This is a genomic window from Mesorhizobium sp. 01N446 (assembly GCF_056399285.1).
This window is the reverse complement of record NZ_JBFTRA010000001.1, coordinates 1,131,694-1,240,342: the sequence shown is the minus strand read 5'-3', so window position 1 is coordinate 1,240,342 and position 108,649 is coordinate 1,131,694. Positions and strand designations below refer to the sequence as shown.

Sequence of the window (108,649 nt, the reverse complement as noted above, 5' to 3'; positions counted from 1 at the left end):
TCACCAGGACGCGAAGCATGTTCAGAGCCAGCCGTCGAAGAACTTTTCACCGGCCTTGGCCCGCACCGAACGTGCGGCCTCCTCGCCGATGCGGGCGGCATCCTGCGCCAGCCCCCGCAGTTCGACCGTGTGCGACTGCGTGCCGTCGGGCGAGATGATCAGCCCGGCGAAAGAAAGCTTTCCGGTCTCGATCGCCGCATAGCCGGCGATCGGCGTGCGGCAGGAACCGTCGAGCGCCGCCAGGAAGGCGCGTTCGCACGCCAGCGCCTGTCCGGTCGGCACATCGTGGATGGCGACCAGCATCCTTTCGACGTCAGGGTCGCCGATGCGCGTCTCGATGCCGATCGCCCCCTGGCCAGGTGCCGGCGGAAAAATGTCGAGCGGCATCAAATCGGTAGCGACATGCTCCAGGCCAAGCCGCTTCAGCCCGGCAAAGGCGAGGATGGTGCCGGCCGCGACCCCTTCGTCGAGCTTGCGCAGCCGCGTCTGCACATTGCCGCGGAACATCACCACGTCGAGATCCGGCCGCATGCGGCGGATCAGTGCTTGCCGCCTGAGCGACGACGAACCGACCTTGGCTCCGCGCGGCAGCTCGGCGATGGTCTTCGCCGCCTTGCCGACAAAGGCGTCGCGCGCGTCCTCGCGCGGCAGGAAGGCGGAGAGTTCCAGGCCATCGGGCAATCGCGTCGGCATGTCCTTCGACGAATGCACGGCAATGTCGATCTTGCCCGCCAGCAAAGCCTCTTCGATCTCCTTTGTGAACAGGCCCTTGCCGCCGGCTTCCGACAGCGGCCGGTCCTGGATGCGGTCGCCGCTGGTCGAGATGACGACGACTTCGAACGCTTCCGCCGGCAGGCCGTGCGCGGCCATCAGCCGCGCCTGAGTTTCATGCGCCTGGGCCAGTGCCAGCGGGCTGCCGCGTGTTCCGATTTTCAAGGTTGTTTGCATGACGCGCGGTCCGTGATAACCCCCGGCCGGAGCATTTTGCAGCCAAGTGGAGCCACTTGGCGTCGCAGAAATGCGGCTAAAATAACCGAGGCCTTCTCCGGGCACTCTCCTAAAGGGGAACGCCTGGCTACACAATCTCTGGAGACAGCGACGAATTGATCCGCGTTCTGGGCATTGAGACGAGTTGCGACGAAACCGCCGCCAGCGTCGTGGCGCTGGAGGGCGATGCCGCGCCGAAAATCCTGTCCAACATCGTGCTGTCCCAGATCGAAGAGCATGCCGCCTTCGGCGGTGTCGTGCCCGAGATCGCCGCGCGCGCCCATGTCGAGGCGCTGGACAGTATCGTCGAGGCCGCCCTTGCCGATTCGGGTACGGCCCTTGCCGATATCGATGCGATCGCCGCCACCGCCGGCCCCGGCCTGGTCGGCGGCCTGATCGTCGGGCTGATGACGGCCAAGGCGATCGCCGCCGCAGCAGGCAAGCCGCTGATCGCGGTTAACCACCTCGAAGGCCACGCCTTGACGGCGCGGCTGACCGACGGGCTTGAATTCCCCTATCTGCTGCTGCTGGTCTCCGGCGGCCACACGCAAATCCTGGCCGTGCGCGGCGTCGGCGACTATCAGCGCTGGGCCACCACCATCGACGACGCGCTCGGCGAAGCCTTCGACAAGACCGCCAAGATGCTCGGCCTGCCCTATCCCGGCGGGCCGAATGTCGAGAAGGCGGCGCAGACGGGCGACGCCAAGCGCTTCGCCTTCCCGCGTCCGATGAAGGGTTCGGCGCAACCCGATTTCTCCTTCTCCGGCCTGAAGACCGCCGTGCGCCAGGCGGCGACGGCGATCGAACCCTTGAGCGACCAGGACGTCGCCGACATCTGCGCCTCCTTCCAGGCGGCGGTCGCCGATGCGCTAGCCGACCGCGTTTCGCGCGCTTTGGCGCGGTTCAGCCAGACATTTCCGGGCACGAAGAACCCGGCTCTGGTGGTTGCCGGCGGCGTCGCCGCCAACCGCACCATCAAGGCAACGCTGGAACGGCTCTGCACCGACGCCGGCTTCACCTTCGTCGCACCGCCGCTGAAACTTTGCACCGACAATGCCGCGATGATCGCCTGGGCCGGCATCGAACGGCTGCGCGAAGGCATGGCGCAGGAGAACGGCTTCGACTTCGTGCCGCGCTCGCGCTGGCCGCTCGACAGCATCTCGGCGCCGATGGTCGGTTCGGGCCGGCGCGGAGCCAAGGCATGACTGGTGAAGCGATGCGCGGCCAAGACGTCGGCGATCCCGGCAACGGCAGCTGGCGAGTTGCCGTGCTCGGCGGTGGCGCCTGGGGCACGGCGCTGGCGCTGGCCATGCTGCGCGCCGGCCATAAGGTGCGCCTGTTCGCGCGCGACCCGGAAACCGTGGCGGCGATCGGCCGTGGCCAGAACCCGCGCTACCTGCCCGGCATCGCCATCGCGCCCGGCATCGAGGCGACATCGGACATCGCGACGGCGCTCTCCGGGGCCGATTGCGTGCTGGCGGTGACGCCGGCGCAATCGCTACGTGCGACACTGGCGGCAGCGAAGGATCATATGCCCGACGGCATCCCGCTCGTTCTCTGCGCCAAGGGCATCGAGCGCGACACAGGCGCCCTGCTGTCGGCAATTGTCGAGGAAATCCTGCCGCGAAATCCGGTCGCCGCGCTGTCCGGCCCGAGCTTCGCCACCGACGTCGCCCGCGGCCTGCCGACAGCGGTGGTGGTCGCCGCCCATGATGAGGCGCTAGCAGCTGACCTTGCCGCCCGTTTTTCCGCTGAAAACCTGCGCTGCTATTCCAGCGACGACCTGATCGGCGTCGAGATCGGCGGCGCCTTGAAGAATGTCTTTGCCATTGCCGCAGGTGCGGTTACCGGCGCCGGGCTCGGCGCCAGCGCCCAGGCCGCAATGGTAACGCGCGGCTTCGTCGAACTGCGCCGCATCGGCGCGGCCTTCGGCGCCAGGCCGGAGACCCTGATGGGGCTTTCCGGCCTTGGCGACCTGCTGCTGACCTGCTCATCCACGCAATCGCGCAATTTCGCCTACGGGCTGGCGCTTGGACAAGGCAAGGCGCTTGCCGGGCTGCCGCTGGCCGAGGGCGTGCCGACGGCGGCGATCGCCGCCCGTATTGCCGCCGAGCGCGGCATCGACGCGCCGATCATTACCGCTGTCGCAGCCATACTGGACGGCGCCATCACCATTCGCCAGGCGGTGACGGCCCTGATGACCCGGCCGCTGAAGACCGAAATCAACGATTGATCCCCAACTTCAATCCCAACAACCAGGAGAGAGACCCATGCTGTTTGCTTTTGTTTGCAAGGATAAACCCGGAAGCCTGCAGGTGCGCCTCGACACGCGGCCCGAGCATCTCGCCTTCCTCGAAGGGCTGAATGCGCAGAAGAAGCTGGCCTTCGCCGGTCCATTCCTCGATGCCGATGGCAAGCCCAATGGCAGCCTCGTGGTCGTCGAGGCGCCCGATCTGGCCGCTGCGCAGGCCTTGTCCGCCGCTGACCCCTATGCCGAGGCCGGCCTGTTCGAAAGCGTCGAAATCCGCCAGTGGAACTGGACGTTCAACAAGCCGGCGGCTAGTTAATTCCGGTTGCCGCACCTGGATCGCACGGAGGAGAAAACATGAACTACTGGCTGTTCAAATCCGAACCCTCGGTTTTCTCCTTCGAGGCGTTGAAGGCCAAGGGCAAGGCCGGCACGCAGTGGGACGGCGTGCGCAACTACGCCGCCCGCAACAACATGAAGGCCATGCAGATCGGCGATCTCGGCTTCTTCTACCATTCCAATGAGGGGCTCAACATCGTCGGCATCGCCGAAGTCTGCGCGCTGGCCCACCCCGACACCACGTCGGACGATCCGCGCTGGGAGTGCGTGGACATCCGCGCGGTTCGCGATGTGCCGAACCCGCCGACGCTGGAACAGGTGAAAGCCAATCCGAAGCTTGCCGAAATGGCATTGGTGCGGCTTGGCCGGCTTTCCGTGCAGCCGGTCACTCCGGCCGAATGGAAGGAAGTCTGCCGCATGGGCGGCCTGACGCCCGCGCCGTGACGGCACTGACCCCGCACAGCGCGAAGCAATTCATCCTCGACAATACGGCGCTGATGGCGCCGCCGCACGTGCCCGAGATTCTGCTCCATCTCGCCGATGAAGCGCACGATCTGTGGCAGCGGACCGAGGACGAGCTGGTCGAGATCGGCCTGCCGCCGCCCTTCTGGGCCTTTGCCTGGGCCGGCGGCCAGGGCCTCGCCCGCTATGTCCTGGACAATCCCGGCACGGTGCGGGGCAAGCGCGTGCTCGATTTCGCCTCGGGTTCCGGCCTCGTCGCCATCGCCGCCGTCCGGGCGGGCGCCGCCGAAGTGATCGCCGCCGACATCGACCCGTTCTGCGCCACGGCGATCCGCCTCAACGGCGAGGCCAATGGCGTCGGGATCGACTTCCTCGGCACCGACTGCATCGGCACCGATGCGGGCTGGGACGTGATTCTGGCCGGCGATGTTTTCTACGACAAATCCTTCGCCGACCGCCTGATGCCGTGGTTCGCGACGCTCAAGGCGCGTGGCGCCGAGATCTTCGTCGGCGATCCCGGCCGATCGTATATGCCGAAAACAGGGCTGGAGCCCCTTGCGGTCTATGAAGTCGAAGTCACGCGGGCGCTGGAGGATTCCCTGGTCAAGCGCACCACCGTCTGGCGCTTTGCTTGACGCCATCGCCGAAGCGCCTGATACAAAGTTCATGGAGCAATTCCAGGAAAAGTGCTTAGCGGTTTTCCCACGGGAATTGCGGCAAAACAAAAAGATGTCACGCGACCTGCATCTGGAGGGGGAAGCTCATGGATTTTTCAGCAGTGAACTGGCTGGCAGTCATCGCGGCCGCCGTCTTGGCCTGGCTGTTCGGCGCCGCCTGGTACATGGCGTTGAGCAAGCCGTGGCTGAAAGCCGCCAAGCTTGATGCGGCGACGATGAAGAAATCGCCGCTGCCTTTCGTCATCAGCTTCATCGCCGAACTGGTCATGGCGCTCGTCATGGCGCTGATCGTCACCGCGATGACCGGCGGTGAACCGACATTGGTTGCCGGGCTTGTCTTCGGTTTCGTCCTTTGGCTGGGTTTTGTCGCCACGACGCTGTCGGTCAACCATCGCTACGAGAATTTCGGCTGGGACCTGACCCTCATCGACGGCGGCCACTGGCTGGGTGTCTTGCTGATCATCGGCGCGGTGATCGGTTGGTTCGGCGCCGCAGCTAGCTGAGGCGCCGCGCTGACGATGGCCGACGAGTCCGGATTTCCACGCGACCAGGTGTTCACCCGGATCTGCCACGTCAAACAGGGCTATGACGACCGGCGCCGCCACATCGTGCGGGAATTCGAGCGGCGCGGCGTGCCGGTCTATTTTTACACGGACTGGGACCGGCCGGACATCACCCCGCAGATCCGCGACGAGCTGGTCGCGCCCGCCTTTACCCACCCGGCGGCCGTTTCGCTGGCGTTGAAACATGTCGGCATCTGGCGCGATTTCCTCGAAACCGACCTGCCCTATTGCCTGGTCTTCGAGGACGACGTCTTCCTCGCCCGCGACTTCGTCGCCAAGTTCCGGCAGGGGCTTTCCGAACTCGGCAGCCCTGCGCGCAAGGCTGTCATCTATCTCGGCAACGGCAGCAACTACTACACGCCGAGTTGGAAACTGCGGAAGGGCCAATGGCTCTACCCGGCGCTGCATGCCAGATGCACGGATTCCTACCTCATCACCCGCCCCGTCGCTGAAGCCCGTTGCGCCTGGATCGAGCAGAACAAGATCTACACCTCGATCGATCACCAGGTCGAACAGATGGACGAGAAGCTCGGCATTGAAATGCTGTGGTTCGAACGGCCGATTGTCGAACAGGGCAGCGAAAACGGGGCGTTCGAGACGTCCATTTCGGCGAAAAGATACCCGCGTCTCTACAAGAGCGTGAAATGGACGTGGAAGAAATACACGCGCATGATCTTCGGCCATAACGCCCGGTCGTGACCGAAAGACAGGCCCGGCGGCCGCCTATGCCTTCTCCGTGCCGTGCGTCTTTGCCGCCTCCTCGAGAAGCCATTCACGAAACGCGGCGATGCGGGCATCGTCCTTCACGGTTTGAGGATAGACCAGGAAATAGGCGAATTCCGGCGCGACCTTGATGCCGAGCTCGAAGGGGCGCACGAGGCGCCCCTGCGACAAATCGTTGGCGACCATGGCGAAGTCGGCCAGCGCCACGGCATTTCCGTCGAGGGCCGCCTGGGTGGCATCGGTCGAGGAGCCGAAGACGAGGGTGCGGCTGTCGTCGAAATCGTCGACGCCGGCCGCCTGCATCCACATGCTCCAGTTCGGCCAGGTGACGCCTTGCCGCGACCATTCGATATGCGCGAGCGTGTGCCGGAAGAGGTCGCGCGGTTCATTGAGCGGCGGGCCTGAAGCGAGCAGGGCCGGGCTGCACACCGGGATGATGATGTTGTCGAACAACCGGTGCGCGGCAAGCCCCGGATATTTGCCGGTGCCGAACCGGATGCCGATATCGACGTCGTCACGCTCGAAGTCCCTTACATCGTAGGTGATGTCGAAGCGCAGTTCGATGCCTGGCCGCTGATGGCGGAAATCGTCGATGCGGCGCATCAGCCATTTCGTCGCGAACTGGGCGTCGAGCGTCACTTTCAAGAGCGCCGTGCCGCGCGTCATCTTGCGGGCGCGGGATACCGCCCGGTTGAGCAGGTCGAGCGCGTCGATCGACGCTTCATGAAGCACGTTTCCCGCTTCCGTCAGCCGCATGGTGCGGCTGGTGCGCGTGAACAGCACCAGGTCGAGCTGATCCTCGATTTCCTTGACCTGGTGGCTGACCGCGGCCGGCGTCAGCCCAAGCTCGTCGGCGGCGCGGGTGAAATTGAGGTGACGCGCCGCCGCCTCGAAGGTCCTCAGCGCGCGCGTTCCGGGCAGGAGGCGGGCCATCTGATCTCCAAACAAAACTTGATGATCTGAAAAGAACTACTCGTTTCCCGTTTGTTTTTCAATCCGGCATGATCCCGGCATCGAGATACCTTCAAACCGGATTTGACATCCGGAGAAACCGGATAAAGCCATGACCGAGATCGCTCTGAAGTCCCACACCGCCCTGAAATCATCTCTCCCGCAGTGGCTGCGCGCCACGATCGACTGGCTGCGCCAGGCCAACGTCGCCGCCAGGCTTCCCTTGGAATCGGTCGACGACCTCTCCGACCATGGACTGCGCGATATCGGCGGCGAACGCCGCGACATCGCCAAGGCGATGGACCGGGAGCTTCGCGAAATCGGGCTCCTGGGCACGGGTTGGCAGAAGCCGGGGCGGAAATAGGGGAGCAAGGCAGTAGGGCAGTACGGCAATAGGGTAAGTCCGGGCGCCGGGAGACAGTCCCTACTGCCCCTACTGCCCTACTGCCCTACTGCCCTATCTCACCACCCTCATCACCGTCCTATCCGACAGCAGCGGCAAGAGCCGCGCCATCGTGCGCGCGGTGACCGCCACACAGCCTTGCGTCGGCGTGTAACCATCACGCGCCAGATGGAAGAAGATGGCGCTGCCGCGCCCCCGGCGGCGCGGCGAAATATTCCAGTCGAGCACCAGGCAAGCATCGTAGAGCCGGTCGTCGCGCCGCATGCGCTCATGGCTGGCGCCATACGGGATCTTGACCGGCCTGTTGTAATTGCGGTCGTCCGGCACCTCGCACCAGCCGAGATCGGGCCCGATCGGCGTCATCGCCAGCCGCGTCCGGCGGCCGCCGGCAAACTGATCGCCCCGGAAATAACCCGACAAGATCCGCATCGAGCCGAGCGGCGTGGCGCCATCGCCCTCGCGCTTGTCGGCCGAGATGCCGCCGCGCCCCAGAGCGCAGGCAAACACTGCTTTTCCGGCCTGCAGCAGGCCCTGGCTGGGGTGGCCGGGCCTTGCCCGCACGGTCAGCACACGCAGCCGTTTCGGCAAAATTGCGCCGGCTGCATTGCGATCCCATTTTTTCTTGTATGATCGTGCCACGGAACAAATCACTGTGATCGGCTATTGTGTCGGCCAGCTTCCGCATAAATACGCAGCGGTCAACTGAATTTCATTTTCAAAACAACGGATTGATCCATGACTTCACGCACCATCCTAATCGTCGACGACGACGACGACCTGCGCGGCACACTGGTCGAGCAACTCGCCCTCTACGAGGAATTCGACGTGCTGCAGGAAGCGACTGCGGCAAAAGGCGTCACCGCGGCGCGCGGCGGCCTCATCGACCTGCTCATCATGGATGTCGGCCTGCCCGACATGGACGGTCGCGAGGCCGTCAAGATCCTGCGCAAGGGCGGCTACAAGGCGCCCATCATAATGCTGACCGGCCACGACACCGATTCCGACACGATTCTGGGCCTCGAGGCCGGCGCCAACGACTATGTGACCAAGCCGTTCCGGTTCGCGGTGCTGCTGGCGCGCATCCGTGCCCAGCTGCGCCAGCACGAGCAGAGCGAGGACGCCACTTTCTCGGTCGGCCCCTACACCTTCAAGCCCAGCCAGAAGCTGCTCATCGACCCGCGTGGCGGCAAGGTGCGGCTGACGGAGAAGGAAGCCTCGATCATCAAATATCTCTACCGCGCCGACCAGAAGGTGGTGACGCGCGACGTGCTGCTCGAGGAGGTCTGGGGCTACAATTCCGGCGTCACCACGCACACGTTGGAAACCCATGTCTACCGGCTGCGCCAGAAGATCGAGCGCGATCCTTCCAATGCGGAAATTCTTGTGACAGAAAGCGGTGGCTACAAGCTGGTTCCTTAAACATTTCATTATCCAATAAGCGGTCTGGGCGGGACCGCTTTCGGGTGCGATCCTGTGGAGGGGATTAAGGATCGACTCGTGAAGGAGGGATTGGACTGACCGTTCGGGGACGCAGCTAGAGATGGCGTTGGATGACGACATCCGCATCCTGTCCGCCGTGGGGCTCTTCGAGGGTTTCACGCAGGAACAGCTGCGTCTGCTCGCCTTCGGCGCCGAGAACACCTTGCTGCTGGCCAACCACAAGCTCTACCGCGAGGATGACGAGGCCGATTCGGCCTATGTCGTGGTCAGCGGGCGCATCGTGCTCTATCGCGAGCAGGGCGGCGAGCGCATCCCGATCGGCACCGCCGGCCCCGGCACCATCCTCAGCGAACTGGCATTGATCGCCGACACCAACCGGCTGACCAGTGCGTCGGCCGAAATCGACTCGGAAGTGATCCGGCTCAGCCGCAAGATGTTCCGCCGCATCCTGGAGGAATATCCGGAGGTGGCGGTGAAGCTGCACCAGCGCATCTCCGAGGAATTCCAGGCCATGATCCGACGCATCGAGAAGCTGGCGCCACGGTTTAGTGGGTAAATCTAATTGCCGTCTCGAACAGGTTTTGGCCTGAACAGACACCAGAATGGCTTCCCTGGCGCAAGTTCACCTTGGCCGAGGAGTTGAAACCCGCAGTGCTTATAGAAAGCCAAATTCTTGCTTTGTGCGGTTTCGAGAAACGTCCCTGCCGAGACAGGATCTCTTTCGGCAAGATCGCAATAAGCCTTGATCAGCGCGCCGCCAGCCCCTTTTCCCTGCATCGAGGGGTGAACGCCCAAGACCCCAAGGTAGAAATGCGGTTCCTGCGGCTTGTATTCTTCACTTATGGCGTCTGCCCGCTCGAAGCGCGAAGCCATCGATGCCTGCCTTTGCTGAAGCAAAGCCCATCTCTGCTGGTGCGCCGGAGGCCATTCAGGCCGCTGCGTATCATAGCCCATCGCCGCACCAAGGATGCGACCATCGCTCTTTAACAGCAGCACAGGCATTCCAAGCGCCAGGCGCGCCGCCATCAGGATCGAGAAGAACTCCGTCACCAGGTCCCGACGCAGCGGAGGATCGCCCGGGAAGAAAAAAGCCATCTGCGGATCATCGGCAAAGGCAGCCGCCAGACAGTCGGCCGCCGATGTCACGTCCGGCTCTCGTGCTGCCACTATCTCCATTCAACGACCCCTTTGGCCTGCGGCCTAATCCAGATCGAACCGCGCGATCACAGGCACATGGTCCGACGGCCGCTCCCAGCCGCGCGCCGCCCGCAGGATTTCGTAGCCGGCGAAATCAGGCACCAGATTGGGCGAGGACCAGACATGGTCGAGCCGCCGGCCCCGGTTCGACGCTTCCCAGTCCTGCGCGCGATAGCTCCACCAGGTGTAGAGCTTCTCGTCCAATGGCACGTTGTGCCGCATCAGGTCGACCCAGTTGCCGGCGAGCCGCATCGCTTCGAAATTTTCGGTCTCGACCGGCGTGTGGCTGACCACGTTGAGCAATTGCTTGTGCGACCAGACGTCGTGCTCGAGCGGCGCGATGTTGAGATCGCCGACCAGCACCGAGGCGGACACTTCGCTGTGCTCGGCGCGGATGGCGTTCATCTCGGCGACGAAATCGAGCTTGTGCTTGAATTTCTTGTTGATTTCGGGATCGGGCTCGTCGCCGCCCGCCGGCACGTAGAAATTGTGCAGCAGGATCGTCTTGCCGCCGGCGCGCACCGTCACCGACAGATGACGGCTGTCCTCGATCTCGCAGAAGCGGCGCTTTTCCACCACCTCGATCGGCCGCCGCGCCACCGTGGCCACGCCGTGGTAGCCCTTCTGGCCATGGAACGCGATGTGCTGGTAGCCGAGCCTGCGGAACGCCTTTTCGGGAAACAGTTCGTCGGGAACCTTGGTTTCCTGCAGGCAGAGCACGTCTGGCGCGTATTCATCGAGCAATCGCTCCACGATCGGCATGCGCAGGCGAACCGAGTTGATGTTCCAGGTGGCGATGGAAAAGGGCATTGGCAATCCGGGACAGCGTGCTTCCCAGCCAGGACCGATGGACCCTGACGCGGAAGACGCCTTTTGAGGGAGTCAGTCCGGAAACTGCCAGCCAAGCGCCGCAAAGACAAGCCGGGCCATGCTGGGAAACCTGCTCAGGCGCGGCCGCCTAAGGCGCCCGCCATCAGCAGGTCGGCCTCACCTGAATATCTGCGTACTTAGCGCGTCTTCGTGTTCAGCTCGCGGTTCGCCGTATAGTCGATCGCAAATGTGTCGGGCGCGAAGCTGACGCCTTCCTTGGTGTTGAAGATCATTACCGTGGTGTCCTTGCCTTGCGCGTCGGTGATCGTCCACTGGCGCAGATCATAGGTTTTCGGATCGAACATCATGGTGATCGTCGCATTGCCGAACACCGACTTGTCGGCAAGCTTGATGGTGGTGAGGTCGTCCTCTTCCTTGACGCTCTTGACGCGGTCGCCGGAGAGGTCGATCCGGTCATCGAGCAGCAGCTTCAGCGGCGTCTTCGACAACGGATAGAGGTCCGATGTGTTCATTTTCTTGTTGAGGATGACCACCGACTTGCCGTCGGAAATCACCTTGAAATTCGACGCCCCGTCATAGTTGAAGCGGATTTTGCCCGGCCGCTCGAGGAAGAATTTGCCGCCGGTCTGCTCGCCCTTGGGGCCGAATTGCACGAACTCGCCACTCATCGATTTGACCGAGGAAAAATGGTCGGCGATCTTCTGCGCGGCGGCGGGCACGGCCGCCTGCGCCGAGGCCAGAAGCTCGAACCCGGGCACCACGTTGAAGGCGGCTGCACCCGCTGCGACAAGGCCGAGGCCGAGGAGCTGGCGGCGCGTCGGGGCGAAATCGCTGAGCTTGGAAAGATCGTTTTTCATGTTGGTCACTCTCGTGGTGATTCCTGTATCCGTCGCTGTCCTGAACCCCCAGTTGGGCTGAAATTTGGCGGTAGAGCGGCGCTGCTTCGCCTCAACGCGCCAGAGAGTTCAAGGTTGCCGTGAGCGCCCCGCCATCAGAACTTGTCGTCCTCGGTGGGCACCAGGATTTCGCGTTTTCCGGCATGGTTGGCCGGGCCGACAATGCCTTCCTTTTCCATTTTCTCGATGATCGAGGCGGCGCGGTTGTAGCCGATGCCGAGCCGGCGCTGGATGTAGCTGGTCGATGCCTTGCCGTCGCGCAGCACCACCGCCACCGCCTGGTCGTAGGGGTCGTCGGAATCCTCGAAATTGCCGCCGCCACCGCCACTGGTGCCACCACCCTTGCCGGACGGTTCGTCCTCGTCCTCACCGTCATCCTCGGTGATGGCGTCGAGATATTCGGGCACGCCCTGCAACTTCAGGTGCCCGACGATCTTCTCGACCTCGTCGTCGGAGACAAAGGGACCATGCACGCGCTGGATGCGGCCGCCGCCGGCCATGTAGAGCATGTCGCCCATGCCGAGCAGCTGCTCGGCGCCCTGCTCGCCCAGAATGGTGCGGCTGTCGATCTTGGAGGTGACCTGGAAGGAGATACGGGTCGGGAAGTTGGCCTTGATGGTGCCGGTAATGACGTCGACCGACGGGCGCTGCGTCGCCATGATGACATGGATGCCGGCGGCGCGCGCCATCTGCGCCAGGCGCTGCACCGCGCCCTCGATGTCCTTGCCGGCGACCATCATCAGGTCGGCCATTTCGTCGATGATGACGACGATGTAGGGCATCGGCTCGAGATCGAGGTCCTCCGTCTCGTAGATCGCCTCGCCGGTCTGGCGGTCGAAGCCGGTCTGCACGGTGCGCGAGATCTTTTCGCCCTTCTTCTCGGCCAGTTGAACGCGGGCGTTGAAACCGTCGATGTTGCGCACGCCGACCTTGGACATCTTGCGGTAGCGGTCTTCCATTTCCCGCACGGTCCATTTCAGCGCCACCACCGCCTTCTTCGGATCGGTGACGACGGGCGTAAGCAGATGCGGGATGCCGTCATAGACGGAGAGTTCCAGCATCTTCGGATCGATCATGATCAGCCGGCATTCCTGCGGCGTCAGCCGGTAGAGCAACGACAGGATCATGGTGTTGATGGCGACCGACTTGCCCGAACCGGTGGTGCCGGCGACCAGCACGTGCGGCATCTTGGCGATGTCGACGATGACGGCCTCGCCATTGATCGTCTTGCCCAGCGCCAGAGCCAGCTTTGCCTTGGTGGTTTCAAAGTCGCGACTGGCCATGATCTCCCTGAGGTAGACCGTCTCGCGCTTGGCGTTCGGCAATTCGATGCCGATGGCGTTGCGGCCGGGCACCACGGCGACGCGGCACGCGATCGCGCTCATCGAGCGGGCGATGTCGTCGGAGAGGCCGATGACGCGCGACGATTTGATGCCGGGCGCCGGTTCCAGCTCATAGAGGGTGACCACCGGGCCGGGCCGTACGGCGATGATCTCGCCCTTGACGCCGAAATCCTCCAGCACGCCTTCGAGCAGACGCGCGTTCTGCTCCAGCGCATCCTTGGAGAGACTTGGGTCGCGCGCGACGTTCTTCGGTTCGGACAGGAAATGCAGCGACGGCATTTCGAACTTGTCCGAGCCGATCAGCGAGGTCTGCGCCTCGCGCTGGACGCGCGCGCCCGGCGCCGGGCGCGGCGCCGGCGCCTCGACGCGGGTCGCGGCGTCGGAGCGGAACTGCTGCACCTTGGCCGTTGGCGCAGCACGGCGCTGGGCGACCGGCTCGTCGTCGAAATCCATGTCCTCGTCGTCGCGGTCGAAGATATCGTCATCGTCCGGATCGACCGATACGCTGCGATCATTGACCAGGGCGGCGAAGAATTCCGGCTCGACGCGGGCGCGGCCGTCATGGCTCATCCGCTGCTCGGCGAACTCTGCCGATTCGACGCGCTCGGCGGCGCGTCGCCAGGCGCTGGGGCGCGGCTCCATCTCCGGCTCGTATTCGTCGCGCTCCTGCCTGCGGCGCACCGCGCGGCGATGCATCCACGCGCGCAGCGACAGCCACCAATGGGTGATGGCGCCGAGCGCCAATATGCCCTCGTCGCCCTCATCCTCCTCATTGTCGAACAGAAGATCGTCCTCGCGCGGGTCGGCGGCCGCCGGCTCTTCCATCACGGCGAAGCCGTTCTTGCGGCCGATCAGCGCCGAGCCATAGGCGAACAGCCAGAGCGTTGGCGCGGCCAGCAGCACGGCCAGCACGCTGGCGATCAGCCCGGTCGGATAGCCGCCGATGAGGACGCCGGGAATCTTGAGCACCATGTCGCCGAACACGCCGCCGAGGCCGGTGGGCAGCGGCCAGGTCTTGGGCGGAACGATGCAGCCGGCGATCGCGGCGGCGAGCAGCGCGAAACCGAACCAGAACAGCCCGCGCTTGGGCAGCCTGTCGACGCCGCGCGCCGAAAACAGGAGATAGCCCCAGATCACAGCCGGAACCAGCGCGGCAACCGCGGCAAGGCCGAAGAACTGCATGGCGAGGTCGGAGAAGACCGCGCCGGCATAGCCCATGGCGTTGGTGACGGTGTTGTTGGTGGCATGCGAGAAGCTTGGATCGGCAACGTTCCAGGTGGCGAGGCTGGCGACCCCGAAGGACACGGCCAGAAACAGGCCGGCGCCGACCAGCCGGCCGACCTGGCGCCGCGCGAAAGCCTGGATGCCGTGTCCCGTATCGGTCATCGCGAGCGGTGCTGAAGCCCCTGAACGCATGCTCTTCCCCGTCAGTGATTGCCTGGCCCGAGCGCATGACGCACTCCGGCAGATTCGGATGCCAGACTATCGGGGGGAAGGTTAAGGGCGCATTAACTATAAGAAGTTGAGATCGTCAAACCGATCACTTCAGGTTGCAGCGGAAGCGGGCGGGATGTGCAACGTTGCCGTGCGGCCACCGGGATGGATAGAGGCATGCGGTCTATCGTCCTTCGCGTGGCGGCTCTGGCCTGGGCAGGGCTTAGTCTCCTGCTCGCCGTGCACTGGTTCGTCGAGCTCGGCATGGTCGGCTTTCCGGACGGTCACGTGACGCCCTTTGCCGGGGCGACCGGCCCACTCCTGCACCTGCTCGCCTGCGCCTGCCTAATTCAGGGCCTGTACTTTTTGTGCAGGGCTCTCGTCGGCAAGGGATTTGGGGCGCAGGCTCTTGCCCTGCAGATTCTGATTGCGGCCATCCTGACGGTGGCGCCGACATTGATTGTCCGCAATTGCCCCCGTTCCCAGATGTGCAGCAGTGCCTATGAGACGCTGACAAACACCACGATGGACGACGGCGCGGGCGGATAGACCTGCCACCCGGACGGCATCGGGAACGCCTGCGGTCTCCGCCAAAGCGCACTGGCTAACGATGCAATGGCGGGCACGTAGACCCGCCATTGCTTCGCTCGACAAACAAATGGATCGGGCCTCTGCCCGATCTCGCGCGATCACTTGTGACCAGCGTACATCATCAGGTTGGCGCAGAATTCGGCGTGAGGCTTGCTCATCGCTGCGTCCTGACACTCCTTCATCATCTTGTCCTGCTTGTCCTTGGCCGTCGAGGCCCAGGCTGCCTTGAAATCCGCCTCCGATTTCATGGTCTTCATGCCGGCATCGGTGAAGAACGGCGCCATATTGTCGGGCTCGTCGAGCGCGCCAGCAAGTGCAATACCGCTGACCATCGACAGAGCCAGTGCTCCCAGGAGTATGTTCTTGACGTTCATCAGTTGGTTCCTTCCCTGTTGGTAGCGAGCGCCAGAACGGCGCCTGCTAACGCCAGTACGGAGCCGGGAGGCTCTATGTTTCTTCCCGTTGGCGGATCACGCGAACGTGATCGCGTCGAAAAACGATTCCTTCTTCATCTTTTCGGAGCGTACGATTTTCCAAAAAAAGAGACCCGAATTGCTTCGGGCCTCAATGCGTGAGCCTCTTTCGAGAGCGTCACGACGGGATCTTGGGAGCAGCTCCAGGGAAAGCCGAATTGCGGGTTACCCGGGATTGCGTGAAAATATGGGACCGGCGGGAGGAGGATCCGCCGGCCCCTTGGCGAGGCTGGCCTTACGGCACCACTTCGCCATGCTGGGAGATGTCGAGGCCTTCGACCTCTTCCTGGGTCGTCGGACGCAGGCCGACCAGCGCCTTGACGATGTAGAGGATCACGAAGGTGGCGATCGCCGTCCATATGATGGTGACAGCAACGCCGTAGAACTGCTTCACGAGCGAAGCTCCCGACGACAGGCTGTTGATTGCCGGATCGGCGAGCACGCCGGTCAGCAACGCACCGATGATGCCGCCGACGCCATGGACGCCGAAGGCATCGAGCGAGTCGTCATAGCCGAACATGTGCTTCACCTTGACCGCCGAGATGTAGCAGAGCACGCCGGCGACGATGCCGACGATGAAGGCGCCGGTCGGGTTGACGAAGCCGGAAGCCGGGGTGACCGCGACGAGACCGGCGACGGCACCCGAGATGATGCCGAGCACCGAGGGCTTCTTGGCGACGATCCATTCCGCGAACATCCAGGCGAGCGCCGCGGCAGCGGTGGCGACCTGGGTGTTGAGCATGGCGGCACCGGCAAGGCCGTCGGCCGCCAGTTCCGAACCCGCGTTGAAGCCGAACCAGCCGACCCACAGCAGCGAGGCGCCGATCACCGAATAGACCAGGTTATGCGGCGCCATGTTGGTGGTGCCGTAGCCTTCGCGTTTGCCCAGGACCAGCGCGCAGACCAGGCCCGCGACACCGGCGTTGATGTGGACGACCGTGCCACCGGCGAAGTCGAGCACGCCCCAACCGGCGAGGAAACCGCCGCCCCAGACCCAATGCGCGACCGGCACGTAGACGACCAGCAGCCAGAGCGCCATGAAGATCAGCAGCGCCGAGAACTTCATGCGCTCGGCGAAGGCGCCGGCGATGAGGGCGGGCGTGATGATGGCGAAGGTCATCTGGAACATCGAGAAGACGAATTCAGGAATGTTCGCTACCCCCGGCGCCCACAGCGTCGAGGTGGTGATGCCGTGATGGAAGAATTTCGAGAAGCCGCCGAGATAGGCATTCATGCCGCCGCCGTCGGAGAAGGCCAGCGAATAGCCGAACATGAACCACAGCACCGTCACCAGGCAGGTGATGGCAAAGCTCTGCATGACGGTGGCGAGCACGTTCTTCTTGCGCACCATGCCGCCGTAGAACAGCGCCAGGCCCGGAATGGTCATCATCAGCACCAGGGCCGTCGAGGTCAGCATCCAGGCGGTGTTGCCGGTGTCGAGCACCGGGGTGGGAGCGGCAGCCGGCGCGGCGGCGGCAGCGGCCGGGGCGGCTTCCTGCGCAAAGGCGGCGACGCTGCCCAATGCTGCCAGAGCAAGCGAGCCCAGCAGGGCCGCCCGTCCCGTCGTCTTCAAGGTGGAAGAAATATTCATTGAACTCTCCATTGGAATACGTGTTCGCCGCTCAGAGCGCGTCGGTGTCTGTTTCGCCGGTGCGGATGCGCACCGCCTGATCGATGCCGAAAACGAAGATCTTGCCGTCGCCGATCTGGCCGGTCTTGGCCGCGGCGGTGATGGCTTCGACGGCCTTGTCGACCGTGTCGGCACTGACCGCGACCTCGATCTTGATCTTCGGCAGGAAACTGACCGCGTATTCCGCACCGCGATAGATTTCCGTATGTCCCTTCTGACGCCCGTAGCCTTTGACTTCGGTGACGGTCAGGCCCTGGATGCCGACGGCGGTGAGCGCTTCGCGCACCTCGTCCAGCTTGAACGGCTTGATGATTGCCATCACGATTTTCATAAGGTTTCACCCTTTGCTGTTGCGGTCCCCCGCGTTTGCACACCTTCACCGATCCCAAAGAGCCGGAGAGTGCCCCCAAGGATTCAAGCTCCGTGCCAAGTGCCGAAGCAGCGTGGTAACCTGTTGTAAACAAAGGGAATGAGGCGATTGGAGGCAGCAGGTGCCAATGCCTGCGGCACGGCATGTGCTCAAAAATTATGCAATTTTTCGATTTTGCCTAATTTGCCGGCTTTGAGCACGATCCCCAAAAGCCGTGCCCGGTTTTCCCGGACAAACGGTTTTCGTTTGTCCGGTGATCCTGCTCAAACAAGACTCAGCAATGCTCAACGCTTGAGCCGGATCAACCCTTCCTGCGCCATCGAGGCGATCAGCGTGCCGTCGCGCGCATAGAGCGTGCCGCGGCTGAAGCCGCGTGATCCCGAACTCGACGGGCTGTCCTGCGCATAGAGCAGCCAGCCGTCGAGCGAATGCGGCCGGTGGAACCACATCGAATGGTCGAGGCTCGCCGCCTGGATGTCGGGATCGAACAGGCCGCGCCCATGCGCGAAGGTCGAGGTGTCCAGCAGCGTCATGTCGGAGAGATAGGCGAGCAGCACCGACTGCAGCGCACGGTCGTCGGGAACCGGGCCGGCAAGGCGGATCCAGACATTCTGCCGGGGCGGCAGCTTGTCGCGGCTCTCATAGTGCTGGAGATTGACCGGCCTGAGCTCCAGCGGCCGCTCGCGCGCCCAGAAGCGGCGCACCGCTTCTGGCACACGTTCGGCCCTTTCGAGCAGCTGGCGCTGCGTCTGCAGCCCTTCCGGCGGCGGCACGTCGTCCGGCAGCGCGAACTGGTGCTCCAGCCCCTTCTCGTCGACCTGGAACGAGGCTTCCAGCGAAAAGATCGCCTGTCCGTGCTGGATCGCCAGCACGCGGCGGGTGGTGAAGGAGCCGCCGTCGCGGATGCGGTCGACCTCGTAGACGATCGGCACCCTGATGTCGCCCGGCCGCATGAAATAGCCGTGCAGCGAGTGCACGAAGCGGTCCGGCTCCACCGTCCGCTGCGCCGCCACAAGCGCTTGGGCGATCGTCTGGCCGCCGAACACGCGCTGCCACTCCACCTGGGGGCTGCGACCACGATACAGATTGTGTTCCAGCCTCTCGAGGTCGAGAATGCTGAGAAGCTCGTCCATCGCCGCCGTCATGTTTTGTGACCTCGCCGCAAAATTGCTATGGCGGTTTCCGACAGGAAGAACGAGCCGTCAAGGGCGCAAGGCCGGGCCGGCGCGCAAGGAGCCAAGACTATGGAACGCAAGGCGGACGCCAAGACCAGATCCGGGCTCGATGTTCTCGTCGCCGGCGCCGGCTATGTCGGCCTGGCCACCGCCGTCTCGCTGAAGCAGGCGCGGCCCCATTTGGCCGTGGCGCTGGTCGATGCCGCGCCCGCCGGCGCCTGGCAACGCGACGGCCGCGCCTCGGCCATAGCGGCTGCCGCCTGCCGCATGCTCGAGCAGCTCGGCGTCTGGGCCGAGATCGCGCCGCAGGCGCAGGCGATCACCGAGATGATCATCACCGATTCGCGCAGCGCCGATCCGGTGCGCCCGGTCTTCCTGACCTTCGGCGGCGAAGTGGCGCCGGGCGAGCCCTTCGCCCATATGGTCGCCAACAAGTCGCTGAATGGCGCCTTGCGCGCCAAAGCCGAAAAGCTCGGCATCGACATCATCGAAGGCGTCGCGGTGCAGGGTTTCGAAACCAATGGCGCCGGCATCACGGTGCATCTGGCCGACGGCGCCGCGCTGACCGCCCGGCTGCTGGTCGCCGCCGACGGCGTCAATTCGAAGCTGCGCGACATGGCCGGCATCAAGACGGTGAAATGGGACTATGGCCAGTCCGGCATCGTCTGCACCGTGGCGCATGAACGCCCGCACAATGGCCGCGCCGAAGAGCACTTTTTGCCCGCCGGCCCCTTTGCCACATTGCCGCTGAAGCCCGATGAAGACGGCACCAACCGCTCGTCGATCGTCTGGGTCGAACGCACGGAAGATGCCAAAGCGCTGGTGGAAGGCGACGATCTCGTCTTCGAGCATGAGCTGGAACAGCGTTTCGGGCTGAAGCTCGGTGAGATCCGCGTTGCCGACAAGCCGCGCGCCTGGCCGCTTGGTCTGACCATCGCGCGCGCCTTCGTCGCCCCGCGCGTCGCCCTTGCCGGCGACGCCGCCCACGGCATCCACCCGATCGCCGGCCAGGGCCTCAATCTCGGCTTCAAGGATGTGGCAGCCCTTGCCGAGGTGATTGTCGAAGCCGACCGGCTCGGCCAGGACATCGGCGCGCTCGACGTGCTCGAACGCTACCAGCAATGGCGCCGCTTCGACACGGTGCAGATGGGGGTCACGACGGATGTGCTGAACCGGCTGTTTTCCAACGACATCACCCCGCTGCGCACCGTCCGCGATATCGGCCTCGGCCTCGTCGAGCGCATGCCGCGCCTGAAGGCGTTCTTCATCCGCCAGGCATCGGGACTGTCGGCCGGCACGCCAAGGCTATTGAAGGGCGAGGCGATCTGACTGTCTCACGCACACGCCAGGGTGTGTTGAGATTCAGGTCAGGCCGAGTCGAAAACGATGGCTTACGAGAACCGGAGCGGAGCGTACTTAAGTACGTGAGCACCGGAAGCGCAGGAAGCCGTCGTTTGCAGGCCGGCCTCACCTGAATATCAGCACACCCTCAATTTACCTCGAAACCCAGCTTCTGCCGCAACCGCAGAATGCGCTGATCGGCGATCTCCAGACGCTTCTCGCCGCCCTGGGCCGCACGGTTGACCATCTGCAGCAGATCGTTGCGCTCGGTGACGTCGAGACGTTCACGCAGGAACGGCGCCAGCTTGTCGATGACGATGGTGGTGTCGTCGATCTGTGCCGCCGCCCATTTGGCGTAGATCACCGCCTCGTCGGTCTTCTTCTTGTCGGCGATCTCGGAAATGACGGCGCGGATGACTGCCTCGCGCTGCGGCAGGATAGGCCCGTTCTCCGAGACGATCGCCGTGATCAGCGTCGCGGCGGCCACCACCGGATCGTCGATCGCCGTCAGTGGGGACAGGGCCGCCTGCTTGCGCAGCTTCTTGCGCCTGATATTGCCTTGCACGCGCCCGACGACATCGGCGACCTCGCGCGCGGCGTCGTTCATCGCCTTCATCCGGTACCACCAGAACGCCGCCGCCCCGAGCACGCCAAGGACAGCAATCAGGAAAGGCATGTCGAAATCCCCCAGGAATGCGTGCGACGATAAGAGAACTGCCGCGTTGCTTCAACACGCACGGGTTGCCACCGGCGAAGAAAATTCAATTGCGGCTGGTGAAGCTTGGGCGATCAAACAAGCCGGGCTGCAGGCCCGGCCGCCAAGCCAGGTGCTGCCTATGAGCCCGGTATGTCGTAGATCGCCCGGACCTCGATCGTACCGAGTTCGGCCAGCGGAATGCCGGCGGCGATGTCCAGCGCTTCGTCGAGGCTGTCGGCCTCGACCATGACGAAGCCGAGCAGCTGCTCCTTGGTTTCGGCGAACGGGCCGTCCGTGACGAGGCGCTTGCCCTCGCGCCGTCGCACCGACTTCGACGTCCTCACCGATTGCAGCGCCTGCGCGATGATCAGCTTGCCCTCCTGGTCCAGGGACCTGTCATAGGCCAGTGAATCCGCGTCGAGCTTGGCCCCGCGCTCCGCTGTCAACGCGTAGAGGTCTTTTTCCTCGCCATAGACCAGGCAGACATATTTCATCGCGAGCTCTCCTGCTGAGACGAACCATAGGATGCGACGACGAGCGTGTCAGCCTTGCCTTCGACCGCCGCCGCATGGTCGAGAAGGCACGCCGCGACCCCGATGATGGCGACCGCCGCCAGCAGCCTGCCGAAGACAGGGGCCGGCGGGTCCAGCCAGAAATCTTCCTGTCGCCCGGACTTGCGGCCCGGGCTCTTCCACAGTGCGAAAAACAGATTGTCCATGTGAACCTCCATCAGGCCACAAATCCCATGGCCGCCCGCAGGACGGTCGGGCCGGATGGAAGTCGACATTTTTGCGCGAATATTTTTTGCAGGCGGCCCAAAATTGCTTCCGGCGGCAATGAGCCGTCGTCGTGCCGTGGTCCAAACAGCGCAGTGGTCTTCGCGACCGCCCGCGCTATAGTTGACCCGACGCCGGGGCTCGCCCGGCCAAGTTCACGACAACCCCAAGTTAGCGACAACCAAGGAGGACTTCATGGACCGCACCGCAACCGCCGTCTGGAAAGGCAATCTGAAAGAAGGCAAGGGCACGCTCGACAGCCAGAGCGGGACGCTCAAGGGCACGCCCTATTCCTTCAAGGCGCGCTTCGAGGACGAAAGCGGCAAATCCGGCACCAATCCCGAAGAGCTGATCGCGGCCGCGCATGCCGGCTGCTACGCCATGCAGCTCTCGCACTTCCTGGCCGAGAACGGCACGCCCGCCACCGAACTCGACGCCAAGGCGGTGGTGACACTGGTTCCAGGCACCGGCATCACCGGCAGCGCGATCACGCTGGTCGGCAAGGTGCCCGGCATCGATGCGGCGAAATTCAAGGAATTGGCCGAGAAGGCCAAGGCCGAATGCCCGGTCTCCAAGGCGCTCGGCGCCATCAACGTATCGCTCGACGCGAAATTGGGGTGAGAAGATACTACCGTCTGCGAGCGTTATTCATTTCAAAAGCCGGCGCTGCCCCTCACCTGCCTGCCGGCATCCTCTCCCCGTATAGTGACGGGGAGAGGGACGCGGTCGTCGCCAGCTTTGCCAATCACCAGCGTTGCAAAGAAAGCGCCGGCGGCGCGGCCAGTTCCTTTCTCCCCGTATAGTGACGGGGAGAAATGCCCGGCAGGGCAATGAGGGGCGGCGCGAACTTCGGCAATAATTGAAACCCGGATTGCCTAGACCGCATTTACGCCCCCAGCGCGTCAAGCCGGGCGCGCAATGCCGCGATTTCCTGCTCCAGCGCCTCCACTCTCGCTTCCAGGTCGGAATGAGGCATGGCCGGCGCGCTGCGCTGCGCCGACAGCGCCGCAACGTCCACCGGCCCGGCGAGGAGATGCACGTAGCGGTCCTCGCGTTGGCCCGGCCCACGCGGGATTTCCTGGACCAGCGGCGGCCGGCGGCCGATCAGCATGTCGAGTTCAGCGCGCAGGTCTTCTATCGACGAAAACCGCGCCATGCGCTCGGCTCGCGCCAGGAGCTCATGCGCCGTCTGCGGTCCGCGCAGCAGGAGCAGGCCGATCAAGGCGGTCTGCGGCGTGGTCAGCGAGAAGCGCTGCGCCATCTGATGCTCGTAGCGCTCGACGCGCGAGCCGAACATCTGCCGCACCAGCCCCTTCTGCTCGAGCAGCTTCAGCGCCCGGTGCACCTCCGTCTGTTCCAGCGCCATGACCGGGTCGCGCGCCGTTTTCTGGTTGGCGGCGGCAAGGGCACTGTTGAGCGTCAGCGGATAGACGTCGGGCGTCAGCTCCTTCTTCTCGATCAGGCAGCCGAGAACGCGGACTTCGACGGGATTGAGGACGGGAAGGTCTTCGCTCACTGGGTGGCTATCCTTTCGCCTAAACCCTTCTCTCCACCATCATCTTCTTGATCTCCGCGATCGCCTTGGCCGGGTTGAGGCCTTTCGGGCAAGTCTGCGCGCAGTTCATGATGGTGTGGCAGCGATAGAGCCGGAACGGGTCTTCGAGATTGTCGAGCCGCTCGCCCTTGGCCTCGTCGCGGCTGTCGATCAGCCAGCGATAGGCCTGCAAGAGCGTCGCCGGGCCGAGATAGCGGTCGCCATTCCACCAGTAGCTCGGGCACGAGGTCGAGCAGCAGGCGCACAATATGCACTCATAGAGCCCGTCGAGCTTTTCGCGGTCCTCATGGCTCTGCAGCCATTCCTTGGCCGGCGTCGGCGACACCGTCTGCAGCCAGGGCTGGATCGAGGCATGCTGGGCGTAGAAATTGGTGAGGTCGGGCACCAGGTCCTTGACCACCTGCATATGCGGCAGCGGATAGACTTTCACGGCGCCGGAAATGTCGTCGCAGCCCTTGGTGCAGGCCAGCGTGTTGGAGCCGTCGATGTTCATGGCGCAGGAGCCGCAAATGCCTTCGCGGCAGGAGCGGCGCAAGGCCAGCGTCGGGTCGATCTTGTTCTTGATGTAGAGCAGCGCGTCGAGCACCATCGGCCCGCAATCGTCCATGTCGACGAAATAGGTGTCGATGCGCGGGTTCTCATCATCATCCGGCGACCAGCGGTAGATGCGGTATTCCCGCAGATTGGTAGCGCCTTCCGGCTTCGGCCAGGTCTTGCCCTGCTGGATCTTGGAATTCTTGGGGAGCGTCAGTTCGACCATTACCTCAGGTCCTTTCGGATGACGAGCTTCAGCCCGGACCAGATTTCATTGACAGCGACGACCTTGACGTCGACAAGGTCGCGCTTCAGCGCCTCGGTACGCACGACACCTTCGGTGACATCGGTCGGCACTTTCGATGCCTTTTTCGGCCAGGACACCCAGACCATGCCGTTACGCTTGATCGCCGCCTCGATATCGCCGAGGCGATCCTCGATCTCGGCACGCTGCCGGGTGAAGGCGTGGACGGCGTCGTATCTCTGATGGCTGCCCGAAATGTCGGACCATTCGGCCAGCCGATCGACTTCGGCAAATGCCACGGCGTCCGTCAGGTCGGCGAGCTCCGGCGGCAGCGCGATGAAGGCCGCAGTCATGCCGTCCTTCAGGCCGAGCTTGGCCGGAAGGGGCGTGCCGGAATATCCCGTGGCCGCCGGCGCCATCGTCAGTACACCCTGGCCTTGGGCGCGATCTTGGCGAGGCTGATGCCGCCGTCCTTTTCGGCCAGCAGCGGCTCGGTATGCACAGGCCGGTAGCTCAGCGTCACCTTGCCGTCTTCGGCGACGCGCGCCAGCGTGTGCTTGCGCCAGGTGGCATCGTCGCGCGACGCAAAATCTTCACGCGCGTGCGCGCCGCGGCTCTCCTTGCGGGCCTCGGCGCTGTAGACGGTGGTGATGGCGTTGGCCATCAGGTTTTCCAGCTCCAGCGTCTCGACCAGGTCGGAATTCCAGATCATCGAGCGGTCGAAGACCTTGATGTCCTTGAGCTCGCCCCAGATCTGCGAAATGCGCTTGCAGCCGTTTTCCAGCGATTCCTGCGTGCGGAACACGGCGGCGTCATCCTGCATCGCCTTCTGCATCTTCTCGCGCAGCACCGCCGTCGGCGTCGAGCCATTGGCGTGGCGCAGCCCGTCGAAGCGATCCATGATCTTTTCGACGGAGGCTTCGTTGGGCGACGGGATCGCCGATTTGCGGTCGATGACCTGCCCGGCGCGGATCGCGGCGGCGCGGCCGAACACCACCAGGTCGATCAGCGAGTTCGAGCCCAGCCGGTTGGCGCCGTGCACCGAGGCGCAGCCGGCCTCGCCCACCGCCATCAGCCCGGGCGAAACCCGGTCTGGATTCTCGGCCGTCGGGCTCAGCACCTCGCCCCAATAATTGGTCGGCACGCCGCCCATATTGTAGTGCACCGTCGGCAGCACCGGGATCGGCTCCTTGGTGAGATCGACGCCGGCGAAGATTTTGGCCGATTCCGAGATGCCCGGGAGCCTTTCGTGCAAGACCGCCGGATCGAGGTGATCGAGGTGGAGAAAAATATGGTCCTTGTTCTTGCCGACGCCACGGCCCTCGCGGATCTCCAGCGTCATGCAGCGCGAGACGACGTCGCGCGAGGCAAGGTCCTTGGCCGACGGCGCGTAGCGCTCCATGAAGCGCTCGCCCTCGGAATTGACGAGATAGCCGCCCTCGCCGCGCGCGCCTTCGGTGATCAGGCAGCCGGCGCCGTAGATGCCGGTCGGGTGGAACTGCACGAATTCCATGTCCTGCAGCGGGAAGCCGGCTCTGGCCGCCATGCCGCCGCCGTCGCCGGTGCAGGTGTGCGCCGAGGTCGCCGAGAAATAGGCGCGGCCATAGCCGCCGGTCGCCAGCACCACCATCTTGGCCGAGAAGCGGTGGATGGTGCCGTCATCGAGATTCCAGGCGACGACGCCGGTGCAGGTGCCGTCCGGTTCCATGATCAGGTCGAGCGCGAAATACTCGATGAAGAACTGCGCGTTGTTCTTCAGCGACTGGCCGTAGAGCGTGTGCAGGATGGCGTGGCCGGTGCGGTCGGCGGCCGCACAGGTGCGCTGCACCGGCGGGCCTTCGCCGTAATTCATCATGTGGCCGCCGAACGGCCGCTGGTAGATCTTGCCTTCTTCGGTGCGCGAGAACGGCACGCCGTAATGCTCGAGCTCGTAGACCGCGGCCGGGGCTTCGCGCACCAGATATTCCATGGCGTCGACATCGCCCAGCCAATCCGACCCCTTGACGGTGTCGTACATGTGCCACTGCCAGGAATCGGGACCCATATTGGACAGCGAAGCGGCGATGCCGCCTTGCGCGGCCACCGTGTGCGAGCGCGTCGGGAACACTTTGGTGATGCAGGCGGTGCGCAGCCCCTGCTCGGCCATGCCGAGCGTGGCGCGCAGGCCAGCCCCCCCGGCGCCGACGACCACCACGTCGAACTTGTGGTCGACAAAATTATAACCTGCCGTGTTGGCTGATTTCGCGTCCTTGGCCAACTTCAGCCTCCGAATGCCAGCTTGAGCAGGGCGAAGATCGAGGCGACGCCGACCGCTACGGTGAAAAATGTGTTGAGTGCGATCGTCGCCAATTTCAGGCCTTCGCCCGTGATGTAGTCCTCGATGATCACCTGCATGCCGAGCCGCATATGGATGAGCCCGGAGATGAGCACCAGGGCCAGCACCAGCGCCACGAACGGATTGGCAAGGGCTGCGCGCACTTCCGTATAACCGGCGCCGTTGAGCGCGATCAGGAACCCGACGAAGAACAGCGTCAGCGGGATGTTGGCGATGGCTGTCAGGCGCTGACGCCAGAAATGCTGTGTACCCTCACGGGCGGAGCCAAGACCGCGGACTTTCGCCAGCGGCGTACGCATGTCGGTGTTGTTCTTGCCGCTCATTATCAGGCTCCCCGTGCCATATAGCCGGCGATCCAGATCAGCAAGGTGAGCAGGACCGAACCGACAAGCGTCGCCCAGGCGATCTTCGAGGCGGTGTGCTTCTCTAGCCCGGCGCCCGTATCCCAGACCAGGTGGCGCACGCCGCCCAGCATGTGATGCATCAGCGCCCAGGTGTAGCCGAACAGGATCAGCCGCCCGAGCCAGGTGCCGAAAGCCCAGTTGACCCAGTCAAATGTCGCCTGCGAGCTTGCCGCCGCCATCAGCCAGATGGCGACCAGCAGCGTGCCGAAGTAAAGCGCCCCGCCGGTGATGCGATGGATGATCGACATCGTCATCGTGATCGGCGGCCGGTAGATCGTCAGGTGCGGCGACAGCGGCCGTTCACGTCTGGCGAATTCGCGGGTGGCTGGTGATTTGCTCATGGCTCCCCCAGGTTCGGCGTCTCTGGAGCCTCAGGTGGAAATGCGGCATTGCCGCTTCCGGTTGCGACTTCGGACAGCCGGTTTCTAATGCTCTTTTTGCACCGCGTCAAAGCCAGAAAATCGTTTTGGAAACGTCATTTAGTCTGACAAAAAGGCAGGTCGAGGCTTCAATCGATTAGGGGTCGAGGACCCGAAGCCGGCTCGATATCGCTGCAGTGCAGCATATCTGGTTCAGGCTCGGCTGGTGCCAAGAGTCGAACTAGCGTTTGCAGGTCTGCGGCGTAGATCCCCTCTTCATCACCAGCGCCTCGCGCCCGTCGATCACGATTGCGTTATGCGTGGCGGCTTCCTGGTAGCGGCTGGACTGGTTGGCGGGCGACGCCGCAAACTCTTCGGTCGCGCCGTTCGGCTCGATCACACGCAACGACGAGCCGAGATTCTGAATGGTGATCGCACTGCCATTGCCGCATCCATAGGTCGCCGTACCCACCGAGGATCGCGGCGCGGTGAGATCGGTGGTGATCTTGGTTGGCGCTGCTGGAGGCGCGGATGCCGGGCGCGCGGCGGCTGCGATGGGCTGCTGAGCCGGCGCGGGCGAGACGAAATTGGCCGCCTTCGGCGCGCCATCCTGCGGCACGCAGGCCGCAACGATGGCAAGCAACGGCAAAACGGACACCCCAACCGTCCGGCGTAGCGCCATATGCTGTCCTCCCGCGCGGCAGACTAGCCACGATGCCGCGCCAAGATCAAGGTCGCCCAACGCCACCTTTGGATCCCATTCGATGCCGGCCGCGATGGTGCCGCCAAGCATGGCCGAATGATGGCCGTCGGGTTTTCCCTCCAGTCGGAAATTAACCATGTTTGACGAGACATCGCCGCGCAACGCGCCGGCCTCTTAACAAAGGTTAAGAAAGAGTTAATTTCTGATTCGAGGAGGCTTTCCTCTAGCCATCAGGAAGACACCATGCGTTCGAACTCAAGCAGATCACGCCTCTCGGCGCTTATGGTGGCGGTCTCGCTCGCCGGCCTGGCGACGCCCACGCTGGCCAATGGGCGCCACCAGGATCGCGTCTATGCCGATTCTTTCGGCAATCTCGTTATCGACAGCGCCGCCGGCTACAAGCGCATCATCGTCGGCGAGGGCAAGCTGGCCAAACAACTGTCCGACTACACCAGCGCCGGCCAGCCCAAGGTGATCTACCAGAACGAATCCAACGAGATTTCAGGCTACGGCGATTGCTACCGGCCGCCGGTCTTCGTCAAGGGCCGCAGCTACATGTACGGGCTTTCCGACGGCGAGATGCCGGAACTCAGCCCCTGCCGCTAGAACACTTCATCGTTTCGCTGAGACGGCGAAGAGACGGATCAGGGTGACGATCGAACCGGACGTCATCCCGATCTGGAATTGATGACGATGGCGCTGGACGACCACTCGCCTCCAGGCCCGGACGAGACCCGGACGCAGTCGCGCCCGGCATTCTTGGCCAGATAGAGCGCCTCGTCGGCGCGGCGCATGAGATCGGCGATGGTTTCACCCGGATGCAGTTCGGCAACCCCGAAACTCGCCGTGCAGCGATTGTCCGCCGGCAGCCCGTCGATGGGCAGCGCGCCGAACGCGCTGCGCGTGCCTTCGGCGAACAGCCGGGCGGCGGCCAGATTGGTTCCCGGCAGGATGATGGCGAATTCCTCACCGCCGATGCGGCCCGCGACATGGTGCCCGGCGGCGGCTTCGCGCAGGAAACCGGCAAAGGTCTCAATCACCCGGTCGCCGGAAGCATGGCCGAAATTGTCGTTGATGCTCTTGAAATGATCGAGATCGGCGATGACCAGCGCCACCGGCACGCCTTGCCGCATGGCGCCAAGCACGGCTTGCTCGGCCTGGCGCGTGAAGGCGCCGCGATTGAGCAGTCTCGAAAGTGTGTCTGTCTCCGATCGCGACGTCACTTCAGCCAACACATCGCGGACCAGGATAGCCAGAGCCAGCAGCGCCACGGCCAGGGCAAAGACCGTGCCGAGCGATTGCGACACCAGCGCGTAGTTGCTTTGCAGATAGGCCTGCGGATTGGCGCCCCAGCCGCCGAGCGCATGCGCGATGAACGGCTTTGACGCGAACTGCGCAGCGCTGGCGGCGAGCACCGCCATCAGGATGCGATCGAGCCGGCCACGCCTTTGCCTGGACGACCTGACGATGGCCAATCCGACCAATTGCATGACGGCATAGGGGAGCTGGTAGGCCATCATGCGCACCAGTGACTGGCGCGGCAGATCTTGGACGAAATAGACGAGGATGGTGGCGGCGACCAGGAAGAGCAGCATCGGCGACCATGGCGGCGACACGCCGTATTTGCGGGCCAGTCCGGCGTTGAAGGCCATTGTCGCGCCAAGGAAAACCGCGAAGGCGGTGACCACCGGCAGCCGGGCATCGGTGAAGGCGGGGATGCTGAATTCGATCGCCGAATAGATCATGCCCAGGACATAGCCGGAAGCAAACCAGCGCGCCGGAGTGCGGCCGACATCATGGAACGCGACCGCCATGAAGGATGCCGCCAGCAGGCCGGCAACCGACAAATTGATCAACAGGATGAAGTTCGCGCCGCTCATCTCTTTCCCACCCCGTGCCTCACCTAAACACCGACGGGCGAAAAAGACGTTAACGTGGGCCGGGATGTGCGGCTTCAGCCGGCCCTGGACGGCTCCGGCACGAACAGCGTTTCGGGCCGTTCGTAAGATAGGCGCACGCTGTCGCGGCCGTTCTTCTTGGCCTTGTAGAGCGCCTCGTCGGCACGGCGCATCAACGGCTCCAGCGCTTCCTCGCCGCTGCGGGCCGCCACGCCGAAGCTGGCGGTGACCTTGGTGCCGGCGGGAAGCCCATCGACGCCGCCGGCCGAGTAGAGCGTGCGCACCGCCTCGGCGAACAGCCGCGCGGCGGCGAGATCGGTCAAGGGCAGGAGCACGGCGAACTCCTCGCCGCCGATGCGTCCGGCAGCGCCGCGCGCGCCGGTGGCCAAGCGGAGCTTGGCGGCGAAATCGGCGATCACCCGATCGCCGGCGGCATGCCCGTGCACGTCGTTGAGCGCCTTGAAATGATCGAGGTCGGCCAGCACCAGCGCCACGGGAAACCTGGCCATCGCGCAGTGCTGCAGGAGTTGGGCCGCGCGCTCCTCGAAGCCGCGACGGTTGAGCAGGCCCGAAAGCGGATCGGTATGCGTCTCGGCCTTCAGCGCCTTCATGACGTCGAGGGCCGCGGCGGTGAACAGGCAAAGCGCGATCAGCAGCGACAAGAGCGCATGCGACAGCAGCGCCGTCGTCCAATAGGAGGAGCCGTAGAACCCGTCATAGCTGGTGAACGGCCCGTGCGCGATGACCACGACGAGCGTACGCACGAAGAAGTTGAGGCCCGACAGCAGCGACAGCACGAACAGGATTTTCTCGGTCGGGCCGTTGTTGCGCACCGGCCTGAGTTCGGCGGCGACCAGAAGGCTGAGTCCGCCGAAGGCGAAATTCATCGCCAGGATGCGCCAGGTGAGATCCGGCGCGACGAAGAGGAACCAGCAGAACGAGGCCAGCCCACCACCGGCCAGCACGCCGATCGCCACATAGGGCACCTTGCGGCCATAGCGGGCGACGATGGCGGCCGACAGGCAGCAGCCGGCGATGGTGAAGCAGATATTGGACACCAGCTTGGTCAGCACCATGCCGATGGGCAAGGTGAAATACTGGAACAGGAAGCCGGACGCCGAAGCGCAGTAGCTGAGCGCCAGCACGGCCAGATAGGGCCGGTGGCGCTGATAGATCCATAGCACGAAGAAGGCCGCGCCGAGGGCCAGCGCGATCGTCGGGTTGAGCAGCGCTATCAACAGGCCGGTGTCCAAAGGACGGTGACTTCCCCTCGTTTGACGTCAGGGAAGAGCTTAGAGCGCAAGCCCAAACAAGCGGTTAAGCCCGAGCGAATATGCGCACCGCGCGAACGAAAAGACCCCGGAACCGCAATGCGGTCCGGGGTCTGGCAGTCATCGGAACGTGTGGACTGGCGGTTACTTCCAGTCGCGAATGTCGACGAAGTGGCCGGCGATCGCCGCCGCCGCCGCCATGGCCGGCGAGACCAGGTGGGTGCGGCCCTTGAAGCCTTGCCGTCCCTCGAAATTGCGGTTCGAGGTCGAGGCGCAGCGTTCATGCGGCTTCAGCCGGTCGTCGTTCATGGCGAGGCACATCGAGCAGCCCGGCTCGCGCCAGTCGAAACCGGCGGCGCGGAAGATCTTGTCGAGACCCTCGGCTTCCGCCTGTTCCTTGACCAGGCCGGAGCCCGGCACGATCATGGCGTTGACGCGCGGATTGACGGTCTTGCCCTCGATCACCTTGGCGGCGGCGCGCAGATCCTCGATGCGTCCATTGGTGCAGGAGCCGATGAAGACGCGGTCGAGCGCGATGTCGGTGATCTTGGTGCCCGGCGTCAGGCCCATATAGTCGAGCGCGCGCTGCTTGGAGGTGCGCTTGTTCTCATCAGTGATATCGTCCGGGTTCGGCACGATGCCTTGCACGGAGACGACATCCTCGGGCGAGGAGCCCCAGGAGACGATGGGCGGCAGCTTGGCGGCGTCGAGCACGATCACCTTGTCGAAATGCGCGCCTTCGTCGGACTGCAGCGTCTTCCAGTAGGCGAGCGCGGCATCCCAGGCCGCGCCCTTCGGCGCGCGCGGCTTGTCCTTGACATAGGCGAAGGTCGTCTCGTCGGCGGCGATCAGGCCGGCGCGCGCGCCGCCCTCGATCGACATGTTGCAGATCGTCATGCGGCCTTCCATCGACAGCGCGCGGATCGCCTCGCCGGCATATTCGATGACATAGCCGGTGCCGCCGGCGGTGCCGATCTCGCCGATGATGGCCAGGATGATGTCCTTGGCGGTGACGCCTTCCGGCAACTGGCCGTCGACGCGCACCAGCATGTTCTTGGCCTTGCGCTGGATCAGCGTCTGCGTCGCCAGCACATGCTCGACTTCCGACGTGCCGATGCCGTGCGCCAGCGCGCCGAACGCGCCATGCGTCGACGTGTGGCTGTCACCGCAGACGATGGTCATGCCGGGCAAGGTAAAGCCCTGCTCCGGGCCGATGATGTGGACGATGCCCTGGCGGATATCGTTCTCGGAATAATATTCGACGCCGAAATCCTTGGCGTTCTTGGCCAGCGCCTCGACCTGGATGCGGCTTTCCTCGTTCTTGATGCCGAACTTGCGCTCGGGCGAGGTCGAGACATTGTGATCGACCACGGCCAGCGTCTTTTCCGGATGCCGGACTTTTCGGCCGCTCATGCGCAGGCCTTCGAAAGCCTGCGGGCTGGTCACTTCATGGACGAGATGGCGGTCGATATAGAGCAGGCAGGTGCCGTCGTCCTGGCGGTCGACGACGTGGTCGTCGAAAATCTTGTCGTAGAGGGTGCGCGGTGCGCTCATGTGCGTAAATCCGTCGATATGAGAATGGGAAGAGTGTAACGCCGCAGGGCCTTGGCCCGGCGAAAGCGGCCTAGCTAAGTCGGCTGGTCAGCGCGCCGCAGACGCGCGCGGAGAAGCGCGACGGCAGGCGTTTTCTGTCCTGCAGCACGAACCCCTTGTAGGCCGGATCGCCAAAAAGCTCTTCCATGGCGTGGCTCATACCAATGTTTTGGCTTTTCGGCAATTGCGGCGTGGCGAGGTGTCTTCCTTCTCCCCTTGCGGGAGAAGGAAGAACGCACCGCTCACATCACCTCGAACACAAACGTCTTCACCAGCGCATCCGGCTCAGCGATGGCGTAACACCTGAACCACGGGCTTTGCTCGACCAGGCGCCATTTCTTCGCCTGCTCCAGCTCGTCGAACACGGCCTGAAAGCCACCGCTCTCAAACACCTGGTCGCGCACCGTGAAGATGGCGTGGCCGCCCTTTTTGGTGATGCGCACCAGTTCGTGGAGGCCCGAGGCCGGCGCGTGGCTGATGGTGAACACCCCTGTCGAGAAGAAGGCGCGGAAATGACCGTCCGGCCAGGGCAGAGGCCCGCCCAGCATCGCCTGTTTCAACTCGCCATAGGCGTTGCGGCTGCCGGCAATGCTGAGCATGTCGTCCGACAGGTCGAGTCCGGCAATATCGCTGTAACCCAACGCCTTCAGCGACGGACCCGACAGGCCGGTGCCGCAGCCGGCGTCGAGCAGCGGCCCTTCGCCGGCCGGAACATAGCGCGTAACCCAGGCGGTGATCAGGAACGGCAGCAAATAGCCGAGCGAGGCGGTCTCGCTGTCATAGGTCGCGGCCCAGGCGGCATAGGCCTGCGCCAGCGTTTCCGGCGTGTCGGCGCCATAGACGGAATCCAGCGCCGCATTGGCCTTGTCGACGATCATGAGACCTCCTTCGATGTCGACAGGATCGTAACCCTGTCTTCGCCCAAAAACTATTCCTCGTGCTGGCGGCGCAGGCGCCGCTCCAGCGCCCTGAGCGCCAGCGACAGGCCGACGGTGAGGATGAGATAGATATAGGCGACGATCGAATAGGTCTCGAAGAAGCGGAACGAGCCGGCGGCATAGACCTTGCCCATCTGGGTGATGTCCGCGACGCCGAGCACCGAGACAAGCGAGGAATCCTTGACCAGAGCGACGAAATCATTGCCGAGCGGCGGCAATATGGTGCGGATCGCCTGCGGAAAGACGACCAGCCGGAAGCGCTGCGAGCGGCTCAAGCCCAGCGCCTTGGCCGCCTCGATCTGGCCTTTCTCGACCGCCTGGATACCGGCCCGAAAGACCTCCGAGATGAAGGCGGAATAGCCGATGGTCAGCGCCATGATGGCCCGCCACAACAGCGACACGTCGCGCACCAGGAGTTCGCCGAAATAGCCCGCACTTTGCAGCGGCGCGGTCAGCACGTTCCAGGCCGCGACGAAGGCCGGCGCCCCGGCAAAGGCGATCCAGAACAACAGCACCAGGATCGGCACGCCGCGGATGATCTCGACATAGAACCGCGCGATCTGCCGCAGCCAGGGTGAAGCGGACAAGCCCATCAGCGCAATGCCGAGACCGATGATCGACGCCAGCGCGAAGGCGATCACGGTGACGAAGACGGTGATGCCGATGCCCTTGGCGACCGTGGCGAAGACCTGGGCATAGAGATCGCTGGCCGCGATGAACAAGGCCGCCGCCAGCGCAAGCACGGCGGCAGCGGCAAGCCACCAGGGGAATTCGGATTTGGTGGAAGATGCGGGTGCAGCCATCAGGCGATGCCGGTGGAGCTGACGTCCCGAGAGGATAGCGCCAAGGCCCCCCTCTCTGGCCTGCCGGCCATCTCCCCCTCGAGGGGGGTGAGGAGAGGTCCGCGCAGCGGACGAACAGCCAACGGCTTGGCTTTTCGAACGACGAACGCCCGGAGCGACAGCGAAGGGCCGGCTCCGGCAGGACAGAGGGGGGTGCCCTGGCGCAGGGTCAGCGCGATTTGCGGCGCACCATCATCAGCAAGCACGCGCGCCAACGAAGCTACTGCCCCATCTTGTAATCAAGAAACCACTTCTTGTTCAGCGCATCGAACGTGCCGTCCGCCTTGAGCGCGGCGATCGCGGCGTTGACCGGCTTCACCAGGTCCGATCCCTTCGGGAAGATGAAGCCAAAATCCTCGGTGCCGAGCGGGCCGCCGATCAGCTTGAGCTTGCCCTCGGAAGCATCGACATAGCCCTTGCCGGCGGTGCCGTCGGTCAGCACGACATCGACGTCGCCCGACTTCAGGGCCTGCACCGTGGCGCCGAAGGTCTCGAACAGTTTGATGCGCGGGTTCTGCTCATTGCCGTCGAGCACGCTGTAGACGGCGGTGTAGAAGGGCGTGGTGCCGGGCTGCGCGCCGATCAGCCCGTCCTTGAAGGCGCCGAAGGTCTTGGCGTCGGTGAAGCGGCTTTCGTCGCCGCGCACCAGCATGAACTGCTCCGAACGCATATAGGGGTCGGAGAAATCGACCTTCTCCTTGCGGTCGTCCTTGATGGTGATGCCGGTCATGCCGATGTTGTACTGGTTATCGGAAACCGCCTGGATCATCGCGTCCCAGGAGGTGTTCCGGTACTCGACCTTGAAGTTGAGCCGCTTGGCGATTTCGTTCATCGCGTCATATTCCCAGCCGATCTGCTTGCCCGTCTTGGGATCGATGAATTGCAGCGGCGGATAGGCGTTTTCGGTGACCACCACCACTTGTTTGCCGGCGAGATCGGGCAGCGCCTGCGCGAAGGCGGCAACGGGCGCCAGCACGAGGGCAAGCAGGCCGGCCAGCAGCAGTTTCGACTTGGTCATGACACACTCCCGAAAATTGAAAGCGCCCGGATATCGGCCGGGCTTCCAAGGAAAATCCGGCGCCGACTTTAGCTTTCCGCATGCGCCATGCAAGACGGTCCRCTGCGTCAGCGCGCGTGAAAAGGGATTCGGATGCCCTGTATCCAGGGATTTCGGGATGATCTGGCTATCTCGAACCAGAAACCAGCGCCTCCGCATCCGCCGAGGCGTCTTCCGCTACGGCGTTGCGCAGACCGGCAACGAGATGAGTGAGCGTCGCGTGCAGCGCTTTCGCCTCGCCAGGCTGCATCGGCACGCTGCAGGCAAGTGCCACCGACACATCCTTCGCTTGCGCGCGCAACGCCTGGCCCTTGGCCGTCGGTTCGACCAGCACGCGGCGCTCATCGGCGGCATCACGGCGGCGGGTAAGCAGCCCGCCTGCCTCCATCCGCTTGAGCAGCGGCGTCAGCGTCGCGGAATCGAGCCCCAGCGCCTCGCCAAGCGCGCCCACCGTGCTCGGCGCGTGCTGCCACAGCGCCAGCATGACCAGATATTGCGGATAGGTCAGGCCGAGCGGATCGAGCAGCGGGCGGTAGAGCTTGGTCATCAGTCCGCTTGCCGAATAAAGCGCGAAACAGAGCTGCTGGTCGAGCCGCGGCACGTGAAGCGTCCCGGCGGCCTCCGCCGGGACGTCGCTGGCGCTCTCTGTGGTCCTTCCCGTCATGCCGCCTTTACCGAAAGCGCCACGTCGACATTGCCCCGGATGGCGTTGGAATAGGGGCAGATCTTGTGTGCTTCCGATACAAGCGCTTCGGCGGCCGCCTGATCAAGGCCTTTCGTCTCCGCCGCGAGCGCGACGCCGAGCTTGAAGCCCTCGCCATTGGGGAGCAGGCTGACAGTGGAGGTTACCCCGGCATCCGTCAGCGGCAGCTTCTGTTTACGCGCGACGAAGCGGATGGCGCTTTCGAAGCAGGCGGCGTAGCCGATGGCGAAAAGCTGCTCGGGATTGGTCGCGCCACCCGGCCCGCCGAGTTCCTTGGGCATCGCCAGGTCGACCTTGAGCAGGCCGTCGCTGGTCTCGCCATGGCCGGCGCGACCGCCGGTGACGTGAGCCTGGGTTGTGTAAAGTGCCATTTCAAATCTCCAATTATCTTGTGTACGATTGTTTAGTACACAAGATAATGCATCGTCAACGACCGGATGCTGTCTCCGGGGCTGAATGCGTTCACAGTCTGGTGAAACGAAAAAAGGCGGCCAAAGCCGCCTTTTCAGAAACTCGTTCGTCGAAAGCCTTATTCGGCCGGAGTCGCCTCAGCGGCGGCGGCTGCCTCGGCGGCGGCCTTCTTCTCGGCGGCTTCCTTGGCGGCCGTCTCGGCGGCCAGCGCCTGGGCGGCGGCGACCTTCTCGGCCTCGATGCGGGCCTTCTCGGCGTTCAGCGCGTCGCGCTCCTCATCGTTGAGCTTGCGGGCGCGCACGCCGGTGTTTTCCGAAATACGGGCCGACTTGCCGCGACGATCGCGCAGGTAGTAGAGCTTGGCGCGGCGCACCTTGCCGCGGCGCACGATCTCGACGCCCTCGACCATCGGCGAGTAGACCGGGAACACGCGCTCGACGCCTTCGCCGTAGGAGATCTTGCGGACGGTGAAATTTTCCTGGAAGCCGGAACCGGCGCGGGCGATGACGACGCCCTCATAGGCCTGGACGCGGGTGCGGGTGCCTTCGGTCACGCGGACCTGGACGCGCACGGTGTCGCCGGGCTGAAATTCGGGAAGCTTGCGCTTGGCTTCGATCTTGGCGGCCTGCTCGGCCTCGAGCTGACGGATGAGATCCATCTCTAGTAATCCACTTCTTGTTCTTCCGACAGTCAGAGCGTCCGACACTCGCCTTGCAGCTCCATTGACCGCTCGGCTATGTCCTTTGTCGAGATGACATCGGACAGGGGCGACTACACCGTCATTGTTGACGGGTCCGGCAGATTCTTCTTCCGGTTCGGCGGGCACATACAGCTATTTCAGCGCTTTGTCACGCCCGGGCGCGAGTCTTTTTTGCCGGCATGGCATCATCGTAATCGCTTCGTGCCGGGTTGCGCCGCTCTCCGCGGCTTTCTAAGCCTGACATAGCACAGTTTTTGAGCGGCGGCATTCCATGTCTGTCTTCGACGCCATCCTGCTGTTCCTGGCGGGCTTCCTGTCCGGCGCCGCCAACGCGGTCGCCGGCGGCGGCACCTTCATCACCTTCGGCGCCATGACACTGGTCGGCGTGCCGCCAATCGTCGCCAACGCCACCTCCTCGGTCACGCAATTCCCGGGCTACATCACCTCGACGCTCGCCTATTGGACCGATATCCGCCACTTCTGGCGCGGCGCCCTGCTGCTGTGCGCCATATCGGCGGTCGGCGCACTGGTCGGCGCGCTGATCCTGCTGGCGCTGTCCAACCCGTCCTTCCGCGTCATGGTGCCGTGGCTGCTTTTGGCTGCAACCGCCCTGTTTGCCGCCGGGCCGTGGCTGAAGCCGGCGCCAAAACCCGGTCATGAGGCGGCGGTCGGCTCCCTCGCCGGCTCGCTGGCGCAGTTTGTCACCGCCATCTATGGCGGCTTCTTCGGCGCCGGCATGGGCGTGATGATGCTGGCGACGCTCGGCCTGACTCAGGCCGGCGACTACCACCGGCTGAACGCGCTGAAGAACATGCTGGCCGTGGTCATCGCCGCTGTCGCCATCGCCGTCTTCGTCTCGGGCGGCGTCGTCGCCTGGCCGCAGGCGATCGTCATGATCCCCGGCGGCGCGCTGGGCGGTTATGCCGGCGTCTGGATCGCCAAGCGCGTGCCGCAAAACGTCGTGCGTGGCTTCGTCGTCGCCGTCGGCCTGTTTCTCGCTTTCTATTATTTTGCCAAGGGGTGAGCGCTGAGAAGATCCGGTCGCCGCTCCCGGGTCAGCCGCTCGGACTGCTCCCGCCGCCATGCCGCGATCTTCTTGTGATTGCCGGAGATCAGCACTTGCGGAATCTCCCTGCCCTCGAACTCCTGCGGTCGCGTGTAGTGCGGATGTTCGAGCAGGCCGTTCTCGAAACTCTCTTCCTCGCCGGACACGGCGTTGCCCATGACGCCGGGCAGCAGCCGCACCACGGCATCGAGCAGTACGAGCGCCGCCGGCTCGCCGCCCGACAGGATGAAGTCGCCGATCGAGACTTCCTCCAACCCTCGTGCCTCGATCAGTCGCTGGTCGACGCCCTCGAAGCGGCCGCACAGGATGACGGCGCCCGGCCCGGCGGCCAGCTCGCGCACGCGCGCCTGGGTCAGCGGTTTGCCGCGCGGGCTCATCAAAAGGCGCGGACGGGTATCGCCTGGCGGCGAGGCATGGTCGATCGCCCTGGCCAGCACGTCGGCGCGCATCACCATGCCGGCGCCGCCGCCGGCCGGCGTGTCGTCGACGGTGCGGTGCTTGTCGGTGGCGAAGTCGCGGATCTGGATCGTTGCAAGCGACCACGTGCCCGCCTCCAGCGCGCGGCCCGCCAGCGACAGGCCGAGCGCGCCCGGAAACATCTCGGGATAGAGCGTCAGCACCGAGGCGGCAAAACTCACCGGTTGCCCCCGGCGTCGCGCGGTCCGCGCGGCCTGCCCTTCGGATCGAAATCTTCCTCCCGCGGCGCATCGCCGTCCTCGTCCTCGACCAGCCCGGCCGCCACCGGATCGACGCGGACAAAGCCCTCGGCGATCGACACGTCAGGCACGGCGGCCTGGGTGAACGGGATCAGCACGCCCTTGCGGCCGGCAAGCGTCACGTCGAGAATGTCGCCGCCACCGAAATTATGCACCGCGACCACCTTGCCGAGCGCGGTGCCGGTGTCGTCGCGAACCTCCAGCCCGACCAGGTCGGCATGGTAGAATTCATCCTCCTCGCCATCATCCGGCAGCATCGAGCGGTCGACGAACAGTTCGGTGCCGGCGAGCGCCTCTGCCGCATTGCGGTCGCTGATGCCTTTGAAGCGCACCACCACGACAGTGTTGGCCGGCCTGATGTCCGTGATCTGGAAGGCGCGGCCATCCCTGGCATAGAGCGGCCCATAATCGGCCAGCGCCATCGGTTCGCCGGTGAAGGTCTTCACCCGGAGCTCGCCCTTGATGCCGTGGGCGGCGCCGATCACGGCCATCTGGACGGGGTTTTGCGGCTTGCTCATCGCGAAATATCCTTTGGCCTGCTCTAACCCCGCGCGGCTGTCATTTCAATGACGGGCTCTTCACCGCTTCCTAACCCGGATACAGGAAAATGCCGCCATGCAGGAATTCCTCATCCCGGCGAAACCCGATCTGCAGGCGGCGCGCGAAAACTGGCTGAAGATGCTGGCGCGTGAACGCCGACTGTCACCGGAAACGGTCGAGGCCTATGAGCGCGACACGCGCCAGTTCCTGCATTTCCTCACCGGCCATTGCGGTGGCTCGCCCGGCATTTCCGACATCGCCAATCTGCGCCCGGCCGATCTGCGGGGCTTCCTCGCCGCCCGCCGCAACGCCGGCGCCGGCGCCCGCACGCTGGGCCGAGGTCTGGCCGGCATCCGCTCGCTGTTGCGTTTTCTCGAACGGCGTGGCTTGGCCAATGCCGCTGGCGCCGCCGCGTTGCGCGCGCCGCGCCAGCCCAAATCGCTGCCAAAACCGCTGACGGCGAGCGACGCCAAGCAGGTCGTCTCGGTGGAAGGCCAGCTGGCCGAAGAGCCCTGGATCGCCGCCCGCAACGCCGCCGTGCTGACGCTGCTTTACGGCTCGGGCCTGCGCATTTCCGAAGCGCTCGGCCTCGCCGGCGCCGATCTGGTATCGGAGGCTGACACCGTGCTGCGCGTCACCGGCAAGGGCGGCAAGACGCGGCTGGTGCCGGTGCTGCCGGTGGCGCTCAGGGCAATCGCCGAATACCGCCGGCTCTGCCCCTACCATCTCGACCCCAAGGGCCTGCTGTTTCGCGGCGCACGCGGCGGCCCGCTCAATCCGGCCATCATCCAGCGCGACATGGCCAAACTGCGCTCGGCGCTCAACCTGCCCGACACCGCGACGCCGCACGCGCTGCGCCATTCCTTCGCCACGCACCTGCTCGGCCGTGGCGGCGATCTGCGCACCATCCAGGAACTGCTCGGCCACGCCAGCCTGTCGACGACGCAGATCTACACCGGCGTCGACACCGCAAGGCTGCTGGAAATCTACGAATCCGCCCATCCGAGAGCGTGAAGCCTTCAATTTCGCGGTGCCAATTAACCGTTTTGCCGCTTTTCGGTTCTAGGAATAGGATCATGAAACGTGTCATCGCCATCGCCGATCGTGCAGCGTCCCTGTCGCTGAAGCTGCTTGTCGCGCTCAACGTGCTGTTTTTCCTGTCCTTCCTCGCCGTGCTGCTGTTCGCGGCCGGCAGGGCGCATGCGGAAGTCCCGACCTGCAGCGGCGCCGACATGCTGTCGGCCCTGCAGAAGAGCAGCCCTGCCATCTACAGCAAGATCGAGGCGGAAGCCGCCGCCACGCTGAATGGCAGGGGCCTGCTGTGGAAGCTGGAGAAGCCAGGCGAACAGCCCTCCTATTTGTTCGGCACCATGCACATGACCGACTCGCGCGTCACCACGCTGCCTCCGGAAGCACAGAAGGCTTTTGACGCCGCCGGCACCCTCATCATCGAAACCACCGACGTGCTCGACAAGCAGAAGATGATGACGGCGATGCTGAAGGAGCCGGACCTGATGATGTTCACCGACTCCACCACGCTGTCGTCCTTGCTGAAACCGGACGAAGCGGCGGCGATGAATGCAGCGCTCGACGCGCGCGGCATTCCGCCGGCAAGCGTCGCCAAGATGAAGCCGTGGATGCTGTCGGCGATGATGGCGCTTCCGGCGTGCGAACTTGCCCGCCAGTCCGGCGGCGCGCCGGTGCTCGACGTCAAGCTGGCCGAGAGCGCCAAGGCGGCCGGCAAGCCGGTGGAAGGATTGGAAACGGCCGAGAGCCAGCTGCGCGCCATGGCCTCGCTGCCGCTCGCCTTCCACATGAAGGGCCTGGTCGACACGCTGAAGCTCGGCGACAAGGTCAACGACATCAACGAGACCATGATCGTGCTCTACCAGCGCGGCGACACCGGCATGTTCTGGCCGCTGTTTCGCGCCGCCATGCCCGAAGAGCAGAACGACGCCTCGGGCTATGCCGCCTTCGAGGAAACCATGATCACCAGCCGCAACAAGGTGATGGTCGATCACGCCGGGCCGATCCTGGCCAGGGGCAATGTCTTCATGGCGGTGGGCGCGCTGCATCTTCCAGGCCCCGAGGGACTGGTCGAGGATTTCCGCAAAGCTGGCTATACTGTCACGGCAGTGGGGCTTTGACCCCTATTTGATCAAGACCTGAGCCAGCATCGCCGGAACGATGATGCGGTGAAACGGCATGATGATGGCGAGATAGGTCCGCCCAAACAGATTGTGCGTCTTCACGATCGTCGATGCGGCCACCTCCTGCCGGCCCGCGCCGAGGTCGTTCACCTCCACCAGGAGGCGGAAATCGAGATGCCGGTCGTTCAGCCCAAGGACGACCCTGCCGGGCGCCTGGCTGATGAGCGGAAACATGCCGACCTTGCTTTCCGGCGGCGCGTCGGGGTCAGCCCCGCCTTTCAGCCCAAATGGCCTGACGGCAAGGTTGCGCAGCGCCGTAAGCCGGCCGACCCATCGCGGTGTTCGCGCCAGGGCGCGTTCGGCCGCGCCCATGGCGGTCAATGCAAGGCCATCGGTTGTCAGTACGTATCGGTCGGCAAACTGAGCGCCGGCAAGAACGCCTTCGGGATCGGGAAAGGTTTGTGCGGTGGGCGTCATATCGGCAAATCCCTCGCAACCAACGATAGCATCGGTTGGTTTGGCTCGCTGCGTGGCGAAACGCCGCCGGCCCGGAGAGGACTGGTCGAGGATTTCCGCAAAGCCGGCTATACTGTCACCGCCGTCAATTGAGTCGGATGGCGGTGGGGGGCCCAAACGCCGCGTTTTCGGCGCTTTCCTTCCCTAGCGTGAAACCCATTCAACGGTTGCGCGTTGATGGCTGTTGATTGATCATTTTCATCCACGGAGGACACTTTTATGGCGAATCCATCGAACGACACTCCCAGGCCAAGCGGCGGGGGCGGCAGCCCCTGGCTGATTGCGCTGGTCGTCGTTATCCTGGCGATTGTCGCGTATTATGTTTTCGGCAGAAGCGGCGAGCATCCGGCACCCGCCGAACCGCCAGCGGCCAGCACACCGGCCCCGGCGCCTGCTCCGGCAGAACCGATGAAGCCCGCTGAACCGGCCAAGCCAGCCGAACCAGCGCCCGCACCGGCTCCTGCGCCTGCTCCGGCACCCGCGCCTGCACCGGCGCCAGCTCCCGCTCCGGCGCCCGCACCGGCCAACTGATCGGCCCGGCACCAGATACGAACGGCCCGCTGAAAGGCGGGCCGTTCTGTTTGGAGCGATGACCGCTGTTCCAAGCGGTCGAAGCGTTGGCCGTCCTCAGATATGGATCGGCTTGAAGAAAGTGGCCAGCGCCGCTTCCTTCACCGCTTCCGACATCGTCGGATGCGCGTGGCAGGTGCGGGCGAGGTCTTCCGACGAGCCGCCGAACTCCATCAGCACGGCCGCCTCGTGGATCATCTCGCCGGCGCCGAAGCCGACAATGTGCACGCCGAGCACGCGGTCGCTGGCCTTGTCGGCGAGGATCTTCACGAAACCGTCCGTGTGCAGCATGGCGCGGGCGCGGCCATTGGCGCTGAACGGGAATTTTCCGATCTTGTAGTCTATGCCGGCCTTCTTCAGCTCTTCCTCGGTCTTGCCGACCGAGGCGATTTCCGGGCTGGTGTAGACGACGCTCGGGATAACCTCGTAATTCACATGGCCGGCCTGACCGGCGATGGTTTCGGCCACCGCCACGCCCTCGTCCTCGGCCTTGTGCGCCAGCATCGGCCCGGCGATGACATCGCCGATGGCATAGATGCCGGGGACGTTGGTGCGCAGGTGTCCGTCGGTCTTGACCCGGCCGCGCTCGTCGACCTCGACGCCCGCTTCCTTCAGCCCGAGACTGTCGAAAAAGGCGCGGCGGCCGGTGGCGATCAGCACGACATCGGCGGCGATGGTCTCGGCGGCGCCACCCTTCACCGGCTCGAAGGTGACGGTGGCACCCTTCTTGGCCTTGGCGACACCGGTGACCTTGGCGCCGAGCTTGAACTCGAAGCCTTGCTTGGAGAGCAGCCGCTGGAATTGCTTGGAGACCTCGCCGTCCATGCCGCCGAGGATGGTGTCGAGGAACTCGACCACGGTGACCTTGGCGCCGAGCCGCGCCCACACCGAGCCGAGTTCGAGCCCGATGACACCGCCGCCGACCACCACCAGATGGCCCGGAACCTTGTCCAGCGACAGCGCGCCGGTCGACGACACGATGATCTTCTCATCGATATCGACCTTGACCCCGGGAATGCCGGCGACATCCGAACCGGTGGCGATGACGATGTTCTTCGTCTCGATCTCCTCGACCTTGCCGTCCTCGGAGGTGACCGAGACCTTGCCCGCCGCGACCACCTTGCCGGTGCCGCGGAAGGAGTCGATCTTGTTCTTCTTGAACAGGAAGGCGACGCCGTTGACGTTGGACGCCACCGTCGCATCCTTGTGCGCCATCATCTTCTTCAGATTGTGCTTGGGCGCCGGTATCTCGATACCCAGCGTGTCGAAGGAATGGCCGGCCTCGGCGAACATTTCCGAGGCATGGAGCAGCGCCTTCGACGGGATGCAGCCGATGTTGAGGCAGGTGCCGCCGAAGGTAGCGTTCTTCTCGACCACCGCCACCTTCAGCCCAAGCTGTGCCGCCTTGATGGCGCAGACATAGCCGCCGGGTCCAGATCCGATGATAACGACGTCATAAGCCATGTTTGTTTCCCTTTGCTTGGCGCTCAGCGGCCGCCGCTGACATTCAGGATCGCGCCTGTCGTATAGGATGCGGCGTCGGATAGAAGATAGAGAATCGCTGCCGCGACTTCATCCGCGGTGCCCGCCCTTTTCATCGGCAGCGAGTCCTGGATCAGCGCCACCCGATCCGGCTGTCCGCCGGAGGCGTGGATATCGGTGTCGATAATGCCCGGCCGCACCGCGTTGACGCGGATGCCTTCCAGCGCCACCTCGCGGGCAAGCCCGATGGTGAACGTGTCGATGGCGCCCTTGGAGGCGGCATAGTCGACGTAATTGTCGGGCGCGCCCAGCACCGCCGCCGCCGACGAGATGTTGACGATCGCTCCGCCCTTGCCACCATGGCGCGTCGACATGCGCTTGACCGCTTCGCGGGCGCAGAGGATGGAACCGACGACATTGATGCGCATCATGCGCTCCAGCCGTGCCGCGCTCATCTCGTCGACACGCGCCTTGGCGTCGACGATACCGGCATTGTTGACGAAGGCGTCTAGCCGGCCCCAGGTGCGGTCCACCGCTTCGAAGATGGCCAGGATGTCGGCCTCGCTGCCGACATCACCCTTGACGGCAAAAGCGTCGCCGCCGGCAGCCTTGATCTCGGCAACCAGCGCGTCGGCCGCCGCCTGGTTCGAGGCATAGTTGATTGCAACGCGATAGCCCGCCTTGGACCCCTGCCGGCAGACCGCGGCGCCAATGCCGCGACTGCCGCCGGTGACCAACAGCACCTTTTGCGTCTCGCTCATTCCTGGCATCCCTTCAGCGTAAACACATCCGACGGCACTTTTGAGAATCCGCTGCCACCATAGGCCAGCGAATGCCGCAATGACGGCCCAAGATCGGGAAAGATCAGTGTCTTCGGCGCATCGACACCTTCGGCCGGCAACAGCCCGATCGCGCCCTTTTCATCCGACGTATAGATCACACCGTTCCACAGCGTGCAGGCGGCAAGTTCGCCGCCGGTGACGTCGCCCTCGGGGCATTTGTACATCAAGGAACCGTTCGGCCGCGCTTCACCCGAGCTCCACATCACAATGCCGTTCAGCACCACATTGTTGTCGAGGATCATGCGGTAACTGTTGGTGACAACAGCTGAGGTCCCGGTCGGCGTAAAGTCGATCTCGCTGCCACTCTGCGCGTCACCATAGACGGCGAGTTCGATCGGGCAGGCGGCATAAGCGGCAGAGTTGGTAAACAAGATCGCCAGCAATCCAGCGAGACATCGGATGGTGGGCGACATTGCGCTTTGCATCGCGGTGCCCTACTGGCTCTCGCGGCCATCGGCGTTTTCCAGAACGCCAAAATCGGTCATCAGCAGCAGCGGCTCGCCGGCCGCGTCCAGCCCCCAGAACGATGGATAGAATCCGTCGCCCCAGCCGCTCCAGAACATGGCGATGTTGAGCGGGTTGCCGGCAACCGGATGATGCATGACGAACCTGTCCTGGTTGGGCGCGAATTCGGCCGCCAGCACGTCGTCATAGTAATTCTGCTCGGCCTTGAGCTTGTCCTGCTCACCCGACATCAGCGCCATCGCCGTTTTGTCCATGAACGAGCCAAGGCCGGCATCGACGGGATAGCCGAAGATCTCGTCGCCCTTCAAGGTCGACGCATCCTGGCCGGGCACTGTCGCCAGTTCCCAGCGAACCGGCGTGCCGGGCTTGAAGCGCAGCACCGAAATCGCGACGCGGCCCTGGGCTTCCAGCAGCGAAACCGGGTAGCGCCCCGGTTTGACCCTACGGCTCAAGGCCGGCATCTCGGTATCGCTGATCAGAGGATCGCACGCGATGATTTCACCGGTCGGCAATTCGAGTTCGCCGATCGGAGTGACGGTGATCTTCCGCTCTTCCAGTTGAGCATCGCTCAAAGCGAAAATGCCAAGATTGCTGCTCGCCTGCGAAGGGTCCCATTGGGCTGCCGTCGCCAGCGACGGAACGACGGCGGCGGCCAGGCCAATAGACCGCAGGACGCCACCGGCTCGCCGGCCCAGGCTGTAACCGAACCGCTCCAGCCAGCCGCTCATCGGGGGTCAGCCTTGCTCACAGATCAAGCACCAGCCGTTCCGGATCCTCCAGGCTTTCCTTGACGCGGACCAGGAAGGTCACGGCTTCCTTGCCGTCGACGATCCGGTGATCGTAGCTGAGCGCCAGATACATCATCGGCCGGATCACGATCTGGCCGCCGACCACGACGGGCCGGTCCTGGATCTTGTGCATGCCCAGAATGCCGGACTGCGGCGCATTGAGGATCGGCGTCGACATCAGCGAGCCGTAGACGCCGCCATTGGATATCGTGAACGTGCCGCCCTGCATGTCGGCGACCGACAGCTTGCCGTCGCGCGCGGCGATGCCCAGCCGGCCGATTTCCTTCTCGATCTCGGCGATCGACATCTGGTCGGCATCGCGCACCACAGGCACGACCAGGCCCTTCTCGGTGCCGACGGCGACGCCGACATGGGCAAAGTTCTTGTAGATGATGTCGGTGCCGTCGATCTCGGCATTGACCGCCGGGATTTCCTTCAGCGCGTGGGTGACGGCCTTGGTGAAGAAGCCCATGAAGCCGAGCTTCACGCCGTGCTTCTTCTCGAACACGTCCTTGTACTTGGTCCTGAGCGCCATCACCGCCGACATGTCGACCTCGTTGAAGGTCGTCAGCATGGCGGCGGTCGACTGTGCTTCCTTGAGCCGCCGCGCGATGGTCTGGCGCAATTTGGTCATGCGCACGCGCTCTTCACGCGAGGCATCGTCGCCGGAGGACGGTGCACGCACCGCGATCGGTGCCGGCGCTGCCTTCGGTGTCTCCGCAGGCTGCGACGGCGCGCCCTTGGAGATGGCGTCGAGCACGTCGCCCTTCAGCACCTGGCCGCGCTTGCCCGAGCCGGAAAGCTGGTCGACCGACAAATTGTTCTCGGCGATGAGTTTCGCGGCGGCCGGCGCCGGCGGCATGGTGCGCGGCTCGACCGTGCCGGCATCGCCGGCGATCTTGGCGGTCTCGGCCGCGGCCTGCTTGCTGGTCGACGCCGCATCCGGCGAGGAGGCCTGCGACACCGCCTGCGGCTTGGTCACTGGGGCAGCAGCGCCACCAGCCGAAATCGAGCCCAGCAGCGCGCCGACACCGACCGTCTCGCCTTCCTTGGCGACGATTTCGCCCAGCGTGCCGGCGGCGGCGGCCGGAACCTCTATCGTCACCTTGTCGGTTTCGAGCTCGACCAGCGGCTCGTCGACGGCAATGGCATCGCCGACCTTCTTGAACCATTTTCCGATGGTCGCCTCGGTGACGGATTCGCCGAGAGTGGGAACGCGGATTTCGGTAGCCATTGTGCCTGTCCGTTCTTGTCGGTTCTGTTCTATTCGCCTGCTTTATTCGCCGAGCGCGTCTTCGAGCAAGGCGGCGAGCTGGGCAAGGTGCTTGGACATCAATCCGGTCGCCGGCGACGCGGCCGCCGGCCGGCCGGTGTAGCGCACCCGCTGATGCTTGGCGTCGATATGCGCCAGCACCCATTCCAGATACGGGTCGATGAATGACCAGGCGCCCATGTTCTTGGGCTCCTCCTGGCACCACACCATCTCGGCGTTGCGGAAACGCGACAATTCGGTGATCAGCGCCTTGGCCGGGAACGGATAGAGCTGTTCGACGCGCAAGAGATAGATGTCGTTGATGCCGCGCTTCTCGCGCTCCTCGTAGAGGTCGTAGTAGACCTTGCCCGAGCACAGCACGACGCGGCGGATCTTCGAATCCTTGGTGAGCTTGATCGGCTGGTTGGGCAACAGCTGGGCATCGTCCCACAACAGCCGGTGGAACGAGCTTTCGCCCGAGATTTCCGGCAGCGTCGACACCGCCCGCTTGTGGCGCAGCAGCGACTTCGGCGTCATCAGGATCAGCGGCTTGCGGAAGTCGCGCTTCAGCTGCCGGCGCAGGATGTGGAAGTAGTTGGCCGGCGTGGTGCAATTGGCCACCTGCATATTGTCTTCGGCGCAAAGCTGCAGGAAGCGCTCGAGCCTTGCCGAGGAATGTTCCGGACCCTGGCCTTCATAGCCATGCGGCAAGAGACAAACGAGACCCGACATTCTGAGCCACTTGCGTTCGCCCGACGAGATGAACTGGTCGAACACCACCTGGGCGCCGTTGGCGAAGTCGCCGAACTGCGCTTCCCATAGTGTCAGCGCCTTCGGCTCGGCCAGGCTGTAGCCATATTCGAAGCCCAGCACCGCCTCTTCCGACAGCATCGAGTTGATGACTTCGTAGCCGGCCTGTGCCGCCGACAGATTGTTGAGCGGGATGTAGCGGGTTTCGTCGCGCTGGTCGTAGAGCACGGAATGGCGCTGCGAGAAGGTGCCGCGTTCGGAATCCTGACCAGACAGGCGGATCGGGTTGCCATCGAGCAGGATGGCGCCGAAAGCCAGCGCCTCGGCCGTCGACCAGTCGATGCCTTCGCCGGATTCGATGGCTTCGCGGCGGTTTTCGAGGAAGCGGATGATCGTCTTGTGCGCCTCGAAACCCTTCGGCACCTCGGTCAGCTTCTTGCCGATTTCCTTCAGCGTCTTGACCGGCACGGCGGTCTTGCCACGGCGCTGTTCGTCCTGGTTGTCGGCCGTGCGCAGGCCCGACCACGCGCCATCCAGCCAGTCGGCCTTGTTGGGCTTGTAGTGCTGGCCGACTTCCCACTCCGATTCCAGATGCGCGCGCCAGTCGGCCTTCATCTGGTCGAGCTCGGCCTGGGTGATATGGCCCTCGGCGATGAGCCGGTCGCCATAGATCTGCACCGTCGTCTTGTGGGTACGGATGTTGCGGTACATGATCGGCTGGGTGAAGGCCGGCTCGTCGCCTTCATTGTGGCCGAAGCGGCGGTAGCAGAACATGTCCACGACCACCGGCTTGTGGAACTTCATGCGGAATTCGATCGCCACCTTGGTGGCGTGCACCACGGCTTCCGGGTCGTCGCCATTGACGTGGAAGATCGGCGCCTCGATCATCTTGGCGACGTCGGACGGATAGGGCGACGAGCGCGAGAAGCGCGGATTGGTGGTGAAGCCGATCTGGTTGTTGATGATAAAATGCAGCGTGCCGGCGACGCGGTGGCCGCGCAGGCCCGACAGGCCGAGGATTTCGGCGATCACGCCCTGGCCGGCGAAGGCGGCGTCGCCATGCAGCAGCAGCGGCAGCACCTTGGCGCGCTCCTCCAGCGGCACGATTTCCTCGCGGCCGCGGCCGAACAGATAATCCTGCTTGGCGCGCGCCTTGCCCATGACAACGGGATCGACGATTTCCAGGTGCGAGGGGTTGGCAGTCAGCGACAGATGCACCTTGTTGCCGTCGAACTCGCGGTCCGACGAGGCGCCGAGATGGTACTTCACGTCGCCCGAGCCCTCGACCTCGTCGGGGGCGGCCGAGCCGCCCTTGAACTCGTGGAAGATGGCGCGGTGCGGCTTGGCCATCACCTGGGAAAGCACGTTGAGGCGGCCGCGATGGGCCATGCCAAGCACGATCTCCTTCATGCCGAGCTGGCCGCCGCGCTTGACGATCTGCTCCAGCGCCGGGATCAGCGCCTCGCCGCCGTCGAGGCCGAAGCGCTTGGTGCCCTTGTACTTGACGTCGATGAACTGCTCGAAGCCTTCGGCCTCGACCAGCTTCTGCAGGATCGCCTTCTTGCCGGTGGTGGTGAAGGAGATTTCCTTGTCGGCGCCTTCGATGCGCGCCTGGATCCAGGCCTTCTCCTCGGGATCGGAGATGTGCATGAATTCGACGCCGAGCGTCGAGCAATAGGTGCGGGTGAGGATTTCCAGCATCTGCCGGATGGTGCCGAATTCCAGCCCCAGCACATTGTCGAGGAAGATCGGCCGGTCGTAATCGGCTGCGGTGAAGCCGTAATTCTCCGGCGACAGTTCGTTATAGTCTTCGAGCGGCTTGGCGATGCCGAGCGGATCGAGATTGGCGTGCAGATGGCCACGCATGCGATAGGCGCGGATCATCATGATGGCGCGCACGGAATCGCGCGTCGCCTGGTGCACATCGGCATCGGAGAGCACGACGCCGTTGGTGACCGCCTTGTCCTTGACCTTCTTTTCCAGGTGCTTCTCGACGATGCCCCAATTGCCGTCGAGCGCCGACACCAGTTCGCCATTGGCCTGCAGCGGCCAGGAAGGCCTGGCCCAGGAAGCGCCCTTGGCATTCCTGCGCACATCGCCGGCATCGTCCTTCAGCCCGGCGAAGAACTCCTGCCATTCAGGATTGACCGAGGCCGGATCGTCCTCATAGGCGGCATAGAGCGCGTCGATGTAATCGGCGTTGCCGCCATAGAGGAAAGAGGTGAGCGAAAATTGGTCGTTGGCCTGATCTTGTCTTGCCATTTTTTGCCTGCGGAGCCTGGCTCCGTCTCCTTGCGTTTGGAGGGGAGTAGGGCAGTAAGGCAATAGGGCAGTAGGAAAGTGGCGTTGCCGCCGCTCGTCCCGTTCTTCCTATTCCCCTACTGCCATACTGCCCTACTCCCTTACTGCCTTAACCCTTGATCGCCTCGACCAAGGTCGTGCCCAGCCGTGCCGGCGAGGGCGATACTTTTATTCCGGCCGATTCCATCGCCGCGATCTTGTCCTCGGCGCCGCCTTTGCCGCCGGAGATGACCGCGCCGGCATGGCCCATGGTGCGGCCGGCCGGCGCCGTGCGCCCGGCGATGAAGCCGGCCATCGGCTTCTTGCGGCCACGCTTGGCTTCGTCCTTGAGGAACTGCGCGGCGTCTTCCTCGGCCGAACCGCCGATCTCGCCGATCATGATGATCGACTTGGTCTCGTCGTCGGCGAGGAACATCTCGAGCACGTCGATGAACTCGGTGCCCTTGACCGGATCGCCACCGATGCCGACGGCTGTGGTCTGCCCGAGGCCGACATTGGTGGTCTGGAACACAGCCTCATAGGTAAGTGTTCCCGAGCGCGAAACAACGCCGACCGAGCCCTTGCGGAAGATGTTTCCGGGCATGATGCCGATCTTGCATTCGTCGGGCGTGAGCACGCCTGGGCAGTTCGGGCCGATCAGCCGCGAAGTCGAGCGGTCGAGCCGCGCCTTGACCTTGACCATGTCCATCACCGGAATGCCTTCGGTGATGCAGATGATCAGCGGGATTTCCGCCTCGATCGCTTCCAGGATCGCTTCGGCGGCACCCGCCGGCGGCACATAGACGACGGACGCGTTGGCGCCGGTCTTCTCCTTGCCTTCGGCGACGGTGGCGAAGATCGGCAAGCTCTCGCCCTTCGACCCGGTCCACGTCTCGCCGCCCTTCTTGGGATGGATGCCGCCCACCATCTTGGTGCCGTGATAGGCCAGCGCCTGTTCGGTGTGGAACGTGCCGGTCTTGCCGGTCAGGCCCTGCACCAGCACCTTGGTGTTCTTGTCGACGAGAATGGACATGGGTGATTACGCCTCTGGATTCAGCGATTACAAGAAAGGATTGACGGCTCGGACCGAGCCATAAACCTGGTTGTGGTTGAGATCTTCGGTGTAGAAAATCGGAGCGCCGAGATATTCAGCCGCGGCAAGAAGCGCGGCGTCGTAATAGTGAATTCCGTAACGGCGCGCGAGGTCGAGTCCCGAGCGAACATAGCTTTCATCGACAGGCACCAACGGACAGGTCCCGAGGAGGACCAGCCATTGGTCGAGCAGATCGTCCCCCAGAAGGGATTTCCCGCGCGCCACAGCGGCGAATTCGGCCAAAGTCTGCCCCGACACGCCGAAGACAGTGCTCGACACCAGATCCCCGGCGATTGGCGCGCGGCGTGGGTCACGATTCTTCTCCGAAGCGGCGTAGATCAGGACGTTCGTGTCGAGAAAGCAGTCGATCTTGCCGGTCGGCATAGGCGTCCCTTCGATCCCACTTGTAAGGGGTGTCGGCGCTATCGCTCCGTTTCGCGGCCTCGTCCATGAGCCGCCTCATTCCTGCTTTGGCCCAGGCAATCCGGTCTTCCTGCTCCACTTCATGGGCAAGCAGTGAACGAATGAGGGCGTTAAGGGTCGTCTTGCGGCGCCCGGCAAGGCCTCGCGCCTGTTCGAGCAGAGCTTCGTCCATGGCCAGGGTGACATTCTTCATCGCGCGTCTCCACATAAACACACAGCCATAATATGTGTGATTATGTGTAATCCTTCAACCGTCTTGCCCACGATCTCCATCGCTCAGCCTTCCCCGAACTCAGAGGGCGGGACGCGCCGATAGACGCCGCTCACCATGTCTTGCCAGCCATCGCTGCCAACGGGTCGGAATTGCAACCGCATACGATAGCTGTCGCTGCCGTCGAAATCGTAGGTCACGCGTGCGGCCCCGCGCGGTGATGAGCGCAGCAGCGTCAGCGTGGTGTCGTCCCATGTGCCCGTGGCAGGCGAGGCCGGCACGAAGCCCATCGAATCGAACTGATGCATGGTGACGAGGCTGTTTTGCTGGTCGAAGCCGAACACGCTGTGCGCGCCGAAGGAAATCGTGCCGTCGCGGCGCTGGCGATAGCGCTGCACCACGAACAGGCCGCCGAACTGTGCCTCTGCCAGCACTTCGGAAGTCGCCGAGCCGCCATCGGCCCATTGTGTGTCCGCCACCTCTTCCTCGCCGCGCCACGCGCCGACCAACACCTGCAAGCGCTGGTGATCGGCCGAAAGCGAAGAAAAGGATGCAGCGTTCATGGGTCAGAGCCGCTTCAGATCGGTGACGGTGAGATCGCTCTTGGCGTTGCCGGTGTTGAGCGTCGTCGCCGGCTCGAACATCAGCACCACGGGTTCTGATGTCAGCGAACGCGGCCGGTGCTCGACACCGCGCGGCACGACGATGAAATCGCCCTCGCCAAGCTCGACCGGACCGTCGCGGAAATCGATGGCGATGCGCCCGCGCAGCACCAGGAACGCCTCGTCCTCATTGTCATGAGCGTGCCAGTCGAAAGCCTCGCCGAACTTGGCGACCTTCGCCTGGCTGTCATTGACGTCGCCGGCGATATGCGGATCGAAGACCTTCTCGATCTTCTGATCCGCCGCCTCGACGAGGTTTATCTTGCGCGGAGGCACAGGCTCAGCCCTTCACCGCCGCCACGATCTTCTTGGCTGCGTCGTCCAGATCATCGGCCGACACCACGTTCAGGCCGCTGTCGTTGATGATCTTCTTGCCGAGCTCGGCATTGGTGCCTTCCAGGCGCACCACCAGCGGCACCTTGAGCCCGACTTCCTTGACCGCGGCGATCACGCCCTCGGCGATGATGTCGCACTTCATGATGCCGCCGAAGATGTTGATCAGTATGCCTTTGACCGCAGGGTCCTTGGTGATGATCTTGAACGCCGCCGTCACTTTTTCCTTGGACGCGCCGCCGCCGACATCGAGGAAGTTGGCGGGCTCGGCACCATAGAGCTTGATGATGTCCATCGTTGCCATGGCAAGGCCGGCGCCGTTGACCATGCAGCCGATATTGCCGTCGAGCGCGACATAGGCGAGGTCGTATTTCGACGCCTCGATTTCCTTCTCGTCCTCTTCGGTGGTGTCGCGCAGTTCGAGCGCGTCGGGGTGGCGGAACAGCGCGTTGTTGTCGAACGACACTTTGGCGTCGAGCACGCGCAGCCGGCCGTTCTTCATGACGATCAGCGGGTTGACCTCGAGCAGGCTCATGTCCTTCTCGACGAAGGCCTTGTAGAGGATCGGGAACAGCGTGCCGCCATCCTTGGCGGCGTCGCCGTCGAGCTTCAACGCGCCGTTGAGCGCCTTGACGTCATCCGCCGTCACACCCTTTTCCGGATCGATGGCGACGGTGATGATCTTTTCCGGCGTGTCGTGGGCGACCGCCTCGATATCCATGCCGCCTTCGGTCGAGACGACGAAGGCAATGCGGCCGACCGAACGGTCGACCAGGATCGACAGATAAAGCTCGCGCTCGATTTCGGCGCCGTCCTCGATATAGAGGCGGTTGACCTGCTTGCCGGCCGGGCCGGTCTGCTTGGTCACCAGCGTGTGACCGAGCATCTCGTTGGCGTTGGCGACGACGTCGGCGACCGACTTCGCCAACCGCACGCCACCCTTGGCGTCGGGGCCGAGCTCCTTGAACTTGCCCTTGCCGCGGCCGCCGGCGTGGATCTGGCTCTTCACCACATAGAGCGGGCCGGGCAGCGCTTGTGCCGCGGCTTCGGCCTCGCTTGCCTTGAACACCGGCACGCCTTCGGCCACCGGCGCGCCAAAGCTCTTCAGCAGCGCCTTGCCCTGATATTCATGGATGTTCATGGGAACGATCTCCAGGTCTTTTTGCCGGGGGTTGTCTTTTGGCTGGGTTCACTTCGAGGCGAGCTGCGGCGCGATCTTGACGCAGGCCTCGGTCAGGCCCTGCACCGTCGCCACCGAGCTCTCGAACATCTTCTGCTCGGCCTTGTTGAGGTCGATCTCGATGATGCGCTCGACGCCGCCGGCGCCGATCACCACGGGAACGCCGACATAGGTGCCCTTGACGCCATACTGGCCGGACAGGTGCGCGGCGCAAGGCAGAACACGCTTCTTGTCCTTGAGATAGGCTTCGGCCATCTGGATCGCCGAGGCCGCCGGCGCGTAATAGGCCGAGCCGGTCTTGAGCAGGCCGACGATCTCGGCGCCGCCGTCACGGGTGCGCTGCACGATCTGGTCGAGCTTCTCCTTCGAGGTCCAGCCCATCTTGACGAGGTCGGGCAGCGGAATGCCCGACACCGTCGAATAGCGGATCATCGGCACCATGGAATCGCCGTGGCCGCCGAGCACGAAGGCGGTGACGTCCTCGACCGACACCTTGAATTCCTCGGCCAGGAAGTAGCGGAAGCGCGCGCTGTCGAGCACGCCGGCCATGCCGACCACATGGGTCTTGGGCAGGCCGGAAAACTTCTGCAGCGCCCACACCATGGCGTCGAGCGGGTTGGTGATGCAGATGACGAAGGCCTTCGGCGCGTACTTCTTCAGGCCGGCTCCGACCTGTTCCATGACCTTGAGGTTGATGCCGAGCAGGTCGTCGCGGCTCATGCCCGGCTTGCGCGGCACGCCGGCGGTGACGATGCAGACGTCAGCACCCTCGATACCGGCATAGTCGTTGACGCCGGTCAGTCGGGAGTCGAAACCATCGACCGGCGACGACTGCGCGATATCGAGCCCCTTGCCTTGCGGAATACCCTCGGCAATATCGAACAGAACCACGTCGCCGAGGTCCTTGAGGCCGATCATGTGGGCCAGCGTGCCGCCGATCATGCCCGAGCCGATAAGCGCTATCTTGTTGCGTGCCATGTGAGGATGTTTTCCCTTTGTCTGTGACTGCGCCCAAATCTTTGACGACTTGATGACGGCGTCGAGGAAGAGGCCGGAATGCCGAGGAAACCCGCGAGATTTCGCCGCACCCAATAGCCCCGGTGCAAGATAAATTCAAACGATTATTTTGGAGTGAGCATTTTCAATCGGTTAGATGGATTGGGATTTACGTAAACGTTAAAGTTTGTAAGCCGACTTGGGAGAATTTACACAATGAAGATGGAGATCGTAAGGCTTGAGGCCGGTGATGACGCCCTTGTGATGCGGGTTGCCGAGGATGTGTTCGACGAGCCGGTCAGGCCGGACCGGTTGTCGGCCTATCTCGGCCAACCCGGCCATTTCATGGTCGTCGCGCTCGCCGATGGCGTGGTCGTCGGTCAATGTGCCGCCGTCATCCACCGCCATCCCGACAAGGTCAGCGAACTCTATATCGACGAGGTCGGCGTATCGCCCGCCTTCCAGCGCCAGGGCATCGCACGCGAAATGCTCGACGCGATGTTCGCGATCGGCAGGGAGAATGGCTGCGAGGAAGCCTGGGTCGGCACCGAACCCGACAACCTCCCGGCCCGTGCACTCTACGAGTCGCGCAAGGAGCCGCATGGAGAAGCCGAGGGTTTCGTCATGTATGCCTACAGGCTCTAGCGGCCAGGGTCCTCTTTTTGCCCTGCGTCTCCGCTGCTTAGGGCGACGAAGGCAGGGCCTGAGCCCGCGGCGCCTCGGCCGGCGGCGCCTTTTCTTTCCGCCGCTCCGCCCAGTCCTCCAGCCAGTCGCGGCTCTGCATCTCGATCAGGCGTGAGGCCGTGCGTTCGAACTCGAACACTTCGACGCCGCGCTTGGCCACATAGAGCTCTTGCGGCGCCGCCTCGGCGCTCACCACCAGCCGCACGTGATGATCGTAAAGCGTGTCGATCAACAGGATGAAGCGCTTGGCCTCGTTGCGCTTGCCTTCGCCCAGCACCGGCACATGGTCGATGAAAACGGTCGAGAAGCGTCCTGCGATGGCCAGGAAATCGCGCGCGCCGAGTGGTTTTTCGCAGAGATCGGCGAAGGAAAACCGCGCCGCGTCTCCCGCAGCGGCCGGCACCACCACCTGCCGGCCCTTCAATGTCAGCGAGGTCGCTTCTGTCGGCGCGCCGCGCGTCATCGTCCGCCAGGCCTCGTCGAGCAATTTGTCGGCCGCTTCATCGGCCGGCGTGACATAGACCGGCGTGCGGGCGAGCTTTTCCAGCCGGTAATCCTTGTCGCTGTCGAGTGACAGCACCTGCGCGTGCCGCTCCAGAATGCCGATGAACGGCAGGAACAGCTGGCGGTTGAGCCCATCGCGGTAGAGATTTTCCGGCGCCACGTTCGAGGTGGCGATCAACACCACGCCATTGGCGAACAGCGCCGAAAACAGCCTGGACAGGATCATTGCGTCGGCAATGTCGGTGACCGAGAATTCGTCGAAGCACAGCACCCAGGCCTGCTCGGCCAGCGCCTTGGCCACCGGCGGGATCGGATCGTCCTCTTTGACGTCGCCATTCTTGCGCGCCTGCCGGTGCTTCTGGATGCGGTCCTGCACGTCGGCCATGAAGTCGTTGAAATGCACGCGGCGCTTGCGCCGGACCGGCAGCAGCTCGAAGAACATGTCCATCAGCATGGTCTTGCCGCGGCCGACGCCGCCATGGATGTAGAGGCCCTTGACGATGTCCCGCGTCTCGCGCTTGCGGGCGAACAGCCAGCCCAGCGCACTGGATTTGTGCGCCAGCCGTTTTGCCGAGATTTCCGATGTCAGCCGGTCGAGTGCCGCGGCGATGCGTTCCTGCGTCGGATCGCGTTCGATCGCGCCGGTCTCCACCAGATGGTCGTAGCGCTGCCTGACGGTCGCATGGGTCTGGAGGCCGTCACGCAGATGCATCGGTCACGTCGTTTGTTCTATGCATGTCGCCGTCCCAAAGGGGGGACCTTCTGGACGACATGCATTGAGAAGTCGGGCCTACCTTGTAAGCGAGATCGGCTGCCCGTTGGAAGTCTGGCCGTCGAATTTCGAGCCGCCCGAGGAATAGAGCCGCGCCAGCGAGCCGCCATTCTCATCGTAAAGCGTCAGCTGCTTGCCGGCGACGTTCCACGACTTGATGCCGTCGATCGGCGCGGGGCAATGCAGCGGCCCGGCGCGGAAGCCGGCGCCGAACTTGGTCTGCGGCGTCGCGATCTTGCAGCTCTGGCCGGACACGCTGGCGTTCCAGACGCCGGCGACGCTTGCCGCGCTGAGATCCGAAGCTCCGGCGGGCGCTTGGCCGTCGGGCGGCAAGGATGCAACCTGCGTGTTCGCCGGCGCGGTTGGGAACTTCGACGGGTCGGTGGCGCCCGGCGAAGCCGGTGGCGGCAGCTGGTTGGCGGTCACCTGGCCAGCCGGCGCCGGCTGCAGCGGCGCCGGCTGCTGGTCGTCCATAGACGAGAAGCGTGAGGTTGAGCAGCCGCTCGCAACGAGCGTCGCCAGCGATACGGCCACCAGACCGCTTTTCGAAAAATTCATTACAACCTCCGTCGGATCCGGCTGGGGGGAATGCCGTCCGCGCAATATCACCCTCCACCAAGATGGAGAAGGTGGCGAAATTTCAACCCGATATGGTTAAAATAGGGTTTGCGGCAAGATTGTTGCAAATTTATCGCAAAATACCTGCCGGCCAAAAGTCCATTTTCTCAAAGGGCGCTCGGGCGGCGTCGATCCTTATTGCCGGCTCCTGCCCGGGCTAGCGCGGATCGAAGCGGTAGAGTGGTTGCGCAAGAGCCACTGCTGGCCGCAGGAGATCGGCGCATCGGCGGTCCAGCGCGAGCGCCATTTCATGAGTTCGCAGCAGCGCCGTCTTCCAGTCATCGGCTGTTTTTAGCAAAGCCAAGGCATCTGAAGGGCGGTCGGCTGCGATCATGACATCCGCCGCGACGACGCGATCTTGCGGAGAGACCGGTTCGCCAGCCTTCAGCTTGGTGGCCAATCCGACCCACTGTTCCCAGGGGAAGGCGGCTGCGAGCTGTTGCGGACGAGGTGGCGGTTGCACCGCACCACCTTGCATGAAGGGCGCCAGGGCAAACCGCGTCAACGCCCTTTCGACGAAAGACTCCGCTGTTTCGCCCCGCATTTCGGAAACCCCAAAGCCAGCCAAGATATTCTCCCGCTCCTTGCGGCCGAGAATATAGTCGAGCCCATCGAGCATGGCAGCCGTGACGGCATCGGGATTGTTGATCGGGTCGAACTGTTTTGCTTCAATGCGCGCGTTGAGGGCTTCGGCCACTGTTGTGCCGACGCGCAGGTCACCGCTGTAATTTATCACCTGCAGCAGCATCGCGGTTTGAGGAACATTCGCAACAAGGCGCCCGATAGTGCGCAGAACCGAACCCATGCCATTCTTGCGGTCGATCGCCTGGACCTCTGCCGGCTGCCTGGAAATATCGAAGGAAGGACGAAGATCAGCGACGTACAGCGCCTCGCGTATCAATTGCGCGCGAGCGTCCTTTTCGGCCGCGGCCGGAAGCCGATCGAGATATGCGACATAATCGGCGAGATCATCCTGGGTTGCCCGCAACCGAAGCGCCAGCCGCCAAAGGCCAGCATCTTCCGCCCTTTTGGCAAAGCGCGACTTCGCCTCATCATCGAGGTCGGCAAGGGCCGGCGCGATCCCCTCCATGGCGGCCCATGCATTGTAGCCATCGGATGTCTGCCAGCGCGCGACTTCACCCAGCAGCCAGTCGCCACCATCCTCGGTGACAAGCGCGCGCCAGGCAGATGGGCCAAGCTCAGGCACAATGGAATTCGCGTTGGGTTGCGGTTGTATGCCGGCAAGCATCGCTGCCCGCTCCGGCGTCGTTGCGTGGGCGAGCCTCAGTTCGACAATGCGCAGCGGCGGATGGCTGCGTTTCTCCAAGTCAGCCAGAAGCGCCAAGCCCTCGGCATGGCTGAGATCGCCATAGCGTATCTTCAGATAAGCGGCGTCGTCGCCGAAACGATCGCGCCAGAAATTCGGGAATTTTGCCGGCTCTGCGAGCAGAAAATCGGCCGCTGCCATGATGGTTGGCGCATGGCTGCAAGCACTGGGCTTGTCTTCCCGTGTCTGCCCCACAGCCATCGATGCCATCGACGCGGTTGCGATGACCACCAGAATTGCCAGCCGCCGCATGGCCAGACCCTCCTTGCGCCTGGCGATGGTACACTGAAAGGTGTGGCCGTCACCAGCACGCGAGCCTGTTGCCCACGCGCCGCGACCCAGGAATTCCGCAACGCGATGCTTGCGCCGACCGGCGCGGTACCTATGTCAAAGAGCCGAAACCCGCTGGAGCACCGAGCTTGGCCGCAGGAAAGAAAGCCGCCAACCGCTATTACAGAGGTCCGCCCAGCGACCATTTCGATGGCACCTTGTTCTTCAATCCCGGCGGCCGGATGCCTGGCCGCTTCACCGATCTCATGAAATGGCAGTTCAACGGCCAGCGCGCGAAATGGCCGGCGACCAGTCCGAGTCCCTTTCCGCAGGCAAGGCCAGCCGCGCGGGTAGACGGCTCCGTTCTGACCGTGACCATGGTCGGTCACTCCACGCTGCTGATCCAAACGGCCGGGCTGAACATCCTCACCGACCCGGTCTGGTCGCAGCGCACCTCGCCGTTTTCCTTCGCCGGGCCAAAACGCGTCAATGCGCCGGGCATCGCCTTTGACGATCTGCCGCCGATCGACCTCGTGCTGGTCAGCCACAACCATTATGACCATCTCGACCTCGCCACGCTGAAGCGGCTGAAGCAAAGACACGATCCGCTGGTGGTGACGCCGCTCGGCAACGACGTGCTGATCGGCGAGGCGGTTCCCGGCATGCGGCTGGCGGCGCATGACTGGGGCGAGCGGGTCGATATCGCAGACCGCACCGCCATCCACATCGAGCCGGCGCATCACTGGTCGGCGCGCGGCGCCCGCGACCGGCGCATGGCGCTGTGGGCCGGCTTCGTCATCGAGGCGCCGGGCGGCAAACTCTATTTCGCCGGCGACACCGGCTTCCATGACGGCATCAACTACCGGCTGATGGCGGACAAACATGGCGGCTTCCGCTTCGCCATCCTGCCGATCGGCGCCTACGAGCCGCGCTGGTTCATGGCGCCGCAGCACCAGAACCCGGACGAAGCGGTGCAAGGCATGAAGCTGTGCAAGGCCGCCTTCGCCGCCGGCTGCCACTGGGGCACTTTTCAGCTCACCGACGAACCGATGGACGAGCCGGTCCGCAAATTGGCCGAGGCGCTGGACGCCGAGGGCCTGCCGCGGGAACGCTTTCGCGCCTTGCAACCCGGCGAGGTCTGGCACGTGCCGGAGATCGAGCAGCGCTGAAATCCGTATTGGCCATTTACGGCACGATCATTTTCACAGATGGTCCGGCCAGCAAAAGGGGACCTCGGATGAAATCAATCATTGCAGCTTTGATGGTGGTGGCAATTTCTGCGCCGGCGGCTTTCGCCGGTGACATCGCGGATCGGGCCGCCGATGCCGAAAAGGCGCTGCAGGCCGGTGACGGAGCCGGTGCGCTGGAGAAATTCCGCGGCGCCGAGGAGGCCTTGTGGCAAGCGATGCCGCTCGCCGTGCAGAATGTCAAACAGGTCGATTCGGCCGGCGGCTTCGGCATCTACACCGAGCGCGCCAATCACATCTACAAGCCCGGCGAGAAGGTCGTGCTCTATATGGAGCCCGTCGGCTATGGCTATGGCTCGGACGGGCTGGGCAACAGCCAGATCGCGCTTTCCGTCGACCTCACCGTGCTTTCCGACACGGGCGATGCCCTGGGCACTTTCGAGAAGATCGGCAGCGTTCAGGTCGCTTCCCGCTCGCACAACCGCGAACTGTTCTTCAAGCTCGACCTGTCGCTCGATGGTCTGCCGGCCGGGAAATACAAGTGCAATTTCCTCATGCACGACCAGAACTCGACCAAGACGGCGCCGTTCAGCACCGACATCGAGATCGCCGGTTAGTTTTTCCGCCGACATCGCCTCGCAGGCCGGCGGGAACCCAAGCGCGACGGAAGCGTTTTCATGCGGTTCAAATCTGTCGGTTTGCGAGGCATTCCCATGATCAAATGGATCATCATTCTGCTTATCGTCGCCGCCGCGGCGAGCCTGCTCGGCATGCCGGCGCTGGCCGGAGCCGCCGCCACCGGCGCGCGTATCCTCATCGGCATCGTTCTCGTCATCTTCCTGCTGGTGGTGCTAGGCATCTTTGCCGTGACATAAGAGACCGTTTGAAACTCTGCTCTGGCGGCCAACTGAAGGCGTTTTCTGCGCTTTCGGTGCTCATGGACCAAAAGTCCGCTGCGCTCCAGTTCTCGAAACCACCATCATATGACTCGCCAGAGCGAATTTCGAAACGGTCTCCTGCACTGGTAATTCCCGCCCGTTTCCGCCATATAGCGCCAAACGGACACGGAATTTCGCGGAGCAATGGCAAGCACTGCCCCTTTCGCCAAGATGAACGGCATCGGCAACGAGATCATCGTCGCCGATATGCGCGGCCGTGCCGATCAGGTGACGGCGGCCGCAGCCCTTGCGATGAACGCGGATGCCGCGACCCGCTTCGACCAGATCATGGCGATCCACGATGCGAAGACGCCGGGCACCGCCTACTATGTCGACATCCTGAATTCCGACGGCACCAGTGCGCAGGCTTGCGGCAACGGCATGCGCTGCGTCGTCCAGGCGCTCGCCGCCGAGACCGGCCAGAAGACCTTCACCTTCGAGACGCGCGCCGGCATCCTCAACGCCCTGGAACATGCCGACGGCACGATCTCGGTCGACATGGGCATACCGCATTTCGGCTGGCAGGAGATCCCGCTGGCCGAGGAGTTCCGCGACACCCGCATGATCGAATTGCAGATCGGCCCGATCGACGCGCCGGTGCTGCACTCACCCTCCGCCGTGTCGATGGGCAACCCGCATGCGATCTTCTGGGTCGACCGCGATGTCTGGTCCTATGAGCTCGAGCGCTTCGGTCCGCTGCTCGAAAACCACCCGATCTTCCCCGAGCGCGCCAACATCACCATCGCCCAGGTGACCTCGCCCGAGAGCATGATCATCCGCACCTGGGAGCGCGGCGCCGGCCTGACCAAGGCCTGCGGCTCCGCGGCTTGCGCCTCAGTTGTGGCCGCGGCCCGCACCAGGCGCACCGGCCGCAGCGTCAACCTGCTGACCCCGGGCGGCGGCACGCTGCATGTCGAATGGCGCGATGACGACCACGTCATCCTGACCGGTGCGGCCGAATGGGAATTTTCCGGCAGCTTCGATCCCTCGACCGGCACCTGGGCCCGCGACACCGAAAGCGCGGCCTGATGTCGGTTGCTCTGTCCAGGAGCCAGGATGTCGACGGCTCCCTTTCCGAGGCCCCCAGCCGCATCGACGTGGTGACCTTCGGCTGCCGGCTGAACACCTATGAATCCGAAGTGATGCGGCGCGAGGCCGAAAGCGCCGGGCTCGGCGCGCTGCAAGGCGGCGCCGTGATCTTCAACACCTGCGCCGTCACCGGCGAGGCGGTGCGCCAGGCCAAACAGGCGATCCGCAAGGCGCGCCGCGACAACCCGCAGGCGCGCATCATCGTCACCGGCTGCGCCGCCCAGACCGAGCCCGAAAAATTCGCCGCCATGGACGAGGTCGATCTCGTGCTTGGCAATGAGGAGAAGCTGAAGGCAAACTCGTACCGCGCGCTGCCGGATTTCGGCGTCAACGACACCGAGAAAGCCCGCGTCAACGATATCTTCTCGGTGCGCGAGACCGCCGGTCATATGGTCGACGCCATCGAGGGCCGGGCGCGCGCCTTCGTCCAGGTGCAGAATGGCTGCGACCACCGCTGCACCTTCTGCATCATCCCTTACGGCCGCGGCAATTCGCGCTCGGTGCCGATGGGCGCCGTGGTCGAGCAGGTCAAGCGGCTCGCCGGCAACGGCTATGCCGAGATCGTGCTGACCGGCGTCGACATGACTTCTTTCGGCGCCGACCTGCCGGGCGCGCCGAAACTCGGCAAACTGGTGAAGACCATTTTGAAGCAGGTACCCGACGTGAAGCGCCTGCGGCTATCCTCGATCGATTCGATCGAGGCCGATGACGACTTGCTCGACGCCATCGCCAGCGAATCCAGGCTGATGCCGCATCTGCATCTGTCGCTGCAATCCGGCGACGACATGATCCTGAAGCGCATGAAGCGCAGGCACCTGCGCGACCAGTCGATCCGTTTCTGCGAGGATGTCCGCAAACTGCGCCCGGCAATCGTTTTCGGTGCCGACATCATCGCCGGCTTCCCGACCGAGACCGACGCGATGTTCGAGAACTCGATAAAGATCATCGAGGAATGTGGCCTGACTCACCTTCACGTGTTCCCGTTTTCACCGCGCGAAGGCACGCCCGCCGCGCGCATGCCGCAGGTCCGCCGCGAACTGGTCAAGCAGCGCGCCGCCCGCTTGCGTGCCGCCGGCGAGGCCGCGTATCGGCGGCATCTCTCCTCGCTGCCTGGAACCCGTCAGTCGATCCTGATCGAGCGTGACGGGCTTGGCCGCACCGAAGGCTTCACGCTTGCCGCGCTCGGCACGGGCACGCCGGGCGAGATCGTCGAAGCGACAATTACTGGCCACGATGGCGCCCGGCTCAACGCAGTGCCGCTTGCCGCCCGCGCCGCCTGAGAAACGCAAAGCATGGCTGGTTTTTTCAAGAAGATATTTTCGTTCGGCAAGAAAGAGGTTGTCGAGGAGCGCGTTGACGAGACCGCCCCGCTGCCGCCGATCAAATGGGACCAGCTCGATGCGCTGAAACCGGCCGCCGAACAGGTCGTTCCGGAGTTTTTGAAGCGCGAGGAGCCCCTGCCCGAGGCGGAGGTCGCGCTGACCGAGCCAGAACCAGCGCCTCACCCTCCCCTGGAAGGTCGCCACGAAGTGGCGGGGAGGGGTGATGGCGCAGACATCGACGCCAGTGCCAGTCACCCCCACCCCCAAGCTACGCTTGGGATCTCCCCCATCGAGGGGGAGGTAAAGAGTGCGCCGGCGCCTGTTGAAGAGCCGGCACCCGAACCCGCTCCATCCATTCCGGCTCAGCCGGAGCCAGTCGTTCCGTCTGAACCGGAACCGCTGCCTGAGCCCGCGCCGGTCGAAGAACCGGCACCCGCGCCAAAACCAGAGCCGCAGGCACCTGAGGAAATTCCGCTTCCTCCCGCCGCCCCGGAGCCCGCTCCCGAGCCGCAGCCGCAAGAAGTTCCTGCTCCGTCACCAGCCGAGCCGGAGATTGCACCGCCGCGCCCGGAAGGGCAGCCCGAACCGGCGCCGATCGAAGTGCCGGCCCCGCCTGCCGAGATTCCGGTCGAAACACCGGCACCGGTCGAGGTGCCACCACCGGCCTCGCCTGTAGTGCAGCCAACTTCGGAGATTAGCGCCGCCCCCCATCCGCCTGCCGGCACCTTCTCCCCGTATAGGGACGGGGAGAAGGAAGAAGCGCCGACGCCCCACCCTCCCCTCGATGGGGAGGGTCGCCACGAAGTGGCGGGGAGGGGTGACAGCGCCGACGCTGGCACCAGTCACCCCCACCCCCAAGCTGCGCTTGGGACCTCCCCCATCGACGGGGAGGTAAAGCGCACGCCCGTCGCGCCACCTGTCCCACAACCACAGCCCGAGCCGAAACCCTCTCCCGGCAAGGTGACCGTCGCCAAAAAAGTCGAGCAGAAGGCCGAGCCGGTAAAAGCGCCGGAGCCGGCGCCGCGGCGCTCCTGGTTCCAGCGTATGCGGGACGGGCTTGCCCGTTCGTCGCGCGAACTGACCGGCAACATCGCCGGCGTCTTCACCAAGCGCAAGCTGGACGAAGAGACGCTGCAGGATCTGGAGGACGTGCTGATCCGGGCCGACCTCGGCATGGAAACCGCGCTTCGTATCACCGACGCGCTGGCCGCCAGCCGCTACGGCAAGGATGTCTCCGATACGGATGTCCGCACCGTCATGGCGGCCGAGGTGGAGAAGGTGCTGACCCCGGTCGCCCGGCCGCTGGAGCTCGACCTCTCGCACAAGCCGCATGTCATCCTGGTGGTCGGCGTCAACGGCACCGGCAAGACCACGACCATCGGCAAGCTGGCGGCAAAACTGACCGATGGCGGCCTGTCGGTGATGCTTGCCGCCGGCGACACCTTTCGCGCTGCCGCCATCGAACAGCTGAAGATCTGGGGCGAGCGCACGAAATCGCCCGTCATCGCCTCCAAGCTCGGCGCCGACGCCGCCGGCCTCGCTTACGATGCCTTCGAGAAGGCGAAGGAGGCCGGCTCCGACGTGCTGATCATCGACACCGCCGGCCGTCTGCAGAACAAGACCGAGCTGATGGCGGAACTGGAAAAGATCGTGCGCGTGCTGGGCAAGCTCGACCCGGAAGCGCCGCACACCGTGCTGCAGACGGTCGACGCCACCACCGGCCAGAACGCGCTCAACCAGGTCGAGATCTTCCGCAACATCGCCGGCGTCAACGGCCTGGTGATGACCAAGCTGGACGGCACGGCGCGCGGCGGTATTCTGGTGGCGATCGCGGCAAAGCACAAATTGCCGGTCTATTTCATCGGCGTCGGCGAACAGGTCGACGACCTCGAACCTTTCTCGGCAAGCGAATTCGCCAGGGCGATCGCTGGAGTGGCGTAACGGCATGATCCCTTTTCAAGGGGATTGCGCGTAAGAAGGAAGATCATGAACCCACCCATTCTCGAACGCGATCCGTCCGACCCGCAAAAAGAGAAGAAGGAAGGCGTGAACCCCGTGCTCAAGCTGGTGCTGGAGCTTGGACCCCTGCTGGTGTTCTTCTTCGCCAATGCGCGCGGCGAGTGGCTGGTGCAGAAATTCCCTGTTCTGGGCGAATTCGGCGGCCCGATCTTCGTCGCCACCGGCCTGTTCATGGCCGCGACCGCGATCGCGCTGATCGCCTCGTGGCTGCTGACGCGCACCTTGCCGATCATGCCGATGGTCTCGGGCGTCGTCGTCTTCATCTTCGGCGCGCTGACGCTCTATCTGCAGGACGACATCTTCATCAAGATGAAACCCACCATCGTCAACACGCTGTTCGGCGGCGTGCTGCTTGGCGGCCTGTTCTTCGGCAGGTCGCTGCTCGGCTATGTCTTCGATTCTGCCTTCAAGCTCGATGCCGAGGGCTGGCGCAAGCTCACCTTCCGCTGGGGCCTGTTCTTCCTGTTCCTGGCCATCGTCAACGAAGTGGTGTGGCGCAATTTTTCCACCGACGCCTGGGTTACCTTCAAGGTCTGGGGCATCATGCCGATCACGCTTCTGTTCACCTTCAGCCAGATGCCGCTGATCCTGCGCCATTCGCTGGACGACAAGGCAGGCGGGGAAGAGAAGGCCGGCAAGTAGTCAAATAGGGGGAGCCATGGAATTCGTCACCACACGCGAGGAATTGCGGACGATCTACAAGACGCCGCGCCCGACCGACGGCTCGATCCGCAAGGAATTGAAGGCGCTCGACGGCCACTGCCGCTCCTTCATCGGCAAGAGCCCGTTCGTGCTGATCGGCTCGTCCGACGGCGAAGGCAATGCCGACGTGACGCCGAAGGGCGACAAACCCGGCTTCGCTGCCGTTCTCGACGACAGGACCATCGCCATCCCCGACCGGCCCGGCAACAACCGGCTGGACACGCTGGAGAACATCCTGCGCAATCCCTCGGTTGGCCTGCTCTTCCTGATCCCCGGCATGAACGAGACGCTGCGCGTCAATGGCGACGCCCGCATCACCGTCGACGCCGGTTTGCGCGAGCGCCTCGCCGTCGACGGCAAGGCGCCGCAAAGCGTCGTCGTGGTTACGGTCAAGGCGGCCTACATGCATTGCGCCAAGGCCTTCATGCGCTCCGATCTGTGGAAACCGGAGAGCTGGTACGACCGCGCGACGCTTCCAACACTTGGCCAGATCCTGCGCGACCAGCTGGTTGTTGCCGAGTCGGCCGATGCGACCGACCGCTGGCTCGACGAGGAATACAAGCAGACGATGTGGTAGTTTTTTCGGACGACGATTCGTCCTGACTGGTTCCACACCTTGCTGAACATCCTTGCCATCTCCGGCAGCCTGCGCGCGGCCTCCACCAATTCGGCCCTGGTCGCGGCACTGGCGCGCAACGCGCCTTCGGGTTGCCGCCTCGCCGTCTATGACGGGCTCGGCCGCCTGCCGATCTTCAACCCCGACGACGAGGGCGAACGCACGCCGCGCGAATCCGCCGCCCTGATCGACGCCGTCACCGGCGCCGACGGCATCATCGTCTCCTGTCCCGAATATGCCCATGGCGTGCCGGGCGGGCTGAAGAACGCGCTCGACTGGCTGGTCTCACGCGACGCAGCGGTCGCCAAGCCTGCCATGCTGGCTCATGCCTCCCCGCGCTCGCTGTTCGCCCGTGCCGCCTTGGCCGAGATCATGCGGACGATGTCGTTCGCGATGTATGAGGTCGGGCTGGAGATCGCCCTGCTCGGCAAGAAGCCGCCGGAGGTGGAGGCTATTCTGGCCGAGCCGGGAAATGTGCTGGCGATGCGCGATGCGGTGCAGGGCTTCGCGAATTTCATTCGCTCGCGTTGAGCGGCGGCCTCTCTTCCTTCTCCCCTTGTGGGAGAAGGAAGACGCGCAGCTACCTCTTCCGCAGCGTCTCGACATCGGTCTTGCCGACATACCAGTCGCGGGCGTTGACCTCTTCGAAAACCACCCAGACATCGTCATTGCCGAGCCCGGTGGCCTCCATGATGGCCGCCGTCACTTTCTTGGCGATGTCAGCCTTCTTGCCTGCCGGATCGGCGGCGATCACTTCCTTGACGATGCGGATGTTGACGAATGGCATGACGACCTCCCCTTGAATTGTGTCTGATACCGGCAAGAGACTGCTTCGATATCCTCTCCGGAGAACTGGATGACGGCAGCTCCGGCGGCCGAGGCGCGACTGGCGCCACTTGTATGCGCAGCAACGCCATCAAGACTCGCCGCAGAAGCGTTTCGAGCAGTCTCAAAAAGTCTTGGCCCCGTTCACCATCAGCCGCACCGAATAGAGCGAGGTGGTGCCGGCGATGTAGAGGCAGTTCAGCTTGGCGCCGCCGAACACGCAATTGGCGGTCACCTCCGGCACCTTGACCTTGCCGATCAGCGTGCCATCCGGATCGTAGCAATGGATGCCGTCGGCGGCACTGGTCCAGATGCGTCCGTCGGCGTCGAGCCGGAAACCGTCGAACAGGCCGGCGGTGCAGTCGGCGAAGACCTTGCCGCCGGACACTTTCTTGCCGTGCTTGCCGACGTTGAACACCCGCATATGCGCGGGATTCTCGGCGCCATGCGTGCGGCCGGTGTCGACGACATAGAGCAGGCTTTCGTCCACCGAGAAGGCGAGCCCGTTGGGTCGCACCATATCGGTGATGACCGCCTCGATCTCACCGCTGTCGGGGTCGACCCGGTAGACGTAGCAGGCACCGATCTCGCTCTCGGCCTTGTCGCCCTCATAGTCGGTGTCGATGCCGTAGGTCGGGTCGGTGAACCAGATCGAGCCGTCGGACCTCACCACCACGTCATTGGGTGAATTCAGCCGCTTGCCCTTCCATTTGGCGGCAATGGTGGTGACCGAGCCGTCATATTCGGTGCGGCTGACGCGGCGCCCCGAATGCTCGCAGGTGACCAGACGGCCCTGCCGGTCGACGGTGTTGCCGTTGGAATTGCCCGACGGCTGGCGGAAGACGCTGACGCTGCCGTCGGTCTCGTCATAGCGCAGCATGCGGTTGTTCGGGATATCGGACCAGACTACATAACGGCCGGCGGCGAACCAGGCCGGCCCTTCCGCCCAGCGGCATCCGGTGAACAGCTTCTCCACCTGCGCGTTGCCGTTGAACAGCCGCGCAAAGCGCGGATCGAGAATTTCGTAATAGTCTGCGGCCGCCATGCATTTCCTCCCGGCATCACGTGATGCCGGATCAAGCCAGCCCGCGATCGATCTGGCAAGACGCGGCCTTCGCAATTTGTATGACAAAACGGAGAGGAACCCGCCGCCCGGGCAATTCCAGCCCTCGAGCGTCCAGCCACCGCACCTTAGGGTTCGATTAACCGGCTATGCGCTCCATGCAATGGTGCATTGCAACATCTTCTTTTTGCAACGCACCAATCCTATGTCATGTTCCGTATCGATCAAGGGAGGAAGAAACCGGCCGCCAGAACGCGGCACGAAAGGAACCTTGCTATGATCTTCAACGATCTCATGACCCGCGCTCGCAACAACATCGCCAAGCGCAAGCACTACAACCGCCTCGTCGCCGAAATCGACAGCTTCTCCAGCCGCGATCTGGCCGACATGCGCGCCGACCGCTCGGAAATGCTCTACCAGATCCACAAGCAGATCTACGGCTGAGTCTGGCTGGAGGGAGTCCCCCTCACCCGGATTGCCAAGACCAAATTGCAACCGCAATTTGGGGCAATCCGACCTCTCCCCGGGGGAGAGGAGCTGTATCGCGCCGACGCCTCCTCTTCTCCCCCACGGGGAGAAGGTGGCCGCGTAGCGGCCGGATGAGGGGCCTGGCGCTAGCGTCTAACCCGGAACCGCAAGCGCCTTGTCGATCTGCGGCAGCAAAAGATCCCGTGCCGCTTCCGCCGTCAGCGGGCCGACATGCTTGTAGGCGATCTTGCCGTCCTTGCCGATGACGAAGGTTTCCGGCACGCCGTAGACCCCCCAGTCGATCGCCGCGCGGCCGGCTTCGTCGACGCCGATGGCCTGGAACGGATTGCCGAGGTCACCGAGGAACCGGCGGGCATTTTCCGGCCGGTCTTTATAATTCAACGCCGCCATTACGAACCGCTTGTCCTGCGACAGCGCCAGGAGCACCGGATGCTCTTCCCGGCACGGCGCGCACCACGACGCAAACACATTGACCAGCGTGACCTTGCCGGCGAACGCCCTGGAATCGAGCCCTGGCAGGTTTGACCCTTCCAGCGCCGGCAGATTGGTCTGCGGCGCCGGCAGGCCGATCAGCGCCGAAGGCACTTCGGAAACATCGCGGCCGGAAAGCAGCTGTGACAGGAACAGGCCGGCCAAACCGAGGAAGACCAGCAGCGGCAACAGCACGAACAGGCGGCGACCGCGCGTCGGTGTTTCTGTCTCGCTGCTCACGACTTCTCTACCTCCGCCTTGTCGGAACGCCGCCGCACGCCCGCTGCTTCCAGCTCGGCGAGATCGCGCTTGCGCCCCTTTTGGTCGAGCAGGATCCAGCCGATCAGCCCGGCCAGCACAACCGCCGTGATGCCATAGGCGGCCGTGACATAGAGTGCGTGCACACTCATGGCCGCCGCCCCATCGGCGCGCCTCTTTCCAGCCGTCTGCCTCGTTCGATCATGCTTTCCCTTAGCGACATGCCCATGGCTCCGCAACGCACCGTGGTTTCAAACATAAGTGGCCGCCGCGCCGCCGCCCTTGATGTCGCGCAAACCATGCCAAACCTCGCTCAATCGGTTCCATGCCGCAGCGCCAGTGCCGCTGATACCGGCCCCAGCACGGCAAGAAACAGCGTCAGCGCGGCAAGAATGAGGAAGGGCTGCAGGAAAGGATCGGGATCGGCCGTCGCGCCATAGCTCGCCGAAACGCCGAAGATCAGCACCGGTATGGTCAAGGGCAGCACCAGCACCGAGATCAACAGCCCGCCGCGCGGCAGCGCCACCGACACCGCGGCACCCGCGGCGCCGATGAAGGTGATGGCCGGCGTGCCGACCAGCAGCGTCAGCGCCGTCGCTCCGATGCCGAGCGGCTCCATGTTCATGAACAGGCCGAGCAGCGGCGCGGCGATCACCAGCGGCAAGACGCTGCCCGCCCAATGCGCCAGGCATTTCACCAGCACCGTCAGCGCCAGCATGTGCCGGTCGTTGCCCAGCACCAGGAGATCGAGCGAGCCGTCCTCGCGGTCGGCCTGGAACAGCCGGTCGAGCCCGAGCAGACAGGAAAGCAGCGCGCCGATCCACAGTATCGCCGGCCCGATGCGGGCAAGCAGCTTCAGGTCCGGCCCGACGCCGAACGGGATGGTGGCGATGACGGCGAGGAAGAAGATGACGCCGGTCAGCGCGCCACCGCCGGCGCGGATGTTGAGGCGGATGTCACGCAGCAGGAGGGACCACATTACGATGTGGTCCCCTGTTGAGGACGGCGTTCTGTGGCGCCCCCCATCACCAATTCCTCAGCCCTATCCAGCCCCAGCGGCAGATGCGTCGCCGCAACAATCATCCCACCTCCGGTGCAATGCTTCGCCATCAACCCGGCGAACCGCGCCTCCGACGCCTTGTCCAATCCCGCCGTCGGCTCGTCGAGCAACCACAGCGGCCGGTGACTGACCAAAAGCTTGGCGATCGCCGCGCGCCGCCTTTGCCCGGTCGAGAGATATCCGAACGGCAGATGGCCGATGCCGCCGAGCCCGACCGTGTCCAGCGCCTCTTCGACGCTCGAATCGCCACTGCCGTTGAAGTCGCGCCAGAACCGCAGGTTTTCCGTGACACTCAGCGCCGTCTTCATTGCATTCTGATGGCCGAGATAGTGGCAAGCCGAGGCAACAGACGGAAAGTCTTCGCCGCCGCCGTCGAGCAGCAGCCGGCCTTCGGCCTTCGGCAGCAGCCCGGCGACGATCCGGAGCAGGGTCGATTTGCCCGATCCGTTCGGTCCGGTGACGACCAGCGCCTGGCCTGGATCGAGCGCAAAGCCGATGCCGGAAAAAACCGCCTCGCCACCGCGTTCGCCGCCTAGATTCTCGGCGATAAGCCGCATCCCTCGCCTGCCCCGAAAACAATGTTCCGCGGTCGCTGCCGCATCGCACAAATTTGCTTTTTGACTGTCTAGAACTATTCCAGAAAATTCTCTATATGCGGTGCATCCGTGCCAGCGGTCGGCGCGGGAACAGAATTAGCGCCGAACCAGCGCACGCGCCGCCTTGAACGGCTCGGGTTGCTTGGGAACGGACAGCGGAAATGGCCGTACCCGCACCTTTGCGCGTGATTGCATGCCATCGGCGTCCGTTCCCTTTCAGGCTGAACAGACAAGGACGGATCGCACGTGTCAAAATCCCTCGATAGTTTCAATTGCCGTCGCACGCTGACCGCGGGCGGCACCGAATATGCCTATTTCGACCTCGTCGAGGCCGAGAAGAACGGCCTCACCGGCATCGCCCAGCTGCCCTATTCGATGAAGGTGCTGCTGGAGAACCTCTTGCGCAATGAGGACGGCCGATCCGTCACCAAGGAATCGATCCAGGCGGTTGCCGGCTGGCTGACCGACAAGGGCACCGCCGGCGTCGAGATCGCCTATCGCCCGGCCCGCGTGTTGATGCAGGATTTCACCGGCGTTCCTGCCGTGGTCGACCTTGCCGCCATGCGTGACGCCATGGCCTCGCTCGGCGGCGACCCGCAGAAGATCAACCCGCTGGTTCCCGTCGACCTCGTCATCGACCATTCCGTCATCGTCGACGAATTCGGCACGCCGATGGCCTTCGCCCGCAATGTCGAGCTCGAATATGAGCGTAACGAGGAACGCTACAAGTTCCTGAAATGGGGCCAGCAGGCGTTCCGCAACTTCCGCGTCGTGCCGCCCGGCACCGGCATCTGCCATCAGGTCAATCTCGAATATCTCGGCCAGGTCGTGTGGACCAACACCGAGGACGGCGAAACCACCGCCTATCCCGACACCTGCGTCGGCACCGATTCGCACACCACCATGATCAACGGCCTTGGCGTTCTCGGCTGGGGCGTCGGCGGCATCGAGGCCGAAGCGGCCATGCTCGGCCAACCGGTCTCCATGCTTCTGCCCGAAGTCATCGGCTTCCGCCTCACCGGCAAGCTCAAGGAGGGCGTCACCGCCACCGACCTCGTGCTCACCGTCACCCAGATGCTGCGCAAGAAGGGCGTCGTCGGCAAGTTCGTCGAGTTCTTCGGCCCGGGCCTGTCCAACATGACGCTCGCCGACCGCGCCACCATCGGCAACATGGCGCCGGAATATGGCGCCACCTGCGGCTTCTTCCCGGTCGATTCGGAAACCATCCGCTACCTGACGATGTCGGGCCGCGAGGAAAGCCGCATCGCGCTGGTCGAGGCCTATTCCAAGGCGCAAGGCATGTGGCGCGAGGCTGGCTCCGCCGACCCGGTCTTCACCGACCTGCTCGAACTCGAACTGAGCAGCGTCGTGCCGTCGATGGCCGGCCCCAAGCGCCCCGAGGGCCGTGTCGCGCTGGAAGGCATTCCGGCCGGCTTCGCCAAGGCGATGGAGACCGAATACAAGAAGGCGGCGGAGATCTCCAAGCGCTACGCCGTCGAAGGCACCGACCATGATCTCGGCCATGGCGACGTCGTCATCGCCGCCATCACCTCGTGCACCAACACCTCGAACCCGAGCGTGCTGATCGGCGCCGGGCTCTTGGCCCGCAACGCCAACCGCCTCGGCCTCAAGCAGAAGCCGTGGGTGAAAACCTCGCTCGCTCCCGGCAGCCAGGTGGTCGCCGAATATCTCGAAAAGTCCGGCCTGCAGAAGGAGCTCGACCAGATCGGCTTCAACCTGGTCGGCTTCGGCTGCACCACCTGCATCGGCAATTCCGGCCCGCTGCCGGCGCCGATCTCCAAGACCATCAACGATAAGGGTTTGATTGCCGCCGCGGTCCTGTCCGGCAACCGCAACTTCGAAGGCCGCGTCTCACCCGACGTGCAGGCCAACTACCTGGCGTCGCCGCCGCTGGTCGTGGCGCACGCGCTGGCCGGCACCGTCACCAAGGATCTCACCACCGAACCGCTCGGCGAGGACAAGGACGGCAATCCGGTCTACCTCAAGGATATCTGGCCGAGCTCGGCCGAGATCCAGGAGTTCATCGAGAAGAACGTTACGCGAGAGCTATTCGCCCGCAAATATGCCGACGTCTTCAAGGGCGACGAGCACTGGCAGAAGGTGCAAGCGCCGGAAGGCCAGACCTATGCCTGGGACGACAACTCGACCTATGTGCAAAACCCGCCCTATTTCGCAGGGATGACCGCCGGTTTCGGCAAGATCGGCGACATCAAGGGCGCCCGTGTGCTCGGCCTGTTCGGCGACAAGATCACCACCGACCACATCTCGCCGGCGGGTTCGATCAAGGCCGCCTCGCCGGCCGGCAAATACCTCACCGACCATGGCGTCGGCGTTGCCGACTTCAACCAGTACGGCACGCGGCGCGGCAACCATGAGGTGATGATGCGCGGCACCTTCGCCAACATCCGCATCCGCAACCACATGCTGGGCGAGAACGGCCGCGAGGGCGGCTACACCATCCACTACCCGTCGAAGGAAGAGGAATCGATCTACGACGCAGCGATGGAATACAAGAAGGAAGGCGTGCCGCTGGTCATCTTCGCCGGCGTCGAATACGGCAACGGCTCGTCACGCGACTGGGCCGCCAAGGGCACCAATCTGCTCGGCGTCCGCGCGGTCATCGCCCAGTCCTTCGAGCGCATCCATCGCTCGAACCTGGTCGGCATGGGCGTCATCCCCTTCGTCTTCGAGGAAGGCACGTCCTGGGCCTCGCTCAACCTCAAGGGCGACGAACTGGTCGAGATCGACGGATTGAGCGCCATCAAGCCGCGCCAGACGATGACCGCCAAGGTCACCTATGGCGACGGCAGCGTGAAGAACGTGCCGATCATCTGCCGTATCGATACGCTGGACGAGCTCGACTACTTCAAGAACGGCGGCATCCTGCAGTACGTGCTGCGCGATCTTGCAGCATAACTGAGGGGAATAAGGGAGTAGGGCAGTAAGGGAGTAGGGCAAGGAACTCATCTCCCTACTGCCCTACTGCCCTACTGCCCTACTGCCCTACTGCCCTACTGCCCTACTGCCCTACTGCCCTACTGCCCTACTGCCCTACTGCCCTACTGCCTACCTTCGGCGCCCCAAACCGCGCCGTCGCCGCCAGCAGCACGCCCAGCATCAGCCCGTTGAACATGTGCCACAGGAAGTGCGTGCCGAGAGGAAAGCCGGCGCAGACCATCGGGTCGATCATCCGACAGATAGCCGACACCACGAACATCGCCGACCCCGCCAGATTGTACCAGCCGGCCCGGTTGCCGCTTGCCGCCACCCAGATGCCGAAGAAGGCGAGCGCCAGGAACGGCGGCAGGTAGCTCGTCGTGCCGTTCGATGCCTGGCGCAGCCAGTCCGGCACGGCGAAGGCAATCGCCCCGGCCACGGCATAGAAGACGACGAAGACCGCGATCGCCTTGCCCCATTCCATGCGCAGGAAGCGACGCAGATTGAACAGCGTATAGGCCAGCGTGAAGCCGGCGATCGGCAGGATGTCGGCCCAGATCATCCCCCTGGTGGCAAAGGTATGGAAGATCGTCGAGCCGATGCCGATCGCCACCACCCACCAGGCCAACACCTCGGCGAAGGTGCCGGCCTTGCATCGGCGCACTTCCCGCACGCCCCATAATCCCGCGGCAATGAAAGCGAGATTGGTCAAAGCATTTATCGGCTCGGCCCAAAGTCCAGGCCCGGTCCGCTCGCAATAGAGATCGACCGGGGTCAGGAGAATCTGCCACATGGTGTTGATGCCACTCCCGAATCGAACCGCGTCGTAAAATGCAGTGTCTCTCCTATTGCGGCCTTACATGCGGCTGCAACGGCAAAATTTCACCGCAACGTGACTTCCCGTTGACTTCCGCTTCTGCCACATATTTCTGACAATCAGAACAAAGCCGGCGCCACCGGCGGGAATTGGAATGGTCATGGCCTGGCGAAGATCACTTTGGCTGGCAGCCTTTGCGCTGGCCTTCTCGGCTTTTGCCGGTGCCGGCCATGCCGCGGAGTCCGAGAGAATCCAGGCCGATAAACCTCAATCCGACAGGCCGCTTGGCGTGGTCGAACTGTTCACCAGCCAGGGCTGCAGTTCCTGCCCCCCGGCCGATGCCTTCTTCGCCGAGCTTGCCGCCAAGGAAGATGTTGTCGCGCTCTCCTATCACGTCGACTATTGGGACTATCTCGGCTGGAAGGACACGCTGAGCCGCAAGGAAAACACCGAGCGTCAAAATGATTACATGCGCGCCTTCGGCAGCCGCTCGGTCTATACGCCGCAGGCGGTCCTCAATGGCCGCGCGCATGTCAACGGCGCCAATCGTGGCGAGGTCGACGGCGCGCTCGCCCGCATGGCGAAATCCGGCGAAGGCATGCGTGTGCCCGTCAAGGTCAGCCGCACCAGCGATCGCGTGATCATCGATGCCGGCGATGCGGGCGGCGGTCCGAACGACGCCCATGTCGTCATCGTCTATTTCGAGCCGCCGCAGACGGTCAAGATCGCCCAGGGCGAGAACTCCGGCCGCAAGATGACCTATTGGAACGCCGTCACCGGCATCCAGACCGCCGGCATGTGGCACGGCAAGGCGCAGCGCTATGAATTGCCGATGAGCGAGATCGCCAAGAAGGGCGGCTGCGCCGTGCTTCTGCAGTCTGTCGGCAAGGACGGCATGCCTGGCCCCATCCTCGGCGCCGCCTTCATCCACAAGCCGTGACGGAATTTGACGAAGCCCACCCTGTCTTCGTCATCCTGGGGCGAAGCAGGAGCGAAGCTCCGTCGGGAAGACTCCAGGATCCATGCCGTGAGGCTTGCTGTATGCAGAAGCGGTCCAGGATCGAGCGTTTCTCTCGACTCGGGCTTGATCGACGCCAGCTTGTGTGACCGCTTATTTTGAACCACCGTATTCTTCCGCCAATGTCGCGGCATGGATCCCAGGGTCTGCGCGCCGCTGTGCGTCGCTCCGCCCTGGAATGACGACAGCCCGGTCGCATCACGATCGATCCAGGCATGAAAAAACCGACGTCAGCTTGCTTCTGACGCCGGTCATTTAGGTTTGGGATCGTCGCACCCGATTTTTCCAAGGAAAAACCGAGGTTGGTTCGATCCGACGCAGACCCGTGGGCGGGGGGCTTGGGGTTTACGAGCCGGTGCCGGACCGAACCGTCTCAGGCAACGCCGGTAAATTCGTCGGACATTGGGGCATGAGCGCGGATAAAAAAAGGCAGAAATGTGGCGAAGCATCACCAATTCCAACATGCGGTTTGCAAACGTGACTGGACGTGACCGAAACGGCGCGCCGCCGCCGCCGCTTCGCCGGCTCTTGCAATTGCCGCACGAAGGGGCCAATTTTGGTTGGCAAAGATTCATTTTGAAGGATCGAGGCATGACTGACGACAGCGGCGGGACGGGGGATGGTGACGCATCCGCAATATTAATCCCGCTGCACGAGGCGCGCAGCGCACGCCTCGACCAGCCGGTGCGCTTCGACCGGCGTGAACTGGACCAGATCCTCAGGCTCTACGGACGCATGGTCGCCGCCAATGAATGGCGCGACTACGCCATCGATCATCTGACCGACCGGGCGGTGTTTTCCGTCTTCCGCCGCGCCAGCGAAGTGCCGCTGTTCCAGATCGTCAAGGATCCGAAACTGGCGCGCAAGCAGGGCGCCTTCGCGGTCATCGCCGCAGGCGGCCGCATCCTCAAGCGCGGCCAGGAGCTCGGCCGCGTGCTCGGCGTCTTCGACAGCAAGCTGAGAGTGGTCGAGGCGTGAAGGGGAACTGGGGAATTGAAGAATTGAGGAATTGAGGAATTGAGGAATTGAGGCGCTAAACACCTGATATTATTTCATTTTTCTTCAGTCCTTCAATTCCTCAGTTCTTCAATTCCTCTTTCCCTCCCCGAAACTTCCGTTCCGGCAGCGAGGCCGGATCGGGCGGCAGCGTCGCCCCGCCGTTCAGCGACAGCTGCATGAACACCGTGTCCAGCCAGCGCCCATGCTTGTAGCCGGAACCTTCGAGCCGGCCTGAATGGCGAAAGCCGAGCTTTTCGTGCAGCCTGACCGAGGCGCTGTCGGCATGGCCGTCGCCGATCACCGCTACGATCTGGCGAAAGCCCGCCGCCTGGGCCGTCGCGATCAAGGCCTGCATCAGCATGAGTCCCACACCCTGGCCCTTGGCTTCAGGCGCGACATAGACCGAATCCTCGACGACGAAGCGATAGGCCGGGCGCGGCCGGAAGTCGCCGGCATAGGCATAGCCGAGCACGGCGCCGGCCTTTTCCGCCACCAGATAGGGAAAGCCGCCGTCCGTGAGCGTGGCGAATCGCGTGCCCATCTCGGCGCGGCTTGGCGGCTCTAGTTCGTAGCTCGCCGTGCCATGCGTCACCGCATCGGCATAGATTTCGGTGATGGCGTCGAGGTCGGCCGCGCTGGCCGCCCGAATCACGATATTGCTCATTTCTTATGCAAGCCTTCCATGTGCCTGCGATAACAGCAAAGTCCGACGCAAAAGAAAAGGGCGGCCGTTGGGCCGCCCTTTCCAAACCCGATGGTCCAGTCAGACCCCTTAGCGGCGGTCGCCCATGAACTGCAGCAGGAACATGAACAGGTTGATGAAGTCGAGATAGAGCCTCAGCGCGCCCATGATGGCCTTGCGGCCGGCGACATCCGAAGCATCACCGTCGAAATACATCTCCTTGATCTTCTGCGTGTCGTAGGCGGTGAGGCCGGCGAAGACCAGCACGCCGATTGCCGAGACGGCGAAGGACAGAGCCGACGACTGCAGGAAGATGTTGATGACCGACGCGATGATGATGCCGAACACGCCCATGATCAGGAACGAACCCATCGCCGTCAGGTCGCGCTTGGTCGTGTAGCCGAACAGCGACAGTGCACCGAAGGCGGCGGCGGTGGCGAAGAAGGTCTGCGAGATGCTGGCTGGCGTGTAGATCAGGAAGATCGACGACAGCGACAGGCCGACGAGGCCGGCATAGACCCAGAACGTCGTCTGCGCCGCAGCAACGCTCATCGACTGGACGCGGAACGATAGGAACATCACAGCAGCCAGCGGGGCAAAGATCACCACCCACTTCAACGGCGAACCGAAGATCGCAACGCCAAAAGAGGTCAACATCTCGCCAGTCGGCAGCGTTGCGACAGCCGAGGCCGGATCGGTGGTGGTGGCCAGCATGATCGTGCCGACGGCGGCAAGGCCGGTGATGAGGAGGCCAAGCCCCATCAGATTGTAGACCTTGATCATATAGGCGCGCAGACCCTGATCGATGTCGGCGCGGACGCCGGGCACCGCCGACGTCTGATAGTTGCGAATGGGATCAGCCATTGGAATCCTCTATTGCTTCTGCCCCGTCCGGTGTCGGGCCTCTTGCGGACCCAGGCGCCGCTGGCGGGGCTCCAGCATGCCTATGGCGAAATATGATGGTTATTCGCGTCAAGAACAAGACCGTAACCGGATGTAACGGTTCGTGAGAGGCCGAAAGGCCGATTCCCGGGCTTTGCAACCGGGATCCTTACCAAGTTTTAATCGGGAATGGCCGCTCCGGCCCTTAGATTACAGATCGCGCAGCACCGGCGCCGCCTTGTGGCCGAGCACCCGCCAGGTGCCGGCGAGACCGATGCCGACCGTGATCACCAGCGCAAAGACGATGGTCGCCACCGCCACCTCCGGCATGAAATGCGACGGCAGGGTCATGATGCGCGCGACAATGTACCAGGCCGCGATGCCGCCGGCGGCAAGCGCGAAGATGGCCGTCGCCAATCCGATCAGCATGTATTCGAGGGAAAATGCCGTGATCAGCGTTCGCCTGGTGGCGCCTAGCGTCTTCAGCACCACAGCGTCATGGATGCGTGCGCGGTTGCCGGCGGCAAGCGCACCGGCCAGCACCAGAACCGAAGCGATCAGCGCGACGCCGGCCGCCGCGCGGATCGCCGTGCCGAGTTGGCCGACCAGCCGGTTGACGACATCGAGCGCATCCTTGACCCGCACCGTCGTCACCGCCGGAAAGGCGCGGGTGACGGCATTGAGGATGCGCGCATCGTCGGCCGTGGTGGCGCTCTTTTCAGTCAGCGTCGCCATCCAGCCATGCGGCGCGCCGGCGAATGTGTTGGGCGAGAACACCATGACGAAATTGATGCCCATGGTTTCCCATTGGACCTGGCGGAAATTGGCGATCCTGGCCGTCACATTGCGGCCGAGCACATTGACGGTGACGGTGTCGCCGAGCTTCAGCCCGATCTCCTGGCCTTCATGCGCCGAGAAGGAAACCAGCGGCTCGCCGGCATAATTGTCCGGCCACCATTTACCCTCGGTCAGCGTCGCGTTTTCCGGCTGCCTGGCGTCATAGGTCAGGCCGCGGTCGCCTTTCAGCACCCAGGCGCCTTCCGCCGGCACCTTGACCTTGTCGACATCGACGCCGTTGAGCGCCATCACCCGGCCGCGCAGCATCGGCACCTTGGCCAGCGTCCCCTTTGGCGCTTCCTTGCCGATCAGCGCCGAGAACGCGTCGACATCGCTGCCCTGGATGTCGACGAAGAAGAAGTTCGGCGCTCGCTCCGGCAGGCTGCCCGAGATCTGTTGTCTGAGATTCCCGTCGATCAGCGCCAGCGTCACCAGAAGCGTCAGCCCGAGCCCCAGCGACAGCACCACCGACGGCGTCAAGGCACCCGGCCGGTGGATGTTTCCGACGGCGAGCCTGAGCGCCACGAAGCGCACGCGCGGGCTTTTTCTTGCCGCCCATTGCACCAGCGCGCCGACCAGGCGCAACACCAGGAAAGCGAAGATGGTGGCGCCGACGAAGATCGAGGCGATGCGCTGATCGCCCGAGAACAGGATGGCGAGCGCCGCCAAGAGCAGCGCGATGCCGAGCGCCGACGCGAAATAGACGGGGCGCGGCTGGCCGCGGCCTTCCAGGCCCATCTCGCGGAACAGTGCTGTCGCCGGCACGTCGCGGGCGCGGCCGAGCGGCAGCAGCGCGAAGGCCAGCGTCACCAGCAGGCCGAACAGCGCCGCCATGGCGAGCGCGCCGGGATAGAAGCCGCCCTCCGCCGGCACCGGGATGACGGATTGGAGCGCGGCACTCGCCACGAACGGCATCAGCGCGCCGAGCACGAGACCGAGCACAATGCCAAGGGCTGCGATGATCAGGATCTGCACGAGATAGACGGCAAAGACGAAGCCGCCGGAAGCGCCCAGGCTCTTGAAGGTGGCGATGACGCCGCGCTTGCCGTCGAGATAGGCGCGCACCGCATTGGCGACGCCGACGCCGCCGACCACCAGCGCCGTCAGCCCGACCAGTGTCAGGAATTGCGAGAAGCGTTCGATGTTGGACGACAGCGCGGGCGCCGCATTGCTGCGCGTGCGGATCGACCAGCCGGCCTCGGGAAAATCCTTCGCCGCCTGATCCTGGATGGCCTTGAGCCGCGCTTCGTCGGCATCGGCGGGCAGCCGGATCTTGTAGGCGTTTTCGACCAGGCTGCCCGGCTGCACCAGCCCGGTGGCCGCCAGGCCTTCGGTCGAGATCATCAGCCTTGGCGCGAAGCCGAACCCGTCGGACACGGCATCCGGCTCGGTGACCAGCCTGGCGCGCAATTCGAAGGTCGCGGTGCCGAGCTTCAGCCGATCGCCGGGCTTGAGATGCAGCCGTTCGAACAACAGATCGGGGGCGGCCGCGCCGAAGACGCCGAATTCTTCGCCGAACAGTTCCTGCTTCGACAGCCTCGGTTCGGTTTCCAGCGCGCCATAGAGTGGATAGGCGTCGTCGACCGCCTTGGCCTCGACCAGCGCCTGGTCCGAACCGTCGGCGAAGCGCGCCATCGAGCGCATGCTGGCAGTGCGCGAAACGCTGCCGAGCCCATCGAGGAAGCCGCGCTCGGCCTGGCTGGCGTCGCGTTGGTTGATCTGGAAGCGCAGATCGCCGCCGAGCAGCGTTTGCCCCTGGTCGGCGACGCCGGCGCTGATCGAACGGGCAACCGAATTGACGCCGCCGATCGCCGCCACGCCGAGCGCGATGCAGGCAAGGAAGATCAGGAAGCCGGACAGGCCGCCGCGCATTTCCCTGAGCGAGAAGCGGACAGCGAGTTTCAGCGTCTGCGCCAGCGGCATCAGGCGGTGACCTTCAAGGGCGCCGGAGTTTCGATCCGGCCCGAGCGCATCGAAACCTGCCGCGAACAGCGCGCCGCGAGCGCGGGATCGTGGGTGACCAGCACCAGCGTCATGCCGCGCTCGGCCGCCTTGGCGAACAGGAGGTCGGCGACCTGCCGCCCGGTCGCTTGGTCGAGATTGCCGGTCGGCTCGTCGGCGATGAGGATGCGCGGCGACGGCGCCAGCGCCCGGGCGATCGCCACCCGTTGCTGCTCGCCGCCGGAGAGTTCGCCGGGATAGTGGGTGACGCGGTCGGAGAGGCCGACCGCCGCCAGTTCGCGCGCCGCCACCGAAAACGGATCGGCATGGCCGGCCAGCTCCAACGGCACCGCGACATTTTCCAGCGCCGTCATGTTGGGGATGAGGTGGAAGGACTGGAAGACGATGCCAATGTTTCGGCCACGAAACGAAGCAATCTGGTCCTCGCTTTTGCCGTTGAGCAGCTCGCCAGCGATTCGTACCATACCCGAATCGACCCGTTCCAGGCCTGCCAGCACCATCAGCAATGTCGACTTGCCGGACCCCGACGGACCGACAATGCCGGTCGCCTCGCCGCGCGCCACTTCGAGGCTGACGCCCTTCAGCACATGGACCGACGAAGCGCCTTCGCCGAGCGTCAGGGATACGTCTTTCAGCGCGATGACGGCTTCTGTCAAAATGAAAGTGTCCTATATGCAACGTGAAGGCTCTGCTTGCCGGAAGCCGTCGCCCGGAAGTATCTTTTGGTCATATGGGGCCTGCCGCATGTCTTTCAAACGCCAGATAGCCGCAGGCTTGATCCTTTTCCTCGCCCTTTGCGGCGCCATTTCGTCGGCGCGGGCCGAGCCCTTCAAGATCGTCGGCTTCGGTGACAGCCTGATGGCGGGCTACGGTCTCGGGCCCGGCGAGGGTTTTACCGACAAGCTCCAGGCCGCCCTGCGCGCCAAGGGCCGTGACGTGACCGTCGCCAATGCCGGTGTCTCCGGCGACACCACCAGCGGCGGCCTGGCGCGGCTCGACTGGTCGGTGCCGGACGGAACGCAGCTGGTCATCCTCGAACTCGGCGCCAACGACATGCTGCGCGGCGTCTTGCCCGATATCGCCAGGAACAATCTCGACGAGATGCTGGGCAAGCTCAAGCAACGCAAGATCGCCGTGCTGCTGGCCGGCATGCGCACCGCCCCCAATCTCGGCGCCGACTACCAGTCCGCCTTCGACCCCATCTTTCCGCAGCTGGCGAAAAAATACGATGTCGCGCTCTACCCGTTCTTCCTCGATGGCGTCGTCGGCGAGCCCGGCATGCAACTCGAGGATGGCCTGCATCCGAGCGCCAAAGGGGTCGACCTGATGGTCGAGCGCATCCTGCCGACGGTCGAGAAGGCCATTGCGGCAGTGCCCGGAGGCGGCTGAGGTCGGCGGGAACCGCTTTCCGTTAGGGAAGTTTTTAGCAAGGCCTGTGACCAATAAACCTCTTGCTCCGTCAGGCTATCGATGATTCGCTATAGGTGACAGTTCGATTCGAGGAAGGGAGGCTCTTCATGCCGCGTCTTTTCACCGCCCTCGAAATTCCGCGTGATGCCGCCCTTTCGCTGTCCCTGCTCCGGGGCGGCCTGCCCGGGGCCCGCTGGATCGATGTCGAAAACTACCATCTGACGCTGCGCTTCATCGGCGATGTCCCCGGTCACGTAGCCGATGAGATCGCCAACGCGCTCGACCGCGTCCACCGCCCGTCCTTCTCGCTGACCTTGTCCGGTGTCGGCGCTTTCGGCCAGAAAAAGCCGCATGCCGTGTGGGCCGGCGCCTCCGCCTCGCCCGATCTGGCGGCGCTTCAGGGCGAGATCGAGCGCATCTGCCAGCGGCTCGGCATCCCTGCCGATCCGCGCAAGTTCATGCCGCATGTCACGCTGGCGCGGCTGCGCAACTCGAGCCCGCTGGATGTCGCGCAATATCTGTCGGCGCGCGGCAATTTCTCGACGCTGCCCTTCCGCATCGGCCGCTTCGTCCTGATGTCGTCGCGCGATTCGGTCGGCGGCGGCCCCTATATCGTCGAGGAAGCTTGGCCGCTGTCGGGCAACGATGCCCGCGCCGCCAGCCGTGTCGCCAGCGCCTCCGACGCTTCACGGATCATGCGGTAGACCTCGGCGAAGGCCTCCGGCCCGTCATAATAGGGATCGGGCACGTCACGCGCCTGTCCATGCGCGAACTCCAGAAACAGGTGCACCCGGTCCCGCGCGGGCGCCAGCGCCTTGAGATCGGCGACATTCGAGCGGTCCATGCCGAGGATCAGGTCGAAACGGGAGAAATCCTGCGGCGTGACCTTGCGTGCCCTCTGCCCGGAAATGTCGATGCCGTGACGCAAGGCCACCGCGATCGAGCGTGGATCGGGCGCCGAGCCGACCTCCCAGCCGCTGGTCGCGGCCGAATCGAGCAGCATATCCCGGCCCCGCTCGGCCAGGACGGCGCGAAAGACGCCCTCGGCCAGCGGCGACCGGCAGATGTTGCCGAGACAGACGAACAGAATGGAATTTATGGGCTTCATGCTCATTCGATATGCGCCGTTTGTGCATTTGGAACCCCAAAACGCAAAGCACTTCTGGGCGACTTGCACTATGGTGAGGGTCAAATTCGAAATAGCACGGGAACTCATCATGACGAGAGAAAAACTCAGCAGGGACGCCATCACCGCAGCCCTTGCCGAACTCGGCGGCTGGTCGCTGGCCACGGACGGCGCCTCGATCAAGCGCAGTTTCGTCTTCAAGAATTTTTCCGAAGCCTTCGCCTTCATGACCCGCGTCGCGCTGGCCGCCGAGAAGATGGACCACCACCCCGACTGGTCAAATGTCTACAAGACCGTGGACGTCACGCTGAACACCCATGACGCCGGCGGCGTCACGGCGCTCGACATCGAACTGGCGAAGAAGATGAACCGCTATTTCGGCGGCTGAGTGTACGCTTGGCCGTGTACGGGACGCCAAATCGGCGCCGGCATCTTGCAGCCGGGTCCGGCTTTCACCACATTTTCCTTCGCGAGGCATGCGCCAGGACGCGCATGAGACCCGCAAGGAGTGATTGATGGCGCAACAACCCGGTTTTGATTTCTTCGGCTTTGGCGACAGGCTGGGCGGCGAGAGCGAAGTGCGCGAGAAATTCTGGCGCACCGCCAAGAAGGCCGCGCGGCAGATCCCGTTCATGGAAGAGGTCGTCGCCGCTTATTACTGCGCCATGGACAAGAACACCCCGCTGCGCGCCAAGGGCATATTGGTGGCGGCGCTCGGCTATTTCGTCCTGCCGGTGGACCTCATCCCCGACTTCATCTTTGGCCTCGGTTTCACCGACGACATCGCCGTGCTGACCGCCGCGATCACCGCTGTCAGCGCCCACATCACGCCGGCCCATCGCCAGGCCGCCAAGGACGCCATCGCCGACAAGGGCTGAGCGTCGGCACGCGGCGCCAGGCCTGTGCATGGAGGCGTTTGTCGGCGCGGTTGAAAAGTCAAACTCTTGCCGCTTTCGTGGCCTCCAAGTCGCCCAAGGGACGTCGCGCCGGCTGCTGACAAGGCGGCGGCGCGGGAATGGCGGCGGTTTCCTGGGGTGAACGTCCTTTTCTTGAGGGAAATTCACCGTTTGGTAACCCAGATTAAATCAAAATAAAGCGACGGCAGGACGCCATGCGGCCCGCCTCCGCACCATTTGGAATACGGGAAAGACGATGCGCGGATTGATAGCACTGGTTTCAAGTCTGGTCCTGGTGGCCTCGGCAGCGCCTGTTCTGGCGCAGCAGGCGACCAAGATCGGCCAGCACAATGCCTGGGGCACCTACAGCTACCAGGCATCGGGCGGCAAGGTCTGCTACGTGCTCACCGTGCCGACCGACAAGCAGCCGCCGACGCTCGACCATGGCGACATGTTCTTCTTCGTCAGCCAGCGTCCCGGCCAGCAGGTGTCCTACGAGCCGCAATTCATCGCCGGCTACAATTTCCAGGAAGGCTCCAAGGCCACCGTCACCATCGACAAGAAGTCCTTCTCGATGTTCACCCGCGGCAAGTCGGCCTGGGTCGAGAACGCCGCCGAGGAACCTGTGCTGATCGCCGCCATGAAGACCGGCACCGACATGAAGGTGACGGCGAAGTCCGGCCGCGGCAATCCCACCTCCTATGTCTTCTCGCTGAAGGGCATTTCGGCGGCGCTGACGTCGATCGCCAAGTGCAAATAGGCAAAGCCACGTTTTGAAATGAAAGGCCGGGCCACCAAGCCCGGCCTTTTTCTTTCAGCCGTGGCCCGATCCCGGTTCCGCCTCCGCCCGCCGGCGCCGGATCGCCTCGGCGATGAAGACGCGCGACAGCGCGTGATAGAGCGGCTCGTGCGAGATCATGCGCGCCGTGCCGTAGCCCAGCATCGAGGTGAGCATCAGCGCGATGACATTGTCGTGATTGCCGGTCATTTCCAGGATGATGACGAAGGCCGTCATCGGCGCCTGCACGACGCCGGCGAAATAGCCGGCCATGCCGAGCAGCGCGGCGGCCCCCGCGCTGGCCCCGAACAGCAGCCCGAGCGAACTGCCGATGCCAGCGCCGACCGCCAGCGACGGCGCGAAGATGCCGCCGGGAATGCCCGAGACCATCGACAGCAGACCAGCCGCGAATTTCTCGGCAAAGAAGAACCATGGCAGTGGCGCACCTTCGACGGCGCCGCGCGCCTGCGCATAGCCGGTGCCGAAGGTCAGCCCGCCCGAGGCGATGCCGATCGCCGCCACGCCGAGCCCGCAGACGGCGGCCACCAGCAGCGCGCGAGCCAAGGGCTGCTGCGTGCGCCAGCGCCGGATCCGCCGCGTTGTCTTCAGCGCCAGCAGCGAGAACAGCGCGCCGAAGCCGCCGCCGATGACGCCGCAGCCAAGCACCAGCGGCCACTCGGCGCCAAACGCGATCGTCTCCTTCGAGACGCCGAAATAGGTGTAATTGCCGAGCAGCCCGAGCGAGGCGAGGCCGGCCAGGATCACCGCCGTCAGCACCAGCCCGTTGGTGCGCGCCTCATAGGTGCGGCCCATCTCTTCGATCGCGAAGACGATGCCGGCCAGCGGCGTGTTGAAGGCGGCGGCGATGCCGGCGGCCGAGCCGGCCAGGATCAGGCCGCGCGCCTGCGCCATGCCGCCCCAGCGCGCCGCCTGCAGCATCAGCGAGGCACCGACCTGCACGGTCGGGCCCTCGCGGCCGATCGAAGCGCCGCAGAACAGGCCGACGATGGTGAGCGCGATCTTGCCCGCCGCCAGCCGCAACGACAGAAGATGGTTGCGATCGTCGTCTTCGCGCAGATGGCGGGCGGCGATCGCCTGCGGAATGCCGCTGCCTTGCGAGCCGGGGAAGAAGGCATGGGCGAGCCATGCGCACAGGACGAAGCCGAGCGGCGTGATCGCAAGGGGCAGATAGGAACGCCAGCCGCCGCCATCGCCGATCACAGCATGGAACAGCGCCTGCGCCTTGTCGGCCAGCACCGCGAACAGCACGCTGATGACGCCGATCGACACCGCGCCGGCCCAGAAAACCAGCCGCGGCTGCCACACGCGCCGCGAGCCCCACATGGCGCGTGAGCGCCGAAACAGGGGATGTTTTCGCGATGTGGCGGGCATGTCGATCCTCGGGATGGGGGAAATAGGACAGTAAGGCAGTTAAGGAAGTCAGGCCAACCTACTGCCCTACTGCCCTACTGCCCTACTGCCTTATTGCCCTATTCCCCTACCCCGGCATGACTCTGCCCTCAACCTGTGCTATGCGCCGCGCTTCAGTTCCCGGCACGATGGATGAAATCGGCCGCAAACCGCTTATATCAGTGCGATCATGACCCTTTCCTTCGACCTCACCACTGAGGGTGCCCGCGACGCGTTGCGCGCCCGAGCCGCGCCCGAGAAGCCGTCGCTGATCGGCCTGACGCGCGCCGAGCTCGCGGAGGCGCTCGTCGCGTCCGGCATCGTGCCGGAGCGCCAGGCCAAGATGCGCGCCCAGCAGCTCTGGCACTGGATGTATGTGCGCGGCGTCTCCGACTTCGCCGGCATGTTCAACATCTCCAAGGACCTGCGCGCCGAGCTCGACAAGCATTTCACCGTCGCGCGGCCCGAGATCGTCGAGGAGCAGATCTCTTCCGACGGCACCCGCAAATGGCTGTTCCGCTTCCCGCCGCGCGGCGCCGGCCGGCCGGTCGAGATCGAGACCGTCTATATCCCCGAGGAAGGCCGCGGCACGCTCTGCATCTCCTCGCAGGTCGGCTGCACGCTGACCTGCTCGTTCTGCCATACCGGCACGCAGAAGCTGGTGCGCAACCTGACGGCGGAAGAGATTCTGGCCCAATTGCTCACCGCCCGCGACCGGCTCGGCGACTTCCCCGACCGAGACACGCCGGACGGCGCCATCGTGCCGGCCGAGGGCCGCAAGGTGTCCAACATCGTCATGATGGGCATGGGCGAGCCGCTCTACAATTTCGAGGCGGTGAAGAAGGCGCTGCTGATCGCTTCCGACGGCGACGGGCTTTCCCTGTCGAAGCGGCGCATCACGCTGTCGACCTCTGGCGTCGTGCCCGAGATTTTCCGCACCGGCGAGGAGATCGGCGTCATGCTGGCGATCTCGCTGCATGCCACCAATGACGATCTGCGCGACTTGCTGGTGCCGATCAACAAGAAGTATCCGCTGAAGGAACTGATCGCCGCCTGCCGCGCCTATCCCGGCCTGTCGAACGCCAAGCGCATCACCTTCGAATACGTGATGCTGAAGGACGTCAACGATTCCATCGAGGACGCCAAGGGTCTGATCAAGCTGCTCAAGGGCATTCCGGCCAAGATCAACCTGATCCCGTTCAACCCGTGGCCGGGCACCAACTACCAGTGCTCGGACTGGGAGACGATCGAGAAATTCGCCGATTACATCAACAATGCCGGCTATGCCTCGCCGATCCGCACGCCGCGCGGCCGCGACATCCTCGCCGCCTGCGGCCAGCTGAAGTCGGAATCCGAGCGCATGCGAAAAGTGGACCGGCTGGCGCTGGAAGCCATGATGATCGCGGGGCACGGCGAGGCGTGAGCCGTCTCGTCGCTGGGTTCAAGCGCTTTGTCGTGATAGCCGTCGGTTACATCGCCGGCGTGCTGACCTCTATCCTGGTGCCGGTGCTGCTGATCACGCTGCTGGAAGGGATCGAATACGGCAACTGGTCGCTGGTTTTCACCTTCGACTGGCTGGGGTCCTTCCCGCTCGCCGTGCTGACGGTGGCGGTCTGCGCGCTGGTGATCGTCGGCCCGGCGATCCTGGTCGCCGAATGGCTTTCGCTGCGGGGATGGTTTTATTTCGCGGTCACGGGCGCGATCACCTCCATCGCCTTTGGCGTTCTCGTCCCGGGCTCGGCCGGAGGCTTTGTGTTCAATCCGGGCTTTCTCGGCTTTCTCGCCACGGCCGGCACCGCCGCCGGTTCGGTCTACTGGCTCTTGGCCGGGCACAAATCCGGCCGTCTCACACGCCGCGATCTGGAGTAGATCGCCTTTGCGCCGCCTTCGGGGGCGCTGAACAAAACAACCCTCGATTCCGCATTCCCGACCATCCTGCTGATGAAGTTACGCGTTGCTCCCACTTTTCTTTCTCCACAATCCGAAGGCCGGCGGTTCATCGATCAAACAAATGCTCGAATCCGTGTACCCTCCCGACGCTATTGCCCCGCAAATAGAGAATACGCCTCAGCAATATCGCGACCTCGGCAGAAATTATTCCGCTTCAAGGGGTATGAATACTATGCCGGGCACTATGGGTATTGCGTCTTCGAAGAGGTGAACGACGGGCATGCCCTGGTCACGAACTTCAGAAATCCGGTGTCCCGCATCTTCTCGCTCTACAATTTCTGGAGAAAGAATGTTCCCGAAAGCTATCTCGAGCAGATGCTCGAGGTCGACGCCGCACCTGTAAGAGAGGCCAGAACCAAGTCTTTTTCAGAGTTTATCCGGAGCGAGAACCCGAATCTGCGCCTATACATGGACAACGCGCATTATCGCCAGATACTGGACACGTGGTACGTCGACCGCGCCCCCATCTGGTCGGATTTCACGAAGGTGCTCAAGCGGATCATCGGCATGAAGTGGTTCTTTGTCACCGAGTTCTCCGGGCTGTCCCAGGTCGCCCTGAGGCGGGCATTTCCCGAGGCCGGGTTTTCGAATATTCCGGTCACGAACGAATCGAGGGACAAGCAGTCTCAGGACAGTCCGTCCGGCAAGGACGTGATTTATCTGATCAGAAGAAATAGCGTGGACTTTGCGATCTATGTCTTTGCGGTCGCTCTGCTGATCTGGCGAATTCGCCCTGGCTCACGATGATGCGTCAGGACCGAAGATCGTTGGCAAGAGAAGGGTTTCTCGCCGGACGCAGGTCCGGCAAGATTGAAGGACACGGCCTGGCATGACCCGCTTCGTTTCCTACCTCGTGCGCTTTGCCATGATCCTGTTCGGTTACGCCGTCGCCTCGCTGGCGGCGAGCGCCTTCCTCAACGTCCTGTTCCTGGCCTCGCTCGGCTATACGCCCGACCACACGCATGCGACGGCGACGGCTTCGCTGTATTTCTCGATTCCCCTCGTCGCCTTGTTCGTCGCCTATTTCGCCTTCCTGCCGGCGGTGATCGTCATCCTGCTTGCCGAAATCCTCGGCCGGCGCGACTGGCTGTACTACGCGCTGGCGGGTGCGGTGGTGGCGGCCGTTTTCCTCGGCCTGGTCGATCACGCGCCCGATTCCACCTTCGCGGTCACCGACACCAGCGCCATCATGGCGGTGATCGGCGGCGGCATGGTCGGCGGCATCTTCTACTGGCTGAGCGCCGGGCGCTGGGCCGGAAGCTGGTGGAAGGAGGCGAACGCGCCTACTTCGCCTGGGCCGTCAGGATCTTGAGCGCGAAGGCCGAGAACACACCGGCGAAGAGATAGTCCACCACGCGCGTGACACGCGGGCTGGCCTTCATCGCCGCCGAGAATTTCTCCGCCGCCAGCACCATCGGTGCCGTCACCGGGATCGACAGCACGATGAACATCAAGCCCAGGAAGAACAGCTTTCCCGGCGCGTGCGGATCATGGGCGGAGACGAACTGCGGCAGGAAGGTCATGAAGAACAGGATGATCTTCGGGTTGAGCAGATTGACGCCGAGCCCCGCCGCCCAGCTGCGCAGCAGCGAGATCTGCGGGCCTGTCTTCTTTTCCGGCGAGAAGGCCGAGCCCTTGGCGATCGCCTGCCAGGCCAGGAAGACGAGATAGCCGGCGCCAAAGATCTTCAGCACGAAGAAGGCCATCGGCGAGGCGACGATCAGCGCTGAGACGCCGACCACCACCAGCGTGGTGTGGATCAGCGTGCCGCACAGCGCGCCGGCCATCGAGGCAAAGCCGGTGGCGCGCCCCTGGCTCAGCGTGCGCGAGACGAACAAGGTCATGTCGGGACCAGGCGTGATCGCCAGGATGACCGTGGCGATGGCGAACTGGATCAGCGTGGCGGTGTCGGGAATGAAGGACATGGCGGGCCCCTGGAAACGCCTAGGCCTATACAGGATGCGCGGCGGCGGCGCCAGATAAAGCGTTGATCCAGCGAGGCAATCGCCTCAGCGGTTGCAGTTTTCCAGCCTATGGCCAAGCCGTTGCAAAGGGGATGAGAGTATCAGCCGGCGGCAGCCCGCACTCTGACAGGTTCCTTGAAGGCGGGCCGGCCATCCTGGGCGTCGGGCCCGGCGATGAGCACGATCTGATCGATCGGCTTGGGCCGGCCGAGGAAATAGCCTTGCGCCTCGTTGCAGCCTTCGACCTGCAGGATGGTGAGCTGGACATGGGTCTCGACGCCTTCGGCGAGCACGGGAATGTCGAGGCTGCGCCCCAGTGTCAGCACGGCGCGGATGATCGCCTTGGCCTGCGGGCTGCGTTCGACATCGGCCATGAAGGAACGGTCGAGCTTGATCTTGTCGAACGGGAACGAGCGCAGCGTGTCGAGCGAGGAATAGCCGGTGCCGAAATCGTCGATCGCGATCGTCACGCCCAGCGCCTTGATCTGGCGCAGCACGTGCAGCGTGCGCACCTTGTCGGCGACGATCGTCGATTCGGTAAGTTCGAGCTCGAGACGCTTCGGCGACAGGCCGGTCTCTATCAGGATCTGATGGACGAGCGTGGCTAGATCGGCATGGGCGAACTGCACGGGCGACAGATTGACTGCGATCTTGTGGACATTGTCCCAGGAGGCCGCCTGGCGGCATGCGGTGCGCAGCACCCATTCGCCGATCGCCAGGATGGATCCGTTCTCCTCGGCGATCGGAATGAATTCTGCGGGCGGGACCATGCCGTGCACGGGGTGCGTCCAGCGCAGCAACGCCTCGTAGCCGCACGTGGCGCCGGTCTGAACCGAGGTCTGCACCTGATAGTGCAGCGAAAGCTCGCCGCGCTCGATCGCCAGGCGAAGGTCCGTGGCGAGCGCCCGGCGCGCCCGCGCCGTCTCGTCCATGGTTGATTCGTAGAAGCAGACGGCCCGCGTCACGTCGTTCTTGGCCCGGTACATGGCCAGGTCCGCATTGCTGACCAGCCTCTCCGGGTCGGCCCCGTCGCGCGGATAGACGGCAACGCCGATGCTGGCGCCGGTGACGGTCTCGAAATCGTCGATCCGCAACGGCTCGAACAATGATTTCTCCAGCCGCGACACCAGGCCGAGCAGGTCGTTCTGGTCCTTGAAGCGCTTGATGGCGGCAAATTCGTCGCCGCCGAGCCGGGCGACGAACTCGCCGTCACCGGCCAGCTTCGCCAGCCTGCGCGCGATGATCTTGAGCGCCTGATCGCCGGCGGCATGTCCCCTGAGGTCGTTGATTTCCTTGAAACGGTCGAGGTCGATGACGATGACGGCGGTCATCGTGTCCTGATCCTCGCGCGCCCGCTCGATCTCATGGTCGAGCCGGTCGCTGAAGGAGACCCGGTTGGCAAGGCCGGTGAGCGCGTCGTTGAGGGCAAGATGCTGCAGCCGCTCGAAGCTCTCGAGCCGGCCGCGTTCGTCGATCAGGTAGCTGGCGAAACCGGTGGCGGCGACGATCAGGCCGACCACTGCGACCGCCACGGCCATCGCTTCGAGGATGTCGGGGTTGGTGCCGGTGGTGATGAAGGAGAGCGGCGTCACCGCCACCGCCGCCATCGCCGTGAAATGCAGGCCGACGATCGCCAGCACCAGAATCCCGATGCCGAGATAGTGCGACCAGCGGTGCGGCCGGCGCACCGCCTGGCCGATCGCCACGGCGGCGAATGCCATCGCGATCATCACCGAAGCGACGACATAGACGGCATCCCATTCGACGATGCCGGCCACGTGATAGGCCATCATGCCGGTATAGTGCATGGCCGAGATCGCCAGGCCGACGGCACAGCCGCCCCATTCCGGCGCCAGGCGGCGGCCTTTGTCGAGCGCGAGGCCGAAGCCCGCCCCGGTTCCGACCATGGCGATGACCAGGGAAATCATGGTGAGCGCCGGATCGAAGGTGATCGGCGCGCCGGGCTGATAGGCCAGCATGGCGATGAAATGCGTGCACCAGATCGAGGAACCGGCCGCGACCGCGGTCAGGAACAGCCATCCCCGCATCTGCACGCCGACGGTTTTCCGGGCGCGGTCGAGGAGACCGATCGTCACCCAGCAGCCGGTGACGCACATCAGCGCCGCCAGCAGGACGAGCCACAGATTATGCTCCGTGACGATGCATGATATGACGCGCATCAGGAATGGTCCAAGCCCGAGACACCCGCAATGAGCAGGCAAACGCCGCTTCGCCACGGTTTCGTGGCCAAGGCAATTCTGTGTCGCCGGTTTAGCGGCAGGACATGAAAACTTGCTTAAATCCTGGCCATAAATGCAGCCCACGATTGCAGCAGGTTGTTTTCCCCGCTCGTGATCGCGAAAAAGCGGGAGCCGGTTTTTCGAAAAAGAGCGCCAGGATGGCGATCCGACGCGACGTCGTCCTGGTCTGGCGCATCGCCGCACGCCGCGCGCTGGATCAGCGATCCGGCGCGGCACGCGCTTGCTCGCTTTGCCGTTCCTGCTAAAAGGCGCTCCGACAATGCGTGACGCCCGTGCCCGGGCGTCCGCCACCGACGGAGCGGAAATGTCCAAGACCAAAGACGTCAAGAAAGTCGTGCTCGCCTATTCCGGCGGCCTCGACACATCCATCATCCTGAAATGGCTGCAGACCGAACTCGGCGCCGAAGTCGTCACCTTCACCGCCGATCTCGGCCAGGGCGGCGAGCTGGAGCCGGCGCGCCAGAAGGCCGAGATGATGGGTATCAAGGACATCCGCATCGTCGACGTGCGCGAGGAATTCGTCGCCGATTTCGTCTTCCCGATGTTCCGCGCCAACACCGTCTATGAAGGCACCTATCTGCTCGGCACCTCGATCGCGCGGCCGCTGATCTCCAAGCACCTCGTCGAGATCGCCAGGGAGACCGGCGCCGACGCGATCGCGCACGGCGCCACCGGCAAGGGCAACGACCAGGTGCGCTTCGAGCTGTCGGCCTATGCGCTGAACCCCGACATCAAGGTCATCGCGCCCTGGCGCGACTGGTCGTTCAAGTCGCGCACCGACCTGATCAACTTCGCCGAGCAGCACCAGATCCCGGTGGCCAAGGACAAGCGCGGCGAGGCGCCGTTCTCCGTCGACGCCAACCTCCTGCACTCCTCTTCCGAGGGCAAGGTGCTGGAAGACCCTTGGAGCGAGCCGCCGGAATTCGTCCATCAGCGCACCGTCTCGCCGATGGATGCGCCGGACAAGGTCACCGAAATCGAGATCGAATTCCTGAAGGGTGACCCGATCGCGCTCAACGGCAAGAAGCTGTCGCCGGCGACCATGCTGGCCGCCCTCAACGATCTCGGCCGCGACAATGGCATCGGCCGGCTCGACCTGGTCGAGAACCGCTTCGTCGGCATGAAATCGCGCGGCGTCTACGAAACGCCCGGCGGCGCCATCCTGATCGTGGCCCACCGCGCCATCGAATCGATCACGCTCGACCGGGGTGCTGCGCACCTCAAGGACGAGTTCATGCCGCGCTATGCCGAGCTCATCTACAACGGCTTCTGGTTCTCGCCCGAGCGCCTGATGCTGCAGGCGATGATCGACAAGAGCCAGGAAGACGTCGAAGGCACGGTTCGGCTGAAGCTCTACAAGGGCAACGTCATGGTCACCGGCCGCAAGTCGAAGAAGACGCTCTATTCCGACGCTCTGGTCACCTTCGAGGACGATCGCGGCGCCTACGACCAGAAGGACGCCGCCGGCTTCATCCGCCTCAATGCGCTCAGGCTGCGCACGCTTGCCGCACGCAACCGCAGCAAATAGCCATGCACCGTCTTGGCCTGGTTCCGCTTGTCTTTCTGGCGGCGCCGGCCTTGGCCGAGGATTTCGACCCCGCCTCGCTCGACCTTGCCGCGCTGATCGAGTGCAGGGCGGATGTGCCGGCCTATACTGGCTATGCCCTTTGGCTGGCCGGTGATCCCGGCGCGGCGAGCACGCTCGGCTGGAAAGAGGTGCCGTCAGGAAATGCCTTCCTGCGGCAGTATCAACTGCCCGCCCCTACCCACGTCTTCGGCCGCGAGACAGGGACAATCGTCTTTACCGCGTCAGGGCCGATGGCGGTGCTTGACGGCATCACCGCTCCTGACCTCGCCCGGCAGCTCGACGTCCCGGCAATGGTCTCGTCTCCAGATAAATTCCTTGGCGAGAAGGTCGTGGCCGAAAGCACCGAGGACAGCGGCGGCGTGAGCCTTTCCACGCGCATCACGCTCAACGTCTCGACCGTCTCTTCCCATCCCGGCAAGACGCTGGCCGGCTGCTCCTACGTGCTTGATGTGAAATAGAAAATCCGGGTTCGGCGGCCGGATATCTCGTTCACCAACAAAAAAGCCCGGCGCATGGCCGGGCTCTTGTCGAATGGAGATTGCAATCAGTCGTTGTCGATCGCGTCGGCGATGCGGGCGATGGCCTGCTGATAGACGCTGGCGGAATTCCAGCCGGCAATGGCGCCGATATTGTCCGAAGCGCTCGCGCCTCGCCGCCAACCATGGGCCTTGAGGAAGTTGGCGGTGGATGCCAGTGCCGTGGCCTTGTCGCGCAGGTTGCCGCTGCCCACGCCATATTTCAGGACATTCCCGGGCAGGAACTGCGTATGGCCGATCTCGCCATGCGCGGCGCCCACCGACGAGGCGCTCAAGGCGCCGCGATCGACCAGCTTCAGCGCCGCGATGGCATGCGGGTGAAAGAATTCCGGGCGGCGGCAATCATAGGCAAGCGTCAAAATGGCGGAGACCGTGTTCTGGTTGCCCATGGACGAACCGAAGCCGGTCTCCATGCCCCAGATGGCCAGCAAGACGCCGGGCGACACGCCGTAATTGCTTTCGATCTGGCCGAACAACGCCGCGTTCGACTTTTTCAGCGAACGGCCCTTGGAAATGATCGCCGCGCCGCCCCGGCGCTTCATGAAGGCGTCCACCGAGCCGCTGAACGCCTTGTGAATGCCGCGGTCGACGGAGATTGTCTTGGTCGCATAAGTGGCGCCAGCCAAAGCGGCCAGACCCTTCGCGCCGACACCTTCGGACTTGGCCTCTGCGGCAAAGCCCGGTTTCCAGGCATCGAAGCCCGCACCGGTGCTGCCACAGCTGGCCGCCGCCTGTGCGCCGGTCGCCAGCCCGAGCACAGCCACCACCGCGGCCGCTAAAATCCTACCCTTGGCAAGAAATGCCATGTTGTTCTCCTGGTTGCCTGATTCACGTCCCATCTGCGAATTTGCCAGCGAAACGGGCATTTGTCACCGTCCGCGGCACGATGCTGGCGAATGCCGGGGAATTTGCCTACGATCAAGTGATTATTGTGGCGGGGGCGAAATAGCCATGGAAGACGTTGATGTCGTGATCATCGGCGCCGGCTCGGCCGGGCTTGCCGCGGCCAGGACGTTGCAGGCGGCGGGCCTCACCTTCAAACTGCTCGAGGCGATGGGCCGCATCGGTGGCCGCGCCTGGACCAGCGACCAGCATTTTGGCGTGCCCTTCGACATTGGCTGCGCCTGGCTGCACGCCGCCGACCGCAATCCTTATTTTCCCGAGGCCAAGGATGCCGGCTGGACGCTGCATCACCACGACATGAATGTCGACCACCTCTACTATCGCCAGCGCAAGGCAAGCGAGGCCGAGGAAGCCGAGATGAAGGCGGCCGATGCCAAGCTGTTCGAATTGCTGGCGAAGCATCAGGTCAGGGACGGTGACGACGACCGGCTTTCGGCATTGCTCGCCAGGGGCCAGGCACCGCGCGCGGCCGCCACCTTCGCCGGGCCGATGGATTTCGGCGCCGACGAGGACGAGATCTCGATCCGCGATTTCCAGGCCGCCGCCGATCTCGACCCGAACTATTTCAGCAAGGAAGGGTTCGGCGCGCTGGTCGCCCGCTTCGGCGCCGACCTGCCGGTTGAATTGTCGACGCCGGTGCGCAAGATCCTGTGGGACGTGCCCGGCGTCGCCTGCGTCACCGATCGCGGTACCGTCCGCGCCAAGGCTGTCATCGTCACCGCCTCGCCGGCGGTGCTCGCCTTCGAGGAGATCGAATTCTCGCCGGCACTGCCCGACACGCATTTCGGCGCCTTCTTCGACCTGCCGATGGGCATGTTGACCAAGCTGCCGGTGGAGATCCGCGGCACCAGGCTCGGCCTGCAGCCCTTCGACGACCTGCTGATCGAACGCATGGCCCGGCACGACATCTATTTCCTGTGCTTTCCCTTCGACCTCGATCTGATGGTCGGCTTCGTCGGCGGCGATTTTGCCTGGGAGATGTCGGCGGCGGGCGAGGCGGCAGGCATAGATTTCGTCGTCGACCGGCTGTGCGGCATTTTCGGCGCCGACACCAGAAAGCATGTCGCGCGCGCCATGATGACCAATTGGGGCGGCGAGCGCTTCGTGCGCGGCGCCTATGCGGCGGCCCGCCCCGGCCGCTCGGAAGCACGGGCCACGCTGATGCAGCCGGTGGCGGAAAAGATCTTCTTCGCCGGCGAACATGTCGCCGGCCCGCTGATCCAGACCTGCGGCGGCGCGCGCCTGTCGGGCGAGGCGGTGGCCAGGCAGGTCGCCGCCCAGCTTGCGGCGAAATAGTCTCGATGAGGCGGGGAACGCCGGCCGGCGGCTCGCGTTTGGGCACGGGCCGCCACCGTGCCTCTTCTGGTGAATTGAGACCGACATGAAACTGTTCGACTGCCCGCATTGCGGCCACCGTCTCTACTTCGAGAACGCGCAATGCCTGAACTGCTCCAGCCTCGTGCTCTACGATCCCGAACATGCCCGCTTCGCTTTGTCAGGCGCCGACGGCATCTTCCAGTGCACCAATGCCGATGAATGCGCCTGCAACTGGATGGCCGAGCCGGGGCACGGTTTTTGCCGGGCCTGCGGGCTGAACCAGCTGATCCCCGATCTCTCCGTCGACGGCAACCGCCGCCGCTGGATCCGGGTTGAGGCGGCCAAGAAGCGCGCCATCTATTCGCTGCTCGCCTTCAGCCTGCCGGTGGCGCCCAAGCAGGCGCCCACGGACGAAGTGGGCCTCGCTTTCGACTTCCTGGCCGATCCGATCGGCGTCGGCCCGGGCGGCGAACGCATCCTGACCGGCCATGACAATGGCCTGATCACGCTCAACGTCGCCGAGGCCGATTCAGCCGAGCGCGAGAAGCGCCGCGTCGAGATGGGTGAGAATTACCGAACGCTGCTCGGCCATTTCCGCCACGAGCTCGGCCATTATTACTGGGACCGCCTGATCCGCGACGATGCGCAGAGGCTCGATGCCTTCCGCGCTCTGTTCGGCGACGATCGCGCCGATTACGAACAGGCGCTGAGGGCCTATTACGCCAATGGTGCGGCGCCCGACTGGCAGCAAAACCATATCTCGGCCTATGCCACCTCGCATCCCTGGGAGGACTGGGCCGAGACCTGGGCCCACCATCTGCACATCACCGACACGCTGGAGATGGTCCACGCACTGAACTTCCCGCTCGGCCGGCTGGAGACGGTGGAGGCCAACGATTTGCCGCGAGGCGACACAGGCGGCGAACCGCAGGCGGCCCCGTCGGAACCAGCCAACACGCCCGAACCCTTCGAAAAGATCCTTGCCCGCTGGCTGGTTCTGTCGGAAGCCTCCAATTCGATCAACCGCTGCATGGGCCTGGCCGACCTCTATCCCTTCGTCATTTCGGACGTGACGGCGCGAAAACTGACCTTCGTTCACGAGCTTTTGACCGGCCTGCCGAAAGACGCCGGAATAAATCGTGAGTTGGCGCGGGCGTTTTAGCCGGAACGCATGCGCCGTTGCCCCGTTTTCACCGCCGAGGGACCATGAAAACGGAGAGAACCATGAAATCCCTATTGTTTCCCGCAATCGCCGGGATGATGACCGTGATGTCGGGCGCCGCCTTTGCCGACACCGCCGTCTCGGCCGTCACCGATCTCAACGTGCGCGCCGGGCCCGGTCCGCAATATCCTGTCATCGGCGTGCTCGCCGCCGGTCAGTCGGCAACGCTCAACGGCTGCATCGAAAACAGCAAATGGTGCACGATCGCCGAAGCCGGCGGCCAGGGCTGGGTCTATTCCGACTATGTGACGGCCGATTTCAGCGGCAGCCGCGTGATCCTGACGCAGCGCCCGCACGGCTCCAGCGTGGCGATCGTCTCACCGCCGGAAGACATCGGCAATTATTCGACCGACTATACCGGGGCGATCGTCGCCGGCGAGCCGGCCGAGGACGCCTTTCCGCCGCCTCCGGCCCAAGTGCGCACCTATGTCGATACGCATCGCCTCGACCCCGTCTATCTCGACGGCGAGGTGGTGACCGGCGCGACCCTGCCGGACACGGTCGAGCTGCGCGAAATTCCCGATTACAACTACCGCTATGTCTATGTGAACGGTCAGCCGGCGCTGATCGACCCGCAGACGCGGCGCATCATGTACGTGGTGCGTTGATGGAAGCCAGCGTCGCCAAGGCGGCCGCTGGCGACAACCGGGACAGTCGAACCGCGGCACCCGAGCAATGCCTGGGTGCTGCGCGGTGTCTGTTTGCGCATTGAATCCCGACGAATAGCGATTCCGATTCCCGAGGCCATCGGCTAGATCAAAGGGCGATGGATTCGGGCGAGGGCTCAGCGTGACGATCGACGACACTGCCTTCGAGCGCTACCGCCAGTCGCCGAACGCCAGGACGACCTTGCCGCGCCTGTTGCTGGGAACGCTGATTGTCGTCGGGCTCTGGGGCGTGACCACCGCGGCCGTGCTGTATGGCGGCGCCTATGCCTTCTTCACCTGGCAGGCGCCGGCGGCGCCTCCAGCCGACGGAGCGATGCAAGGCTTCCTCGCCTCGCCGATCGGCATCCTCACCGCGCTCGCCTCCTTCGCCGGCATCTGGATCGGCCTGTGGATCGCCATGCGCTGGGTGCATGGCGAGAAGCTGTTGGCGCTGCTTGGCGCCGGCCGCCGCGCATCGTGGCCGGACTTCCTCAAGGGGTTGATCGCGGTGCTGATCACCTCGGCTTTGTCCGAGATCCTGCTCTACCTCCTGCAGCCCGGGATCGCGCGCGGCGCGATCAGCCTGTCGTCGTGGCTGCTGTTCGCGATCCCGATCGTCGCGCTGACCTTGCTGCAGACATCCTCGGAAGAGGTGCTGTTTCGCGGCTATCTGCTGCGTGGCCTGGCCAACCGGTTCAGGAGCCCGCTGATCTGGGCGTTGCTGCCCGGCCTGCTGTTCACCTCGCTGCACTGGAGCAGCGCCTCCTCGCTCGCCATCAACGCCTGCGTGCTGGTCTCGATCGCCGCTTTCGCGCTGCTGCTGACCCTCATGGTCTACGCCACCGGCAATCTCGGTGCCGCGCTCGGCGCCCATCTCGGCAACAACCTGACCGGCTTCCTGCTGATCTCGCACCAGGAAAGCTACAATTCCTTCGCCCTGTTCACCGCCAAGCCGCTCGAAGGGCCGGGCTGGATGATGTCGGACGCCGTTCTCATCGCCCTTGTCGGCATCGCCTGCAGCCTGCTGACGATCGTGCTGCTGCTGCATCCGCGCTCGCCGCTCAGGGTCGCGGCCGGAGCGGCCTGACGGGAGCACGGCCCGATGGCGGCTCGGGACACAGCATGAAGGGCAATCGCTTCAGGAGTCGAATGCGCCTCACTACAATTTCCAAGCGTTGGCGCCGCCCCTCACCTGCCTGCCGGCATCCTCTCCCCGTATAGAGACGGGGAGAGGGGCGCTCTCATCAACGATTTCGCCAATGACCGACGTTGCAAAAAGGGGCGCCGGGGTTGCGGCAGCATCCTTCTCCCCGTCTCTATACGGGGAGAAGTGCCCGGCAGGGCGATGAGGGACGGCGCCGACTTTGGCGATTGGTGGTCGCTGAAGTAAACTCGTAAGCTGCCATGGGCCTGAAGCGATTGCCCCGCCCAGATCTTGACTCTTCGGCCGATTTCCTGTCTACACGCCTCGAATTCCGCGACGAGTATCCCTCCGAGCAAGCCGACCAGGACGCCGAAGCCTCTTTGAGGCGGGTGCTGTAAAAAGATCCTGGAGGCCAACACCCGGCAGCGCAATGCGCCCCCGGGTGCTTTTTGGTTTTGGGCTTTGCTTTTGATTGGACAGTTGGCGCGAACGCATTACCTCTCGGGCACCATCCGGGTGCCAGGGAAAAGGAAACAGTATGTTTGAATCGCTGCAGGAGCGTACAAGAGGCGTGGAGGGCCATCGGCCCGACAGGGATCGCTATGAATCCAAGGCGCTCTCGCACGGCGGGTTGACCAATGTTTGAGTCCCTACAAGAGCGCCTTGGTTCGATCCTGAACGGCCTCACCGGCCGCGGCGCGCTGTCGGAGGCCGATGTCTCCGCCGCGCTGCGCGAGGTGCGCCGTGCGCTGCTCGAGGCCGATGTGGCGCTGGAAGTGGTGCGGTCCTTCACCGACAAGGTGCGCGAGAAGGCCGTCGGCGCCGCGGTGCTGAAGTCGATCAAGCCAGGACAGATGGTCGTCAAGATCGTCCATGACGAGCTGGTCGACATGCTGGGCGCCGAAGGCGTCGCCATCGACCTCAACGCGCCGGCGCCGGTCGTTATCATGATGGTCGGTCTGCAGGGCTCCGGCAAGACGACCACTTCGGCCAAGATCGCCAAGCGGCTGAACGAGCGCCAGAACAAGAAGGTTCTGATGGCCTCGCTCGACACGCGGCGGCCCGCCGCGCAAGAGCAGTTGCGCCAGCTCGGCGAGCAGACCAAGGTCGCGACGCTGCCGATCATTGCTGGCCAGAACCCGGTCGACATCGCCAAGCGCGCCGTGCAGGCGGCCAAGCTCGGCGGCCATGATGTCGTCATCCTCGACACCGCCGGCCGCACCCACATCGACGAGCCGCTGATGGTCGAGATGGCCGACATCAAGAAGGTGTCGAGCCCGCACGAGATCCTGCTGGTCGCGGATTCGCTGACCGGCCAGGACGCCGTCAACCTGGCCAAGAGCTTCGACGAGCGCGTCGGCATCACCGGCCTTGTGCTGACCCGCATGGACGGCGATGGCCGTGGCGGTGCCGCCCTTTCGATGCGCGCCGTCACCGGCAAGCCGATCAAGCTGATCGGCACCGGCGAAAAGATGAACGGGCTGGAGGAATTCCACCCCAAGCGCATCGCCGACCGCATCCTCGGCATGGGCGACATCGTCTCGCTGGTCGAGAAGGCCGCCGAGAACATCGACGCCGAGCAGGCGGCGGCGATGGCCAAGAAGATGCAGTCGGGCAAGTTCGACCTGAACGACCTCGCCCAGCAGCTTCAGCAGATGTCAAAAATGGGCGGCATGGGCGGCATCATGGGCATGATGCCCGGCATGGGCAAGATGAAGGATCAGATGGCCGCTGCCGGCCTCGACGACAAGATGTTCGGCCGCCAGCTCGCCATCATCTCCTCGATGACCAAGGCCGAGCGCGCCAATCCCGATATTCTCAAGCATTCCCGCAAGAAGCGTATAGCCGCCGGCTCCGGCACCGACGCCGCCGAGATCAACAAGCTCTTGAAGATGCATCGCGGCATGGCCGACATGATGAAGGCGATGGGCGGCAAGGGCAAAGGCGGCGGCCTGATGCGCGGTATGATGGGCGGCCTTGCCTCCAAGATGGGCCTCGGCGGCATGATGCCTGGCGGGATGGGGGGGATGGGCGGCATGCCCGATCTCTCCAAGATGGATCCCAAGCAGCTCGAAGCCTTGCAGAAGCAGGCGCAGGCAGCCGGCCTGGGCGGCATGAAGGGTCTGCCAGGCGGACTTCCCGGTGGCGGTGGCCTGCCTGGCCTGCCCGGCGGCATGAAACTTCCGGGGCTTCCCGGCCTGGGTGGCGGCGGACTGCCCGGCCTCGGCAAGAAGAAGTGAGAATGTGCATGAATGAAGAAAAGGACATGGCCGACGCCCGCACCATCCTGGCTGGCTACCGCGCCTCGATCGACAACATCGACGCCGCCCTCATCCACATGCTGGCCGAGCGCTTCCGCTGCACCAAGGCAGTGGGCGTGCTCAAGGCCGAACATGGCCTGCCGCCGGCCGACCCGGCGCGCGAGCAGCAGCAGATCGCCCGTCTTCGCCAGCTGGCCAAGGACGCGCATCTCGACCCCGATTTCGCGGAAAAATTCCTCAACTTCGTCGTCCGCGAAGTGATCCGGCACCACGAACAGATCGCCGCTGCCAACGGCGTGACGAAAACCGGCTGAACCAACCAGCCTCAACGCAATCAAACGAAATCAGAGCTTTTAGGAGATAGAAATGGCACTGAAGATCAGACTGGCCCGTGCGGGCTCGAAGAAGCGTCCTTACTACCACGTCGTCGTCGCCGACGCCCGTTCGCCGCGCGACGGCCGGTTCATCGAGTCGCTCGGCTCGTGGAACCCGCTGCTGCCGAAGGACGGCGAGCGCGTCAAGGTCGACGCCGACCGCGTCAAGCATTGGCTGTCGCATGGCGCCCAGCCGACCGACCGCGTGCTGCGCTTCCTCGACGAGGCCGGCCTCGCCAAGCGCGACGCCCGCTCCAACCCGAAGAAGGCCGAGCCGGGCAAGAAGGCGCAGGAACGCGCCGCCCTGCTGAAGAAGGCGCAGGAAGACGCAGCCGCCGCCGTTGCGGCCGCTGCCGCAGCTCCCGCCGAGGCGGAAGTCGCCACCGCCGAATAATATCGCTTCATCGCATCGACGAAACGGCGGGCCAGTGCCCGCCGTTTTGCTATTGTGCGCCGGTGCCATGACGGCATCAGGCTGACCAAGCAGATGGGCGAACAAGCAGTCACCGAAGAAATCCTGTCCGGCGGCGTTGCCGGAACGCTGCTGCGACGCGCTGACGCCAAAACGGGCGTGGTGGTGCTGAGCGGATCCAGCGGCCGCGTCGACGTCGCCCGCGCAGGTCTTTTTGCCGGGGAGGGCGTGTCCGCGCTGGCGCTGCGGTGGTTCGGAGGCGAAGGCCAGGTTCCCGGCATCTGCGAAATCCCGCTCGAGACGTTTTTCGCCGCGACCGACCATCTTGTCGGACTGGGATGCCGGCGCATCGTCTATGTCGGAACGTCGAAAGGCGCCGAGGCGTCACTGCTTGCGGCGGTTCACGACCCGCGCATCGACGCCGTGGTCGCGATCAGCCCGACATCGGTGGTCTGGGGAAATATCGGACCGGGCCGCGACGGCATCAACTGGCCGGAGCGATCGTCATGGACGCTGAAGGGGGTCCCGCTCCCGTTTGTTCCGACCGAGCCCAATTGGAATCCACGCTACGTGGACGGCCTTGTGTCCTACAGGGGGCTTTTCGAACACTGCCTGGCAAGCTTCAAACAGGAGGCGGACCGCGCCGCCATTCCCGTCGAGACTATCTCGGCAAAGATTGTGCTCGTCGCGGGCGGCGACGATGCGCTGTGGCCATCCCTCGATTTTGCCCGGTCGATTGTTCGGCGTCGAGAAGACGCCGGCAAAGCCACGCGCCTCGTTTCGAGCCCCGATGCCGGCCACCGCATTCTTTTGCCAGGTGAAACCACGCCGCGATCGGGATCGCACGCCCATGGCGGCAATGATCATGCCGATGCGCGTCTCGGCCGCGACGCCTGGGAATTGATCCGAGACCTGCTGTAGGGCGTTTTCAGGCGAAGACGGCGGGTCTGACGCCCGCCGTCTTGCTGTTTTTGCTGCTGGTCGCCGCTCAATAACCGCTCGGGCAGCGGTCTACATAGACACGGCCGTGACGGTCGCGGTAGCGGCACTGGCCACTTTCACTGGCATGGCCGATCAGCGCCCCGGCCACCGCACCGACAGCGCCTCCGACGACAGCGCCTTGCACCGGATCGCCGGCGACAGCGGCGCCAACCGCCGCGCCACCCAATCCGCCGATAGCCGCGCCTTTTTCAGTCTGCGAACACGCGCCCAGCGCCATCGTCAGCACCAGAATGGTCATGATTTTCTTCATTTTTGTTCCTCTCACAGGGGGATCGCCATCGCTCCGCCAAGGGCTAAACTCGCAAACGGCCAATTTGATCCAAGAGAGGATGAAGATCGTGGCGCCGCTCGTTCAGGCGACTTCCGGCGGGCGGCTGTGTCAGTCGGGTCAGGCCTCGGTGTTGCGCTTCAGATTGGCGAGGCCGATCTCGAAATCCCGGCCGATCAGCGTGTCGAAATTCATGAACAGGCCCATCAGCTTGGCGATGAAGGGCCGGCTGCCACGCATCGCCCAGGAGACGGCGGTGGTGTCGCCCGATGGCGTCAAGGTGAAGTCGACGCTGTTGCTGGCGCGGAACGGCTTTTCGAAGTCGAGCTTGAGCGCGACCAGCGAGGACGGCACCGAACTGACGATCTCCATGCGCCCCTTGCCGGCCTTGCCATTGCCTTCCCAGGCATAGGCGGCGCCCTTGCCGCTCTGCGCGCCGGAAAGCGTGCGCTTCATGTTGGGGTCAAGCTTTTCGTAAGGCGACCATGTCGGCCAGCGGCTGAAATCGTTGATCAGCGGGAAGATCGCTTCCGGCGGCGCCTTGATGGTGGCCGTGCGGGTGGTGACGAAATCATTGGGCCGCGTCGCGGCGTAGACGAGGATCGCGGCGATGATGACGAGCAGGATGATGAGGATGGTGCTGAACATTTTTCTCTCCTTTCGCGCCCACAGGGTGAACGGCAACAGCGCACGTATCCTTGGATTGCGCAGATAGAGGCCGCCCCACAGGATGATGCCGAGATAGACGCCGAACAACGTGTGCGAGAACAGCGGATTGCCGATCCGCGCGTTGGTGGCGATCGCCCCGCCCATATAGGCGGTGAGCAGGATGGCGCCGAGCACCGAGGTGCGCGGCAGCGCGTAGAGCGCGGTCGCGATCAGGCCGATGACGCCGAGCATGCGCGCGACATTGGCGTCGGCCGGCCAGCCGAGCGGCACCATCGTCTGGGTGACGACATCGAGCGGCGGCAGCTTGATGGCGCCGTCGAAGATCATGAACAGGATGATGAGGCCGCTGAGCGCACGGCCGGTCCACAAGGCGCCGGACGAGATTGGCGCGGTTTCGGAAATGCTCATCGGTGTTCCCTCCTGCTGGTTCGAGCCCCTTTCGCCGGGGTCGAACCAAGGACGCGGCATCGGCCGGCAATCCTACAGGGGTCGCATTCTTTTTGAGCCGTCCCTCGGATGGCAAGCCGGCTGGGCCACGGTCTAGGAGCAATTCCAGGAAAAGTGTGAGCGGTTTTCCGTCCGGAATTGCGTCAAAACAAAAAGTTAGAGTGGTTCGCCGTTTCCGTGAAACGGTGAAACGCTCTAGGAGAAATAAAACTTCTCCGCCGGCAGCATCTTCGGCGGCGCCTCGCCCAGCGCCTCGAACACCGAGATCTCGCAGACGCGGCACAGGCCGTCGAGCGCGAGGTCGTTGGCTTCGGTGCCGAACGGATCCTCCAGTTCTTCCGAAAGCGCGTCGAGACCGAAGAAGGTGTAGGCGATCAGCGCGGTGAACAGCGGCGTCGCCCAGCCGGTGGTCGAGATCAGCCCGATCGGCAGCAGCAGGCAGACGATATAGGCCGTGCGGTGCACGAGCAGTGTATAGGCGAAGGGCAGGGGCGTGCCGGCGATCCGCTCGCAGCCGGCCTGGATGGCCGTGATCGACGCCAGCCTTTCATCGAGGATGCGGAAGCCGATCGGATCGACTTCACCCGACCGCCGCTGTCCATTGGCACGCCGCCCCATGCGCCTGACCATCTCGTCGGCCGGATTGGCGAAGGCTGCGACCGCCTCCGCCTCGGCGTCGATGAAGGCGCGGGCGTCCTTGATGCTGTCGATCCTGCGCAACTGGCCGCGCAGGAAATGGCAGAAGGCCAGCGCCTCCATCAGCAAGGCGCGCTGTTCGGCTGGGTCCGGAATGAGACTGGTCGTGGCGCGTGCCAGGTTGCGAATTTCGAAGACCAGCGTGCCCCACAGCTTGCGCGCTTCCCACCAGCGGTCATAGGCGGCGTTGTTGCGGAACGACAGATAGATCGACAGTGTCACGCCGACCAGGCCGAAGGGCGTGATGTTGAAGACGCCGAGATCGAGCGCGAACCATCGCGCCAGGACCAGGATGACCGCCGAATAGATGGCGAACCCAAAAATCTGCGGCAGGATGCGCGGCACCACCGAACCGCGCATGATGAAGAACAGCTGCAGGAAGTTGGGGCGCGGGCGAACGATCATGGTCGGACCTTTCATGGACCGGCATCGGCCCTCAGCTCCTCTATTGTGCGATGCGACAGATCCGCAAGCCCGGCCGCCAGCGACATCGCCATGTCGTGCGCGGCGCGGACTATCGGCATGTGCGGGTTGCGGATATCAAGAAGCCCTGTTGCCCATCCCAGTTCAGGCGAGAGAAATGACCGGCGAAACCGATCTGAAGACATTGCTGGCGTCGATGAGGCCGGAATTGCTCGATGACACATATGTCTTCGCCACGCTGGCGCCTGGGGTTCCCCAACCCGATGGCCTCGACCCCGTGATGCTGTTTCGCGAGCGCGAGGGCACGACGCTGATCGTGACGGAGGACGCGGCAAAGGCAGCGGGGCTGGCCGCCTCGTTCCGCTGCCGGATGATCACGCTGAACATCCACTCATCGCTGGAAGCCGTCGGCTTCCTCGCCGCCATCACCACACGGCTGGCTGGCGCCGGCATGGGCGTCAATCCGGTCTCGGCGTTTTATCACGACCATCTGTTCGTGCCCGCGGAGCGGGCGGAGGAGGCGATGGAATTGCTGATGGAGTTGGCCAAGGAGAGTGTTGACTGACCTTTG

The 108,649-nt window shown here is 64.2% G+C and carries 120 protein-coding genes and 1 pseudogene (1 of these 121 cut by a window edge); 51 read left to right on the top strand and 70 right to left on the bottom strand.

What is annotated here, in order from left to right:
* Positions 1-19, bottom strand: the start of a protein-coding gene (locus AC1DPX_RS05905; RefSeq protein WP_477235183.1) for a uroporphyrinogen-III synthase. The gene continues 698 nt to the left of window position 1, outside the view; the window shows 19 of its 717 coding nt (coding positions 1-19); it begins with the start codon at positions 17-19; its stop codon lies off the left edge, out of view.
* A gap of 2 nt (positions 20-21) precedes the next feature.
* Positions 22-948 (bottom strand): hydroxymethylbilane synthase, encoded by a 927-nt coding sequence (gene hemC, locus AC1DPX_RS05900; RefSeq protein WP_477235181.1) that lies wholly within the window; start codon positions 946-948, stop codon positions 22-24.
* A 158-nt stretch (positions 949-1,106) separates the two neighbouring features.
* On the opposite strand from hemC, the gene tsaD reads away from it, so the two are divergent.
* The 7 genes from tsaD (at position 1,107) to AC1DPX_RS05865 (ending at position 5,975) form a co-directional block, all read left to right on the top strand.
* A complete protein-coding gene (gene tsaD / locus AC1DPX_RS05895) occupies positions 1,107-2,192 on the top strand; it encodes a tRNA (adenosine(37)-N6)-threonylcarbamoyltransferase complex transferase subunit TsaD (protein ID WP_477235758.1) in 1,086 nt (361 codons plus the stop codon).
* Positions 2,189-3,220 carry an NAD(P)H-dependent glycerol-3-phosphate dehydrogenase gene (locus AC1DPX_RS05890; RefSeq protein ID WP_202357241.1) on the top strand — a complete coding sequence of 344 codons (1,032 nt, stop codon included), beginning with the start codon at positions 2,189-2,191 and terminating at the stop codon, positions 3,218-3,220. The genes tsaD and AC1DPX_RS05890 overlap by 4 nt, the downstream gene beginning before the upstream one ends.
* A gap of 37 nt (positions 3,221-3,257) precedes the next feature.
* Complete coding sequence (locus tag AC1DPX_RS05885; RefSeq protein WP_202357240.1) at positions 3,258-3,554, top strand: YciI-like protein; 297 nt, start codon at positions 3,258-3,260, stop codon at positions 3,552-3,554.
* A gap of 38 nt (positions 3,555-3,592) precedes the next feature.
* Entirely contained in the window at positions 3,593-4,018 is a 426-nt protein-coding gene (locus AC1DPX_RS05880; protein WP_019861976.1) for an EVE domain-containing protein, read from the top strand.
* Positions 3,973-4,671, top strand: a complete 699-nt coding sequence (locus tag AC1DPX_RS05875; RefSeq protein WP_202357239.1) for a class I SAM-dependent methyltransferase — start codon at positions 3,973-3,975, stop codon at positions 4,669-4,671. The genes AC1DPX_RS05880 and AC1DPX_RS05875 overlap by 46 nt, the downstream gene beginning before the upstream one ends.
* Before the next feature lie 128 nt (positions 4,672-4,799).
* Positions 4,800-5,216: a DUF1761 domain-containing protein gene (locus AC1DPX_RS05870; protein ID WP_477235179.1), complete on the top strand. Its 417-nt coding sequence runs from the start codon at positions 4,800-4,802 to the stop codon at positions 5,214-5,216.
* Positions 5,217-5,231: 15 nt separating this feature from the next.
* On the top strand, positions 5,232-5,975 hold the full coding sequence (locus tag AC1DPX_RS05865) for a glycosyltransferase family 25 protein (protein ID WP_202357237.1): 744 nt from the start codon (positions 5,232-5,234) through the stop codon (positions 5,973-5,975).
* A gap of 24 nt (positions 5,976-5,999) precedes the next feature.
* On the opposite strand, the gene gcvA is transcribed toward AC1DPX_RS05865, so the two are convergent.
* Positions 6,000-6,932, bottom strand: a complete 933-nt coding sequence (gene gcvA / locus AC1DPX_RS05860; RefSeq protein WP_202357236.1) for a transcriptional regulator GcvA — start codon at positions 6,930-6,932, stop codon at positions 6,000-6,002.
* A gap of 130 nt (positions 6,933-7,062) precedes the next feature.
* Between gcvA and AC1DPX_RS05855 the strand changes: the two genes are divergently transcribed.
* On the top strand, positions 7,063-7,314 hold the full coding sequence (locus tag AC1DPX_RS05855; RefSeq protein ID WP_477235177.1) for a hypothetical protein: 252 nt from the start codon (positions 7,063-7,065) through the stop codon (positions 7,312-7,314).
* Between the two features lie 93 nt (positions 7,315-7,407).
* Here the strand turns inward: AC1DPX_RS05855 and AC1DPX_RS05850 are convergent, their stop codons facing one another.
* Entirely contained in the window at positions 7,408-7,944 is a 537-nt protein-coding gene (locus tag AC1DPX_RS05850) for a L,D-transpeptidase family protein (protein WP_202359264.1), read from the bottom strand.
* A gap of 144 nt (positions 7,945-8,088) precedes the next feature.
* On the opposite strand from AC1DPX_RS05850, the gene AC1DPX_RS05845 reads away from it, so the two are divergent.
* Both AC1DPX_RS05845 and AC1DPX_RS05840 read left to right on the top strand, forming a co-directional pair.
* A complete protein-coding gene (locus AC1DPX_RS05845; protein ID WP_010912284.1) occupies positions 8,089-8,772 on the top strand; it encodes a response regulator transcription factor in 684 nt (227 codons plus the stop codon).
* A gap of 121 nt (positions 8,773-8,893) precedes the next feature.
* Entirely contained in the window at positions 8,894-9,349 is a 456-nt protein-coding gene (locus AC1DPX_RS05840; protein WP_202357234.1) for a Crp/Fnr family transcriptional regulator, read from the top strand.
* Positions 9,350-9,351: 2 nt separating this feature from the next.
* Here AC1DPX_RS05840 and AC1DPX_RS05835 read toward each other — a convergent pair whose 3' ends face one another.
* From AC1DPX_RS05835 to AC1DPX_RS05820, 4 genes are all read right to left on the bottom strand, one after another.
* Entirely contained in the window at positions 9,352-9,969 is a 618-nt protein-coding gene (locus tag AC1DPX_RS05835; RefSeq protein WP_477235175.1) for a GNAT family N-acetyltransferase, read from the bottom strand.
* Between the two features lie 24 nt (positions 9,970-9,993).
* Complete coding sequence (xth, locus tag AC1DPX_RS05830) at positions 9,994-10,800, bottom strand: exodeoxyribonuclease III (protein ID WP_202357232.1); 807 nt, start codon at positions 10,798-10,800, stop codon at positions 9,994-9,996.
* Positions 10,801-10,997: 197 nt separating this feature from the next.
* Complete coding sequence (locus AC1DPX_RS05825) at positions 10,998-11,678, bottom strand: outer-membrane lipoprotein carrier protein LolA (RefSeq protein ID WP_202357231.1); 681 nt, start codon at positions 11,676-11,678, stop codon at positions 10,998-11,000.
* A 134-nt stretch (positions 11,679-11,812) separates the two neighbouring features.
* Positions 11,813-14,476, bottom strand: coding sequence for a DNA translocase FtsK (locus AC1DPX_RS05820; protein ID WP_477235173.1), 2,664 nt, complete (start codon positions 14,474-14,476; stop codon positions 11,813-11,815).
* Between the two features lie 195 nt (positions 14,477-14,671).
* Between AC1DPX_RS05820 and AC1DPX_RS05815 the strand changes: the two genes are divergently transcribed.
* Positions 14,672-15,043, top strand: a complete 372-nt coding sequence (locus tag AC1DPX_RS05815; protein WP_477235171.1) for a hypothetical protein — start codon at positions 14,672-14,674, stop codon at positions 15,041-15,043.
* 140 nt (positions 15,044-15,183) lie between these two features.
* Here AC1DPX_RS05815 and AC1DPX_RS05810 read toward each other — a convergent pair whose 3' ends face one another.
* The 4 genes from AC1DPX_RS05810 to tesB form a co-directional block, all read right to left on the bottom strand.
* The gene (locus AC1DPX_RS05810; RefSeq protein WP_477235169.1) at positions 15,184-15,459 is read right to left on the bottom strand and encodes a hypothetical protein; all 276 of its coding nucleotides are present in this window, start codon (positions 15,457-15,459) and stop codon (positions 15,184-15,186) included.
* A gap of 334 nt (positions 15,460-15,793) precedes the next feature.
* Positions 15,794-16,975 (bottom strand): ammonium transporter, encoded by a 1,182-nt coding sequence (locus AC1DPX_RS05805; protein ID WP_446721203.1) that lies wholly within the window; start codon positions 16,973-16,975, stop codon positions 15,794-15,796.
* A 205-nt stretch (positions 16,976-17,180) separates the two neighbouring features.
* Positions 17,181-17,519, bottom strand: a complete 339-nt coding sequence (locus tag AC1DPX_RS05800; RefSeq protein ID WP_010912291.1) for a P-II family nitrogen regulator — start codon at positions 17,517-17,519, stop codon at positions 17,181-17,183.
* 323 nt (positions 17,520-17,842) lie between these two features.
* Positions 17,843-18,703, bottom strand: coding sequence for an acyl-CoA thioesterase II (tesB, locus tag AC1DPX_RS05795; RefSeq protein ID WP_027042889.1), 861 nt, complete (start codon positions 18,701-18,703; stop codon positions 17,843-17,845).
* A 99-nt stretch (positions 18,704-18,802) separates the two neighbouring features.
* On the opposite strand from tesB, the gene AC1DPX_RS05790 reads away from it, so the two are divergent.
* Complete coding sequence (locus tag AC1DPX_RS05790) at positions 18,803-20,062, top strand: ubiquinone biosynthesis hydroxylase (RefSeq protein ID WP_477235168.1); 1,260 nt, start codon at positions 18,803-18,805, stop codon at positions 20,060-20,062.
* A gap of 160 nt (positions 20,063-20,222) precedes the next feature.
* Here the strand turns inward: AC1DPX_RS05790 and AC1DPX_RS05785 are convergent, their stop codons facing one another.
* The 3 genes from AC1DPX_RS05785 to AC1DPX_RS05775 all read right to left on the bottom strand — a co-directional run bounded on the left by AC1DPX_RS05785 (position 20,223) and on the right by AC1DPX_RS05775 (position 21,489).
* The gene (locus AC1DPX_RS05785; RefSeq protein ID WP_202357225.1) at positions 20,223-20,750 is read right to left on the bottom strand and encodes a hypothetical protein; all 528 of its coding nucleotides are present in this window, start codon (positions 20,748-20,750) and stop codon (positions 20,223-20,225) included.
* A gap of 158 nt (positions 20,751-20,908) precedes the next feature.
* Complete coding sequence (locus AC1DPX_RS05780) at positions 20,909-21,265, bottom strand: YciI family protein (protein WP_202357224.1); 357 nt, start codon at positions 21,263-21,265, stop codon at positions 20,909-20,911.
* The gene (locus tag AC1DPX_RS05775; RefSeq protein ID WP_477235166.1) at positions 21,262-21,489 is read right to left on the bottom strand and encodes a hypothetical protein; all 228 of its coding nucleotides are present in this window, start codon (positions 21,487-21,489) and stop codon (positions 21,262-21,264) included. Before AC1DPX_RS05775 ends, AC1DPX_RS05780 begins: the two co-directional genes overlap by 4 nt.
* A gap of 253 nt (positions 21,490-21,742) precedes the next feature.
* Between AC1DPX_RS05775 and AC1DPX_RS05770 the strand changes: the two genes are divergently transcribed.
* Positions 21,743-22,168 carry an OsmC family protein gene (locus tag AC1DPX_RS05770; RefSeq protein WP_477235164.1) on the top strand — a complete coding sequence of 142 codons (426 nt, stop codon included), beginning with the start codon at positions 21,743-21,745 and terminating at the stop codon, positions 22,166-22,168.
* A gap of 265 nt (positions 22,169-22,433) precedes the next feature.
* Here the strand turns inward: AC1DPX_RS05770 and AC1DPX_RS05765 are convergent, their stop codons facing one another.
* The 7 genes from AC1DPX_RS05765 to AC1DPX_RS05735 form a co-directional block, all read right to left on the bottom strand.
* Positions 22,434-23,063 (bottom strand): YceH family protein, encoded by a 630-nt coding sequence (locus tag AC1DPX_RS05765; protein ID WP_477235162.1) that lies wholly within the window; start codon positions 23,061-23,063, stop codon positions 22,434-22,436.
* Between the two features lie 19 nt (positions 23,064-23,082).
* The gene (locus AC1DPX_RS05760) at positions 23,083-23,862 is read right to left on the bottom strand and encodes a succinate dehydrogenase iron-sulfur subunit (protein ID WP_202357221.1); all 780 of its coding nucleotides are present in this window, start codon (positions 23,860-23,862) and stop codon (positions 23,083-23,085) included.
* Positions 23,862-24,299 carry a DUF3052 domain-containing protein gene (locus AC1DPX_RS05755; RefSeq protein WP_477235160.1) on the bottom strand — a complete coding sequence of 146 codons (438 nt, stop codon included), beginning with the start codon at positions 24,297-24,299 and terminating at the stop codon, positions 23,862-23,864. The genes AC1DPX_RS05760 and AC1DPX_RS05755 overlap by 1 nt, the downstream gene beginning before the upstream one ends.
* A gap of 2 nt (positions 24,300-24,301) precedes the next feature.
* Positions 24,302-26,137 (bottom strand): succinate dehydrogenase flavoprotein subunit, encoded by a 1,836-nt coding sequence (sdhA, locus tag AC1DPX_RS05750; RefSeq protein WP_202357219.1) that lies wholly within the window; start codon positions 26,135-26,137, stop codon positions 24,302-24,304.
* A 2-nt stretch (positions 26,138-26,139) separates the two neighbouring features.
* A complete protein-coding gene (gene sdhD / locus AC1DPX_RS05745; RefSeq protein WP_202357218.1) occupies positions 26,140-26,538 on the bottom strand; it encodes a succinate dehydrogenase, hydrophobic membrane anchor protein in 399 nt (132 codons plus the stop codon).
* 2 nt (positions 26,539-26,540) lie between these two features.
* A complete protein-coding gene (sdhC, locus tag AC1DPX_RS05740) occupies positions 26,541-26,960 on the bottom strand; it encodes a succinate dehydrogenase, cytochrome b556 subunit (RefSeq protein WP_010912305.1) in 420 nt (139 codons plus the stop codon).
* A 259-nt stretch (positions 26,961-27,219) separates the two neighbouring features.
* On the bottom strand, positions 27,220-27,843 hold the full coding sequence (locus tag AC1DPX_RS05735) for a hypothetical protein (RefSeq protein WP_477235158.1): 624 nt from the start codon (positions 27,841-27,843) through the stop codon (positions 27,220-27,222).
* 81 nt (positions 27,844-27,924) lie between these two features.
* Between AC1DPX_RS05735 and AC1DPX_RS05730 the strand changes: the two genes are divergently transcribed.
* Positions 27,925-28,287, top strand: coding sequence for a hypothetical protein (locus tag AC1DPX_RS05730; RefSeq protein WP_477235157.1), 363 nt, complete (start codon positions 27,925-27,927; stop codon positions 28,285-28,287).
* Positions 28,288-28,349: 62 nt separating this feature from the next.
* Here the strand turns inward: AC1DPX_RS05730 and AC1DPX_RS05725 are convergent, their stop codons facing one another.
* From AC1DPX_RS05725 to rplS, 9 genes are all read right to left on the bottom strand, one after another.
* Positions 28,350-29,561, bottom strand: coding sequence for a GGDEF domain-containing protein (locus AC1DPX_RS05725; protein ID WP_477235155.1), 1,212 nt, complete (start codon positions 29,559-29,561; stop codon positions 28,350-28,352).
* 74 nt (positions 29,562-29,635) lie between these two features.
* Positions 29,636-30,832 (bottom strand): GGDEF domain-containing protein, encoded by a 1,197-nt coding sequence (locus tag AC1DPX_RS05720; RefSeq protein ID WP_202357215.1) that lies wholly within the window; start codon positions 30,830-30,832, stop codon positions 29,636-29,638.
* Between the two features lie 162 nt (positions 30,833-30,994).
* Complete coding sequence (gene leuC / locus AC1DPX_RS05715; protein ID WP_095202714.1) at positions 30,995-32,404, bottom strand: 3-isopropylmalate dehydratase large subunit; 1,410 nt, start codon at positions 32,402-32,404, stop codon at positions 30,995-30,997.
* Between the two features lie 281 nt (positions 32,405-32,685).
* Positions 32,686-33,321, bottom strand: a complete 636-nt coding sequence (locus tag AC1DPX_RS05710) for a class I SAM-dependent DNA methyltransferase (RefSeq protein WP_477235153.1) — start codon at positions 33,319-33,321, stop codon at positions 32,686-32,688.
* 50 nt (positions 33,322-33,371) lie between these two features.
* A complete protein-coding gene (locus AC1DPX_RS05705) occupies positions 33,372-34,184 on the bottom strand; it encodes an amino acid ABC transporter permease (RefSeq protein WP_477235151.1) in 813 nt (270 codons plus the stop codon).
* A 259-nt stretch (positions 34,185-34,443) separates the two neighbouring features.
* Positions 34,444-35,241, bottom strand: coding sequence for a transporter substrate-binding domain-containing protein (locus AC1DPX_RS05700; RefSeq protein WP_202357211.1), 798 nt, complete (start codon positions 35,239-35,241; stop codon positions 34,444-34,446).
* A gap of 166 nt (positions 35,242-35,407) precedes the next feature.
* Complete coding sequence (locus AC1DPX_RS05695) at positions 35,408-35,944, bottom strand: MarR family winged helix-turn-helix transcriptional regulator (protein WP_477235150.1); 537 nt, start codon at positions 35,942-35,944, stop codon at positions 35,408-35,410.
* Complete coding sequence (locus AC1DPX_RS05690; protein WP_010912317.1) at positions 35,941-36,354, bottom strand: organic hydroperoxide resistance protein; 414 nt, start codon at positions 36,352-36,354, stop codon at positions 35,941-35,943. The genes AC1DPX_RS05695 and AC1DPX_RS05690 overlap by 4 nt, the downstream gene beginning before the upstream one ends.
* Positions 36,355-36,512: 158 nt before the next feature.
* Entirely contained in the window at positions 36,513-37,052 is a 540-nt protein-coding gene (gene rplS, locus AC1DPX_RS05685; RefSeq protein ID WP_202357208.1) for a 50S ribosomal protein L19, read from the bottom strand.
* A gap of 313 nt (positions 37,053-37,365) precedes the next feature.
* Here rplS and AC1DPX_RS05680 point away from each other — a divergent pair, with 313 nt between their 5' ends.
* Entirely contained in the window at positions 37,366-38,118 is a 753-nt protein-coding gene (locus AC1DPX_RS05680; RefSeq protein WP_202357207.1) for a sulfite exporter TauE/SafE family protein, read from the top strand.
* Here the strand turns inward: AC1DPX_RS05680 and trmD are convergent.
* Complete coding sequence (gene trmD / locus AC1DPX_RS05675) at positions 38,100-38,798, bottom strand: tRNA (guanosine(37)-N1)-methyltransferase TrmD (protein WP_202357206.1); 699 nt, start codon at positions 38,796-38,798, stop codon at positions 38,100-38,102. The two genes, AC1DPX_RS05680 and trmD, sit on opposite strands and share 19 nt — an antisense overlap.
* Positions 38,795-39,394 (bottom strand): ribosome maturation factor RimM, encoded by a 600-nt coding sequence (rimM, locus tag AC1DPX_RS05670; RefSeq protein ID WP_032932242.1) that lies wholly within the window; start codon positions 39,392-39,394, stop codon positions 38,795-38,797. Before rimM ends, trmD begins: the two co-directional genes overlap by 4 nt.
* Before the next feature lie 97 nt (positions 39,395-39,491).
* On the opposite strand from rimM, the gene AC1DPX_RS05665 reads away from it, so the two are divergent.
* Complete coding sequence (locus AC1DPX_RS05665) at positions 39,492-40,430, top strand: tyrosine recombinase XerC (protein ID WP_202357205.1); 939 nt, start codon at positions 39,492-39,494, stop codon at positions 40,428-40,430.
* Positions 40,431-40,492: 62 nt separating this feature from the next.
* Positions 40,493-41,563, top strand: a complete 1,071-nt coding sequence (locus AC1DPX_RS05660) for a TraB/GumN family protein (RefSeq protein ID WP_477235148.1) — start codon at positions 40,493-40,495, stop codon at positions 41,561-41,563.
* A 3-nt stretch (positions 41,564-41,566) separates the two neighbouring features.
* On the opposite strand, the gene AC1DPX_RS05655 is transcribed toward AC1DPX_RS05660, so the two are convergent.
* From AC1DPX_RS05655 to mdh, 14 genes are all read right to left on the bottom strand, one after another.
* Entirely contained in the window at positions 41,567-42,043 is a 477-nt protein-coding gene (locus AC1DPX_RS05655) for a DUF2867 domain-containing protein (protein ID WP_477235145.1), read from the bottom strand.
* 666 nt (positions 42,044-42,709) lie between these two features.
* Positions 42,710-44,116: a dihydrolipoyl dehydrogenase gene (gene lpdA, locus AC1DPX_RS05650; RefSeq protein WP_477235143.1), complete on the bottom strand. Its 1,407-nt coding sequence runs from the start codon at positions 44,114-44,116 to the stop codon at positions 42,710-42,712.
* A 23-nt stretch (positions 44,117-44,139) separates the two neighbouring features.
* Complete coding sequence (locus AC1DPX_RS05645; protein ID WP_096451681.1) at positions 44,140-44,895, bottom strand: SDR family oxidoreductase; 756 nt, start codon at positions 44,893-44,895, stop codon at positions 44,140-44,142.
* Complete coding sequence (locus tag AC1DPX_RS05640; RefSeq protein ID WP_244730675.1) at positions 44,892-45,389, bottom strand: hypothetical protein; 498 nt, start codon at positions 45,387-45,389, stop codon at positions 44,892-44,894. The genes AC1DPX_RS05645 and AC1DPX_RS05640 overlap by 4 nt, the downstream gene beginning before the upstream one ends.
* 21 nt (positions 45,390-45,410) lie before the next feature.
* Positions 45,411-46,169, bottom strand: coding sequence for a DUF4241 domain-containing protein (locus AC1DPX_RS05635; RefSeq protein WP_096451685.1), 759 nt, complete (start codon positions 46,167-46,169; stop codon positions 45,411-45,413).
* A gap of 16 nt (positions 46,170-46,185) precedes the next feature.
* Positions 46,186-47,463: a 2-oxoglutarate dehydrogenase complex dihydrolipoyllysine-residue succinyltransferase gene (gene odhB, locus AC1DPX_RS05630; RefSeq protein WP_477235141.1), complete on the bottom strand. Its 1,278-nt coding sequence runs from the start codon at positions 47,461-47,463 to the stop codon at positions 46,186-46,188.
* A 42-nt stretch (positions 47,464-47,505) separates the two neighbouring features.
* Entirely contained in the window at positions 47,506-50,493 is a 2,988-nt protein-coding gene (locus AC1DPX_RS05625) for a 2-oxoglutarate dehydrogenase E1 component (RefSeq protein WP_202357199.1), read from the bottom strand.
* A gap of 148 nt (positions 50,494-50,641) precedes the next feature.
* Entirely contained in the window at positions 50,642-51,544 is a 903-nt protein-coding gene (gene sucD / locus AC1DPX_RS05620; RefSeq protein ID WP_115141880.1) for a succinate--CoA ligase subunit alpha, read from the bottom strand.
* 27 nt (positions 51,545-51,571) lie between these two features.
* Positions 51,572-51,988: a PIN domain-containing protein gene (locus tag AC1DPX_RS05615; protein WP_477235140.1), complete on the bottom strand. Its 417-nt coding sequence runs from the start codon at positions 51,986-51,988 to the stop codon at positions 51,572-51,574.
* Positions 51,915-52,220 (bottom strand): hypothetical protein, encoded by a 306-nt coding sequence (locus AC1DPX_RS05610; RefSeq protein WP_477235138.1) that lies wholly within the window; start codon positions 52,218-52,220, stop codon positions 51,915-51,917. The genes AC1DPX_RS05615 and AC1DPX_RS05610 overlap by 74 nt, the downstream gene beginning before the upstream one ends.
* An 83-nt stretch (positions 52,221-52,303) precedes the next feature.
* Positions 52,304-52,801, bottom strand: coding sequence for a DUF1579 family protein (locus tag AC1DPX_RS05605; protein WP_202357195.1), 498 nt, complete (start codon positions 52,799-52,801; stop codon positions 52,304-52,306).
* A gap of 3 nt (positions 52,802-52,804) precedes the next feature.
* A complete protein-coding gene (locus AC1DPX_RS05600; RefSeq protein WP_202357194.1) occupies positions 52,805-53,176 on the bottom strand; it encodes a cupin domain-containing protein in 372 nt (123 codons plus the stop codon).
* Positions 53,177-53,180: 4 nt separating this feature from the next.
* Positions 53,181-54,374 (bottom strand): ADP-forming succinate--CoA ligase subunit beta, encoded by a 1,194-nt coding sequence (sucC, locus tag AC1DPX_RS05595; protein ID WP_477235136.1) that lies wholly within the window; start codon positions 54,372-54,374, stop codon positions 53,181-53,183.
* A 48-nt stretch (positions 54,375-54,422) separates the two neighbouring features.
* The gene (gene mdh, locus AC1DPX_RS05590) at positions 54,423-55,391 is read right to left on the bottom strand and encodes a malate dehydrogenase (RefSeq protein ID WP_056574603.1); all 969 of its coding nucleotides are present in this window, start codon (positions 55,389-55,391) and stop codon (positions 54,423-54,425) included.
* Positions 55,392-55,625: 234 nt separating this feature from the next.
* Here mdh and AC1DPX_RS05585 point away from each other — a divergent pair, with 234 nt between their 5' ends.
* Positions 55,626-56,054, top strand: a complete 429-nt coding sequence (locus AC1DPX_RS05585; protein WP_477235134.1) for a GNAT family N-acetyltransferase — start codon at positions 55,626-55,628, stop codon at positions 56,052-56,054.
* 37 nt (positions 56,055-56,091) lie between these two features.
* Here the strand turns inward: AC1DPX_RS05585 and zapE are convergent, their stop codons facing one another.
* The 3 genes from zapE to AC1DPX_RS05570 all read right to left on the bottom strand — a co-directional run bounded on the left by zapE (position 56,092) and on the right by AC1DPX_RS05570 (position 59,566).
* Positions 56,092-57,309: a cell division protein ZapE gene (gene zapE / locus AC1DPX_RS05580; protein WP_477235132.1), complete on the bottom strand. Its 1,218-nt coding sequence runs from the start codon at positions 57,307-57,309 to the stop codon at positions 56,092-56,094.
* A gap of 78 nt (positions 57,310-57,387) precedes the next feature.
* Positions 57,388-57,927 carry a protease inhibitor Inh/omp19 family protein gene (locus tag AC1DPX_RS05575; RefSeq protein WP_477235130.1) on the bottom strand — a complete coding sequence of 180 codons (540 nt, stop codon included), beginning with the start codon at positions 57,925-57,927 and terminating at the stop codon, positions 57,388-57,390.
* A 217-nt stretch (positions 57,928-58,144) separates the two neighbouring features.
* Positions 58,145-59,566 (bottom strand): hypothetical protein, encoded by a 1,422-nt coding sequence (locus AC1DPX_RS05570; protein ID WP_477235128.1) that lies wholly within the window; start codon positions 59,564-59,566, stop codon positions 58,145-58,147.
* A gap of 167 nt (positions 59,567-59,733) precedes the next feature.
* Here AC1DPX_RS05570 and AC1DPX_RS05565 point away from each other — a divergent pair, with 167 nt between their 5' ends.
* The 9 genes from AC1DPX_RS05565 (at position 59,734) to AC1DPX_RS05525 (ending at position 67,988) form a co-directional block, all read left to right on the top strand.
* Positions 59,734-60,753 (top strand): MBL fold metallo-hydrolase, encoded by a 1,020-nt coding sequence (locus AC1DPX_RS05565; protein ID WP_202357187.1) that lies wholly within the window; start codon positions 59,734-59,736, stop codon positions 60,751-60,753.
* Between the two features lie 68 nt (positions 60,754-60,821).
* Complete coding sequence (locus AC1DPX_RS05560; protein WP_202357186.1) at positions 60,822-61,388, top strand: DUF2059 domain-containing protein; 567 nt, start codon at positions 60,822-60,824, stop codon at positions 61,386-61,388.
* Positions 61,389-61,484: 96 nt separating this feature from the next.
* Positions 61,485-61,646 carry a DUF1328 family protein gene (locus AC1DPX_RS05555; protein WP_010912345.1) on the top strand — a complete coding sequence of 54 codons (162 nt, stop codon included), beginning with the start codon at positions 61,485-61,487 and terminating at the stop codon, positions 61,644-61,646.
* A 207-nt stretch (positions 61,647-61,853) separates the two neighbouring features.
* Positions 61,854-62,738: a diaminopimelate epimerase gene (dapF, locus tag AC1DPX_RS05550; protein WP_202357185.1), complete on the top strand. Its 885-nt coding sequence runs from the start codon at positions 61,854-61,856 to the stop codon at positions 62,736-62,738.
* Positions 62,738-64,078, top strand: coding sequence for a tRNA (N(6)-L-threonylcarbamoyladenosine(37)-C(2))-methylthiotransferase MtaB (gene mtaB, locus AC1DPX_RS05545; protein WP_202357184.1), 1,341 nt, complete (start codon positions 62,738-62,740; stop codon positions 64,076-64,078). The genes dapF and mtaB overlap by 1 nt, the downstream gene beginning before the upstream one ends.
* A gap of 12 nt (positions 64,079-64,090) precedes the next feature.
* The gene (gene ftsY / locus AC1DPX_RS05540; protein WP_477235126.1) at positions 64,091-66,061 is read left to right on the top strand and encodes a signal recognition particle-docking protein FtsY; all 1,971 of its coding nucleotides are present in this window, start codon (positions 64,091-64,093) and stop codon (positions 66,059-66,061) included.
* A 45-nt stretch (positions 66,062-66,106) separates the two neighbouring features.
* Positions 66,107-66,781, top strand: coding sequence for a septation protein A (locus AC1DPX_RS05535; protein ID WP_477235124.1), 675 nt, complete (start codon positions 66,107-66,109; stop codon positions 66,779-66,781).
* Positions 66,782-66,797: 16 nt separating this feature from the next.
* Positions 66,798-67,418 carry a pyridoxamine 5'-phosphate oxidase family protein gene (locus tag AC1DPX_RS05530; protein ID WP_202357181.1) on the top strand — a complete coding sequence of 207 codons (621 nt, stop codon included), beginning with the start codon at positions 66,798-66,800 and terminating at the stop codon, positions 67,416-67,418.
* Positions 67,419-67,457: 39 nt separating this feature from the next.
* Positions 67,458-67,988 carry an NADPH-dependent FMN reductase gene (locus AC1DPX_RS05525; protein ID WP_477235122.1) on the top strand — a complete coding sequence of 177 codons (531 nt, stop codon included), beginning with the start codon at positions 67,458-67,460 and terminating at the stop codon, positions 67,986-67,988.
* A 49-nt stretch (positions 67,989-68,037) separates the two neighbouring features.
* On the opposite strand, the gene AC1DPX_RS05520 is transcribed toward AC1DPX_RS05525, so the two are convergent.
* Positions 68,038-68,244: a tautomerase family protein gene (locus tag AC1DPX_RS05520; protein WP_095788943.1), complete on the bottom strand. Its 207-nt coding sequence runs from the start codon at positions 68,242-68,244 to the stop codon at positions 68,038-68,040.
* Between the two features lie 162 nt (positions 68,245-68,406).
* Positions 68,407-69,327, bottom strand: coding sequence for an SMP-30/gluconolactonase/LRE family protein (locus AC1DPX_RS05515; protein WP_202357179.1), 921 nt, complete (start codon positions 69,325-69,327; stop codon positions 68,407-68,409).
* 294 nt (positions 69,328-69,621) lie between these two features.
* On the opposite strand from AC1DPX_RS05515, the gene AC1DPX_RS05510 reads away from it, so the two are divergent.
* Entirely contained in the window at positions 69,622-69,789 is a 168-nt protein-coding gene (locus tag AC1DPX_RS05510; RefSeq protein ID WP_019862058.1) for a hypothetical protein, read from the top strand.
* Between the two features lie 177 nt (positions 69,790-69,966).
* On the opposite strand, the gene AC1DPX_RS05505 is transcribed toward AC1DPX_RS05510, so the two are convergent.
* From AC1DPX_RS05505 to ccmA, 4 genes are all read right to left on the bottom strand, one after another.
* The gene (locus tag AC1DPX_RS05505) at positions 69,967-70,545 is read right to left on the bottom strand and encodes a DsbE family thiol:disulfide interchange protein (RefSeq protein WP_477235120.1); all 579 of its coding nucleotides are present in this window, start codon (positions 70,543-70,545) and stop codon (positions 69,967-69,969) included.
* Complete coding sequence (ccmD, locus tag AC1DPX_RS05500) at positions 70,542-70,715, bottom strand: heme exporter protein CcmD (RefSeq protein ID WP_202357177.1); 174 nt, start codon at positions 70,713-70,715, stop codon at positions 70,542-70,544. Before ccmD ends, AC1DPX_RS05505 begins: the two co-directional genes overlap by 4 nt.
* A gap of 161 nt (positions 70,716-70,876) precedes the next feature.
* Positions 70,877-71,542, bottom strand: a complete 666-nt coding sequence (gene ccmB, locus AC1DPX_RS05495) for a heme exporter protein CcmB (protein ID WP_202357176.1) — start codon at positions 71,540-71,542, stop codon at positions 70,877-70,879.
* Positions 71,542-72,180, bottom strand: coding sequence for a heme ABC exporter ATP-binding protein CcmA (ccmA, locus tag AC1DPX_RS05490; protein ID WP_477235118.1), 639 nt, complete (start codon positions 72,178-72,180; stop codon positions 71,542-71,544). Before ccmA ends, ccmB begins: the two co-directional genes overlap by 1 nt.
* A 285-nt stretch (positions 72,181-72,465) precedes the next feature.
* Between ccmA and acnA the strand changes: the two genes are divergently transcribed.
* Positions 72,466-75,156: an aconitate hydratase AcnA gene (gene acnA / locus AC1DPX_RS05485; RefSeq protein WP_202357174.1), complete on the top strand. Its 2,691-nt coding sequence runs from the start codon at positions 72,466-72,468 to the stop codon at positions 75,154-75,156.
* A gap of 127 nt (positions 75,157-75,283) precedes the next feature.
* Here acnA and AC1DPX_RS05480 read toward each other — a convergent pair whose 3' ends face one another.
* Positions 75,284-75,970 carry a ceramidase domain-containing protein gene (locus AC1DPX_RS05480; RefSeq protein WP_477235116.1) on the bottom strand — a complete coding sequence of 229 codons (687 nt, stop codon included), beginning with the start codon at positions 75,968-75,970 and terminating at the stop codon, positions 75,284-75,286.
* Positions 75,971-76,148: 178 nt separating this feature from the next.
* On the opposite strand from AC1DPX_RS05480, the gene AC1DPX_RS05475 reads away from it, so the two are divergent.
* Positions 76,149-76,934: a DUF1223 domain-containing protein gene (locus AC1DPX_RS05475; protein WP_477235114.1), complete on the top strand. Its 786-nt coding sequence runs from the start codon at positions 76,149-76,151 to the stop codon at positions 76,932-76,934.
* A gap of 669 nt (positions 76,935-77,603) precedes the next feature.
* Positions 77,604-77,990 carry a DUF2794 domain-containing protein gene (locus AC1DPX_RS05470; RefSeq protein WP_027055166.1) on the top strand — a complete coding sequence of 129 codons (387 nt, stop codon included), beginning with the start codon at positions 77,604-77,606 and terminating at the stop codon, positions 77,988-77,990.
* 100 nt (positions 77,991-78,090) lie between these two features.
* Here AC1DPX_RS05470 and AC1DPX_RS05465 read toward each other — a convergent pair whose 3' ends face one another.
* The 4 genes from AC1DPX_RS05465 to AC1DPX_RS05450 all read right to left on the bottom strand — a co-directional run bounded on the left by AC1DPX_RS05465 (position 78,091) and on the right by AC1DPX_RS05450 (position 83,030).
* Positions 78,091-78,675, bottom strand: a complete 585-nt coding sequence (locus AC1DPX_RS05465; RefSeq protein WP_477235112.1) for an N-acetyltransferase family protein — start codon at positions 78,673-78,675, stop codon at positions 78,091-78,093.
* A gap of 108 nt (positions 78,676-78,783) precedes the next feature.
* On the bottom strand, positions 78,784-79,557 hold the full coding sequence (locus tag AC1DPX_RS05460) for a Bax inhibitor-1/YccA family protein (protein WP_477235110.1): 774 nt from the start codon (positions 79,555-79,557) through the stop codon (positions 78,784-78,786).
* A gap of 228 nt (positions 79,558-79,785) precedes the next feature.
* Positions 79,786-82,335 carry an ABC transporter permease gene (locus AC1DPX_RS05455; RefSeq protein ID WP_477235108.1) on the bottom strand — a complete coding sequence of 850 codons (2,550 nt, stop codon included), beginning with the start codon at positions 82,333-82,335 and terminating at the stop codon, positions 79,786-79,788.
* The gene (locus AC1DPX_RS05450) at positions 82,335-83,030 is read right to left on the bottom strand and encodes an ABC transporter ATP-binding protein (RefSeq protein ID WP_477235106.1); all 696 of its coding nucleotides are present in this window, start codon (positions 83,028-83,030) and stop codon (positions 82,335-82,337) included. The genes AC1DPX_RS05455 and AC1DPX_RS05450 overlap by 1 nt, the downstream gene beginning before the upstream one ends.
* A gap of 88 nt (positions 83,031-83,118) precedes the next feature.
* On the opposite strand from AC1DPX_RS05450, the gene AC1DPX_RS05445 reads away from it, so the two are divergent.
* Both AC1DPX_RS05445 and thpR read left to right on the top strand, forming a co-directional pair.
* The gene (locus tag AC1DPX_RS05445) at positions 83,119-83,763 is read left to right on the top strand and encodes an arylesterase (RefSeq protein ID WP_477235104.1); all 645 of its coding nucleotides are present in this window, start codon (positions 83,119-83,121) and stop codon (positions 83,761-83,763) included.
* Positions 83,764-83,891: 128 nt separating this feature from the next.
* Entirely contained in the window at positions 83,892-84,488 is a 597-nt protein-coding gene (gene thpR / locus AC1DPX_RS05440; RefSeq protein WP_202357165.1) for an RNA 2',3'-cyclic phosphodiesterase, read from the top strand.
* On the opposite strand, the gene AC1DPX_RS05435 is transcribed toward thpR, so the two are convergent.
* A complete protein-coding gene (locus AC1DPX_RS05435; RefSeq protein WP_202357164.1) occupies positions 84,392-84,898 on the bottom strand; it encodes a low molecular weight protein-tyrosine-phosphatase in 507 nt (168 codons plus the stop codon). The two genes, thpR and AC1DPX_RS05435, sit on opposite strands and share 97 nt — an antisense overlap.
* Positions 84,899-85,001: 103 nt before the next feature.
* Between AC1DPX_RS05435 and AC1DPX_RS05430 the strand changes: the two genes are divergently transcribed.
* The 3 genes from AC1DPX_RS05430 to AC1DPX_RS05420 all read left to right on the top strand — a co-directional run bounded on the left by AC1DPX_RS05430 (position 85,002) and on the right by AC1DPX_RS05420 (position 86,566).
* Positions 85,002-85,298, top strand: a complete 297-nt coding sequence (locus AC1DPX_RS05430) for a 4a-hydroxytetrahydrobiopterin dehydratase (protein WP_477235102.1) — start codon at positions 85,002-85,004, stop codon at positions 85,296-85,298.
* Positions 85,299-85,425: 127 nt separating this feature from the next.
* Positions 85,426-85,788 (top strand): YkvA family protein, encoded by a 363-nt coding sequence (locus AC1DPX_RS05425; RefSeq protein ID WP_202357162.1) that lies wholly within the window; start codon positions 85,426-85,428, stop codon positions 85,786-85,788.
* A gap of 274 nt (positions 85,789-86,062) precedes the next feature.
* Positions 86,063-86,566 (top strand): invasion associated locus B family protein, encoded by a 504-nt coding sequence (locus tag AC1DPX_RS05420; protein WP_095774831.1) that lies wholly within the window; start codon positions 86,063-86,065, stop codon positions 86,564-86,566.
* 54 nt (positions 86,567-86,620) lie between these two features.
* On the opposite strand, the gene AC1DPX_RS05415 is transcribed toward AC1DPX_RS05420, so the two are convergent.
* Positions 86,621-87,976 carry a chloride channel protein gene (locus tag AC1DPX_RS05415; protein ID WP_477235101.1) on the bottom strand — a complete coding sequence of 452 codons (1,356 nt, stop codon included), beginning with the start codon at positions 87,974-87,976 and terminating at the stop codon, positions 86,621-86,623.
* A 208-nt stretch (positions 87,977-88,184) separates the two neighbouring features.
* On the opposite strand from AC1DPX_RS05415, the gene rlmN reads away from it, so the two are divergent.
* From rlmN to AC1DPX_RS05395, 4 genes are all read left to right on the top strand, one after another.
* Entirely contained in the window at positions 88,185-89,417 is a 1,233-nt protein-coding gene (gene rlmN / locus AC1DPX_RS05410) for a dual-specificity RNA methyltransferase RlmN (protein WP_202357160.1), read from the top strand.
* The gene (locus AC1DPX_RS05405) at positions 89,414-89,863 is read left to right on the top strand and encodes a hypothetical protein (RefSeq protein WP_477235099.1); all 450 of its coding nucleotides are present in this window, start codon (positions 89,414-89,416) and stop codon (positions 89,861-89,863) included. Before rlmN ends, AC1DPX_RS05405 begins: the two co-directional genes overlap by 4 nt.
* Positions 89,864-90,151: 288 nt before the next feature.
* Positions 90,152-90,691 carry a hypothetical protein gene (locus AC1DPX_RS05400; RefSeq protein WP_477235097.1) on the top strand — a complete coding sequence of 180 codons (540 nt, stop codon included), beginning with the start codon at positions 90,152-90,154 and terminating at the stop codon, positions 90,689-90,691.
* An 82-nt stretch (positions 90,692-90,773) separates the two neighbouring features.
* On the top strand, positions 90,774-91,256 hold the full coding sequence (locus tag AC1DPX_RS05395; RefSeq protein ID WP_202357157.1) for a hypothetical protein: 483 nt from the start codon (positions 90,774-90,776) through the stop codon (positions 91,254-91,256).
* On the opposite strand, the gene AC1DPX_RS05390 is transcribed toward AC1DPX_RS05395, so the two are convergent.
* Together AC1DPX_RS05390 and AC1DPX_RS05385 are read right to left on the bottom strand one after the other, a co-directional pair.
* A complete protein-coding gene (locus AC1DPX_RS05390; protein ID WP_010912379.1) occupies positions 91,228-91,869 on the bottom strand; it encodes a LysE family translocator in 642 nt (213 codons plus the stop codon). The two genes, AC1DPX_RS05395 and AC1DPX_RS05390, sit on opposite strands and share 29 nt — an antisense overlap.
* Before the next feature lie 140 nt (positions 91,870-92,009).
* Positions 92,010-94,088: a putative bifunctional diguanylate cyclase/phosphodiesterase gene (locus tag AC1DPX_RS05385; RefSeq protein WP_477235096.1), complete on the bottom strand. Its 2,079-nt coding sequence runs from the start codon at positions 94,086-94,088 to the stop codon at positions 92,010-92,012.
* A 385-nt stretch (positions 94,089-94,473) separates the two neighbouring features.
* Here AC1DPX_RS05385 and AC1DPX_RS05380 point away from each other — a divergent pair, with 385 nt between their 5' ends.
* Positions 94,474-95,697 carry an argininosuccinate synthase gene (locus tag AC1DPX_RS05380; RefSeq protein WP_477235094.1) on the top strand — a complete coding sequence of 408 codons (1,224 nt, stop codon included), beginning with the start codon at positions 94,474-94,476 and terminating at the stop codon, positions 95,695-95,697.
* A 2-nt stretch (positions 95,698-95,699) separates the two neighbouring features.
* Positions 95,700-96,215 (top strand): hypothetical protein, encoded by a 516-nt coding sequence (locus tag AC1DPX_RS05375; protein WP_477235092.1) that lies wholly within the window; start codon positions 95,700-95,702, stop codon positions 96,213-96,215.
* A gap of 86 nt (positions 96,216-96,301) precedes the next feature.
* Here AC1DPX_RS05375 and AC1DPX_RS05370 read toward each other — a convergent pair whose 3' ends face one another.
* Positions 96,302-97,099 (bottom strand): lytic murein transglycosylase, encoded by a 798-nt coding sequence (locus tag AC1DPX_RS05370; protein WP_477235090.1) that lies wholly within the window; start codon positions 97,097-97,099, stop codon positions 96,302-96,304.
* 145 nt (positions 97,100-97,244) lie between these two features.
* Between AC1DPX_RS05370 and AC1DPX_RS05365 the strand changes: the two genes are divergently transcribed.
* From AC1DPX_RS05365 to AC1DPX_RS05330, 8 genes are all read left to right on the top strand, one after another.
* Positions 97,245-98,492, top strand: coding sequence for a flavin monoamine oxidase family protein (locus AC1DPX_RS05365; RefSeq protein ID WP_477235089.1), 1,248 nt, complete (start codon positions 97,245-97,247; stop codon positions 98,490-98,492).
* A gap of 85 nt (positions 98,493-98,577) precedes the next feature.
* On the top strand, positions 98,578-99,675 hold the full coding sequence (locus tag AC1DPX_RS05360) for a zinc-binding metallopeptidase family protein (protein WP_477235088.1): 1,098 nt from the start codon (positions 98,578-98,580) through the stop codon (positions 99,673-99,675).
* 62 nt (positions 99,676-99,737) lie between these two features.
* Positions 99,738-100,343, top strand: a complete 606-nt coding sequence (locus AC1DPX_RS05355; RefSeq protein ID WP_202357149.1) for a DUF1236 domain-containing protein — start codon at positions 99,738-99,740, stop codon at positions 100,341-100,343.
* 181 nt (positions 100,344-100,524) lie between these two features.
* Complete coding sequence (locus tag AC1DPX_RS05350; protein ID WP_477235087.1) at positions 100,525-101,469, top strand: lysostaphin resistance A-like protein; 945 nt, start codon at positions 100,525-100,527, stop codon at positions 101,467-101,469.
* A gap of 695 nt (positions 101,470-102,164) precedes the next feature.
* The gene (gene ffh / locus AC1DPX_RS05345) at positions 102,165-103,766 is read left to right on the top strand and encodes a signal recognition particle protein (protein ID WP_477235085.1); all 1,602 of its coding nucleotides are present in this window, start codon (positions 102,165-102,167) and stop codon (positions 103,764-103,766) included.
* An 8-nt stretch (positions 103,767-103,774) separates the two neighbouring features.
* Entirely contained in the window at positions 103,775-104,101 is a 327-nt protein-coding gene (locus tag AC1DPX_RS05340) for a chorismate mutase (RefSeq protein ID WP_019862096.1), read from the top strand.
* 52 nt (positions 104,102-104,153) lie between these two features.
* Complete coding sequence (gene rpsP, locus AC1DPX_RS05335; protein WP_477235083.1) at positions 104,154-104,555, top strand: 30S ribosomal protein S16; 402 nt, start codon at positions 104,154-104,156, stop codon at positions 104,553-104,555.
* 93 nt (positions 104,556-104,648) lie between these two features.
* Positions 104,649-105,494: an acyl-CoA thioester hydrolase/BAAT C-terminal domain-containing protein gene (locus AC1DPX_RS05330; protein WP_477235082.1), complete on the top strand. Its 846-nt coding sequence runs from the start codon at positions 104,649-104,651 to the stop codon at positions 105,492-105,494.
* Positions 105,495-105,561: 67 nt separating this feature from the next.
* Here AC1DPX_RS05330 and AC1DPX_RS05325 read toward each other — a convergent pair whose 3' ends face one another.
* From AC1DPX_RS05325 to AC1DPX_RS05310, 4 genes and pseudogenes are all read right to left on the bottom strand, one after another.
* Complete coding sequence (locus AC1DPX_RS05325; protein ID WP_019862099.1) at positions 105,562-105,825, bottom strand: glycine zipper domain-containing protein; 264 nt, start codon at positions 105,823-105,825, stop codon at positions 105,562-105,564.
* Positions 105,826-105,963: 138 nt separating this feature from the next.
* Entirely contained in the window at positions 105,964-106,491 is a 528-nt protein-coding gene (locus tag AC1DPX_RS05320) for an SRPBCC family protein (RefSeq protein WP_477235756.1), read from the bottom strand.
* 24 nt (positions 106,492-106,515) lie between these two features.
* A pseudogene (locus AC1DPX_RS05315) lies at positions 106,516-106,920 on the bottom strand (DoxX family protein); the annotation flags it as partial.
* A 234-nt stretch (positions 106,921-107,154) separates the two neighbouring features.
* Positions 107,155-108,060, bottom strand: coding sequence for a bestrophin family protein (locus AC1DPX_RS05310; RefSeq protein WP_202359261.1), 906 nt, complete (start codon positions 108,058-108,060; stop codon positions 107,155-107,157).
* Positions 108,061-108,235: 175 nt separating this feature from the next.
* On the opposite strand from AC1DPX_RS05310, the gene AC1DPX_RS05305 reads away from it, so the two are divergent.
* Positions 108,236-108,643, top strand: a complete 408-nt coding sequence (locus AC1DPX_RS05305; RefSeq protein WP_202357144.1) for an ACT domain-containing protein — start codon at positions 108,236-108,238, stop codon at positions 108,641-108,643.
* Positions 108,644-108,649: the final 6 nt, after the last annotated feature.

Bases quoted from the DNA above. Each gene is read 5' to 3' on its own strand.
- hemC (WP_477235181.1), bottom strand. From the start codon at position 948: ATGCAAACAACCTTGAAAATCGGAACACGCGGCAGCCCGCTGGCACTG.
- AC1DPX_RS05890 (WP_202357241.1), top strand. From the start codon at position 2,189: ATGACTGGTGAAGCGATGCGCGGCCAAGACGTCGGCGATCCCGGCAAC.
- AC1DPX_RS05885 (WP_202357240.1), top strand. From the start codon at position 3,258: ATGCTGTTTGCTTTTGTTTGCAAGGATAAACCCGGAAGCCTGCAGGTG.
- AC1DPX_RS05880 (WP_019861976.1), top strand. From the start codon at position 3,593: ATGAACTACTGGCTGTTCAAATCCGAACCCTCGGTTTTCTCCTTCGAG.
- AC1DPX_RS05875 (WP_202357239.1), top strand. From the start codon at position 3,973: ATGGAAGGAAGTCTGCCGCATGGGCGGCCTGACGCCCGCGCCGTGACG.
- AC1DPX_RS05870 (WP_477235179.1), top strand. From the start codon at position 4,800: ATGGATTTTTCAGCAGTGAACTGGCTGGCAGTCATCGCGGCCGCCGTC.
- AC1DPX_RS05865 (WP_202357237.1), top strand. From the start codon at position 5,232: ATGGCCGACGAGTCCGGATTTCCACGCGACCAGGTGTTCACCCGGATC.
- gcvA (WP_202357236.1), bottom strand. From the start codon at position 6,932: ATGGCCCGCCTCCTGCCCGGAACGCGCGCGCTGAGGACCTTCGAGGCG.
- AC1DPX_RS05855 (WP_477235177.1), top strand. From the start codon at position 7,063: ATGACCGAGATCGCTCTGAAGTCCCACACCGCCCTGAAATCATCTCTC.
- AC1DPX_RS05845 (WP_010912284.1), top strand. From the start codon at position 8,089: ATGACTTCACGCACCATCCTAATCGTCGACGACGACGACGACCTGCGC.
- AC1DPX_RS05840 (WP_202357234.1), top strand. From the start codon at position 8,894: ATGGCGTTGGATGACGACATCCGCATCCTGTCCGCCGTGGGGCTCTTC.
- AC1DPX_RS05835 (WP_477235175.1), bottom strand. From the start codon at position 9,969: ATGGAGATAGTGGCAGCACGAGAGCCGGACGTGACATCGGCGGCCGAC.
- xth (WP_202357232.1), bottom strand. From the start codon at position 10,800: ATGCCCTTTTCCATCGCCACCTGGAACATCAACTCGGTTCGCCTGCGC.
- AC1DPX_RS05825 (WP_202357231.1), bottom strand. From the start codon at position 11,678: ATGAAAAACGATCTTTCCAAGCTCAGCGATTTCGCCCCGACGCGCCGC.
- AC1DPX_RS05820 (WP_477235173.1), bottom strand. From the start codon at position 14,476: ATGCGTTCAGGGGCTTCAGCACCGCTCGCGATGACCGATACGGGACAC.
- AC1DPX_RS05815 (WP_477235171.1), top strand. From the start codon at position 14,672: ATGCGGTCTATCGTCCTTCGCGTGGCGGCTCTGGCCTGGGCAGGGCTT.
- AC1DPX_RS05810 (WP_477235169.1), bottom strand. From the start codon at position 15,459: ATGAACGTCAAGAACATACTCCTGGGAGCACTGGCTCTGTCGATGGTC.
- AC1DPX_RS05805 (WP_446721203.1), bottom strand. From the start codon at position 16,975: ATGCTGACCTCGACGGCCCTGGTGCTGATGATGACCATTCCGGGCCTG.
- AC1DPX_RS05800 (WP_010912291.1), bottom strand. From the start codon at position 17,519: ATGAAAATCGTGATGGCAATCATCAAGCCGTTCAAGCTGGACGAGGTG.
- tesB (WP_027042889.1), bottom strand. From the start codon at position 18,703: ATGACGGCGGCGATGGACGAGCTTCTCAGCATTCTCGACCTCGAGAGG.
- AC1DPX_RS05790 (WP_477235168.1), top strand. From the start codon at position 18,803: ATGGAACGCAAGGCGGACGCCAAGACCAGATCCGGGCTCGATGTTCTC.
- AC1DPX_RS05785 (WP_202357225.1), bottom strand. From the start codon at position 20,750: ATGCCTTTCCTGATTGCTGTCCTTGGCGTGCTCGGGGCGGCGGCGTTC.
- AC1DPX_RS05780 (WP_202357224.1), bottom strand. From the start codon at position 21,265: ATGAAATATGTCTGCCTGGTCTATGGCGAGGAAAAAGACCTCTACGCG.
- AC1DPX_RS05775 (WP_477235166.1), bottom strand. From the start codon at position 21,489: ATGGACAATCTGTTTTTCGCACTGTGGAAGAGCCCGGGCCGCAAGTCC.
- AC1DPX_RS05770 (WP_477235164.1), top strand. From the start codon at position 21,743: ATGGACCGCACCGCAACCGCCGTCTGGAAAGGCAATCTGAAAGAAGGC.
- AC1DPX_RS05760 (WP_202357221.1), bottom strand. From the start codon at position 23,862: ATGGTCGAACTGACGCTCCCCAAGAATTCCAAGATCCAGCAGGGCAAG.
- AC1DPX_RS05755 (WP_477235160.1), bottom strand. From the start codon at position 24,299: ATGGCGCCGGCGGCCACGGGATATTCCGGCACGCCCCTTCCGGCCAAG.
- sdhD (WP_202357218.1), bottom strand. From the start codon at position 26,538: ATGAGCGGCAAGAACAACACCGACATGCGTACGCCGCTGGCGAAAGTC.
- sdhC (WP_010912305.1), bottom strand. From the start codon at position 26,960: ATGAGCAAATCACCAGCCACCCGCGAATTCGCCAGACGTGAACGGCCG.
- AC1DPX_RS05730 (WP_477235157.1), top strand. From the start codon at position 27,925: ATGCGTTCGAACTCAAGCAGATCACGCCTCTCGGCGCTTATGGTGGCG.
- AC1DPX_RS05725 (WP_477235155.1), bottom strand. From the start codon at position 29,561: ATGAGCGGCGCGAACTTCATCCTGTTGATCAATTTGTCGGTTGCCGGC.
- leuC (WP_095202714.1), bottom strand. From the start codon at position 32,404: ATGAGCGCACCGCGCACCCTCTACGACAAGATTTTCGACGACCACGTC.
- AC1DPX_RS05710 (WP_477235153.1), bottom strand. From the start codon at position 33,321: ATGATCGTCGACAAGGCCAATGCGGCGCTGGATTCCGTCTATGGCGCC.
- AC1DPX_RS05705 (WP_477235151.1), bottom strand. From the start codon at position 34,184: ATGGCTGCACCCGCATCTTCCACCAAATCCGAATTCCCCTGGTGGCTT.
- AC1DPX_RS05700 (WP_202357211.1), bottom strand. From the start codon at position 35,241: ATGACCAAGTCGAAACTGCTGCTGGCCGGCCTGCTTGCCCTCGTGCTG.
- AC1DPX_RS05695 (WP_477235150.1), bottom strand. From the start codon at position 35,944: ATGACGGGAAGGACCACAGAGAGCGCCAGCGACGTCCCGGCGGAGGCC.
- AC1DPX_RS05690 (WP_010912317.1), bottom strand. From the start codon at position 36,354: ATGGCACTTTACACAACCCAGGCTCACGTCACCGGCGGTCGCGCCGGC.
- rplS (WP_202357208.1), bottom strand. From the start codon at position 37,052: ATGGATCTCATCCGTCAGCTCGAGGCCGAGCAGGCCGCCAAGATCGAA.
- AC1DPX_RS05680 (WP_202357207.1), top strand. From the start codon at position 37,366: ATGTCTGTCTTCGACGCCATCCTGCTGTTCCTGGCGGGCTTCCTGTCC.
- rimM (WP_032932242.1), bottom strand. From the start codon at position 39,394: ATGAGCAAGCCGCAAAACCCCGTCCAGATGGCCGTGATCGGCGCCGCC.
- AC1DPX_RS05665 (WP_202357205.1), top strand. From the start codon at position 39,492: ATGCAGGAATTCCTCATCCCGGCGAAACCCGATCTGCAGGCGGCGCGC.
- AC1DPX_RS05660 (WP_477235148.1), top strand. From the start codon at position 40,493: ATGAAACGTGTCATCGCCATCGCCGATCGTGCAGCGTCCCTGTCGCTG.
- AC1DPX_RS05655 (WP_477235145.1), bottom strand. From the start codon at position 42,043: ATGACGCCCACCGCACAAACCTTTCCCGATCCCGAAGGCGTTCTTGCC.
- lpdA (WP_477235143.1), bottom strand. From the start codon at position 44,116: ATGGCTTATGACGTCGTTATCATCGGATCTGGACCCGGCGGCTATGTC.
- AC1DPX_RS05645 (WP_096451681.1), bottom strand. From the start codon at position 44,895: ATGAGCGAGACGCAAAAGGTGCTGTTGGTCACCGGCGGCAGTCGCGGC.
- AC1DPX_RS05640 (WP_244730675.1), bottom strand. From the start codon at position 45,389: ATGTCGCCCACCATCCGATGTCTCGCTGGATTGCTGGCGATCTTGTTT.
- AC1DPX_RS05635 (WP_096451685.1), bottom strand. From the start codon at position 46,169: ATGAGCGGCTGGCTGGAGCGGTTCGGTTACAGCCTGGGCCGGCGAGCC.
- odhB (WP_477235141.1), bottom strand. From the start codon at position 47,463: ATGGCTACCGAAATCCGCGTTCCCACTCTCGGCGAATCCGTCACCGAG.
- AC1DPX_RS05625 (WP_202357199.1), bottom strand. From the start codon at position 50,493: ATGGCAAGACAAGATCAGGCCAACGACCAATTTTCGCTCACCTCTTTC.
- sucD (WP_115141880.1), bottom strand. From the start codon at position 51,544: ATGTCCATTCTCGTCGACAAGAACACCAAGGTGCTGGTGCAGGGCCTG.
- AC1DPX_RS05615 (WP_477235140.1), bottom strand. From the start codon at position 51,988: ATGCCGACCGGCAAGATCGACTGCTTTCTCGACACGAACGTCCTGATC.
- AC1DPX_RS05610 (WP_477235138.1), bottom strand. From the start codon at position 52,220: ATGAAGAATGTCACCCTGGCCATGGACGAAGCTCTGCTCGAACAGGCG.
- AC1DPX_RS05605 (WP_202357195.1), bottom strand. From the start codon at position 52,801: ATGAACGCTGCATCCTTTTCTTCGCTTTCGGCCGATCACCAGCGCTTG.
- sucC (WP_477235136.1), bottom strand. From the start codon at position 54,374: ATGAACATCCATGAATATCAGGGCAAGGCGCTGCTGAAGAGCTTTGGC.
- mdh (WP_056574603.1), bottom strand. From the start codon at position 55,391: ATGGCACGCAACAAGATAGCGCTTATCGGCTCGGGCATGATCGGCGGC.
- AC1DPX_RS05585 (WP_477235134.1), top strand. From the start codon at position 55,626: ATGAAGATGGAGATCGTAAGGCTTGAGGCCGGTGATGACGCCCTTGTG.
- zapE (WP_477235132.1), bottom strand. From the start codon at position 57,309: ATGCATCTGCGTGACGGCCTCCAGACCCATGCGACCGTCAGGCAGCGC.
- AC1DPX_RS05575 (WP_477235130.1), bottom strand. From the start codon at position 57,927: ATGAATTTTTCGAAAAGCGGTCTGGTGGCCGTATCGCTGGCGACGCTC.
- AC1DPX_RS05570 (WP_477235128.1), bottom strand. From the start codon at position 59,566: ATGCGGCGGCTGGCAATTCTGGTGGTCATCGCAACCGCGTCGATGGCA.
- AC1DPX_RS05560 (WP_202357186.1), top strand. From the start codon at position 60,822: ATGAAATCAATCATTGCAGCTTTGATGGTGGTGGCAATTTCTGCGCCG.
- AC1DPX_RS05555 (WP_010912345.1), top strand. From the start codon at position 61,485: ATGATCAAATGGATCATCATTCTGCTTATCGTCGCCGCCGCGGCGAGC.
- dapF (WP_202357185.1), top strand. From the start codon at position 61,854: ATGGCAAGCACTGCCCCTTTCGCCAAGATGAACGGCATCGGCAACGAG.
- mtaB (WP_202357184.1), top strand. From the start codon at position 62,738: ATGTCGGTTGCTCTGTCCAGGAGCCAGGATGTCGACGGCTCCCTTTCC.
- ftsY (WP_477235126.1), top strand. From the start codon at position 64,091: ATGGCTGGTTTTTTCAAGAAGATATTTTCGTTCGGCAAGAAAGAGGTT.
- AC1DPX_RS05535 (WP_477235124.1), top strand. From the start codon at position 66,107: ATGAACCCACCCATTCTCGAACGCGATCCGTCCGACCCGCAAAAAGAG.
- AC1DPX_RS05530 (WP_202357181.1), top strand. From the start codon at position 66,798: ATGGAATTCGTCACCACACGCGAGGAATTGCGGACGATCTACAAGACG.
- AC1DPX_RS05520 (WP_095788943.1), bottom strand. From the start codon at position 68,244: ATGCCATTCGTCAACATCCGCATCGTCAAGGAAGTGATCGCCGCCGAT.
- AC1DPX_RS05515 (WP_202357179.1), bottom strand. From the start codon at position 69,327: ATGGCGGCCGCAGACTATTACGAAATTCTCGATCCGCGCTTTGCGCGG.
- AC1DPX_RS05510 (WP_019862058.1), top strand. From the start codon at position 69,622: ATGATCTTCAACGATCTCATGACCCGCGCTCGCAACAACATCGCCAAG.
- ccmD (WP_202357177.1), bottom strand. From the start codon at position 70,715: ATGAGTGTGCACGCACTCTATGTCACGGCCGCCTATGGCATCACGGCG.
- ccmB (WP_202357176.1), bottom strand. From the start codon at position 71,542: ATGTGGTCCCTCCTGCTGCGTGACATCCGCCTCAACATCCGCGCCGGC.
- ccmA (WP_477235118.1), bottom strand. From the start codon at position 72,180: ATGCGGCTTATCGCCGAGAATCTAGGCGGCGAACGCGGTGGCGAGGCG.
- AC1DPX_RS05480 (WP_477235116.1), bottom strand. From the start codon at position 75,970: ATGTGGCAGATTCTCCTGACCCCGGTCGATCTCTATTGCGAGCGGACC.
- AC1DPX_RS05475 (WP_477235114.1), top strand. From the start codon at position 76,149: ATGGTCATGGCCTGGCGAAGATCACTTTGGCTGGCAGCCTTTGCGCTG.
- AC1DPX_RS05470 (WP_027055166.1), top strand. From the start codon at position 77,604: ATGACTGACGACAGCGGCGGGACGGGGGATGGTGACGCATCCGCAATA.
- AC1DPX_RS05465 (WP_477235112.1), bottom strand. From the start codon at position 78,675: ATGAGCAATATCGTGATTCGGGCGGCCAGCGCGGCCGACCTCGACGCC.
- AC1DPX_RS05460 (WP_477235110.1), bottom strand. From the start codon at position 79,557: ATGGCTGATCCCATTCGCAACTATCAGACGTCGGCGGTGCCCGGCGTC.
- AC1DPX_RS05455 (WP_477235108.1), bottom strand. From the start codon at position 82,335: ATGCCGCTGGCGCAGACGCTGAAACTCGCTGTCCGCTTCTCGCTCAGG.
- AC1DPX_RS05445 (WP_477235104.1), top strand. From the start codon at position 83,119: ATGTCTTTCAAACGCCAGATAGCCGCAGGCTTGATCCTTTTCCTCGCC.
- thpR (WP_202357165.1), top strand. From the start codon at position 83,892: ATGCCGCGTCTTTTCACCGCCCTCGAAATTCCGCGTGATGCCGCCCTT.
- AC1DPX_RS05435 (WP_202357164.1), bottom strand. From the start codon at position 84,898: ATGAGCATGAAGCCCATAAATTCCATTCTGTTCGTCTGTCTCGGCAAC.
- AC1DPX_RS05430 (WP_477235102.1), top strand. From the start codon at position 85,002: ATGACGAGAGAAAAACTCAGCAGGGACGCCATCACCGCAGCCCTTGCC.
- AC1DPX_RS05425 (WP_202357162.1), top strand. From the start codon at position 85,426: ATGGCGCAACAACCCGGTTTTGATTTCTTCGGCTTTGGCGACAGGCTG.
- AC1DPX_RS05420 (WP_095774831.1), top strand. From the start codon at position 86,063: ATGCGCGGATTGATAGCACTGGTTTCAAGTCTGGTCCTGGTGGCCTCG.
- AC1DPX_RS05415 (WP_477235101.1), bottom strand. From the start codon at position 87,976: ATGCCCGCCACATCGCGAAAACATCCCCTGTTTCGGCGCTCACGCGCC.
- rlmN (WP_202357160.1), top strand. From the start codon at position 88,185: ATGACCCTTTCCTTCGACCTCACCACTGAGGGTGCCCGCGACGCGTTG.
- AC1DPX_RS05395 (WP_202357157.1), top strand. From the start codon at position 90,774: ATGACCCGCTTCGTTTCCTACCTCGTGCGCTTTGCCATGATCCTGTTC.
- AC1DPX_RS05390 (WP_010912379.1), bottom strand. From the start codon at position 91,869: ATGTCCTTCATTCCCGACACCGCCACGCTGATCCAGTTCGCCATCGCC.
- AC1DPX_RS05385 (WP_477235096.1), bottom strand. From the start codon at position 94,088: ATGCGCGTCATATCATGCATCGTCACGGAGCATAATCTGTGGCTCGTC.
- AC1DPX_RS05380 (WP_477235094.1), top strand. From the start codon at position 94,474: ATGTCCAAGACCAAAGACGTCAAGAAAGTCGTGCTCGCCTATTCCGGC.
- AC1DPX_RS05375 (WP_477235092.1), top strand. From the start codon at position 95,700: ATGCACCGTCTTGGCCTGGTTCCGCTTGTCTTTCTGGCGGCGCCGGCC.
- AC1DPX_RS05370 (WP_477235090.1), bottom strand. From the start codon at position 97,099: ATGGCATTTCTTGCCAAGGGTAGGATTTTAGCGGCCGCGGTGGTGGCT.
- AC1DPX_RS05365 (WP_477235089.1), top strand. From the start codon at position 97,245: ATGGAAGACGTTGATGTCGTGATCATCGGCGCCGGCTCGGCCGGGCTT.
- AC1DPX_RS05360 (WP_477235088.1), top strand. From the start codon at position 98,578: ATGAAACTGTTCGACTGCCCGCATTGCGGCCACCGTCTCTACTTCGAG.
- AC1DPX_RS05355 (WP_202357149.1), top strand. From the start codon at position 99,738: ATGAAATCCCTATTGTTTCCCGCAATCGCCGGGATGATGACCGTGATG.
- ffh (WP_477235085.1), top strand. From the start codon at position 102,165: ATGTTTGAGTCCCTACAAGAGCGCCTTGGTTCGATCCTGAACGGCCTC.
- AC1DPX_RS05340 (WP_019862096.1), top strand. From the start codon at position 103,775: ATGAATGAAGAAAAGGACATGGCCGACGCCCGCACCATCCTGGCTGGC.
- rpsP (WP_477235083.1), top strand. From the start codon at position 104,154: ATGGCACTGAAGATCAGACTGGCCCGTGCGGGCTCGAAGAAGCGTCCT.
- AC1DPX_RS05330 (WP_477235082.1), top strand. From the start codon at position 104,649: ATGGGCGAACAAGCAGTCACCGAAGAAATCCTGTCCGGCGGCGTTGCC.
- AC1DPX_RS05325 (WP_019862099.1), bottom strand. From the start codon at position 105,825: ATGAAGAAAATCATGACCATTCTGGTGCTGACGATGGCGCTGGGCGCG.
- AC1DPX_RS05320 (WP_477235756.1), bottom strand. From the start codon at position 106,491: ATGTTCAGCACCATCCTCATCATCCTGCTCGTCATCATCGCCGCGATC.
- AC1DPX_RS05310 (WP_202359261.1), bottom strand. From the start codon at position 108,060: ATGATCGTTCGCCCGCGCCCCAACTTCCTGCAGCTGTTCTTCATCATG.
- AC1DPX_RS05305 (WP_202357144.1), top strand. From the start codon at position 108,236: ATGACCGGCGAAACCGATCTGAAGACATTGCTGGCGTCGATGAGGCCG.